The sequence below is a fragment of the Streptomyces sp. NPDC002742 genome (genome assembly GCF_042888885.1).
Lineage (GTDB): Bacteria > Actinomycetota > Actinomycetes > Streptomycetales > Streptomycetaceae > Streptomyces.
On the sequence record NZ_JBIAQF010000009.1, the window covers coordinates 1 to 115,343 of the forward strand.

General features: G+C 71.5%; 93 protein-coding genes and 1 riboswitch (1 of these 94 running past the window's edge). Of the genes, 39 read left to right on the top strand and 54 right to left on the bottom strand.

What is annotated here, in order from left to right:
* Positions 1–538: 538 nt before the first annotated feature.
* Together ACFYW8_RS17395 and ptsP are read left to right on the top strand one after the other, a co-directional pair.
* Positions 539–988 (top strand): PTS glucose transporter subunit IIA, encoded by a 450-nt coding sequence (locus ACFYW8_RS17395; protein WP_365878690.1) that lies wholly within the window; start codon positions 539–541, stop codon positions 986–988.
* Between the two features lie 77 nt (positions 989–1,065).
* Positions 1,066–2,736, top strand: a complete 1,671-nt coding sequence (gene ptsP / locus ACFYW8_RS17400) for a phosphoenolpyruvate--protein phosphotransferase (RefSeq protein WP_389075173.1) — start codon at positions 1,066–1,068, stop codon at positions 2,734–2,736.
* An 82-nt stretch (positions 2,737–2,818) separates the two neighbouring features.
* On the opposite strand, the gene ACFYW8_RS17405 is transcribed toward ptsP, so the two are convergent.
* Together ACFYW8_RS17405 and ACFYW8_RS17410 are read right to left on the bottom strand one after the other, a co-directional pair.
* Positions 2,819–3,712 (bottom strand): hypothetical protein, encoded by an 894-nt coding sequence (locus tag ACFYW8_RS17405; protein ID WP_389075176.1) that lies wholly within the window; start codon positions 3,710–3,712, stop codon positions 2,819–2,821.
* A 22-nt stretch (positions 3,713–3,734) separates the two neighbouring features.
* The gene (locus tag ACFYW8_RS17410; RefSeq protein WP_389075179.1) at positions 3,735–4,943 is read right to left on the bottom strand and encodes an MFS transporter; all 1,209 of its coding nucleotides are present in this window, start codon (positions 4,941–4,943) and stop codon (positions 3,735–3,737) included.
* Positions 4,944–5,054: 111 nt separating this feature from the next.
* On the opposite strand from ACFYW8_RS17410, the gene ACFYW8_RS17415 reads away from it, so the two are divergent.
* Positions 5,055–6,374 (top strand): aminotransferase class I/II-fold pyridoxal phosphate-dependent enzyme, encoded by a 1,320-nt coding sequence (locus ACFYW8_RS17415; RefSeq protein WP_389075183.1) that lies wholly within the window; start codon positions 5,055–5,057, stop codon positions 6,372–6,374.
* Here the strand turns inward: ACFYW8_RS17415 and ACFYW8_RS17420 are convergent, their stop codons facing one another.
* A complete protein-coding gene (locus tag ACFYW8_RS17420) occupies positions 6,375–8,342 on the bottom strand; it encodes an acetoacetate--CoA ligase (protein WP_389075187.1) in 1,968 nt (655 codons plus the stop codon).
* Positions 8,343–8,555: 213 nt separating this feature from the next.
* Here ACFYW8_RS17420 and ACFYW8_RS17425 point away from each other — a divergent pair, with 213 nt between their 5' ends.
* On the top strand, positions 8,556–10,925 hold the full coding sequence (locus ACFYW8_RS17425; protein ID WP_389075190.1) for a TIM-barrel domain-containing protein: 2,370 nt from the start codon (positions 8,556–8,558) through the stop codon (positions 10,923–10,925).
* A 3-nt stretch (positions 10,926–10,928) separates the two neighbouring features.
* Here the strand turns inward: ACFYW8_RS17425 and ACFYW8_RS17430 are convergent, their stop codons facing one another.
* The gene (locus ACFYW8_RS17430) at positions 10,929–11,465 is read right to left on the bottom strand and encodes an NUDIX domain-containing protein (protein WP_365878704.1); all 537 of its coding nucleotides are present in this window, start codon (positions 11,463–11,465) and stop codon (positions 10,929–10,931) included.
* A gap of 251 nt (positions 11,466–11,716) precedes the next feature.
* Here ACFYW8_RS17430 and ACFYW8_RS17435 point away from each other — a divergent pair, with 251 nt between their 5' ends.
* The 5 genes from ACFYW8_RS17435 (at position 11,717) to glpK (ending at position 18,015) form a co-directional block, all read left to right on the top strand.
* The gene (locus tag ACFYW8_RS17435; RefSeq protein WP_389076184.1) at positions 11,717–12,142 is read left to right on the top strand and encodes a Zn-ribbon domain-containing OB-fold protein; all 426 of its coding nucleotides are present in this window, start codon (positions 11,717–11,719) and stop codon (positions 12,140–12,142) included.
* A 7-nt stretch (positions 12,143–12,149) separates the two neighbouring features.
* Entirely contained in the window at positions 12,150–13,361 is a 1,212-nt protein-coding gene (locus tag ACFYW8_RS17440) for a lipid-transfer protein (protein WP_389075197.1), read from the top strand.
* Positions 13,362–13,620: 259 nt separating this feature from the next.
* On the top strand, positions 13,621–15,261 hold the full coding sequence (locus ACFYW8_RS17445; protein WP_389075202.1) for a GGDEF domain-containing protein: 1,641 nt from the start codon (positions 13,621–13,623) through the stop codon (positions 15,259–15,261).
* A 392-nt stretch (positions 15,262–15,653) separates the two neighbouring features.
* Entirely contained in the window at positions 15,654–16,394 is a 741-nt protein-coding gene (locus tag ACFYW8_RS17450) for an MIP/aquaporin family protein (RefSeq protein ID WP_365878710.1), read from the top strand.
* A 100-nt stretch (positions 16,395–16,494) separates the two neighbouring features.
* Positions 16,495–18,015 carry a glycerol kinase GlpK gene (gene glpK, locus ACFYW8_RS17455; RefSeq protein ID WP_365878712.1) on the top strand — a complete coding sequence of 507 codons (1,521 nt, stop codon included), beginning with the start codon at positions 16,495–16,497 and terminating at the stop codon, positions 18,013–18,015.
* Positions 18,016–18,192: 177 nt separating this feature from the next.
* Here the strand turns inward: glpK and ACFYW8_RS17460 are convergent, their stop codons facing one another.
* Genes ACFYW8_RS17460 through ACFYW8_RS17480 form a run of 5 tightly spaced genes read right to left on the bottom strand, consistent with a single transcriptional unit; the run spans position 18,193 to position 26,259 of the window.
* Positions 18,193–18,798, bottom strand: coding sequence for an ATP/GTP-binding protein (locus ACFYW8_RS17460; RefSeq protein ID WP_389075211.1), 606 nt, complete (start codon positions 18,796–18,798; stop codon positions 18,193–18,195).
* Positions 18,779–22,420: a hydantoinase B/oxoprolinase family protein gene (locus tag ACFYW8_RS17465; RefSeq protein ID WP_389075216.1), complete on the bottom strand. Its 3,642-nt coding sequence runs from the start codon at positions 22,418–22,420 to the stop codon at positions 18,779–18,781. The genes ACFYW8_RS17460 and ACFYW8_RS17465 overlap by 20 nt, the downstream gene beginning before the upstream one ends.
* 24 nt (positions 22,421–22,444) lie before the next feature.
* The gene (locus ACFYW8_RS17470; RefSeq protein ID WP_389075220.1) at positions 22,445–22,840 is read right to left on the bottom strand and encodes a DUF742 domain-containing protein; all 396 of its coding nucleotides are present in this window, start codon (positions 22,838–22,840) and stop codon (positions 22,445–22,447) included.
* A gap of 9 nt (positions 22,841–22,849) precedes the next feature.
* Positions 22,850–23,290, bottom strand: a complete 441-nt coding sequence (locus ACFYW8_RS17475; protein ID WP_365878720.1) for a roadblock/LC7 domain-containing protein — start codon at positions 23,288–23,290, stop codon at positions 22,850–22,852.
* Positions 23,287–26,259 carry a nitrate- and nitrite sensing domain-containing protein gene (locus tag ACFYW8_RS17480; protein ID WP_389075227.1) on the bottom strand — a complete coding sequence of 991 codons (2,973 nt, stop codon included), beginning with the start codon at positions 26,257–26,259 and terminating at the stop codon, positions 23,287–23,289. Before ACFYW8_RS17480 ends, ACFYW8_RS17475 begins: the two co-directional genes overlap by 4 nt.
* Positions 26,260–26,681: 422 nt before the next feature.
* Between ACFYW8_RS17480 and ACFYW8_RS17485 the strand changes: the two genes are divergently transcribed.
* Positions 26,682–27,320 (top strand): hypothetical protein, encoded by a 639-nt coding sequence (locus ACFYW8_RS17485; protein WP_389075232.1) that lies wholly within the window; start codon positions 26,682–26,684, stop codon positions 27,318–27,320.
* Positions 27,321–27,497: 177 nt separating this feature from the next.
* Here the strand turns inward: ACFYW8_RS17485 and ACFYW8_RS17490 are convergent, their stop codons facing one another.
* Together ACFYW8_RS17490 and ACFYW8_RS17495 are read right to left on the bottom strand one after the other, a co-directional pair.
* The gene (locus ACFYW8_RS17490) at positions 27,498–28,700 is read right to left on the bottom strand and encodes an NAD(P)/FAD-dependent oxidoreductase (RefSeq protein ID WP_389075236.1); all 1,203 of its coding nucleotides are present in this window, start codon (positions 28,698–28,700) and stop codon (positions 27,498–27,500) included.
* A gap of 214 nt (positions 28,701–28,914) precedes the next feature.
* The gene (locus ACFYW8_RS17495; protein ID WP_389075241.1) at positions 28,915–29,235 is read right to left on the bottom strand and encodes a bifunctional 3-phenylpropionate/cinnamic acid dioxygenase ferredoxin subunit; all 321 of its coding nucleotides are present in this window, start codon (positions 29,233–29,235) and stop codon (positions 28,915–28,917) included.
* A 213-nt stretch (positions 29,236–29,448) separates the two neighbouring features.
* On the opposite strand from ACFYW8_RS17495, the gene ACFYW8_RS17500 reads away from it, so the two are divergent.
* The 8 genes from ACFYW8_RS17500 to ACFYW8_RS17535 all read left to right on the top strand — a co-directional run bounded on the left by ACFYW8_RS17500 (position 29,449) and on the right by ACFYW8_RS17535 (position 41,513).
* Positions 29,449–30,270 carry an IclR family transcriptional regulator gene (locus ACFYW8_RS17500; RefSeq protein ID WP_389075245.1) on the top strand — a complete coding sequence of 274 codons (822 nt, stop codon included), beginning with the start codon at positions 29,449–29,451 and terminating at the stop codon, positions 30,268–30,270.
* Positions 30,271–30,611: 341 nt separating this feature from the next.
* Positions 30,612–31,697, top strand: a complete 1,086-nt coding sequence (locus ACFYW8_RS17505; protein WP_389075250.1) for an S-(hydroxymethyl)mycothiol dehydrogenase — start codon at positions 30,612–30,614, stop codon at positions 31,695–31,697.
* A 259-nt stretch (positions 31,698–31,956) separates the two neighbouring features.
* Positions 31,957–34,413: an FAD-dependent oxidoreductase gene (locus ACFYW8_RS17510; RefSeq protein ID WP_389075254.1), complete on the top strand. Its 2,457-nt coding sequence runs from the start codon at positions 31,957–31,959 to the stop codon at positions 34,411–34,413.
* Positions 34,414–34,459: 46 nt separating this feature from the next.
* Positions 34,460–35,614, top strand: coding sequence for an N-methyl-L-tryptophan oxidase (gene solA / locus ACFYW8_RS17515; RefSeq protein ID WP_389075258.1), 1,155 nt, complete (start codon positions 34,460–34,462; stop codon positions 35,612–35,614).
* Positions 35,615–35,625: 11 nt separating this feature from the next.
* Positions 35,626–36,771 carry an aromatic ring-hydroxylating dioxygenase subunit alpha gene (locus tag ACFYW8_RS17520; protein ID WP_389075263.1) on the top strand — a complete coding sequence of 382 codons (1,146 nt, stop codon included), beginning with the start codon at positions 35,626–35,628 and terminating at the stop codon, positions 36,769–36,771.
* Entirely contained in the window at positions 36,764–38,230 is a 1,467-nt protein-coding gene (locus tag ACFYW8_RS17525; RefSeq protein WP_389075268.1) for an aldehyde dehydrogenase family protein, read from the top strand. Before ACFYW8_RS17520 ends, ACFYW8_RS17525 begins: the two co-directional genes overlap by 8 nt.
* 153 nt (positions 38,231–38,383) lie before the next feature.
* Positions 38,384–39,946, top strand: coding sequence for an APC family permease (locus tag ACFYW8_RS17530; protein WP_389075273.1), 1,563 nt, complete (start codon positions 38,384–38,386; stop codon positions 39,944–39,946).
* Between the two features lie 16 nt (positions 39,947–39,962).
* Positions 39,963–41,513 (top strand): GMC family oxidoreductase, encoded by a 1,551-nt coding sequence (locus ACFYW8_RS17535; RefSeq protein ID WP_389075278.1) that lies wholly within the window; start codon positions 39,963–39,965, stop codon positions 41,511–41,513.
* A gap of 103 nt (positions 41,514–41,616) precedes the next feature.
* Here ACFYW8_RS17535 and ACFYW8_RS17540 read toward each other — a convergent pair whose 3' ends face one another.
* The 4 genes from ACFYW8_RS17540 to ACFYW8_RS17555 all read right to left on the bottom strand — a co-directional run bounded on the left by ACFYW8_RS17540 (position 41,617) and on the right by ACFYW8_RS17555 (position 49,887).
* Positions 41,617–46,251, bottom strand: coding sequence for a hypothetical protein (locus ACFYW8_RS17540; RefSeq protein WP_389075282.1), 4,635 nt, complete (start codon positions 46,249–46,251; stop codon positions 41,617–41,619).
* 69 nt (positions 46,252–46,320) lie between these two features.
* Positions 46,321–47,199 carry a hypothetical protein gene (locus ACFYW8_RS17545; protein ID WP_365878728.1) on the bottom strand — a complete coding sequence of 293 codons (879 nt, stop codon included), beginning with the start codon at positions 47,197–47,199 and terminating at the stop codon, positions 46,321–46,323.
* A gap of 262 nt (positions 47,200–47,461) precedes the next feature.
* Entirely contained in the window at positions 47,462–48,979 is a 1,518-nt protein-coding gene (locus tag ACFYW8_RS17550) for a hypothetical protein (RefSeq protein WP_365878730.1), read from the bottom strand.
* 203 nt (positions 48,980–49,182) lie between these two features.
* Positions 49,183–49,887 carry a GntR family transcriptional regulator gene (locus tag ACFYW8_RS17555; RefSeq protein WP_365878732.1) on the bottom strand — a complete coding sequence of 235 codons (705 nt, stop codon included), beginning with the start codon at positions 49,885–49,887 and terminating at the stop codon, positions 49,183–49,185.
* A gap of 179 nt (positions 49,888–50,066) precedes the next feature.
* Between ACFYW8_RS17555 and ACFYW8_RS17560 the strand changes: the two genes are divergently transcribed.
* The 5 genes from ACFYW8_RS17560 to ACFYW8_RS17580 all read left to right on the top strand — a co-directional run bounded on the left by ACFYW8_RS17560 (position 50,067) and on the right by ACFYW8_RS17580 (position 54,586).
* A complete protein-coding gene (locus ACFYW8_RS17560; protein WP_389075290.1) occupies positions 50,067–51,386 on the top strand; it encodes an MFS transporter in 1,320 nt (439 codons plus the stop codon).
* Positions 51,383–52,237 carry a putative hydro-lyase gene (locus ACFYW8_RS17565; RefSeq protein ID WP_389075295.1) on the top strand — a complete coding sequence of 285 codons (855 nt, stop codon included), beginning with the start codon at positions 51,383–51,385 and terminating at the stop codon, positions 52,235–52,237. Before ACFYW8_RS17560 ends, ACFYW8_RS17565 begins: the two co-directional genes overlap by 4 nt.
* A 29-nt stretch (positions 52,238–52,266) precedes the next feature.
* Positions 52,267–53,025 (top strand): LamB/YcsF family protein, encoded by a 759-nt coding sequence (locus ACFYW8_RS17570; protein ID WP_389075299.1) that lies wholly within the window; start codon positions 52,267–52,269, stop codon positions 53,023–53,025.
* A gap of 77 nt (positions 53,026–53,102) precedes the next feature.
* Positions 53,103–53,720, top strand: coding sequence for a 5-oxoprolinase subunit PxpB (pxpB, locus tag ACFYW8_RS17575; protein ID WP_389076188.1), 618 nt, complete (start codon positions 53,103–53,105; stop codon positions 53,718–53,720).
* A complete protein-coding gene (locus tag ACFYW8_RS17580) occupies positions 53,717–54,586 on the top strand; it encodes a biotin-dependent carboxyltransferase family protein (RefSeq protein WP_389075302.1) in 870 nt (289 codons plus the stop codon). Before pxpB ends, ACFYW8_RS17580 begins: the two co-directional genes overlap by 4 nt.
* A gap of 82 nt (positions 54,587–54,668) precedes the next feature.
* On the opposite strand, the gene ACFYW8_RS17585 is transcribed toward ACFYW8_RS17580, so the two are convergent.
* The 5 genes from ACFYW8_RS17585 to ACFYW8_RS17605 form a co-directional block, all read right to left on the bottom strand.
* The gene (locus ACFYW8_RS17585) at positions 54,669–55,523 is read right to left on the bottom strand and encodes an SGNH/GDSL hydrolase family protein (RefSeq protein WP_389075307.1); all 855 of its coding nucleotides are present in this window, start codon (positions 55,521–55,523) and stop codon (positions 54,669–54,671) included.
* A complete protein-coding gene (locus tag ACFYW8_RS17590; RefSeq protein WP_389075310.1) occupies positions 55,520–56,674 on the bottom strand; it encodes a glycosyltransferase in 1,155 nt (384 codons plus the stop codon). Before ACFYW8_RS17590 ends, ACFYW8_RS17585 begins: the two co-directional genes overlap by 4 nt.
* On the bottom strand, positions 56,671–57,834 hold the full coding sequence (locus ACFYW8_RS17595; RefSeq protein ID WP_389075315.1) for a glycosyltransferase family 4 protein: 1,164 nt from the start codon (positions 57,832–57,834) through the stop codon (positions 56,671–56,673). Before ACFYW8_RS17595 ends, ACFYW8_RS17590 begins: the two co-directional genes overlap by 4 nt.
* A gap of 139 nt (positions 57,835–57,973) precedes the next feature.
* Positions 57,974–59,392 (bottom strand): HEAT repeat domain-containing protein, encoded by a 1,419-nt coding sequence (locus ACFYW8_RS17600; RefSeq protein WP_365878746.1) that lies wholly within the window; start codon positions 59,390–59,392, stop codon positions 57,974–57,976.
* 300 nt (positions 59,393–59,692) lie between these two features.
* Positions 59,693–60,085, bottom strand: a complete 393-nt coding sequence (locus tag ACFYW8_RS17605) for an ankyrin repeat domain-containing protein (RefSeq protein WP_365878748.1) — start codon at positions 60,083–60,085, stop codon at positions 59,693–59,695.
* A gap of 269 nt (positions 60,086–60,354) precedes the next feature.
* Here ACFYW8_RS17605 and ACFYW8_RS17610 point away from each other — a divergent pair, with 269 nt between their 5' ends.
* Both ACFYW8_RS17610 and ACFYW8_RS17615 read left to right on the top strand, forming a co-directional pair.
* On the top strand, positions 60,355–60,549 hold the full coding sequence (locus ACFYW8_RS17610) for a hypothetical protein (RefSeq protein WP_037621052.1): 195 nt from the start codon (positions 60,355–60,357) through the stop codon (positions 60,547–60,549).
* A 39-nt stretch (positions 60,550–60,588) separates the two neighbouring features.
* Positions 60,589–62,166, top strand: coding sequence for a hypothetical protein (locus ACFYW8_RS17615; RefSeq protein ID WP_365878750.1), 1,578 nt, complete (start codon positions 60,589–60,591; stop codon positions 62,164–62,166).
* Between the two features lie 129 nt (positions 62,167–62,295).
* Here the strand turns inward: ACFYW8_RS17615 and ACFYW8_RS17620 are convergent, their stop codons facing one another.
* Complete coding sequence (locus tag ACFYW8_RS17620) at positions 62,296–63,795, bottom strand: PLP-dependent aminotransferase family protein (protein ID WP_365878752.1); 1,500 nt, start codon at positions 63,793–63,795, stop codon at positions 62,296–62,298.
* A gap of 98 nt (positions 63,796–63,893) precedes the next feature.
* Between ACFYW8_RS17620 and ACFYW8_RS17625 the strand changes: the two genes are divergently transcribed.
* The 4 genes from ACFYW8_RS17625 to ACFYW8_RS17640 all read left to right on the top strand — a co-directional run bounded on the left by ACFYW8_RS17625 (position 63,894) and on the right by ACFYW8_RS17640 (position 67,365).
* Positions 63,894–64,580, top strand: a complete 687-nt coding sequence (locus tag ACFYW8_RS17625; protein ID WP_365878754.1) for a hypothetical protein — start codon at positions 63,894–63,896, stop codon at positions 64,578–64,580.
* A complete protein-coding gene (locus ACFYW8_RS17630; RefSeq protein ID WP_365878756.1) occupies positions 64,577–65,344 on the top strand; it encodes a glycerophosphodiester phosphodiesterase in 768 nt (255 codons plus the stop codon). Before ACFYW8_RS17625 ends, ACFYW8_RS17630 begins: the two co-directional genes overlap by 4 nt.
* A gap of 41 nt (positions 65,345–65,385) precedes the next feature.
* On the top strand, positions 65,386–66,735 hold the full coding sequence (locus ACFYW8_RS17635; protein ID WP_389075335.1) for an MFS transporter: 1,350 nt from the start codon (positions 65,386–65,388) through the stop codon (positions 66,733–66,735).
* A gap of 255 nt (positions 66,736–66,990) precedes the next feature.
* Complete coding sequence (locus tag ACFYW8_RS17640) at positions 66,991–67,365, top strand: RNA polymerase-binding protein RbpA (protein WP_081223278.1); 375 nt, start codon at positions 66,991–66,993, stop codon at positions 67,363–67,365.
* Between the two features lie 318 nt (positions 67,366–67,683).
* Here the strand turns inward: ACFYW8_RS17640 and fxsA are convergent, their stop codons facing one another.
* The 4 genes from fxsA to ACFYW8_RS17660 all read right to left on the bottom strand — a co-directional run bounded on the left by fxsA (position 67,684) and on the right by ACFYW8_RS17660 (position 72,158).
* On the bottom strand, positions 67,684–68,253 hold the full coding sequence (fxsA, locus tag ACFYW8_RS17645) for an FxsA family membrane protein (RefSeq protein WP_389075343.1): 570 nt from the start codon (positions 68,251–68,253) through the stop codon (positions 67,684–67,686).
* Positions 68,254–68,507: 254 nt separating this feature from the next.
* Positions 68,508–69,302 carry a polyprenol monophosphomannose synthase gene (locus ACFYW8_RS17650; RefSeq protein WP_365878762.1) on the bottom strand — a complete coding sequence of 265 codons (795 nt, stop codon included), beginning with the start codon at positions 69,300–69,302 and terminating at the stop codon, positions 68,508–68,510.
* Positions 69,303–69,842: 540 nt separating this feature from the next.
* Positions 69,843–71,459, bottom strand: coding sequence for an amidohydrolase (locus tag ACFYW8_RS17655; protein ID WP_389075349.1), 1,617 nt, complete (start codon positions 71,457–71,459; stop codon positions 69,843–69,845).
* 258 nt (positions 71,460–71,717) lie between these two features.
* Complete coding sequence (locus tag ACFYW8_RS17660) at positions 71,718–72,158, bottom strand: Lrp/AsnC family transcriptional regulator (RefSeq protein WP_037621061.1); 441 nt, start codon at positions 72,156–72,158, stop codon at positions 71,718–71,720.
* 268 nt (positions 72,159–72,426) lie between these two features.
* On the opposite strand from ACFYW8_RS17660, the gene ACFYW8_RS17665 reads away from it, so the two are divergent.
* Entirely contained in the window at positions 72,427–72,864 is a 438-nt protein-coding gene (locus ACFYW8_RS17665) for a hypothetical protein (protein WP_365878766.1), read from the top strand.
* Between the two features lie 453 nt (positions 72,865–73,317).
* Positions 73,318–73,683 carry a hypothetical protein gene (locus ACFYW8_RS17670; protein WP_389075359.1) on the top strand — a complete coding sequence of 122 codons (366 nt, stop codon included), beginning with the start codon at positions 73,318–73,320 and terminating at the stop codon, positions 73,681–73,683.
* Here the strand turns inward: ACFYW8_RS17670 and ACFYW8_RS17675 are convergent.
* The 6 genes from ACFYW8_RS17675 to ACFYW8_RS17700 form a co-directional block, all read right to left on the bottom strand.
* A complete protein-coding gene (locus ACFYW8_RS17675; protein ID WP_389075362.1) occupies positions 73,646–74,818 on the bottom strand; it encodes an acyl-CoA dehydrogenase family protein in 1,173 nt (390 codons plus the stop codon). The genes ACFYW8_RS17670 and ACFYW8_RS17675 overlap by 38 nt on opposite strands.
* A gap of 239 nt (positions 74,819–75,057) precedes the next feature.
* Positions 75,058–75,717 (bottom strand): TetR/AcrR family transcriptional regulator, encoded by a 660-nt coding sequence (locus ACFYW8_RS17680; RefSeq protein WP_389075367.1) that lies wholly within the window; start codon positions 75,715–75,717, stop codon positions 75,058–75,060.
* A gap of 103 nt (positions 75,718–75,820) precedes the next feature.
* Entirely contained in the window at positions 75,821–75,967 is a 147-nt protein-coding gene (locus tag ACFYW8_RS17685) for an SCO1431 family membrane protein (RefSeq protein ID WP_389075372.1), read from the bottom strand.
* Positions 75,968–76,236: 269 nt separating this feature from the next.
* Positions 76,237–77,589: a peptidase C39 family protein gene (locus ACFYW8_RS17690; RefSeq protein ID WP_389075375.1), complete on the bottom strand. Its 1,353-nt coding sequence runs from the start codon at positions 77,587–77,589 to the stop codon at positions 76,237–76,239.
* 189 nt (positions 77,590–77,778) lie between these two features.
* Positions 77,779–79,320 (bottom strand): amino acid permease, encoded by a 1,542-nt coding sequence (locus ACFYW8_RS17695; RefSeq protein WP_389075380.1) that lies wholly within the window; start codon positions 79,318–79,320, stop codon positions 77,779–77,781.
* 48 nt (positions 79,321–79,368) lie between these two features.
* The gene (locus ACFYW8_RS17700) at positions 79,369–80,325 is read right to left on the bottom strand and encodes a hypothetical protein (protein ID WP_389075385.1); all 957 of its coding nucleotides are present in this window, start codon (positions 80,323–80,325) and stop codon (positions 79,369–79,371) included.
* A gap of 242 nt (positions 80,326–80,567) precedes the next feature.
* On the opposite strand from ACFYW8_RS17700, the gene ACFYW8_RS17705 reads away from it, so the two are divergent.
* Together ACFYW8_RS17705 and ACFYW8_RS17710 are read left to right on the top strand one after the other, a co-directional pair.
* Positions 80,568–81,221, top strand: a complete 654-nt coding sequence (locus tag ACFYW8_RS17705) for a hypothetical protein (protein WP_365878781.1) — start codon at positions 80,568–80,570, stop codon at positions 81,219–81,221.
* Positions 81,222–81,690: 469 nt separating this feature from the next.
* Positions 81,691–83,556, top strand: coding sequence for an AAA family ATPase (locus tag ACFYW8_RS17710; RefSeq protein ID WP_389075392.1), 1,866 nt, complete (start codon positions 81,691–81,693; stop codon positions 83,554–83,556).
* A 78-nt stretch (positions 83,557–83,634) separates the two neighbouring features.
* On the opposite strand, the gene ACFYW8_RS17715 is transcribed toward ACFYW8_RS17710, so the two are convergent.
* The 9 genes from ACFYW8_RS17715 to ACFYW8_RS17755 all read right to left on the bottom strand — a co-directional run bounded on the left by ACFYW8_RS17715 (position 83,635) and on the right by ACFYW8_RS17755 (position 91,257).
* Positions 83,635–84,723 carry a hemolysin family protein gene (locus tag ACFYW8_RS17715; protein WP_365878785.1) on the bottom strand — a complete coding sequence of 363 codons (1,089 nt, stop codon included), beginning with the start codon at positions 84,721–84,723 and terminating at the stop codon, positions 83,635–83,637.
* A complete protein-coding gene (locus ACFYW8_RS17720) occupies positions 84,720–86,051 on the bottom strand; it encodes a hemolysin family protein (protein WP_365878787.1) in 1,332 nt (443 codons plus the stop codon). Before ACFYW8_RS17720 ends, ACFYW8_RS17715 begins: the two co-directional genes overlap by 4 nt.
* Positions 86,052–86,249: 198 nt before the next feature.
* Positions 86,250–86,717 carry a PH domain-containing protein gene (locus ACFYW8_RS17725; RefSeq protein ID WP_389075402.1) on the bottom strand — a complete coding sequence of 156 codons (468 nt, stop codon included), beginning with the start codon at positions 86,715–86,717 and terminating at the stop codon, positions 86,250–86,252.
* A gap of 14 nt (positions 86,718–86,731) precedes the next feature.
* Complete coding sequence (hisG, locus tag ACFYW8_RS17730) at positions 86,732–87,589, bottom strand: ATP phosphoribosyltransferase (RefSeq protein WP_365878791.1); 858 nt, start codon at positions 87,587–87,589, stop codon at positions 86,732–86,734.
* Positions 87,590–87,675: 86 nt separating this feature from the next.
* Positions 87,676–87,948 (bottom strand): phosphoribosyl-ATP diphosphatase, encoded by a 273-nt coding sequence (locus tag ACFYW8_RS17735; RefSeq protein WP_030038616.1) that lies wholly within the window; start codon positions 87,946–87,948, stop codon positions 87,676–87,678.
* A gap of 34 nt (positions 87,949–87,982) precedes the next feature.
* On the bottom strand, positions 87,983–88,468 hold the full coding sequence (gene ribH, locus ACFYW8_RS17740) for a 6,7-dimethyl-8-ribityllumazine synthase (protein WP_328556700.1): 486 nt from the start codon (positions 88,466–88,468) through the stop codon (positions 87,983–87,985).
* 187 nt (positions 88,469–88,655) lie between these two features.
* Positions 88,656–89,993 (bottom strand): bifunctional 3,4-dihydroxy-2-butanone-4-phosphate synthase/GTP cyclohydrolase II, encoded by a 1,338-nt coding sequence (locus ACFYW8_RS17745; RefSeq protein WP_389075415.1) that lies wholly within the window; start codon positions 89,991–89,993, stop codon positions 88,656–88,658.
* The gene (locus ACFYW8_RS17750; RefSeq protein ID WP_389075419.1) at positions 89,990–90,625 is read right to left on the bottom strand and encodes a nicotinamide riboside transporter PnuC; all 636 of its coding nucleotides are present in this window, start codon (positions 90,623–90,625) and stop codon (positions 89,990–89,992) included. The genes ACFYW8_RS17745 and ACFYW8_RS17750 overlap by 4 nt, the downstream gene beginning before the upstream one ends.
* Positions 90,622–91,257: a riboflavin synthase gene (locus ACFYW8_RS17755; protein ID WP_389075424.1), complete on the bottom strand. Its 636-nt coding sequence runs from the start codon at positions 91,255–91,257 to the stop codon at positions 90,622–90,624. The genes ACFYW8_RS17750 and ACFYW8_RS17755 overlap by 4 nt, the downstream gene beginning before the upstream one ends.
* A gap of 154 nt (positions 91,258–91,411) precedes the next feature.
* A riboswitch (FMN riboswitch) is annotated at positions 91,412–91,542 on the bottom strand.
* Between the two features lie 594 nt (positions 91,543–92,136).
* Between ACFYW8_RS17755 and ACFYW8_RS17760 the strand changes: the two genes are divergently transcribed.
* Positions 92,137–92,886, top strand: a complete 750-nt coding sequence (locus ACFYW8_RS17760; protein ID WP_365878801.1) for an SDR family oxidoreductase — start codon at positions 92,137–92,139, stop codon at positions 92,884–92,886.
* Between the two features lie 155 nt (positions 92,887–93,041).
* Here the strand turns inward: ACFYW8_RS17760 and ACFYW8_RS17765 are convergent, their stop codons facing one another.
* Positions 93,042–94,274 carry an ROK family transcriptional regulator gene (locus tag ACFYW8_RS17765; RefSeq protein ID WP_389075430.1) on the bottom strand — a complete coding sequence of 411 codons (1,233 nt, stop codon included), beginning with the start codon at positions 94,272–94,274 and terminating at the stop codon, positions 93,042–93,044.
* Positions 94,275–94,405: 131 nt separating this feature from the next.
* On the opposite strand from ACFYW8_RS17765, the gene ACFYW8_RS17770 reads away from it, so the two are divergent.
* Positions 94,406–95,617 (top strand): MFS transporter, encoded by a 1,212-nt coding sequence (locus tag ACFYW8_RS17770; RefSeq protein ID WP_389075435.1) that lies wholly within the window; start codon positions 94,406–94,408, stop codon positions 95,615–95,617.
* Here ACFYW8_RS17770 and ACFYW8_RS17775 read toward each other — a convergent pair.
* Together ACFYW8_RS17775 and ACFYW8_RS17780 are read right to left on the bottom strand one after the other, a co-directional pair.
* The gene (locus tag ACFYW8_RS17775; RefSeq protein WP_389075440.1) at positions 95,577–96,035 is read right to left on the bottom strand and encodes an acyl-CoA thioesterase; all 459 of its coding nucleotides are present in this window, start codon (positions 96,033–96,035) and stop codon (positions 95,577–95,579) included. The two genes, ACFYW8_RS17770 and ACFYW8_RS17775, sit on opposite strands and share 41 nt — an antisense overlap.
* Positions 96,036–96,135: 100 nt before the next feature.
* Positions 96,136–97,350, bottom strand: a complete 1,215-nt coding sequence (locus ACFYW8_RS17780; protein ID WP_389076193.1) for an alginate lyase family protein — start codon at positions 97,348–97,350, stop codon at positions 96,136–96,138.
* A gap of 254 nt (positions 97,351–97,604) precedes the next feature.
* On the opposite strand from ACFYW8_RS17780, the gene ACFYW8_RS17785 reads away from it, so the two are divergent.
* A complete protein-coding gene (locus ACFYW8_RS17785) occupies positions 97,605–98,996 on the top strand; it encodes a uracil-xanthine permease family protein (RefSeq protein ID WP_389075444.1) in 1,392 nt (463 codons plus the stop codon).
* Here ACFYW8_RS17785 and ACFYW8_RS17790 read toward each other — a convergent pair.
* Positions 98,978–100,087 carry a glycoside hydrolase family 6 protein gene (locus tag ACFYW8_RS17790; RefSeq protein ID WP_389076197.1) on the bottom strand — a complete coding sequence of 370 codons (1,110 nt, stop codon included), beginning with the start codon at positions 100,085–100,087 and terminating at the stop codon, positions 98,978–98,980. The genes ACFYW8_RS17785 and ACFYW8_RS17790 overlap by 19 nt on opposite strands.
* A 173-nt stretch (positions 100,088–100,260) precedes the next feature.
* Here ACFYW8_RS17790 and ACFYW8_RS17795 point away from each other — a divergent pair, with 173 nt between their 5' ends.
* Together ACFYW8_RS17795 and ACFYW8_RS17800 are read left to right on the top strand one after the other, a co-directional pair.
* Positions 100,261–100,935, top strand: a complete 675-nt coding sequence (locus ACFYW8_RS17795) for a DUF5995 family protein (RefSeq protein WP_365878811.1) — start codon at positions 100,261–100,263, stop codon at positions 100,933–100,935.
* A 92-nt stretch (positions 100,936–101,027) separates the two neighbouring features.
* On the top strand, positions 101,028–101,957 hold the full coding sequence (locus ACFYW8_RS17800) for an LLM class F420-dependent oxidoreductase (RefSeq protein WP_389075451.1): 930 nt from the start codon (positions 101,028–101,030) through the stop codon (positions 101,955–101,957).
* 30 nt (positions 101,958–101,987) lie between these two features.
* Here ACFYW8_RS17800 and ACFYW8_RS17805 read toward each other — a convergent pair whose 3' ends face one another.
* The 10 genes from ACFYW8_RS17805 to ACFYW8_RS17850 form a co-directional block, all read right to left on the bottom strand.
* Positions 101,988–103,682 carry an NAD(P)/FAD-dependent oxidoreductase gene (locus tag ACFYW8_RS17805; RefSeq protein WP_365878815.1) on the bottom strand — a complete coding sequence of 565 codons (1,695 nt, stop codon included), beginning with the start codon at positions 103,680–103,682 and terminating at the stop codon, positions 101,988–101,990.
* Positions 103,683–103,759: 77 nt separating this feature from the next.
* Positions 103,760–104,587: a carbon-nitrogen hydrolase family protein gene (locus ACFYW8_RS17810; protein WP_389075458.1), complete on the bottom strand. Its 828-nt coding sequence runs from the start codon at positions 104,585–104,587 to the stop codon at positions 103,760–103,762.
* Between the two features lie 303 nt (positions 104,588–104,890).
* The gene (locus ACFYW8_RS17815) at positions 104,891–105,271 is read right to left on the bottom strand and encodes a DUF742 domain-containing protein (protein ID WP_389075462.1); all 381 of its coding nucleotides are present in this window, start codon (positions 105,269–105,271) and stop codon (positions 104,891–104,893) included.
* A gap of 7 nt (positions 105,272–105,278) precedes the next feature.
* Positions 105,279–105,782: a roadblock/LC7 domain-containing protein gene (locus ACFYW8_RS17820; protein ID WP_365878819.1), complete on the bottom strand. Its 504-nt coding sequence runs from the start codon at positions 105,780–105,782 to the stop codon at positions 105,279–105,281.
* Entirely contained in the window at positions 105,772–108,069 is a 2,298-nt protein-coding gene (locus tag ACFYW8_RS17825) for a nitrate- and nitrite sensing domain-containing protein (protein WP_389075467.1), read from the bottom strand. Before ACFYW8_RS17825 ends, ACFYW8_RS17820 begins: the two co-directional genes overlap by 11 nt.
* 176 nt (positions 108,070–108,245) lie before the next feature.
* Entirely contained in the window at positions 108,246–109,727 is a 1,482-nt protein-coding gene (locus ACFYW8_RS17830) for an HAD-IA family hydrolase (protein ID WP_389075472.1), read from the bottom strand.
* A gap of 795 nt (positions 109,728–110,522) precedes the next feature.
* A complete protein-coding gene (locus ACFYW8_RS17835) occupies positions 110,523–111,584 on the bottom strand; it encodes an ABC transporter ATP-binding protein (RefSeq protein ID WP_389075477.1) in 1,062 nt (353 codons plus the stop codon).
* A gap of 3 nt (positions 111,585–111,587) precedes the next feature.
* Complete coding sequence (locus tag ACFYW8_RS17840) at positions 111,588–112,406, bottom strand: ABC transporter permease subunit (RefSeq protein ID WP_365878827.1); 819 nt, start codon at positions 112,404–112,406, stop codon at positions 111,588–111,590.
* A complete protein-coding gene (locus ACFYW8_RS17845) occupies positions 112,394–113,302 on the bottom strand; it encodes an ABC transporter permease (protein WP_389075482.1) in 909 nt (302 codons plus the stop codon). The genes ACFYW8_RS17840 and ACFYW8_RS17845 overlap by 13 nt, the downstream gene beginning before the upstream one ends.
* Complete coding sequence (locus ACFYW8_RS17850) at positions 113,299–114,456, bottom strand: ABC transporter substrate-binding protein (RefSeq protein WP_389075487.1); 1,158 nt, start codon at positions 114,454–114,456, stop codon at positions 113,299–113,301. The genes ACFYW8_RS17845 and ACFYW8_RS17850 overlap by 4 nt, the downstream gene beginning before the upstream one ends.
* Positions 114,457–114,667: 211 nt before the next feature.
* Here ACFYW8_RS17850 and ACFYW8_RS17855 point away from each other — a divergent pair, with 211 nt between their 5' ends.
* Positions 114,668–115,343, top strand: partial view of a GntR family transcriptional regulator gene (locus ACFYW8_RS17855; RefSeq protein ID WP_389075490.1) — the 5' portion only. 65 nt of this gene lie beyond the right edge of the window; 676 of the gene's 741 nt are visible here — the first part of the coding sequence; the start codon lies at positions 114,668–114,670; the stop codon falls past the right edge of the window.

Below are 115,343 nucleotides of genomic sequence, written 5' to 3' on the forward strand. Positions count from 1 at the left end.
CTTTGTACTCACCCTCTCGGGCTTTCCTCCGGGCGCTTCCCTTCGGTCTTGCGTTTCCGACTCTATCAGACCGTTTCCGTATCCGATTTCCTCGGCGCTTTCCAGGTTCCCGCTTCCGCGTTTCCCTTTCCGGCGAGTCCGACTCTATCAGAACCTTTCGGGCCCGATTTCCTCGGTGCTTTCCAGGTAATCCGCTTTCGCGTTTCCCTTTCCAGCGACCCCAACTCTATCAGTGCTTTTCCGTCTCACTGATCACCGTCCCGCAGACATGCAGAAGGAGACCCCGAGATAGGATCTGACAAGTTGGGTGCTGCCGGGCAACGACGCTTGGTCACGCCGCTCAGCCTCAAGCAGGAGTACGACTCTACATGGGGTGCGGGAGCAGGCGCAAATCGTTTGCCCTGCTCCTCTACGGCACCAACCGGGACCTCTCGCACGGAACCGGCACTTCATATGACATACCCTGCTCAACAGTGCGCTGTCCGGGACAGACAGGCAGTGACGGCCCGTATAGATCTCCACCCCTCGGAGGCTCCCCATGACCACCGTGACGTCCCCTCTCGCAGGACGCGCCATCGGACTCGTCGCCGTACCGGACCCCGTGTTCTCCGGAGCGATGGTCGGCCCCGGCACGGCGATCGACCCCGTGCGTGAGCCCTCGGAGGCTGTCGCTCCCGTGGACGGAGTGATCGTCTCCCTTCACCCGCACGCGTTCGTCGTCGTCGACGGCGAGGGCCACGGCGTGCTCACGCACCTGGGCATCGACACCGTGCAGCTCAATGGCGAGGGCTTCGAGCTGCTCGTCAACAAGGGGGACACCGTGACGCGCGGCCAGAGCATCGTGCGGTGGAACCCCGCCGCCGTCGAGGCGGCCGGCAAATCCCCGGTGTGCCCGGTCGTGGCCCTCGAAGCCACGGCGGACTCCCTCTCCGGCGTTCGCGACGACGGCGACGTGAAGGCCGGCGACGAGCTCTTCGGCTGGCAGTGACTTCAACGCCGTCCTGGACGGCGCGTTCGACAACCATCACGGCGGCGATACCCGCCGCACTATCGGAGACGGGTGAGATGGAGACAACGCTGCGAGGCGTCGGCGTGAGCCACGGTGTGGCGATCGGCGAGGTTCGGCACATGGGGACGGCGGTTCTCGAACCGCCTGCCAAGCAGATCCCGGCGGAGGACGCGGCGCGCGAACAGGGACGCGCCCGCAAGGCCGTGGAGGCTGTGGCGGCCGACCTGATTGCGCGCGGCAATCTGGCGGGGGGCGAAGCCCAGGCGGTACTCGAAGCCCAGGCAATGATGGCCCAGGACCCCGAACTGATGGCGGATGTGGACCGGCGGATCGCCGTCGGCAGCACGGCCGAGCGTGCGGTCTACGACGCGCTGGCCGCGTACCGGGCGCTGCTGGCCGGCGCCGGTGAGTACCTCGCCGGACGCGTGGCCGATCTCGACGACGTGCGGAACCGTATCGTCGCTCGGCTGCTCGGCGTCCCCATGCCGGGTGTCCCGGACAGCGACGAGCCCTACGTCCTCATCGCCCGTGACCTCGCACCCGCCGACACCGCCCTGCTGGACCCCACCCTGGTCCTCGGCTTCGTCACGGAGGAGGGCGGCCCGACCAGCCACAGCGCGATCCTGGCGCGTGCGCTCGGTGTACCGGCCGTCGTGGCGCTCCCTGGTGCCGGTGAACTCGCCGAAGGCACCGTGATCGCCGTGGACGGCAGCACCGGTGAGATCTTCGTGGAGCCGAGCGCGGAGAAGAAGGCGCAGCTCGAGTCTGCGGCGGCCCAGCGCAAGGCGTCACTGTCCGCCTCGACGGGTCCGGGTGCCACCTCCGACGGACACAAGGTGCCGTTGCTGGCCAACGTCGGCGGTCCGGCGGACGTACCTGCAGCCGTGGAGGCCGGTGCCGAGGGCGTCGGTCTGTTCCGTACCGAATTCCTCTTTCTCGACGACAGTAAGCAGGCTCCGTCCGAGGAGAAGCAGGTCGAGGCGTACCGCCAGGTGCTCGAAGCCTTCCCCGAGGGCCGTGTCGTGGTGCGGGTGCTCGACGCGGGCGCGGACAAGCCGCTGGACTTCCTGACTCCGGCCGACGAGCCGAATCCCGCGCTCGGCGTGCGCGGTCTGCGTTCGCTGCTCGACCACCCCGATGTGCTGCGTACACAGCTCACCGCTCTCGCGAAGGCCGCGGAGGGGCTGCCGGTCTATCTCGAAGTGATGGCTCCTATGGTCGCGGACCGTACGGACGCCAAGGCGTTCGCGGACGCATGCCGTGCGGCGGGGCTGCGGGCGAAGTTCGGCGCGATGGTGGAGATCCCGTCGGCCGCGCTGCGGGCGCGGTCGATTCTGCAGGAGGTCGAGTTCCTCTCCCTGGGGACCAACGACCTCGCGCAGTACACGTTCGCTGCGGACCGCCAGGTGGGCGCGGTGTCCCGGCTGCAGGACCCGTGGCAGCCCGCGCTCCTCGACCTGGTCGCGCTCTCCGCCGAAGCGGCGAAGGCCGAGGGCAAGAGCTGTGGTGTCTGCGGTGAGGCCGCGTCCGACCCGCTGCTCGCCTGTGTGCTGACCGGTCTGGGCGTCACCTCCCTGTCGATGGGTGCCGCGTCGATCCCCTACGTGAGGTCCACGCTGGCGAAGTACACGTTGGCCCAGTGCGAACGCGCGGCCTCGGCTGCACGTGCCTCGGACACGGCGGACGAGGCGCGCACGGCGGCGCAGGCGGTGCTGTCCGGCGAGTAGTCGGCCGGCGCCGACCGCCGAGTGGCGGCGGTTCGTGGTGCGGAGGGGCGCTCCATCTGCGGATGGGGCGCCCCTTTCACGTTCAGTGCGTGTGGCCCGTCCTCTTTCCCTCGTCTCCGAGGTCGGGCGGTACGCAGTAGTCGACGCCTGATTCCGGGGAGACCAGATCGCCGGATTCGAGGTCGGTGCAGTAGGCGTCGAACACCTCCCCGGCGGTGAGGGGCTCCAGGTCGTCGCCGCGCAGGCGCCATCCGTAGACACGGTCGGTGGCGTCGCGTGTGGTGGTGCGCATGACGAGTCCGGCGGCGCTCCGGGTGGCGATGCCGAGGGCCAGGACGGTGGTGAATTCGAGGGCCTCGGATTCGTCGAGGCGTGTGGCGCCTTCGGTGCGGCTCTCCGCCCGGAGTACGGCCACGATCGTGTCGGGTGCTGTCGAGACGCTGCACACCAGGTGGAGGTCTCCCGGGCCCGCGGTGTCGACGACGCGGGTGAGGAGGTGGGCGGCGCGGATGAAGGAGGCGCGGCCGATGTCCTCGCCGCAGGTCGCGCAGGTGCCGATGCGGGCCAGAAGCGTGGTCGCGTACTCCCAGGTGGCTCGGCGGACCGCTTCGTCGACGAGGTCCGGGACCAGCTCGTCAAGGGGTTGTCCGTCGTAGGGAACGGTGGGACCGGTCGCTGCCAGTTGCGCGGTGAAGAGGGTACGGCTGGCCGGGGTGTCGGGTTCCAGGCCGCTTCCGGCGCAGTATTCGGCGTACTCCTCGGGGTCGAAGAGTGCCACCGTTGTGTGACCGCCCTGAGCCGCGAGGGTCTTCAGCAGGGCTTCGACCTGCCTGAGATAGGTCGTGTGGTCGTCGAAGGCGAAGGTGCGGTAGCGCCGCATCGCCCGGAAGTCCTGTTCGTCGGTCAGCAGGCCGATGGTGCCGGCGATTTCGCGGCGCAGGACGCGTCGCATGGTGTGGTGCTGGGTGTGCGCCATGTTTCCCCCTGTGCACAGTCGATCAATGCTCACTCACAGTAATGGTTGGCACTGACAGCGCGGGGCGGGAGAGCCGGTCACGCACAAGGCGATGCTGAAAGATGCAGGTCATGGCTATGGTCGTGCCGAAGAAGGTCCAGCCGAGGGGGCCGGTGGCGATAGCCGCAGTCACGGCGAGTGGTCCGATGCTGCGTTGCCCGGCCTGCGCCAGTCCGTGGACGCCGAGGTAGGCGCCCTGCGCGGTGTCCGGGGCGAGGGCTACTGAGAGCTCCCAGGAGACAGCGGCGTGGAGCATCTCCGCAACCGTGAAAGTGGTGGCGGCCGCGGTCAGGGAGAGGGTCACGGCCACGACTCCGCCCTCGGCCGAGAGGGCCATGGCGACGCCTCCGAGGCCGAAGAAGGCGGAGAGCGGGAGGAGCAGCGTTCGGGCCGCGGCCGTTGTGGCGCCGAATCGGGCCAGGGGGACCTGGAGGACCACGACCATCACGTTGTTGAGGACCATCAGCAGCGGCGCGAGGCCGTGGGGAACCCGGTCGGAGTGGGCGATGCACAGCGGCAGGCCGACCTTGAACACGGCGTCGTCGAGGCAGAGGACGGTCTCGGTGGCGACGTACGCGAGGTACGTGCGGTCGCGCCAGGGACTGGCGGGTCGTGCCGCTGGGACCGGGGCCTTCGATGTGGTGATCGTGCGGGTGGCCGAGGGCGGTTCGCCACAGCGGGCGGTCGCGAGGGCGACGGCCACGAACGAGAGGGCGTCGCCCGCGAGCAGCCATTGGTACGCGGTGGCGGTCCCGATGGTGAGGGCGCCGGCCGCGACGAGGCCTCCCAGTGCCCAACCGGCATTGGCGACGGTGCGGTTGACGGCTTGGTAGCGGACTCGGCCGGATCCCGAGACGCGGGTGGCGTAGAGCTTGGTCAGGACGCTCGCGGCACGGTCGCCGAAACTGCCCGCGGCGGAGAAGACCACGAGAAGGGCGTAGTTGTCGGTGGTCAGCAGCGCGAAGGAGGCGAGGGCGCGCAGGAGCTGGAGCGCGATCAGGACGCGGGTGAGCGGCAGGCGGTCGGCGATGCGCCCGCCGAGGGGTGGGCCGGCGATGCCGACGACTCCCGCCGCCGCCACGAGAGTGCCGATCTGTGCGACCGAGAGACCGGCTACGTAGGTGAAGTACAGGACGGAGACGGATGCCCACAGCCCGCTGCCGACGCGGTCGATCAGGGTGATCCAGAGCATTCTTCGGCCGTCGGGACCTCCTGGAACGCGTATCGGCCGTGTGGCTGCGCGACGTGTCGGACCCACTGCTCCCCCTTGCCCCGAAGTATGTATTGATACATACTTTGCTTCGTGGCAGAACAATATTGGATCAGCGGTACGACGGCCAAGGGAATTGCCGCGTCCGTCGAACGCGGCGTGGCTGAAGGCGCCTTGGAGCCGGGCACGGCGCTCCCCCCGGTGCGCGGCCTGGCCGACCGGCTCGGTGTGAGCCCGGGGACGGTCGCGACGGCGTACAAGGAACTTCGGCAGCGCGCGATCGTGGTGACCCGCGGGCGCGGCGGGACCGTGGTCGCTGCCGCGCCCGCGGTGGCGTCACGTCGGCCGCCGCGCGTTCCGGACGGGCTGCGCGACCTGGCGGGCGGACATCCGGACCCCGCGCTGCTTCCCCTGCTGGTGCCGCCGTCGCGGCTTTCCCCGGGGGCGCGCTCGCATCGCGCTACGCCCCGCCTGGCGCGGCTCGAGGGGGCGGTGCGCGACTGGCTGGAGCCCGACGAAGTGCCGGCTGAGCACGTGACGTTCGCTCATGGCGCGCTGGATCTGATCGGTCGGCTGCTGTCGGTGGAGCTGCGTCCGGGGGACGCGGTCGCGATGGAGGATCCCGGCTATCACCATCTGCTCGATCTGGTCCCGGCGCTGGGACTGCGCACGGTTCCGGTCGCGGTGGACGACCAGGGCATCCGCCCGGAGGCCTTGCGAGCGGCTCTACGGGCGGGGGTACGCGCGGTGGTGTGCAGCCCGCGGGCGCAGAATCCCTGCGGCGGCAGCTTCTCAAGGGAACGGCGGGACGCGCTCGTGGACGTGCTCCAGGCGGCACCAGATGTGCTGGTCGTGGAGAACGATCATGCGTCGTCGGTCGCTGACGCGCCCCTGCACACCCTGGCCTCGGGCGGTCTGAACCGCTGGGTCCACGTGCGCACGGTGAGCAAGTTCCTGGGGACCGATCTGCGGTGGGCGGCGGCGGCCTGTGATCCGACGACCCTGGCCCGGCACGACGGGCGCCTGCTGCTCACGTCGGGCTGGGTCAGTCATCTGCTGCAGGAGACGGTGCACGGGCTGATGACGGACGAGAGCACGCGCGCGTTGGTGGCACGCGCCCAGGAGACCTACGCGCTGCGCCGGAACGCGCTGCGCCGTGAACTCGCCGACCGCGGCACGACGGCCCACGGCATGAGCGGGATCAACGTCTGGGTACCCGTGCGGGACGAGTCCGCCGTCGTGAACGGGCTGCGTTCGTACGGATGGTGGGTCGCGGCGGGCGCGCGCTTCAGGACCTCGGCCGCGCCCGGAGTACGCATCTCGGTCGCGGAACTCTCACCCGCCGACGCAGTGCGCCTGGCCTCGGACTTCGCGGCTGTGCTCGGCGAGTCCGAGGCCACCTACGGGGGCTGATCAGCCGCGCTCGCGGGCCAGCTCTTCGTAGAAGCGCAGGAGTTCGACGTTGTCCACGGAACCGACGTTGACGGCCTTCTCCATGGGGGCGCCCTGGAGTAGGCGCTTGACCGGTACCTCGATGCGCTTGCCGGTCAGGGTGTGCGGCACTCCGGGTACCTCGATGACCTCGTCGGGGACGTGGCGGGGGGAGAGCTGTTCGCGGATGGTCTTCTTGATGCGGTTCAGGAGAGCCTCGTCCAGGACTGCTCCGGGGGCGAGGTGGACGAAGAGCGGCATCCAGTAGCCGCCGTCGGGCTGCTCGACGCCGATGACGAGCGACTCCTTGATCTCGGGGAGACGCTCTACGGCTTCGTAGATGTCGGCCGAGCCCATCCGGACGCCCTGCCGGTTGAGCGTCGAATCGGAGCGGCCGTGGATGACGACCGAGCCTCGTGAGGTGACGGTGATCCAGTCGCCGTGGCGCCACACTCCGGGATATGTGTCGAAGTAACTGTCGTGATAGCGGCTGCCGTCGGGGTCGTTCCAGAAGCGGATCGGCATCGACGGCATCGGGTTGGTGACGACCAGTTCGCCGACCTCGTCGGTGAGGGGTTTTCCGCTGGGGTCCCAGGACTGGAGGTCGGTGCCGAGGCCGGCGGCCTGGAGCTCGCCGATGTACACGGGGAGTGTCGGAACCGCTCCGGCGAAGCAGGAGCAGACATCGGTGCCGCCGCTGACGGAGGCGATCCACAGGTCGTCGCGGACCTCGTCGTGCAGCCAGCGGAATCCGTCGGGCGGCAGCGGCGAGCCGGTGGTGGCGACGCAGCGCACGCGGCTGAGGTCGAAGTCGCGCGAGGGGTGGACGCCCGCCTTCCGGCACGCCATGACGTAGGCGGCGGACGTCCCGTAGAGGGTCGCTCCGGTACGTTCGGCGATGCGCCACTGGGCGCCCGTGTCCGGGTACCCGGGGCTGCCGTCGTAGAGCACGATCGTGGTGCCCGTGAGCAGGCCGGAGACGAGGAAGTTCCACATCATCCAGCCGGTGGACGTGTACCAGAAGAAGCGGTCCTCGGGGCCCAGGTCGCAGTGCAGGCCGAGCTGCTTGAGGTGTTCGACGAGGATGCCGCCCTGGGACTGGACGATGGCCTTGGGGAGGCCGGTCGTGCCGGAGGAGTAGAGCACCCACAGGGGGTGGTCGAAGGGCACCTGCTCGAAGACGGGCTCCACGTCGGCGGAGGTCAGGGCCGACCAGTCCAGGGCGCCCTCGGGTGCCTCGGTGCCCAGCAGCGGGATGTGCACGACGGCGCGCAGGGTGGGCAGTTCACGGCGCAGTTCGGCGACCGTGTCACGGCGGTCGTGCTCCTTGCCGCCGTAGCGGTAGCCGTCGACGGTGAACAGGACCACGGGTTCGATCTGCTGGAAGCGGTCGAGGACGCTGCGGGCGCCGAAGTCGGGGGCGCAGGACGTCCAGACACCGCCGACGGCGGCTGTGGCGAGCAGGGCGACCACGGCCTGGGGGATGTTCGGGAGGTAGCCGCTGACGCGGTCTCCCGGGCGTACGCCGAGGGTGCGCAGTTCGGCGGCCAGGGAGCCGACCTGGCGGCGCAGGTCGGACCAGGTCACGGGAACGGCCTCGTGGGTCTCGTCGACATACAGGAGGGCCGGTTCGTCCGCGCGGGTCTGCGCTGCGCGCAGGGCGTGCTCCGCGTAGTTGAGGGACCCTCCGGGGAACCATGCGGCGCCGGGCATGGAGCGGTCGCCGAGCACGCACGCGTAGGGGGTCGAAAACCGTACGTCGAACCACTCGGTGACGGCTTTCCAGAACGTGTCCAGCTCGTCGACCGACCAGCGGTGCAGGGCCGCGTAGCCGCCGTCGGACGGGGCTCCGTGGCGTTCGGCCGCCCAGGCCTGGAACTTCGTGACCTGCGCCTGGGCGATGACCTCGTCGGTGGGCTGCCAGAGCGGTGAGGGGTTCGTGGTGGACATGGGGCGGCTCCCGGGCTGTGCGCGTCGTGTGCGTCGGTCGCGCACGAGCGGGGGTGTGCGCGTCACGCGGCTGACACGGACGATGCCATGTGATCGACTTCTGCACCAGGGCACGCCGCACATAGTCGGCGACATGAAGATGTGGCGTCACTACAGGTGAACGGCAGTTGAACGGCTCACTCTTCGGGCGTCCGTAGTGGCAGGGTGAGCAGCATGGACGGTCGTGACCTGGTGCGTTCGGTGAAAGCGGTCGGCTCGGGGGGTGCCACTCAGGGGTTGCTCACAGTGCGGGCCGCGTGGCGTAGGAGGCGTGCCGACGCCAGCGGGTTGCCGCAGCGGGGCGCCGAGCGGGCACGCGTTCCCGGGCCAGTGCTCGGTGTGGAGCCGGGCCCCGGCGGCGGAGTCGTCCGCTTCACCCGCTCGGAGCTGCGGATCACGGTCACGGTGGGCGGAGCGGTGTTCTGGGGCTGGGACGCGGTCGCGCCGGAGCCGTCGTACGCCCTCGCGGGCCGCTGCCCCGAGCCGGACCCGCGGGCCGTGCTGGAGCCCGACAAGGACGGCGGCTGGCGGGTCGTGGCCGAGCGGGTCACGGTCGTGGTCTCACGGCACGGCTCGGTCCAGGTGCTTACCCCCGGTGGGGTGATCCTGCGTCGCGATCTGCCGCCCCGGTGGTGGGAGCCTGTCGACGGCGGCGTGGCGCGCTGGATGCAGCGCTCCGAAGTGGCGGCCGACGCCCGCTTCTTCGGTCTCGGCGGACGTGCGGCGGGTACCCGGCTGGGGGACGGGACGTACCGGCTGTGGAACACGGACCCCGGACAGGCTTTCGGGCCGGGCGACGATCCGCTGTATCTCACGATGCCCGTGCAGATGGTGGTGGCCGACGCGGCCACACATCTCGTGTTCCACGACACCTCGTGGGACGGCACCGTGACATTGCACGAGGGCAAGGAGGGCGCCGGCTCCGGGCACGACCGGGCCGGATCGTGCGAACTGCGCATGGACGGCGGCCCGCTGCGCTGCTGGGTGATGGTGGGGACTCCCGCGCGCGTGCTGCATTCCTGGGCGTCGCTGACCGGCGCCGCCGCGCTGCCGCCCGGATGGGCCCTGGGCTACCAGCACGCGCGGTGGGGCTTCGGCGGCGAGCAGGAGGTGCGCAGGATCGTGGCGGGCTATCAGGAGCGCGGCCTGCCGCTCGACGCCGTACATCTGGACATCGACCACTACGACGCCCACCAGGTGTTCACGGTCGATCGCGACGCCTTCCCGAAGCTTCCCGTGCTCGCGGAGGAGCTGCGGCGCGACGGAATCCGTCTGGTGTCCGTCATCGGCCCGGCGGTCAAGGCCGAGCCGGGCAACGCCGTGTACGACAGCGGTCTCGCCGAGGACGCCTTTGTGCGGGATGCCTCGGGACAGCTTGTACGGGGGGTCGTATGGCCCGGAGAGTCCGTGTATCCGGACTTCACGGACGCGCGGGCACGCGCGTGGTGGGGCGGGCTCTACGAGGAGCGGCTCGCACAGGGGTTCGCGGGGTTCTGGCACGGCATGAACGAGCCGACGTCGTTCACGGCCTTCGGGGAGTCGACACTGCCGCGCTCCTCCCGGCACTCCCTGGAGGGCCGCGGCGGTGACCACCGCGAGGCGCACAACGTGTACGCGCTGGGCATGGCCCGGGCCGCCTACGAGGGACTGCGGGAACTCGCGCCCACGGAGCGGCCGTTCCTCTTCTCGCGTTCCGGGTGGGCGGGACTGCAGCGCTACGGAGGGGCCTGGTCCGGGGACGTGGCCACGGGCTGGCCCGGCTTGCGGGCGTCGTTGTCCCTGGTGATGGGGCTCGGGCTGTGCGGGGTGCCGTATTCGGGACCTGACGTGGGCGGCTTCGACGGCAGCCCGTCGCCCGAGCTCTATCTGCGGTGGTTCCAGCTCGGAGCGTACCTCCCGCTGTTCCGTACTCACGCGAGCCTGCGAGCCGGGCGCAGGGAGCCCTGGGAGTTCGGTGACGAGGTGCTGGCGCACGCGCGCGTGGCGCTCGTCGAACGGCGGCGGCTGCTCCCGTACTTCATGACCCTGGCGCATCTGGCGCGCCGCACGGGTGCCCCGTATGTCCGCCCGCTGTGGTGGGGCAATCCGGAGGACCGGGCGTTGCGCGACTGCGAGGACGCCTTCCTGCTGGGCGACAGCCTTCTCGTGGCGCCGGTACTGGACCACGGGGCGGTGCGGCGGCCGGTGCAACTGCCGCGGGGGCGTTGGTACGACACGGTCACCGAGAAGGCGTACGAGGGGCCGGCGCAGGTCCTGGTCGACGCCCCCTTGTCGCGTATCCCGGTGTTCGCGCGGGCCGGTACCCTCCTGCCCGTGCTCGGCGCCGACGGTGGTCTGGAGCTGGAGGCGTGGGCGCCCGCGCGGGGGCGCAGCGGAGGTGGGCTCGTCGTCCCGGACGCGGGCGACGGCTGGGACGAACCGGAGGCCGAGCGCTATGTGACCCGCTGGGAAGGGGACGAGCTGGTGGTGCGACGGGCGGGCGGCCAAGGAGGCCTCAGCGAGCCGCCGTATCCCCTGCGGGTGCGGGGTCTGGGGGCGCGCTGACGTTCAGATGTACCGTCCCTCGAACCACGCTCGGACCGCCAGGGTATGGAGCGGGAAGGCGAGTTCGGCCGGCCGGCGCAGCAGATGCCAGCCTTCCGTCTCGTCGGTGGCCGCCGACCGGGGCAGTTCGGCGGCGGGGCGCTCCGGGAGGAGCCCGAAGAGCAGCAGATGGCCCGCGGGAGAGCTCATCGCGTCGGCGAGCCGGACTTCCCTGCTCGCCACGTCGATGCCCGTCTCCTCCTTGAGCTCGCGCACGACGGCGTGCCGCCAGTCCTCCCGGTGGTCGATGAACCCCCCGGGCAGGGCGACGCCCCCACGCGCGGGGGCGATGGTCCGGGTGATGACGACCAGGGCCGCGCCCCTGTCGTCGTAGACGGGTTGCAGGGCCACCGCGACCGGCAGCGGGTTGCGGTAGGCGACCGTGCCGCAGGCGGCACAGGTGCGGGGCCAGCCGGAGATGCTCTCTCCGTGACGGGCACCACAGCTCGAGCAGTGCGAATCGGGCGCGAAGTCGGCGGGTGGGTGCGGGGTTTCGGACACGCCGCGGACTGTAGCGGATCACCCTTCGGACGTCTTCAGGACGGACCGGATGGGGTGGCGGAGGCGGGGAGGCCAGGACGGGGGCCGGAACCACCCCCGTGAGCCCCGGCCCCCCGGCAGGTACTCAGACGCCCGGGGGCGCCCGTTGGTTCGCCCGGACGCCCTGCCCAATTCCCGTGGCGCGTGACACACTTCTGACGTTCCGTCAGATCCAGTGTCGTGGAGGGACCTTGTCACACACACGCACACCTGTGGTCGCCAGGTGGTTCACCGGGGAAGGGAACGACTTCCGTCTGCTCGGCACACGTTGCTCGGCGTGCACCTCGGTCTTCTTCCCCCGCGAGGACGCCTTCTGCCGCAATCCGGGGTGTACGGGGGACGATTTGGCCGAGGTGGCGTTGTCCCGCCGTGGCCGTGTCTGGTCCTACACCGACAGCCGGTACCGGCCCCCGTCACCCTATGTGACCGACCCGGAACTCTCGTGGGAGCCCTTCGCGTTGATTGCTGTGGAGCTGGCATCCGAGCGCCTCGTGGTTCTCGGCCAGGCAGCTCCCGGGATCACCGTCGCCGATCTGACGGTGGGCATGGAGGTGGAGGTCGTCCCCGGTGTGCTGCACGAGGGCACGGAGACGACCTGGACGACGTGGCACTGGCGGCCGACAGGAGCGACGGGATGAAGAGCACATGGCGGACGGGGGTGACGGCGTGACCGGTGATGTGGCGGTTCTCGGTGTGGGAATGCACCCCTGGGGCAAGTGGGGGCGGAGTTTCGTCGAGTACGGGGTCGCGGCGGCGCGCGCCGCACTGAAGGACGCGGGAATCGACTGGCGGGACGTCGACTCGATCGTGGGCGCCGACACCGTGCGCGGAGGCTATCCGGGGTACGTGGCGGGGGCGGCGTTCGCGAAGGCACTGGGGTGGCAGGGAGCCCGCGTCGCAAGCGTGTACGCGGCGTGCGCCTCGGGGGCGCAGGCACTCTGCACGGCGCGTGCGCAGATCCTCTCAGGCCTCGCGAAGGTGGTCCTCGTGGTGGGTGCGGACGCGGCGCCCAAGGGATTCTTCCGCCCCGTCGGCGGGGACCGTCCGGACGATCCGGACTGGCTGCGCTTCCGAGTCCTCGGGGCGACGAATCCGACGTATTTCGGGCTGTACGCGCGGCGCCGAATGGCCCTGTACGGCGACACTCCGGAGGACTTCGCCCAGGTCAAGGTGAAGAACGCGACCCTGGGCGCTCTCAACCCCAAGGCGCGCTACCGCAAGCGGGTCACGGCCGAAGAGGTCGCCGCGTCGGCCGTGGTCGCCGATCCGCTGCGGCTGCTCGACATCTGCGCGACCTCCGACGGAGGCGCCGCCGTGGTGCTGGCCGGGATGGACTTCGCCCGCCGGCACGGGCCGTCCGAGCCGGTGCGGATCCGCGCCGTGTCGACCGTGACGCCGCGATATCCCAACACCGTGCTCGATCTGCCGGACATCGCCACCGATTCCGCGGTCGCCGTGGAACCCCCGGCCGGCACGTTTCGGTCGTCCATCGCTCAGGCGGCCTACGAGGAGGCGGGCATCGGACCGGAGGATCTCTCGTTCGCCGAGGTGTACGACCTGTCGACCGCCCTGGAACTGCAGTGGTACGAGGACCTCGGGCTCTGCGGGGAGGGCGAAGCCGCCAAACTGCTGCGCGAAGGCGTGACGGCACTCGGCGGGCGCATACCGGTGAACGTCAGCGGCGGGCTCGCTTCCTTCGGAGAGGCCGTTCCGGCCCAGGCCATCGCCCAGGTGTGCGAGCTGACGTGGCAGTTGCGGGGCGGCGCGGGTGACCGACAGGTCGCCGGGGCACGGGTGGGGATCACCGCTAACCAGGGGCTGTTCGGACATGGCTCTTCGGTCGTGGCGGTGCGGTAGCGCCGTGGCGCTCCGCGCCCGGCCGGGGGGATTCGGTGGACCGGTCCGCTTTCCACGGATCCTGGGGTTGACCCCTTGCGCCCCTTGCGCCCCTTGCGCCCCGTGCCACTCGGGCGACCCTGCGATCGAACCGGTTTCGGCAGGGAGGTGCGCGCGGCTCGTCCGAGCTCCCGTACACCCATTGTGACGAACCGGGAATCGTGCGTGAACACCTCATGAATCGCCCACCGGCGTAGGCCGACGGCGGCACCATGCTGTGGTGCCCTCCTGGACGGATATTGTCCGCTTCGCCTTCCAGCCGGTCGTCAATCTGACGACCGGAGGGGTCACGGCGCTGGAGATACTCGCCCGTCCGGAGTCCGGCGACATCCTGGCGCAGGCCCGCCGCGACCCCGAACTCGACGGTCGGCTGGCCGCGTTGGCGATCCGGGCCGCCACCCGCAAGGAGACGCTCCTCCCCCTGCACGTCAACGTGTTCGCCGGCACCCTGGCCGACCTCGGCGGGCTCTCGGCACTGCGGAACGAGGTGCGGGAAGCCGGACGGCTGCCCTGGGAGGTCACCGTCGACATCGGCCCGCCATACACGCACGTGCCGCAGCACGCCCTGCTGGAGGCTGTGGCAGCGGTTCGCGGCGAGGGCTTCCGGATCTGCGCGGACGGCATCGGCGACGGTGACGTGCCCCTGCGCCTGCTCACGGATCTGGCGCCCGAGCTGATGAAGCTCGACGTGTCCCTGCTGTCGCGGCCCGCCGCGGTGCGGGCGATGCGGACGCTGTGCGAACAACTGGGTGCGCTGCTGTCCGTCGAAGGGGTCGAGACGGAACTGCAGTGCGCCGCCGCGGTGTCCGCGGGTGCGCAGCTCGCGCAGGGCGAACTGTTCGCGCCGCCCGCCCGGCTGCCCTCGGCGGACGTATACGTTCCGGCGCTGTCGCCCGGCGTCCGCAGCACGCCCCGGTCCGGACCGTCCGTACGGCAGTTCGTACGCCCGGCCGCGCTGCTGCCGACCACCGCGTCGGCGGGACAGGTCAGGGCGCTGCTCACCGGTTCGCCCGACGTGTCCGGGGTGTTGCTCGTGGACCCGTCCGGGAAGCTGGTCCGCTCGGTGCACCGGTCACGGTTCCTGTTGGCGATGTCCGGGCCCTACGGGCACGCGCTGTACGCCGATCGGCCCGCCTCCAAGCTCGGTGATCCACCACGCACGGTCGGCGTCGACGCCACGGCCTGGGAGGTGCTCGACGTCGTCGCGGACGGGGACCGGGGCCGTACGTCCGACGATGTCGCGGTCGTCGACCGGCACGGGCGGTGTGTCGGGGTCGTACGCCTCGCGGACCTCGTACGGGCGCTGTCCGAGAACCGGGTCGAGGAGGCTGCGGGGCTCAACCCGCTGACCCGGCTGCCCGGTTCGGACGCGATCACCGGGGAGGTGGACCAGCGGATCGCGGACGGCCGGATGTTCGCTCTGAGCTGGCTGGACATCGACCATTTCAAGCAGGTCAACGACAGGGCGGGATTCGCAGCCGGCGACGAGCTGATCCGGGCGGTGGGGCGGGCGCTGCAGTTCTCGGCCTCCGAGGCGACGCTCGTCGGGCACATCGGCGGCGACGACTTCCTGGTCCTCGCCGACCCGGACATCCTCGACCCGCTGGCCGCCTCGGTGCTCGACGCACCCTGGGCGGCCGGCGGCCGCGCCGTCACCCTGTCGCTGGCCACGGTGCTGTGCGCCCCCGGCAGTGTGATCGACCACCGGCAGGCGGCCGCCTCTCTGGCACCCCTCAAACAGGCCGCCAAAGCTCTGGACGGGGCGAGTTGGGTGCTCGGGCGCGCGGGGCTGCCCGGTCATGAGATCCGCCGCGGCGCGAGGGCGCCGATGGAGCCGTACGGGCAGACGCTGACCGGCTGACCGGCTGACCGGCTGACCGGCTGACCGGCTGACCGGCTGACCGGCTGACCAAGAATGGTCGCTCGTGCGGCGTCGGCCCTTTCCGCGACGCGTCGTCTTCGTGCCCGCGAACCGTTGCGGTCCGCGAGCTTGACGCCCCCTGGGCGCCGGAGAACACTTCCGGGTGTCAGTCGGCATCGCCGCATTCGGACGTCTTCAGGCACCGCACCGCTCGGGTCTCCGACCGGTGCCCAGGCCGTCCCCCACGGGCGATTCCGCCGCGACGGCACGCTCGTCACGGACGCCGGGCGGGGCGCGGGATCTCCCTGCCTTCGGTTGAAGCAGCCATGGGAAACGCACCCTGCACGGTAGCCCGGAGCGGAACCGCCCCGGGCGAGAGCCTAGGAGCCGCCATGAGCGACGGAGACATCTTTGTCGGCGAGTTGATCGGCACCGCGATCCTGATTCTGTTCGGCGCGGGTGTGTGCGCCGCTGTCACCCTGAACAAATCCAAGGCCCAGGGAGCGGGCTGGGTCGTCATCGCCTTCGGGTGGGGCTTCGGCGTCCTCGCCGGCGCCTACACCTCGGCGCCGCTGTCGGGAGGGCAGATCAACCCGGCGGTCACCATCGGATTCGCGATCGAGGGCTCGACCAAGTGGTCGGACGTGCCCTTCTACCTCCTCGGGCAGTTCGCCGGAGCCATCATCGGGGCGGTCCTGTGCTGGCTGCTCTACCTCGGCCAGTTCAACCTCAACGCCGAGGAGGACAAGGCCATCGAGACCTTGGGGATCTTCTCGACGCGGCCCGAGATCGACAACCCGGTGCAGAACCTGCTCACCGAGATCATCGCCACGGCCGCCCTGATGCTGCCCATCCTGGGGCTGGTCGGCGGCAGCAGGCACGTCGCCGGCATCGGCGACGCGGGCCTGCCGGTCCTGCTCATCTCCTTCCTCGTCGTCGGCATCGGCCTGTCACTGGGCGGCCCGACCGGGTACGCCATCAATCCGGCCCGCGACCTGGGGCCGCGCCTCACCCACGCGCTGCTTCCGATTCCCAACAAGGGCACCTCGGAGTGGAGATACTCCTGGATTCCGGTGGTCGGCCCGATCGCGGGTGCCGCCATCGGCGCCGGGATCTACAACGTTGCCTTCTGACGAGAACGCCGCCACCCCGAGAGCGCGGCCGCCTGACGACGCCCAGCCACCCTCCTGACGAGTACGCAGCCTCCTGACGAAGAACACGTAAGGGGACGACATGACGGACAACGCCGAGAAGTACGTCGCCGCAATCGACCAGGGCACCACTTCGAGCCGCTGCATCATCTTCGACCAGGACGGCGCGATCGTCGCCGTCGACCAGCGCGAGCACCGCCAGATCTTCCCCAAGCCGGGCTGGGTGGAGCACGACGCCACCGAGATCTGGTCCAAGGTGCAGGCCGTGGTCGCGGGAGCGATCGCCAAGGCCGGGCTGCGCGCCGACCAGCTGAGCGCACTCGGCATCACCAACCAGCGCGAGACGACGGTTCTGTGGGACCGCGCCACCGGCAAGCCCGTCCACAATGCGATCGTCTGGCAGGACACCCGCACGTCGGCGCTCTGCAACGAACTGGGCGGCTCGGACGGCCAGGACCGCTTCCGCGAGCAGACCGGCCTGCCCCTGGCGAGCTACTTCTCCGGGCCCAAGGCGGCCTGGCTGCTCGACAACGTCCCGGGCTTGCGCACGCGCGCCGAGCACGGTGAGATCGCCTTCGGCACCATCGACTCGTGGCTCATCTGGAACCTGACCGGCGGCACGGACGGCGGGCGGCACGTCACCGACGTGACAAACGCCGGGCGCACCATGCTGATGAACCTGGAAACCCTCCAGTGGGACCCGTCCATCCTCTCCGCGATGAACATCCCCGAGGCGGTGCTCCCCGAGATCCGGTCCTCCGCCGAGGTGTACGGCATCGCCGTGGGCCAACTCGGCGGTGTCCCGGTCGCGTCGGCGCTCGGCGATCAGCAGGCGGCGGTCTTCGGACAGGCCTGCTACGACGTCGGCACCGCCAAGAACACCTACGGCACCGGCAGCTTCCTGCTGCTGAACACCGGCAACAGGCCCGTGCCCTCCAAGAACGGACTGCTGACGACCATGGGGTACAAGATCGGCACGGAGGCGCCGGTCTACTGCCTCGAGGGGTCGATCGCGATCACGGGCGCGCTGGTGCAGTGGTTCCGCGACCAGCTGGGCATCATCCGTTCCGCCGACGAGATCGAAACGCTGGCGGCGAGCGTCGAGGACAACGGCGGCGCGTACATCGTGCCCGCCTTCTCGGGCCTGTTCGCCCCCTACTGGCGCTCGGACGCGCGCGGCGTCATCACCGGTCTCACCCGGTACGTCACGAAGGCGCATCTCGCGCGCGCGGTTCTGGAAGCCACGAGCTGGCAGACGCGTGAGGTCGTGGACGCCATGTACCAGGACTCCGGGGTGCAGATCACCACCCTGAAGGTGGACGGTGGCATGACCAAGAACAATCTGCTCATGCAGCACCAGGCGGATGTCCTCGACGTGCCGGTGATCCGGCCGAAGGTGTCCGAGACGACCTGTCTGGGCGCCGCGTACGCGGCCGGGCTCGCGACCGGGGTGTGGAACGACCTCGACGAGCTGAAGTCGCACTGGCGGAAGGACGTCGAATGGACGCCGTCCATGGAGTCCTCGGTGCGCGACGGCGAATACCACAACTGGCGCAAGGCGGTGGAGAAGAGCTTCGGCTGGCACGACGACACCATCGAATGACCTTTCCGCCCGCGCCGGCCGAGTCGGGCGTGGGCGGAGTGCCGCGCGAGACAGGAGTCCACGCGCGCGTACGTCTCGGGTGAAGCACGCGCGCGTGCATGACCGCGGCCCGTACCCCGGTCGGTGGGGGTACGGGCCGCACCTGCCTGTCATGACGGTCGCAAAGCCGCGTGTGCGTCAGGTCGTGACGCTCTCGCGGCGGGCGGCGGTGTACGCCATCGCGTGCTGGACGACGCGGATGAGGACCTCCTTGACGGACTCCCGGTCCCGCGCGTCACAGAGGACGACGGGCACACCAGGGTCGAGGTCGAGGGCCTGGCGGACGACCTCCGCGGGGTAACGGGCGGCTTCCTCGAAGCAGTTGACCCCCACCACGAAGGGTATGGAGCGCCGTTCGAAGTAGTCGACCGCGGCGAAGCAGTCCTCCAGGCGGCGGGTGTCGGCCAGCACGACGGCCCCCAGGGCGCCCGTGGCGAGCTCGTCCCAGAGGAACCAGAAGCGGTCCTGGCCGGGGGTCCCGAACAGGTAGAGCACCAGGTCCTCGCGCAGCGTGATCCGGCCGAAGTCCATGGCGACGGTGGTGGTGTGCTTCCCCTCCACGCCGCTGATGTCGTCGACGGGCCGGCCCGCTTCGGTGAGGAGTTCCTCGGTGCGCAGCGGCTTGATCTCGCTGACCGCGCCGACGAGGGTCGTCTTGCCCACGCCGAAGCCGCCGGCCACAAGGATCTTGAGCGTGACGGGCTCGACCGGAGGCTTGCCGCGCTCAGAACGCCCGAAGATCATCGATCTCTTCTCCTGCTGTGTGGGGGTCGCGCGGCGGTGGGCCGTAGCCCCCGCCGCCGGGGGTTTCGATGACGAGTACGTCGCCGGGGCCGACGTCCGCAGCGTCGCTTCCGCCGAGTTCCGTGACGGTGCCGTCGGCGCGCTCCACCCGGTTGGCGCCGAGAGCACCGGGCCCGCCGCCCGCCATACCGTACGGCGGCACCCTGCGGTGCTGGGAGAGCGTCGAGACGGTCATCGGCTCCAGGAACCGGATACGGCGTACGGCGCCGTCGCCGCCCCGCCAGTGTCCAAGGCCGCCGCTGCCGCGTCGAATCGCGAACTCGTCGAGCAGGACGGGTAGTCGCCACTCCAGGACCTCGGGGTCGGTGAGCCGCGAGTTGGTCATATGGGTCTGTACGACGGAGGCGCCGGGGAAGCCGTCGCCCGCGCCCGATCCGGAGGCCACGGTCTCGTAGTACTGGTGGCGCTCGTTGCCGAAGGTGACGTTGTTCATGGTGCCGGAGCCCTCGGCCTGCACGCCCAGGGCAGCATAGAGGGCGCCGGTGATCGCTTGGGACGTCTCCACGTTGCCGGCGACGACGGCGGCCGGGGGCTCTGGAGCGAGCATCGACCCCGGCGGCACCACGATACGGAGAGGGCGCAGACAGCCGTCGTTGAGCGGGATGTCGTCGTCCACCAGAGTGCGGAAGACATACAGCACCGCGGCGTTGACCACGGCGAAGGGCGCGTTGAAGTTCGTGGTGAGCTGCGCGGACGTCCCCGTGAAGTCGACAGTGGCGGAGCGAGTTTCCCGGTCTGCCGAGACCCGGACACGGATGACCGCCCCTGAGTCGGTCTCGTAGGCGAACTCGCCGTCTTCGAGGGTGTCGATGACGCGGCGCACCGCTTCCTCCGCGTTGTCCTGGACGTGCTTCATGTACGCCTGGACGACATCGAGGCCGAAGTCCTCGATCATACGGCCGACTTCGTCGACGCCCTTCCGGTTGGCCGCGATCTGGGCACGCAGGTCGGCGAGGTTCGTCCCCGGGTTGCGCGAGGGGTAGGGCGGCTCGGTGAGCAGGGCCAGTGTCTCCGCCTCCCGGAAGCGGCCGTTCTCGGCGAGCAGCCAGTTGTCGAAGAGGACGCCCTCCTCGTCGATGGTGCGGCTGTTCGCCGGCATGGACCCCGGGGCGATGCCGCCGATCTCGGCATGATGACCGCGCGAGGCGACATAGAACAGGATGTGCTCACCCTGCGTGTCGAAGACCGGGGTGATCACGGTGACATCGGGGAGGTGGGTGCCGCCGTGGTAGGGATCGTTGACGGCGTAGGTGTCCCCGGCCCTCATGGTGTCACCGCGCCGCCGGACGACCTCCTGCACGCTCGTCCCCATCGAGCCCAGGTGAACCGGGATGTGCGGGGCGTTGGCCACCAGGTTGCCGTCGGGGTCGAACAGGGCGCAGGAGAAGTCCAGGCGCTCCTTGATGTTGACGGACTGGGCGGTCGATTCCAGGCGGGCGCCCATCTGTTCCGCGATCGACATGAAGAGGCTGTTGAAGACCTCGAGCAGAACAGGGTCCGCTTCCGTGCCGAGATCGGAACTCTCCGTGATCGCCACGCGTTCCATGACCAGATGCCCGTCGCCGGTCGTCGCGGCCCGCCAGCCGTGGTCGACGACGGTCGTCGCGCCCGCTTCGGCGATGATCGCGGGTCCGTTCACGGTCTCGCCGGGCGGGAGTTCCTCGCGGCGGTGCAGGGGCACCTCCCGCCAGGTGCCGCCCGTGTGGAGGCTGACGGTCTCCGCGGTGGCGGAGCGGGACGCCGATGCGGCCTCGTAGGGGGCGAGGGCGGAGAGATCGGGGGGTTCGGTGAGACCGGTGGCTTCCACGGAGAGGGCTTCGACGACGACCGGACGGTCGAGGGTGAAGGAGTACGTGGCGCGATGACGTTCTTCGAAGGCGTGGGTCATGGTGTCGGGCTCGGTGAGTTCTACGGCCAGTGCCGTGTCCGTGCCGTCATAGCGGAGCTGGGCTCGGCGGGTGATCCGGATGCGGTGCTCGGGGACGTCCTCGGCGAGGAGTTCGGCGCGGGTGGCGCTCTCCAGGGCGTCGGCGGTCCTGAGAATGCCGGGCATCGAGGACGGTTCGAGGGTCGCCTCGACGGACTGTTCGCGCATGGCCGTCGTATCGGCGAGTCCGATGCCGAGGGCGGACAGGACGCCCGCCATGGGCGGGACCAGGACGGTGCGGATGCCGAGCGAGTCGGCGACCATGCACGCGTGCTGGCCACCGGCGCCGCCGAAGGTGGTCAGCGTGTAGCGGGTGACGTCGTGGCCCTTCTGTACGGAGATCCGCTTGACGGCGTTGGCGATGTCGGCCACGGCGATCTGCAGGTAGCCTTCGGCGACCTGCTCCGGGGTGCGCTCGTCACCGGTACTCTCGCGGATCTCGGTGGCGAGGGCTGTGAACCGGTCGCGGACCAAGGAGCTGTCCAGGGGCTGGTCCCCATCGGGGCCGAACACCTTCGGGAAGTGGGCAGGCTGGATGCGGCCGAGTGCGACGTTGGCGTCGGTGACCGTCAGGGGGCCGCCGTTCCGGTAGCAGGCGGGTCCGGGGTCGGCGCCGGCCGAGCCGGGACCCACACGGTAGCGGGAGCCGTCGAAGTGGAGCACCGAGCCGCCACCCGCGGCGACGGTGTGGATGTCCAGCATGGGGGCGCGCAGCCGGACCCCGGCGATTTGGGTGGTGAAGGTCCGCTCGTACTCTCCGGCGAAGTGGGAGACGTCTGTGGACGTCCCTCCCATGTCGAAGCCGATGACGCGGTCGAAGCCGGCGAGTTGCGACATCCGGGCCATGCCGACGATGCCCCCCGCGGGTCCGGACAGGATGGCGTCCTTGCCGCGGAACTGACCAGCCTCGGCAAGGCCTCCGTTGGACTGCATGAACATCACCCGTACGCCGCGGAGTTCGGCGGCGACGTGCTCGACGTAGCGGCGCAGTACGGGCGACAGGTAGGCGTCGACGACGGCCGTGTCACCGCGCGGCACCAGCTTCATCAGCGGGCTGACCTCGCTGGAGAGGGAGATCTGCGGGAAACCGACGCGGGCCGCCAGCTCGCCCACGGCCTGTTCGTGGGCGGGGTGGAGGTGGCTGTGCATGCAGACCACGGCGACCGCGCGGATCCCGTCGTCGTACGCCTCCTGGAGGCGTACGACGAGCGCGTCCAGGTCGGGGGCGCGCAGGACGGTGCCGTCGGCGGCGATCCGTTCGTCGACCTCGATCACCCGCTCGTGGAGCAGCTCGGGGAGTTCGATCGCGCGGGCGAAGATCCTCGGGCGGTTCTGGTAGGCGATGCGCAGCGCGTCGCGAAAGCCCCGGGTGGTGACGAGGAGGGTGCGCTCGCCCTTGCGTTCCAAGAGGGCGTTGGTCGCGACGGTGGTGCCCATGCGGACGGCGTCGACCGGGGCGCCCGGGGCGTCCCCTTCGCCGCCGAGGAGTTCACGGACGCCCGCGACGGCCGCGTCCGCGTAGCGGGACGGATTGTCGGAGAGCAGCTTGTGTGTGAGCAGCCGCCCGTCCGGACGGCGCGCGACGATGTCCGTGAAGGTACCGCCCCGGTCGACCCAGAACTGCCAGCCTGTCACGTCTGTTCCCCGTTTCCGCCCAGCTCAGAGCGCCCGGAGGCCGCTGATCACGTCGCGCAGAATACTCTCGTCCGGCAGCTCGGCAGGGGGTATGGGACGTGTCACATGGACCATTTCGTCATCCACCAGGTCCCCGATGAGGACCCGTACCACTCCAATGGGCAGATCGAGTTCGGCTGCGAGTTCGGCGACCGACTGGGGAATGTGACGGCAGAGTTCGACGATGTCCACATGTTCCGGGGACAGCGAGTGGTCCGCCTCGGGGTCCTCGGCGTGCTGTTCCGTGACCACCAGCGCGATCAGATCGAGGCGGTGCTGGGCTGCGCTGGTGGTGCGGCCGCGGGTCATGGCGTACGGCCGGACCACCGGTCCCGCCTCGTCGTCGAACCAGTGGCGTCTTCCCTGACCGTCTCCGCTCATGTCATCCCACTACCCGCCCGAAGGCAGATCGGTGCGCGGACCGGCGGCCAGATGTACGCCGACTCGCTTGACGAGGAGCGTCATTTCGTACGCGACCTGGCCCACGTCCGAGTCGGCGTCAGAGAGGACGGCGAGGCAGCTGCCGTCCCCCGCGGCCGTGACGAACAGGAAGGCCTCGTCGAGTTCGACGACGGTCTGACGGACGCTGCCCGCCTCGAAGTGCCGGCCGACGCCCTTGGCGAGGCTGTGGAAGCCGGAGGCCACGGCGGCCAGGTGCTCGCTGTCCTCCCGGGTGAGGTCCTTCGAGGCCCCGGTGGGAAGGCCGTCGCCGGAGAGCACGATCGCCTTGTGAATGCTGGCGACGCGGTCCACCAGTTCGTCGAGAAGCCAGTTCAGCTCACCGGACACATTGCTGGTCGCGATGGGCCCTGCGGCCTTCGGTGCGGTCATCGACCGTCCCCCTTTGTCGTTCGTCGTGCTGAGCCGTCCTGGGCCTGGTCGCCCACGGCGTTCTCGTCGCGGCCGCGCTGCCAGCCCCGCTGGAGCGAGGCCATCCGGCTGCGTACTTCGTCGGCGTCCCGGTCGGCGGGGTCCGCCCCCGTACCGCCGCGGCCGTTGCCGCGCTCGGCGAGCCGCTCCGGTCCGTCCTTCAACTGCGGGGCCAGACTGGCCTGCCGGACGCGCCGGGGCAGCGGGGCCGTGCCCGATTCTGCCTGCCGCGGCGCGGGTTCGCGCCGCGAGGTCGCGTCGTCCGGGCTCGTGGCCGACGCGGTGGTGCGGGTGCGCCGGGGCAGAGCCGGGGCTTCCGGTTGGCCGGGTGCCTCACGGAGGCCGGGCGCTCTGCGAGGTTCGGGTGTCTCATGAAGGCCGGGTCTCTCGGGTGTGCCGAAAGCCCCACGCGGACCGGGAGCACCGGGGCGCTCTGCGCCGTGCCTGGCCGAGGCAGCGGATGGCTCGCCGCGCCGCTTAGGCAGTGGCTTCGCGCCTTCTCGTTCCGTCGTACGGCGTTCCGGGCGATCCACCCTGTCCCTCGGCTCCGGGCCCGACGGGGTGCCGAGGTTCCGCACGGATTCGAGGTCCCGGACCGTTTCGTCGTCCGCCCGGCCGCGCCACGACCTGGTCTGAGTGACAGGTCTCCCGTGGGAGCTGACGAGCTTGGGCGCCCGGCGTAGTGGCGGAGGGACTGGATCGGTGCCCGGACGGTCGTCGTCTTCGGAGGGGGTGGGATCGTCGGTGCTGTCGCTGGCCCGTCGGCGCCGTCCTGCGGGAACCCCTGCGATCGAGCGCCGCGGACGGAACAGTCCCCCGCGTTCGCTGTCGTCGTCGCCGAGGGCGCCGGAGAATCCCGTGAGGGCGTCCAGGTCGACGGGCGCGTCCAGCTCGACGGGGCCGTCCAGGACCGAGGCGGGCAGTCCCGGCAGACGCACCGGCGACTGTGCGAGTGCCGCGTTGCGGCGTTCGTCGGTCTTGCCCTCCTTGGCGGGCAGGGCGCGGTCGAGGCGGAATCCGCTGCCGTTGGTGTCCGGCACGTCGTCGGTGAGCAGGGCGTCAGGCATGAAGACGACCGCGGTGGTGCCGCCGTACGGGGACGGCTGGAGCGAGACGCGAACGTTCTGCCGCTGGGCTAGCCGGCTGACCACGAAGAGGCCGAGCCGGTCGGTGTCGGAGAGTTCGAACTCCGGGGTCTCGGCGAGCCGCAGATTGGCGTCGAGCAGCGCCTCGGCGGCCATGCCGAGTCCGCGGTCGTGGATCTCCAGGGTGAAGCCGTTGGCGACGCGCTCACCGACGACGTGAACGGCCGTGTGCGGGGGCGAGAACACCGTGGCGTTCTCCAGGAGCTCGGCTACGAGATGCGTGAGGTCGGCGACGGCGGGACCCTTGACGGCGACGCGCGGCAGTCGGCGTACCTCGACGCGTTCGTAGTCCTCGACCTCCGCGACGGCCGCGCGGACGATGTCCATGAGCTGGACCGGCTTTCGCCACTGCCGTGACGGTGCCGCGCCCGACAGGATGACGAGGCCCTCGGCGTGGCGGCGCATCCGGGTGGTCAGGTGGTCGAGGCGGAACAGGTCGGCCAGTTCGTCGGTGTCCTCGGTCCTGCGCTCCATCGTGTCGAGGAGGGTGAGTTGTTTGTGGAGCAGTACCTGGCTGCGGCGCGCGAGATTGACGAAGACCTCGGAGACGCCCTCGCGCAGTTCGGACTGCTTGACGGCCGCCTCGACGGCCGCGCGCTGAAGGGTGTTGAGGGCTTGACCGACCTCGCCCATCTCGTTCCTGTCGTACTCCAGGCGGGGCACTTCGGTCTCGACGTCGACCTGTTCACCGGCGGAGAGACGCCGCATGACGCTGGGCAGCCGTACACCGGACGCCTCGTGGGCCTCCAGACGCAGGCGGCGCAGGTCGCGGATGAGGCTCCGGCCGATGCGCACGGACATGACGAGCGAGATCAGCAGGGCGATCAGACCGACCACGCCCGCGACGACAGCCTGGAGGACGACTCCCATGGCCACGGGCCTGACCCGGGCACGGTAATGGTCGCCTGCCCGGTCCTCGAGTTCGCCGAGTTCGGCGAGCACGTGCCCGGCCGCGCCGTCCCAGCTCTTAGAGGTGACGCCGCTCGGCGAGCCGGCCGTGGAAGCGTCGACGGCCTGCTCCGCCGCACGCAGGGGCCCGGTGCCGGCGTTCCGCCAGTAGCGCTCGAAGCGGTCGCGTTCCGAGGCGGGCAGCAACGGCAGGCTGATGTCGTACAGGAGGGTGCGCTGGGCCACGAGGTCGGAGATGTCGCGGAGTTCGTCCCTGGTGATGTGACCGGCGACCAGTGCGGAGCCGAGGAGAGCGTCCTCACGCGAGAGCAGTTCGCGGGCGCGGGACACGTTGACGAGGGCGCGGCCTTCTTTGTCCAGCTCCACATCGTCGACCACGTGCAGGTTGGCCATCAGGACGTAGCAGGGATCGATCAGACGGTTGTAGAGGCCGAGGGCCTGGACACGGTTGACGGTGCCGTTCTCGATGCCGCTGCGCAGCGAGGAGATCCCGTCGACCGCGTCGAGGAGAGAAGCGAGGCGCTCAGCGGTCCCCCCGCTCAGTTCCTTGCGGACGCCCTCGTCCTTGGCGTTCCTGCGGATCTTCGCCACGATGCGGTCCGTGACACCGCGGCTGCGCTTGAGCGCAGCGAGCCCGTCGGACGCGCGGGGATCGGCCAAGTAGACGAGTGTCTGGCGGCGTTCCTGCTGGAGGACTCTGACGGTGTCCTCGGTCGGATAGCCGATCTTCTTCACGATTTCGGAGACGCTGAAGAGCCGGCTTGCCTCACGCCCCGTGAGCACGGTCGCGAAAGCCCAGATCGCGGTCAAGGACACCAGGGGCACGAGGAGCAGCGCCACAATCTTCCGGCGGATGGACTTCCCGCGAAAGCGCATGGCCTCCCCCAGCTCGCCCCCCTCGGCAGGGGGTACACATGTGCGTCAACAAACGGCGTGAGCCTACTACTGACCCGGAGTTAACTCGAAGACCCATCCGGCCGCGGCACCTGCTCGACAGGGAACGAGACATGGGGAGTTGTCCGTTCATTGGGGGAGATTACCTCCCCGAACCCGGCACTTGGGGCCGGATCGCATCGGAGCGGGGGACATCGCCAGTTGGCCGGAATTCTTCACGCGGCGGGAATCTTCGGGGCAGGTCGTTCGTCTTTCTGTACGGGAACCGAGGGCGGAATCGGCCGCAGGCGCCGCATCTCGCGTTCAGGCGGCGTAAAAGAGCGCAAGCCGGGCAGCCACTGGGGAGCGGGGGTCGCAAGACACCCGTGCGAGAGGGCTGCCAGGCGGTGGGGAGTGACAAGTTGATGGGCACGGCGGAGCGGAGCGGAGCACCCACTACAGGGGTTGCTGCACGCGAGGCGGCACAGCTGGCCACCCGGGTACCGGATCACGAGATTCCGGCAGCTGGGCAGGGTCGACCGGACAGGCGGCAGGCCACGACGGGCGGGCCCGGCACGGCGGACCGCCAGGACACCGCGGCGGACAGGGGCGGCCGGGTCGACGAGAAGGACGTCGGCACGGACGGATACGAGGACTATGAAGAGCGGGCGCACTACCGGCCGTTGTGGATCGAGGAACCCGCGCGCAGGCGTCGGCTCCCCGATCCGGTGCGTACGTCGGCCGTGCGCGCGGTGCTCATCATCTCGGTGACGCTGATAGAGGCCGTGGTGGCCTTCCTTTGCACGATGGCGGAGTCCTGGCTGGCCTTCCCGATGGTCCTGAGCAGTGTGGCCAGTACGGTCGTGGCTACATGGGCCGCCCTGGACGTCTGGGTGACACGCCAGGTGTGGAACCAGCGGAACGGCGTGGTGTCGGTGCCGAGCAGCACAGCGCGGGCACTCCGGCGCGAGCGTCGCAAGGCCAGGCGTCAGGCGCGGATCTCGGCACGGGCCCAGGAGCGGATACGCAGGCGGGGCGGGGCCGGGCAGTTGTCGCACCCGTAGCGGAGCGGCAGCCCTACCCGCCTCGGCCCTGGTGCGGACGAGGGAGCACGGCACGTCACGACGAGGCATGAGGAGGCATGAGGAGGCACCGCCCACTCAGTCGGCCGACGCGAGGGAAGAGGACGGGCCTCCGCCTGCCCCACGCGGCTACGGCCGGCGGCCAACGGAGTGACGGCCTCACAGCGCCGCAGGCTCCACCGGGTCCTCGCTGCGCGCCAGTTCACGACGGACGCGCATGAAGGCACGGGTGCGGTCGACCGCGAGCACTCCTGTCGTGCGGCCACCACGCTCGTAGAGGGCGAGGAAGCCGCCCCGTGCCGGTCCGCCGTCGTCGTCGAGGGCGCCCTCGACGATCCGGACTGTGTCCGATTCCTGGCGTCGGCCCGCGAACTGGATCCGCGCACCGTACTGGTCGGACCAGAAGCAGGGCAGGGATCGCACGGTCGCCACGGTGCGTTGGGCGAGCAAGTTGCTCACCGCGACGCGGGGTTGCTCGGTTGCGGAGGTCCAGTGCTCGGTGCGGGTGCCACCGACCCGGGCGACATCACCGACGGCGACGACCTGCGGAAGTCCGGTCACACAGCCGCCGTCGCACAGCACGCCGTCGTTGACGGCGAGCGTCGAACCCGCCAGCCAGCCGGTGTTCGGGGCGGCGCCGATCCCGACTATCACGACATCGGCGGGCAGCGAGCGGCCGTCGGACAGCTTCACTCCGGTGACCGTGCGGGAAGACGGGCCGCCGCTCCCCCGGAACCCTGCGACGCCGGTTCCGGTGACGAGACCGGTGCCAGCGCGCCGGTGCAGTGCGGCGCACACGGCTGCCATGTACGGGCCGAGTTGGGGAACAAGGGGCAGCGGCGCGGTCTCGACGACGGTGACGTCATGACCGAGGGCGGCGCAGGAGGAGGCGGTCTCGGCGCCGATGAAGCCGCCGCCGATGACGACGACGCGGCGCTGTCCCGCGGTGAGTTCCGCACGCAGGGCACGGGCGTCGTCGAGGGTGCGCAGGGTGTGCACACCGACGAGACCGTCACCCGGAAGGCGGCGGGCGGACGCGCCCGTGGCGATGACCACTCCGTCCGTGGAGACGGTGCGGCCGTCGTCCAGGAGGACAGCGCGGTCACGGACGTCGAGGCCGCGGGCACGTACGCCGAGTAGCCACTGGGCGTCGAGTTCGGCGCACTCCTCGGCGTCCGTCAGGGCGAGTCGGTCCTCGTCGGCGCGACCAGTGAGGAAGTCCTTCGAGAGAGGAGGCCGGTCGTAGGGGTGGTGGGGTTCGTCTCCGACGATCACCAGTCGTCCGTCGAAGCCCCGGGCGCGCAGCTCACGGGCGGCGTACAGACCGGAGAGGGAGGCACCGACGACGGTCACGGTCCTCATAGGACCCACCCGACAGCACGGAGGCTCGTGGCACTCACATGACGAACTCGGCTCAAGCAGGCCGCGGGGCGGAGGAACCTCATGCGGCTCCGATGACCCCCTCCGCACACCTGGCCGACGCGGCCCGGTCCGGTGATGGAGGGGAGGGCGGAGCGGGCGGCGTCCATTCCGGCCGGGTGGCCGACGTGGTGTCCGCGGGCAGAGGGCACGGTGATCATGCGGCGGTGCCCTCTTCGGCGGCAAGGTGGACATGGATCATTCCGTCGTCGACGGTGACACGGTGGGTGCGGACGGGGCGGCGTGCGGGAAGGCACGTCGGCAGGCCGGTACGGAGATCGAACGAGGCCGCGTGCAGCGGGCATTCGACAAGACAGCCCTCCAGCCAGCCCTCCGAGAGGGAGGCGTCCTGGTGGGTGCAGGTGTCGTCGATGGCGTACAACTCGCCGTCGGCGTTGAACACGGCGACCGGTGGCGTGGTCCCGACGCGGACGGATTCACCCTCGGGGAGGTCTTCAAGGCGGCAGACGGGAATCATGGGCCCTCCTCTCGGTCCGGACAACTCGTCCGCGACCTCTCAGGTCCAGGTCGTCGGGAACCTTCCGGGTTCCGGACGCTTCGGTAACATGATGTTTCGCATGGCGCACGATGAAGCGCTATGCGCAACAGAATCCGCGCGGGAATCCCGTCACGTCAAGGGCTTCCCGCAGATGCGGCCCGAACGGGGCCGCCAGCTGGAGAGAGCCGATCCATGACGCGCACGCAGAAGCGGGCCGAACGCCCCGAGGAGACCCCCGAGAACCAGAGCGGCAGGGGCGCTGGCAGCGCCGTCCAGTCGGTGGACCGCGCCGTGAGCGTGCTGGAGATCCTCGCCCGGCTCGGCGAAGCCGGCGTCACCGAGATCGCCGAGGAACTGGACGTGCACAAGTCCACCGCGTTCCGGCTGCTCGGCGTTCTGGAGAACCGCGGCCTGGTCACGCAGGCCAAGGACCGCGGCAAGTACTACCTGGGAGCCGCCCTGCTGCGTCTCGCGGGGGCGGCGGCGGTGCGCCTCGACATCTCCCAGGAAGGCGTACCGGTCTGCCGCGAACTCGCCGACGAACTGGGCGAGACCGTCAACATCGCCGTCCTGGACGACGACGCGGCCGTCAACATCATGCAGGCGCGCGGCACCGCGTCGGTCACCGCGCAGAACTGGCTGGGCAGACGCACCCCGCTGCACGCCACATCAAGCGGGAAGGTGCTGCTCGCACACATGCCGCCCACCTTGCGGGAGGGTTTGCTGGCTCGCCCTCTGCCGCGCTTCACGGAGCGCACGATCACCGGGCCGTCCACCCTGCGCGCCGAGCTGGAAGCCGTGACCGAGCAGGGATACGGCATCACGCTCGAGGAACTGGAGCTGGGGCTCGCCGCCGTGGCCGCGCCGGTGCGGGCACACGACGGCAAGGTGATCGCCGCGATCAGTGTGTCGGGACCGGTGTACCGGCTGAACGCGGACCGCCTGCCGGAGCTGTCCAAGCGGACGGTGGCCGCGGGAGCCGAGTTGTCCCGCCGGATGGGCTACGGCTTCTGAGACGGCGGAGGCGGCCGACTCCGACTCCGCCCGCTGCTACCGGTGGCGCCGCGCCGCCGGGCATCGGCACCACCACCGCCACCCCGCCACCGCCTCGACCGACTCGACCACCGCGATCACCGCTCTCCCCAACTGCCCGGCGTCCCTTGAGAGCGCCCTCTTCGTGACGCGGGGCCGGGATCCTCCCGGCCCCGCGTCGTTGTGTGTCCCCCACGTTTCGGGCCTCCCGTTCCTTTTGCCAAGGGTTAACCCCCACCCCTTGACGGCTACCTGAAGGCGTTCTCAGTATGTTCCCCATCACGCAACCCATCGTGTAATGCGCAACAGCAGAGGAGCTTGTCGTGCCCCACGAGGTCCGTGCCGCGGTCGCAGTCAAAAAGGGCGCCCCCGTCGAGGTGCAGACGATCCTCGTTCCCGACCCGGGCCCCGGTGAGGTACTCGTCGACGTCCGGGCCTGCGGGGTCTGCCACACGGATCTGCACTACCGGGAAGGCGCGATCAACGACGAGTTCCCCTTCCTGCTGGGCCATGAGGCGGCCGGCACCATCGAGGCGGTCGGCGAGGGCGTCACCGAGGTGGCGCCGGGCGACTACGTGGTCCTCGCCTGGCGCGCCCCCTGCGGCACCTGCCGCTCCTGTCGCCGCGGCCGCCCCTGGTACTGCTTCGACTCGCGCAACGCGACCCAGCCGATGACCCTTCTCGACGGCACCCCCCTCAGCAGTGCCCTCGGTATCGGCGCCTTCGCCGAGAAGACCCTGGTCGCGGCCGGACAGGCGGTGAAGATCGACCCGGCGGCACGGCCGGAGGCTGCCGGGCTGATCGGCTGCGGCGTCATGGCCGGATACGGCGCCGCCGTCAACACCGGCAACGTCGGGCGCGGTGACACCGTCGCCGTGATCGGCTGCGGCGGCGTGGGCAACGCGGCCATCGCGGGCGCCTGCCTGAACGGCGCGATGAAGGTCATCGCCGTCGACATCGACGACAGGAAGCTCGACCTGGCGGAGCGGTTCGGCGCCACCCACACCGTCAACTCGCGGGGGACGGACCCGGTCGAGGCCGTACGCGCGCTGACCGACGGTTTCGGAGTCGACATCGCCATCGACGCCGTGGGCCGGCCGGAGACGTACAGGCAGGCCTTCTACATGCGCGACCACGCCGGTGTGCTCGTCCAGGTGGGCGTGCCCGACCCCGAGGCGCGGATCGAGCTGCCGCTGAGCGACCTGTTCTCGCGCGGCGGCGCCCTGAAGTCCTCCTGGTACGGCGACTGTCTGCCGAGCCGCGACTTCCCCTTCCTCGTCGACCAGTACTTGTACGGGCTGCTGGACCTCAACGCCTTCGTCAGCGAGACGATCTCGCTCGACCAGGTCGAGGAGGCGTTCGCGAAGATGCACCGGGGCGAGGTGCTCCGGTCGGTGGTGGTCCTGTGAGCGTCCGGGGCGCGGGGTGGGGCCAACGCGTCCTCGCGTCCTGCCTGTTCAGCGCGGGTGGCCCCACGCACCCAGACCCGTCGACCGGCCGGGGCGGCCGTTCGCGACCGACTTGCGGCCGTTCGCGACCGACTTCCCGCCCTCCCCGGCGGCACGGTCGTCCGCACCTCTCGCGACACCGACACCGCCGCGGACCCTGAGCGGTCCGACGCCCGCGCCACCTGAGCGCTTTCACTCCCCCACCCCGGCAAGGAGGGACATGTCCAGCACTCCTGTAGGCCATCCCCGTGTCGTCGTCATCGGCGCCGGCATCGTCGGTTGCTCCCTCGCCGACGAGCTGACCGCCCGCGGCTGGAGCGACGTCACCGTTCTCGAACAGGGCCCGCTGCCCGCCCCTGGCGGCTCCACCTCTCACGCGCCGGGCCTCGTGTTCCAGACCAGCCCTTCCAAGACGCTGACGGCGTTCGCCCGCTACACGGTCGAGAAGTTCTCCTCCCTTCAGGTCGACGGCGTCCCCTGCTTCGACCGGGTGGGCGGGCTGGAGCTCGCGACCACCCCCGAGCGCCTGGCCGACCTGCACCGCAGGGCCGGTTACGCGGCCTCATGGGGAGTCCGCGGCGAGATCGTCGGCGCCGACCGGTGCAAGGAACTCTGGCCGCTCATCGACCGGTCGGCCGTCCTCGGCGGCTTCCACACCCCGGACGACGGACTGGCCCGCGCCCTGCTCGCGGCCCGCGCGCAGATGGAGCGCGCGACCGGGCGGGGTGCCCGCTTCCTCGACCGTCACACGGTCACCGGCATCGAGAGCGCGGACGGCAGGGTCACCGGCGTCGTCACCGACCGCGGCACGTTCCCCGCCGATCACGTCGTGTCCGCTGCCGGCTTCTGGGGACCCGTCATCGGGCGCATGGCCGGAGTCGACGTACCCCTGCAACCGCTCGCGCACCAGTACGCGAAGACTCGGCCGCTCCCCGAACTCGCCGGAGCCGAGTCCGAGGCCTCGAAGCCCATCCTCCGCTTCCAGGACCGCGACCTCTACTTCCGCGAGCACCACGACCGCGTCGGCATCGGCAGCTACGCCCACCAGTCGCTGCCGGTCGACCCGTTCGGGATCCTCCCGTACGACGAGGCACGCGCGAACGACATGGCGATGCCGTCCTCGTACCCGTTCACCGGGGAGGACTGGGCGCCGAGCTGGGACGACTGCCGCCGGCTGCTTCCCGCGCTGCGCGCCACGGAGATCGAGGAGGGCTTCAACGGCGTCTTCTCCTTCACCCCGGACGGCATGCCGGTGCTCGGGGAGTCCCGGCAGCTCCGCGGTTTCTGGCTGGCCGAGGCCGTCTGGGTCACCCACTCCGCCGGTGTGGCCAAGGCCGTCGCCGAATGGATGGTCGACGGGCGCGCGTCCCTCGATCTGCACGAGTGCGATCTCGCGCGTTTCGAGGACGTACAGCGTTCACCGTCGTACGTCCGTGAACGCGGTTCGCGGCAGTTCGTCGAGGTGTACGACATCCTGCACCCCCTCCAGCCGCTGGAGCAGCCGCGCCCCCTGCGTGTCAGCCCCTTCTACGCCCGGCAGCAGCAGCTCGGCGCGCGCTTCCTGGAGGGCGGTGGCTGGGAGCGGCCGCACTGGTACGAGGCGAACGCCCCGCTCGTCGACACGCTCGGGCCCCTCCCGGAACGCGACGCGTGGTCGGCTCGATACTGGTCCCCGATCGCCGCCGCCGAGGCGAGGGCGACCCGCGAGACGGTCGCCCTGTACGACATGACCCCGCTGCGCCGTCTCGAAGTGACCGGCCCCGGCGCCCTCGCCTTCCTCCAGCGCATGACCACCAACAACCTCCGCAAGAGGCCCGGCGCGGTCACCTACACGCTGCTCCTCGACGAGGCCGGCGGCGTGCGCTCCGACCTCACCGTCGCCCGGCTGGCCCCCGACCGTTTCCAGGTCGGCGCCAACTCCCCCGCGGACCTGGACTGGCTGCTGCGGCACGCCCCGCAGGACGTGCACATCAGGGACATCACCTCCGGCACCTGCTGCGTCGGCGTGTGGGGGCCGCTCGCCCGGGACCTCGTGCAGCCGCTGACCCGCGACGACTTCTCGCACGAGGGTTTCGGCTACTTCCGTGCCAAGGAGACGTATCTCGGGCATGTCCCCGTCACCGCCCTGCGGTTGAGCTACGTCGGTGAGCTCGGCTGGGAGCTGTACACGACTGCCGACCTGGGGCTCAGGCTCTGGGACACGCTCTGGGAGGCGGGCCGCCCCCACGGCGTGGTCGCCGCCGGGCGCTCGGCCTTCAACTCCCTCCGCCTGGAGAAGGGATACCGGGCCTGGGGCACCGACATGACCGACGAGCACAACCCGTACGAGGCGGGGGTCGGCTTCGCCGTCCGCATGGACAAGGACGGTTTCGTCGGCCAGGAGGCCTTGCAGTGCCTCGCGGCGCAGGAGCCCGCCCGCAGGCTCACGCCGCTGCTCCTCGACGACCCCTGTGCCGTCGTCCTCGGCAAGGAGCCCGTCCATGTCGGCGGCGCCCCCGCCGGCTACGTCACCAGTGCCTCGTACGGCTACACGCTCGGCCGCTGCGTCGCGTACGCCTGGCTGCCGGCTCTTCCCACCGGCACGGGCGTGCACATCGGCTACTTCGGCGAGAAGCTCCCCGCGACCGTCGCCGAGGAACCGCTCTTCGATCCGAAGATGAACCGAATCCGCCGTTGAATCCGATGAAGAGGCAAGAGCCGGACAAAAGGCAGGAGGAGGCCCTGTGTCCCCCACGTATGACGTCATCGTGATCGGTCTCGGCGGCATGGGCAGCGCCGCCGCGCACCATCTGTCCGCCCGCGGTGCCCGTGTGCTCGGCCTGGAGAAGTTCGGCCCCGTGCACAACCGGGGCTCGAGCCACGGCGGTTCGCGTGTCACCCGGCAGTCCTATTTCGAGGACCCGGCGTATGTCCCGCTGCTGTTGCGTGCCTACGAGCTGTACGACGAGCTGGAGCGGGCCACGGGCCGCGACATCGCCACCCTGTGCGGCGGCGTGATGGTCGGGCGCCCCGAATCACGGACCGTCTCCGGTTCGCTGCTCTCGGCGCGGCAGTGGGACCTGCCCCACGAGATGCTGGACGCGGCCGAGATACGGCGCCGCTTCCCGACCCTGAATCCGCACGACGACGAGGTCGCGCTGTTCGAGGCGCGGGCGGGACTGGTCCGCCCCGAGAACACCGTCGCGGCACACCTCCAGCTCGCCACCCGGCAGGGCGCCGACCTGCACTTCGAAGAGCCGATGACCCGCTGGGAGCCGTACCGGGACGGTGTACGCGTTCACACGGCCGAGAACACGTACACGGCCGGTCAGCTGGTGATCTGCCCGGGAGCGTGGGCGCCGCGGCTGCTCACCGATCTGGGGGTCCCCTTCCGGATCGAGCGGCAGGTCATGTACTGGTTCCAGCCGACCGGCGGGGTGCGGCCGTTCGAGCCCGAGCGGCATCCGGTCTACATCTGGGAGGACGCGGCCGGAGTCCAGGTCTACGGCTTCCCGTCCATCGACGGACCGGAACTGGGCGCCAAGGTCGCCTTCTTCCGCAAGGGCGTCGAGTGCACCCCGGAGAACATCGACCGGACCGTGCGCGAGGACGAGATCCGGGCCATGTCGGACCACATGTCCCGCTGCATCCCCGACCTGCCCGGCACTTTCCTGAAGGCCGCCACCTGCATGTACTCGAACACCCCCGACGAGCACTTCGTCATAGCCCGCCATCCCGCGCACCCGGAGTCCGTCACCGTGGCCTGCGGGTTCTCGGGACACGGCTTCAAGTTCGTGCCGGTCGTCGGGGAGATCCTCGCCGACCTCGCCCTGGACGGCTCCACCGAGCACCCCATCGGCCTGTTCGACCCCCACCGCCTCGCCGCCGCGCCAGTCTGAGGAGCACGCACGTGACGACGATCCCTGTCTCCCCGTCCCCTCTCTCGCCCAGCCTGATCGCCACGCTCCCGGGGCGCTACTACACCGACCCTGAGATCTTCCGCCAGGAGCAGGAGTGGATCTTCGAGTCGATGTGGTTCTGCGCGGTGCGCTCCGCGGATCTCGCGAGGCCCGGAGCCTTCCGTACAGTCCAGGTCGGCCGGGAGAGCGTCCTGATCACCCGCTCTCGCACGGGCGAGCTGCGCGCCTTCCTCAACGTCTGCCGTCACCGGGGCGCCCGGCTGTGCACCGAGGAGTCGGGCGAGGTGCGGCGCAACCTCCAATGCCCTTACCACGCCTGGACGTACGACCTGGACGGCAAGCTGGTCGCGGCACCGAACCTGGTGAAGATGCCGGACGTGGACCGCGTCGAGTACGGCCTGGTCAAGGTCGCCCTGCGCGAGTGGCTCGGCTACGCCTGGGTGTGCCTGGCGGACGAGCCGCCCTCCTTCGAGGAGACGGTGACGGGCGCGGCCGTGGAGCGGCTCGGCAACGCGGCGGCCATCGAGCGCTACGGCGCCGAGAACCTCGCACTCGGCCGGCGCATCACCTACGACGTGCGGGCGAACTGGAAGCTGCTCGTCGAGAACTTCATGGAGTGCTATCACTGCGCGACGATCCATCCCGAACTGACCGAAGTGCTGCCGGAGTTCGCGCAGGGGTACGCAGCGCAGTACTACGTCGGCCATGGCGCCGAGTTCGGTCAGGAGATCAGGGGCTTCACGGTCGACGGCAGCGAGGGCTTCGCCAGACTGCCCGAGGTCGCGGACGATCAGGACCGCCGCTACTACGCGATCACGGTGAAACCGACGGTCTTCGTCAATCTGGTCCCGGACCATGTCATCCTGCACCGCATGTTCCCGCTCGCCGAGGACCGTACGGTCGTCGAGTGCGACTGGCTCTACGCCCCGGAGGTCGTCGAGTCGGGTGCGGACGTGTCCAAGTCGGTGGAGCTCTTCCACCGGGTGAACGAGCAGGACTTCGAAGCCTGTGAGAGGACACAGCCCGCGATGGGGTCCCGGGCCTATCGCAACGGTGGTGTGCTGGTTCCGACCGAGCATCACATCGGGATCTTCCATGAGTGGTTGATCGCGCGACTGGGAGGCCCACGTGCCTGACCTGTACATCGACGGAACCTGGCGGGGCCCGCTCGACGAGGGCACCCGGGAGATCCGCTGTCCCGCCGACGGCTCGCTGGTCGGCGTCGTCGACGAGGCGGGCGGCAAGGACACGGTGGAGGCCATCGCCGCCGCGCGCCGCGCCTTCGACGAGGGCCCCTGGCCCACGACCCCGGCCGCGGACCGCGGGGACCTGCTGCTGCGCGTCGCGGACCTCCTCGTCCGCGACAAGGACGCCCTCGCGCGAGCGGAGTCGCTGGACACCGGCAAGCGGCTCGTCGAGAGCGAGTACGACATCGACGACATCGCCAACTGCTTCCGCTATTTCGGCCGGCTGGCCGCCGCCGAGACCGGCCGGGTCATCGAGACGGGAACGGCGAGCGTCGACAGCCGCGTCGTGTACGAACCCGTCGGGGTCTGCGCGCTCATCACCCCCTGGAACTACCCGCTTCTGCAGACGGCGTGGAAGGTGGCGCCCTCGCTCGCCGCGGGCAACACCTTCGTCCTCAAGCCGAGCGAACTGACTCCGCACACGGCGATCCATCTGATGCGGCTCCTGGAAGAGGCGGGAGTGCCGCCGGGCGTCGCCAATCTGGTGCTGGGCGCGGGCCCCGAGGCGGGCGCCCCGCTCGCCGGTCATCCGGACGTGGACCTGGTCTCCTTCACCGGGGGCCTGGGGACGGGACGGCTGCTGATGGCCACCGCCGCCGGGACGGTCAAGAAGGTGGCGCTCGAACTCGGCGGCAAGAACCCGAACATCGTGTTCGCCGACGCCGACTTCGAGACGGCCGTCGACATGGCGCTGACCGCGGTCTTCCTGCATTCCGGCCAGGTCTGTTCGGCGGGCGCGCGGCTGCTGGTCGAGGACGCGCTGCACGACCGGTTCGTCGACGAGCTCGTACGGCGGGCATCGGAGATCAGGCTGGGCGGACCGTTCGACGAGCGGGCACAGACCGGGCCGCTGATCTCGGCGGCGCATCGTGCCAAGGTCGAGGCGTACGTCGCCAAGGGCCTGGCGGAGGGAGCCGTGCTGCGCTGCGGTGGCGCGCGGCCGACGGAGCCCGGCCTGGAAGCGGGCTTCTACTATCCGCCGACCGTCCTGGACGAGTGCAGCGGCGACATGTCCGTAGTCCAGGAGGAGTCGTTCGGGCCCGTGCTCACCGTGGAGCGCTTCAGCGGCGAGGCCGAGGCCGTGCGCCTCGCCAACGACACGGTCTACGGACTGGCGGGCGCCGTCTTCAGCACCGACGAGGCCAAGGCGCAGCGCGTGGCGGCCCGGCTGCGCACCGGGACGGTGTGGATCAACGACTACCACCCCTACGTCCCGCAGGCCGAGTGGGGAGGCTTCAAGCAGTCCGGCCTCGGCCGCGAACTCGGTCCGTCGGGGCTGGCCGAGTACCGCGAGGCCAAGCACATCTGGCGCAACACCGACCCGTCCCCGCAAGGGTGGTTCGCCTGATCCTGATCATCCGGGGCGGTGCATCCCACCGCCCCGGCGCAAGAACGCGGACATGGCGCCCGCGTACCGCTTCCCCATAGAACCCGGCACCCGCACCCGCACCCGCACGAGCCACTCCCTCACCCCGCCCCCAGGCCCACCTGGAGTCCGCTCATGACAACCACAGACCAACCCTCCGGCCCACACCACCACGACGATGCCGAGCTCGCCGAGTTCGGCTACAGACCCGAACTCAAGCGCACCCTCGGCAACTTCCACACCTTCGCCGCCGGCATCAGCTACATCTCCATCCTCACCGGCACCTTCCAGCTCTTCTATTTCGGCTACGCCAGCGGCGGTGCCGCCTACTGGTGGTCCTGGCCGATGGTCTTCGCCGGGCAGTTCATGGTCGCGCTCTGTTTCGCGGAGCTGGCCGCGCGCTATCCCGTGGCGGGCTCCGTCTACAACTGGTCGAAGAAGATAGGCAATCCGCATCTCGGCTGGCTGGCAGGCTGGATGATGCTGATCGCCTCCATCGTGACGATCTCGGCGGTGGCGCTCGCCTACCAGCTGACGCTCCCGCAGATATCCTCCGCCTTCCAGTTCGTCGGGGACGGGACCGGGAAGTACGACGTCGCGACCAACGCCGTCGTCCTGGCCGCGGTGCTCATCCTCTTCACGACCCTGGTGAACGCCTTCGGTGTGAAGCTGATGGCCACCATCAACAGCGCGGGCGTCTTCATCGAGCTGATCGCCACCGTGGTCCTCATCGTGCTCTTCGCCGTCCACATCACCCGAGGACCGCAGGTGGTCACGGAGACGGCGGGGACGGGCACCGGGCACTCGGCCGGCTATCTGGGCGCGTTCCTGGTGGCCTCGCTGGCGTCGGCGTACGTGATGTACGGCTTCGACACGGCGGCCTCGCTGGGTGAGGAGTCCCTGGATCCCTCGCGCAACGCCCCGCGGGCCATCATCCGCGCGATCGTCGCCTCGTTCGTCCTGGGCGGCCTGGTGCTGCTGCTCGCGCTGATGAGCGTCTCCAGCCTGAAGGGGGAGAAGCTGTCCACGGAGGGTCTGCAGTACATAGTGCTCGACGTACTCGGCCCGACGGCGGGCAAGGCGATGCTGTGGTGCGTACTGATCGCGGTCACGGTGTGCGCGCTCGCGGTGCACACGGCGGCGATCCGGCTGGCTTTCGCGATGTCCCGGGACAACAACCTGCCCGGATCCTCGCTGATGGCCCGGGTCAGCCCGCGCTTCAAGACCCCGGTGCTGCCGGCGGTGATCATCGGCGTCCTGGCCGTCGCGATCCTCGTCGTGAACATCCGCCAGCCGCAGATCTTCACCGTGGTCACCAGCATCGGCATCGTCATGATCTATCTCGCCTACCTCGGCGTGACCGTTCCGATGCTGGTGTCCCGGCTGCGCGGTACCTGGCAGCCCGCGGGTGACGGCAAGTTCTCGCTGGGCCGCTGGGGCCTTCTCGTCAACATCGTCGCCGTGGTCTGGGGCGCGGCCATGACGGTCAACCTGATCTGGCCGCGCGCCGAGGTGTACAACGCCACCGCGCCGTTCCACTGGTACCTGCGCTGGGGCGCGGTGCTGTTCGTCGCCGTCATCGGCGCGGGCGGCTTCGCCTACTACTGGTTCATCCAGCGCCACCGCACCGGCGTGCTCGACGAGCACCGGCTCCGCCCCGCCGCCCCTGCTCCGCTCACCGCTCCGGCGGCCGACTGAAGGAGGTCAACAGCTCATGAGCAACGATGAGTTCGACTATGTCGTGGTCGGCGGCGGTACCGCGGGCAATGTGGTCGCCGCCCGCCTCAGCGAGGACCCGTCCGTCACCGTGTGCGTCCTGGAGGCCGGACCCAGCGACGTCGGCGACGAGGACATCCTCAGGCTGGACCGCTGGATGGGCCTGCTGGAATCCGGCTACGACTGGGACTACCCGGTCGAGCCGCAGGCCAGCGGCAACAGTTTCATGCGGCACGCCCGTGCCAAGGTGCTCGGCGGCTGCTCCTCGCACAATTCCTGCATCGCCTTCTGGGCTCCGGCGGAGGACCTCGACGGCTGGGCCGCCGCGGGCTGTACGGGCTGGAGTTCGGCCGATCTCCTCCCGCTCTACCGGCGGCTGGAGTCGAACGACGCTCCGGGCGACCATCACGGCCGCACCGGCCCGGTGAAGGTGCGCACGCTCAAGGGCGAGGACCCGTGCGGCGCGGCCCTGCTGGAGGCGTGCGCGCAGGCGGGCATCCCGACCACGCCGTTCAACACCGGTACGACGGTGGTCCGGGGCGCCAACTGGTTCCAGATCAACTCCGACGAGAACAACATCCGGCAGTCCTCGTCGGTCGCGTATCTCCACCCGGTCATGGGCAAACGGCCAAACCTCTCGGTACGGACGGGGGTGCGGGCGAAGAAGCTGGTCCTGGAGGGACGGAGGTGCGTCGGCGCCGAGTACCTCGATCCGGATCTGATCCACACCAGATCGGTCCGCGCCCGCCGCGAGGTGATCGTGTCCTGCGGTTCCATCGACACGCCGAAGCTGCTGATGCTGTCGGGCATCGGGCCCGCCGGGCATCTGCGCGAGGTCGGGGTCGAAGTGGCCGTGGACGCGCCGGGCGTCGGCGAGAACCTCCAGGACCACCCTGAGGGCGTCATCATGTGGGAGGCGAAGCAGCCCATGCCCACCACGTCCAGCCAGTGGTGGGAGGCGGGCATCTTCTACGACACCGAACCGGGCCTGGACCGGCCGGATCTGATGTTCCACTACGGCTCGGTGCCGTTCGACATGAACACCGCGCGGCACGGGTTCCCCACGTCGGAGAACACGTTCTGCCTCACCCCGAACGTCACGCGCGCGAAGTCCCGCGGCACCGTGCGGCTGCGCACCCGCGACTACCGGGACAAACCGAGGGTCGACCCGCGTTACTTCACGCATGAGCACGACGTGCGCGTGATGACGTACGGGCTGAACCTGGCACGGCGGATCGTGTCCCAGCCCGCGCTGAGCGGCTGGGCGGGCGCGGAGCTGGCCCCTGGGCCGGACATCCGGTCCGACGACGAGCTGCTGGACTACATCCACAGGACCCACAACACCGTCTACCACCCGTCCTGCACCGTGAAGATGGGCGCGGACGACGACGCCACGGCCCCGCTCGACGCGCGGCTGCGGGTCAAGGGGGTCGGGGGTCTGCGGGTCGCGGACGGCTCGGTGATGCCGGATCTGATCTCCGTGAACCCGTGCATCACCACGATGATGATCGGCGAGAAGTGTTCCGACCTGCTGAAGGAGGACGCGTAGCCGAGCACCCCCGCGAGAGGCACGGGGAACTGAGTTCCGCAAAACGGCGCGGGGAACTGCGCGACCGGCCACGGACGGCCCGCAGTTCCCCAGTGCCGAGCCGCTACGGGGTCACCGGCGCCGGCCGCTTGTACATCCGCGTCGCGGTGATCTCCGTGTGCACGGTCTCCCCGGCGGGCGCCTCACGCGGCAGTCCCGGCCGCAGATGTTCCTCGACACTGATGTACTTCAGCCCGGCGCGAAGGTCGGCGTCGTTGCGCAACCGGATGACGAGGGGGAACTCGGCGAGCGCGGTCGTGTCGAACAGGCCGGTCGTGTAGAGGAGCTGGACGCCGAGCGCGTCCGAGACGGCCCGCTGGAGCTCCAGCAGATACGTCGCGTTGGCGCGCCCGATGGGGTTGTCGAGGAACAGGGTGCCGGCGTGCCGGTGTTTGTCACGGCCGCGGTCGTTGCTGCGCAGCGCGGCCATCGTGCAGTACAGCGCGATGGCCGCGGTGAGCAGCTGACCGCCCGAGAACACGTCGCCCATCTGCCCGACAGGGACGCGTTCGGCGCGCAGTACGGCGTCCGGCTTGAGGATCTCGACGGCGACGCCCTTGGGCTGGAGCGCGGCGCCGACTCCCCGCAGCAGCAGCGACATGCCGTCGCGCCGCATGTCGGAGTTCTTCTTGACCGCCGCCCGGGTGGCCTCGTCCACCACCTCACCGAGCCGCTCGGTGAGAGTGGCCTGGTCGGGTTCCTCGAAGCGGATGCGCAGGAACTCCTGCCCGGACCACTCTCCGAGTCCTTCCGGCAGCCGGGACAGGCGCTGCGCGGACCGCAGTGTGGCCAGGGCGGACTCCACGAGCCCGCGCAGCCGGTCCACGATCGAGTCCCGGTTGCGTTCCAGCTGCTCCAGTTCGTCGGTCAGCACGCGCAGCCGGGGCGCGAACGCGTCCGCCCATTTCTGTGCGTGTTCGGGCAGCGAGGAGGCGGGCAGCTCGCGGATCTGCTGCCGGGCGGGGGTGCGCACCTGCTCGTAACGCGTCGAGTTGGCGTGCCGTACAAGGATGTCGCTCGCCTCGCGGACGGCGGACTCGGCCGTGGAGAGGTCGGCGGCGCAGCCGCGCAGCGAGCGACGGCTCTCGGCGGCGGAGTTCCGTGCCTCTTCGAGGGTGCCGGGGTAGGGCTCGGACTCGTCCTGCTCCTCGTCGACGTGTTCGCGGATCAGGTCCCTGAGCAGGGCGGACGTCTCGTCGAAGCCGCCGGCCGCGTCCTCGGCGGACCGGTGCGCGTCGAGGAACTCCGCGTGTGCCTCGCGGGCGAGGTCCAACGCCTCGGTGCGGGAGGCCAGTTCGGTCGTGGCGGTGCGCAGCAGGGTCTGCGCGTGTTCGGCGTCGCCCGGAACCAGTTCCTCGGCCAGGTCGGTGTGTGTCTCGCCGTCCTCGGGCGCGTGCCGCTCGGCCTCGCCGCGCAGCCGCCCGAGCTGCTCGCTCGCGGTCGACATCCTGGTCTCCAGCAGCTGCACCAGCTCCTCGGCCCGCGCGGCGGCGGCCTGCCGGGAGGGGCTGTCGGATCCGTCGGGCGACTCAAGGAGTTGCGCGGCGCGCGTGCGGACCTTGTTGCTGAGCCGGTCCAGCTCCGCGAGCGCCACGCTCTCGTCGCTCTCGGCCCGCGACTGTTCGGTCCGCAGGTCGGCGCCCACGCCGACCTGCTCGTACAACTGCGACGCGGCCCTGTAGGCCTCCCGCAGGGCGGGCAGCGAGGCCTTGGCCGCCGCCGTCCCGTCCTGTGCCACCTCGTCGGGGGCGCCCGCGATCTCCGCGCGCTCGGCGCGCAGCGCACGGGCGGTGCGGCGTGCGTCGTCCGCGGCGCGCTGGGTGGCACGGCGGTCCTCGTCGGCGGCGCGGGCACGCTCCAGGCAGACCTGGGCGCGGGCCTCCGACTCCGCGGCCTCGTCGGCGAGTTCGCGCACCTTGACCTGCCATCCGGCACGCTCGCGGAGCCGGAAGGCGAGTCCCGCCAGGGCGTCGGCGGCGCGCCGGGCCTTCTGCGCGGCCTCCTGCCGCTCGTCGCGTACATGGGCCGCTTCGGCCGCCGTCTCGTCGGCCTCCGCCCGGACGGTACGGGCCTCGGTCAGCTCGGCCTCGGCCTCCTCCGCGAAGGCGCGCGCGTCGTGGGCGGCCCGGGCCAGCTCGGTGAGATGTCCGGCGGGGCAGCCGGTGCGCCAGGAAGCGAGCCGCGCGGCCAGCTCCCGGTCCTTGCCCAGGCGGGCGGCGAGCGTACGGATCTCTTCGTCCCGCAGGCCCGTGCGGGCCCGCAGCGTCTGACGCTCCTCGTCGGCCGCGTGCTCGTCGTGCATGGCAGGGTTCGGCGGTACGAGGAAGACACCGGCGTCTCCCGCGTCGGAGGCCGGGGTCGGGGCGAGCAGCGCGGCGGCCGTGCCGACGGCCACCGCCGAGCGCGGCAGCAGCGCCGCGTCGCTGAGGGCCTCGCGGGCCCGCGCGTGGGTGTCCGGATCGGTGATGATCACGCCGTCGACGAGTTCGGGCCGGGCGGCCAGCACGCGCGCGTGGTCGACGGGGTCGACGGCCTGCGCGAGGTAGCGCCAGCCGGGCAGCGCGGGGATGCCGTGCTCGCCGAGGAACTCGACGGTGGCGAGGACGTCCGGACCGGGCGGCAGCAGCCCGCCGTCGCCGAGCGCCCCGAGGATCCGCGCGTCGTCGGCCGCGGCGGTGCGCAGTTCGAAGAGCTGGCGTTCGGCGGAGGCGACGCCTTCGTCGAGGAGTTCGCGGAGTTCGTCGGCGTAACGGTCGAGCTCCTCGGGGGCCAGTGGCGCACCGCCCGACAAGCCGGCCGGACCGTCGGTGTCCTCGTCACGGCGGGGCTGCGGAACCCCGCGGCGGCTACCGGCGCCCGGCAGGCTCAGCAGTTCCGCGAGGCGTTCCTCCTCCGCCAGTATCTCGGCCGTGCGGCGCTCCCCTTCGTACGACCGCTCCGCGGCGCTCGCCGCGTCCGCCGCGCGGGCCGCCGTCAGCTCGGCGCGGGACTCGGCGGACGCCGCCTCCCGCGCCTGGTCCGCGGCGCGCCGCGAGGCTTCACGGGCCGTGTCCCAGGCGGCGACGGCCGTCTTCTCGGCGTCGCTGGCGGCGAGGGCGGCCCGGGCCGGGTCGGCGTCGGGGGCGCTGTCGTCGAGCCAGCCGGCCCGGACCGCCTCGGCGGTCTCCTGCTCGACCTCGGCCAGCCGCTGACGCAGATGACCGACCTCGCTGCGGGCGCGCTGCGCCGCGGTGGCGGCCGCCGTCGAGTCCGCGTGTGCCGTCTCGCCGACCTCCTGGAGTCCTGCGGACCGCTCCTCCTGCTCGTTGGCCAGCGACTCGGCGCCCTCGGCGGCCCGGTGCAGGGCACGGACGAGATCGACGGCGGCCCTGGCGCGGGCGGCGAGTGCGGGAGCGGCATCCCGTTCGGCCTCGCGGATCGCGTCGGCCACGCGGGTGGAGCGGTCGGCGGCGGCACGGTGGCGCAGGACGGCCTCGGCTGCCTGCCAGGCCGCGTGCAGGGTGCGTGCGTCGGCGAGCTCGCGTTTCTGCGCGGCCGCCGACTTCTCGGCGCCGGCGAGGGCCAGCGAGGCGTGACGGTAGGCGAGTTCGGCGGCGATCAGCGCGCTGCGCTCGCGGGCGCCCTCGGCGTGGGTGACGGCGTACGCGGCGGCGGTCACGCGCTGGGCGAGCTCACCCGCGCGCACGCGCTCCCGAACGGCCCGCGCGGACAGCCGGCGTGCCAGTGTCCTCGTACGCCGCTCGGCGGCCGTGTGGATGTCACGCGCGCGGGACCGTGCCTCGGAGGCGTCGACGATCCGGCCGAGCAGGTCCACGGAGCCGGCGGTGAAGTCGCGTTCGGCGATGAGTTCGGCGCGGCGCCCCAGCTTGTTGCCGAAGCCGCCGACGAGGTCGGCGAGCCCGTCGGTGTCGCGTGTGTCGGTGACCGCGCGCAGCAGGAGATCGGTGAAGTCGGAGTCCTTCTTGACCGCGAAGAGGCCCGCGGCCTCGCCCTCGTCGGCGTTCATCTCCCGCTGGTAGCGGAAGAGTTCGGGGTCCAGGCCCAGGTCTCCGAGGTGTTCGTTCCAGCGGTCGTGGATCTCCTCCCAGTGCACTTCCAGGTGCGGGTAGGCCTTGCCGGCCTCGGTGATCGCGTCGCGGAAGCCCTTCATGGTGCGGCGCCGTCCCCGCGCTCCGGATGCGCCCTCGACCGGCGGCCGCACCGTGGTGGCCTCGGCGACGGGCAGGTTGTCCAGGCTGAGTCCCGGTCCCGGCCGGAACGAGTACCAGGCCTCGGCGAACTTCCGCGGGTCGTTGGAGACCTGCCGCCCCCGCCACTCGCTCGCCTTGCCGACCACCACGCACTCACCGGTCAGCGTGTGCTGCCACTCCAGCGCGACGTGTCCGCAGTCGTCGGCGAGCAGGAACTTGCGCAGCACGCCGGAGCTGGCGCCGCCCAGGGTGTTGCGGTGGCCGGGGAGCATGACCGAGAAGATCAGCTTGAGCAGGACCGACTTGCCGCCGCCGTTCTCCAGGAAGAGCACACCGGCGGGCGCGGGCCGGCGCGGCGGGCCGACCGGCTCCTCCTCGAAGAACTCCGCCTGGGTGGGCGCGGGGTCGGGCACGGGCTCGCCGACTCCGCGCAGGTCCAGCACGGTGTCGGCGTAGCGCGCACCGGCGGGCCCGATGGAGTAGAGGCGGACCCGGGACAGCTCGTACATGGCGGCGGACTCTCGTAGTCGTGTGGGGAGGTGAGGTCGTGGGGGGAGCCGGGGTATGGCGGGCGGACGTCAGGAGTGGAAGGGCAGTCCGGCTCCGGCCACGAGCTCCAGGTCGTCGGTGTCCTCGGCGGGCAGCAGCGTCGCCGTGCCGTCGGTCACCGGGACGATGCCCAGCTCCAGCAGTTCGGCCATGGCCGCGCTGCCCGCCATGTCGCGGACCTGGAGCTGGTAGCGGGCCGTCGTCCGGTACGTCCCGCCGGATTCGTCGCCGGTGCGCTGGAGGAACCCGGATTCGGTGAGGAAGGCGACGGCCTTGGCGATGATGCCCGTCGTCGAGCCGGCCAGTCTTCGCGCGTCCTTGGTGGCCCCGGTGGAGCTGCGCCGGGCCCAGATCCGCCAGGCCGCCTCCAGGCCCGGTGCGTCGGTCGCCGGGTCGGTGTTCTCGCCGGTCTCCTCGGCCCGCTCCTCCAGACGCCTGCACACCTGCCGTACGAACGCGTCCACGCCGTTGACCGAGACGCGCCCGATGTATCCGTCGTCCGCGAGGTCCTCGGGGCGCGGGAAGGCCATGGCGGCCACGGCGAGGTGGGCGAGACCGTGCAGGAACCGGTCTCCGGAGTCGGTCGAGGCGCGTCGCGCGTAGTCGCCCATGCGGACGGCGAAGACGGAGTCCTCGGCGGCGGTCACCGCCATCCCCGCGCGCGGGGACACCTCCAGAACGACCAGTCCGAGGCCGGCGGCGACCGCGTCGGCGAGGCGCGCGAAGGGCGGGTCCTCGCGGTAGCGGCGCAGCAGCTCGGCGTACTCCTGGTCGCGAGCGGGCTGCAGCTTGGGCTGCAGCCCGAAGGCGACGAGCCGCGCCGCGTCGGCGGCGTCGGCAGGGGTGACGGGGGCGTTCGCCGGTGCGGCGGTGGCCTCCGGTTCACTCCACTCGACGTGCTCGGTCACGGCTGGGGCTCCTTGTTCGGACGTACGGGGTTCGGACGTACGGGGTTCGGACGTACGGGGTTCGGACGTACGGGGTTCGGACGTACGGGGTTCGGAAATACAGCGTTCGGACGTACGAGGTTACGTACGCGGGTGTGGGCGGGTGTCCCGTGCGCGGCTCGCGGACCGGTGGGGCGCGGATCCGTCTCGCGTGGGCGGCCGACGGTGCCGGACGCGGGGCTCCGGGGCGATCTGCGCCGCCCGGGCTCCGGTGGCAGGGGGTTCATGCCCGGTCCGCCTTCATCCCGGCCGCGTCGAGCAGGGCCATGCCGACGATCAGATCGGCGCCGCCGAATTCCGGATCGTCCAGCTCGGTCCCGTCGTCCACGGCGAACAGCAGGCGCTCCTCGCCCTGCCGGTAGGCGGTGCCGACCGGCGGGCTCGCGGCGTGCACGGCCAGCAGAGCCACCAGGTAGGGCAGCTCGGGATCGCGGCGGCGCGCCTCGGCGAGCAGCCCGGACAACCGGCGCGGCGCGTCGGGGGGCAGATTCAGGAGTTCCTTGGCGGAGGCGAGCTGCTCCTCGCTGAAGCGGCTGTCGTCCGGTGTGGCGATCAGGTCGGGCTCGGGCATCTCCGCCCCGAGGTGCTCGCGCTCCACCGGCGGTGTCAGCAGGATGTCGACGAGGTCCGCGACCCGTACGGCGACGGGTGTGCGCAGGCCCGTCCCGCGGGCGAAGAAGGCGTCGGTGACGCGCAGCGCCCGCTCGACCGGCAGGGGCAGCACCGGCGCGATCAGATGGCCGTAGAGGTCGATCCCCGAGGTCGTCATGGGGGTCCCGAAGGCCTGCCGGTCCTGCTCGGCGCGGAACAGCGGACCGGCCTCCAGGAGGCGGGACTGGAGCTGCGTGTGGCGGCGGATGCAGTCCTTGACTATGTCGACGAGCTCCGCGGCGCGCCGCTTCTGCTCGGCGTCCTCGGACTCGTCCCGGGCCTTGCGGATGTTGGTGAGGATCGCGTTCTCGTGGCGGTAACGGTCGGCCACGTGGTCCAGGGCCTCGGCGATCATGTCGGGCACGGCCTCGAGCCAGTCGACGGCCCGCACATTGCGCCGGGTCGCGTCCAGGGCCCTGCGCAGCGTCTCCGCGTACTGCACGGTCCGGTAGCGGGCCTGCTCGGCGGCGAGCTGCGCGTCGGCCAGCCGGCCGCGGCTGATCAGGACCTCCAGCTTGACCTCGGCGGCGATCTGCGCGCTGGTGACGTCGGTGTCGAGGGCTCCGACGAGGACGTTGACCGCTTCGTCGGTCGTTCGGAGGTAGACACTGCCTCCGTAGCCGGACACTTCCTCGATCAGCTTGAAGTCGTAGTCGCGGCGCACATAGGTGCCGTCGGGTGCGAAGGTGCCGTACACCGCCCGGAAGCCCCGGTCGACGCTGCCGACGTTGATCAGGTTCTCCAGGACCCAGCGGGCCACGCGCTCGTGCTCGGCGACCGGGCGCCGGGGGGCCTGGGCGGCGATGCGCGGGATGAGCCTGGCCACTATCTGGTCGTGGTCGGCCCCCGTGTCGAAATCCATGTTCAGTGTGACGAGATCGATGGCGGCGAGGGCGACCTCGGCCATGCCGTACACCGTGTACTCGCCCGCGAGGTTCGCCTTGCGCACGTCCAGGTCGTGCAGCGGCGCGGTGCAGGCGAGCGCGCGAAGCCGCCGCGCCAGGCCCTCGTCGGCGGCCGGGCCCGGCGCCGGGCGCGGCCCCGCGCTGAGCTGGGGCGGAACGCTGTCCGTCGATGCAGGCGAAGTCACGGTGCACAGACTAGGTCCTCGGTCCGACAACGGTCGAAACGGCGCAGAAGCGACCGCCGTCCCCGCCCCGGCGACGAGCCCGCCGCCCTGGCCGGCCCCACGTCCGTCCCGCGCCCGCGTCAGCCGGTCCCTTCGGCGACCCCGGCGTGCACAGTCCGCCCGGCCGGGCCCGCCCGTGCTCCGCCGACCGGACCCGCGCCGCGTCAGCCGGTGCCCTGTGCCCCGTCGGACACGCGGCGCGCGTACACCTCGACGAGGCCCTTGAGGGAGTCGTCGAGGTAACCCGCGAGGAGGCGCTCCGCGCCGTCACGGTCGCCTGACCGGAGGGTCTGGAGGATCTCGTGGTTGCGCACGAGGTAGGGCTCGTGGAGCCGCTGGGGGTCGTCCACCATGTGGAAGGCGAGACGGAGCTCCGCGAAGACGCTTCGCATCACCTCGTCGGTACGGGCGCTGCCCGCGAGCGCGACCAGCTCGCGGTGGAAGTGGATGTTGGCGGTCGACACCCCTTTCCAGTCACCTTCGCGGGCCGCCCGCTGCCCGTCGGAGACGGCCCTGGCGATCCCGTCCACGGCGTACGGCGGGCTGCCGAGCCCGCGGACCACGGCGCACTCGACAAGGGACCGGGTGCGGTAGATGTCCTCGACGTCCTCGACGGTGAGCACGCGCACGAAGACCCCTCGATTGAGTTCGTGCACCAGCAGCCGCTCGTGGGTGAGCAGCCGGAACGCCTCCCGCAGCGTGTTCCGCGAGACACCGAGCGCGCCGCCGATGCCGTCCTCCGACAGCCGCGTCCCCGGTGGGAAGAAGCCCTCGGCGATCCGGCTCCTGAGGATGTCCGAGACCCGCTCGGCGGTGCTGGTGCGGCCCAACAGGGCGCGGTCGTCGGCCAGTTCCGTCAGCTCTGCCATGCCCGGAATTCAACCGCAGATACAAGAACGAAACAACACGGGTATTGAGGGATCGTTCAACGATCCTCTACCTTATCGAACAGGCGGCTCCCCGAAGGGAAGCGCCCACGGCTTCCGCACGGCACGGCACGGCACGGCTCAGTCCTCAAGCACGCTCCGTCCCTCACTGCGAGGTGCCCATGAGCACGCCCCCTCCACCTCAGGCCCTGACCGCCGGCACGCCACCCGTCGCGGGTGAACCCACGTCCCAGGAAGGCGCGTTCGGCTGGCTGCGCGCACTCGGCCCGCGGGGCCGACGCGCCTTCGGCGGCGCGTTCGGCGGCTACGGCCTCGACTCGTACGACTACTTCACCCTGCCGCTGAGCATGGTCGCCCTGGCCGCGTACTTCGGCCTCGACAGCGGCCAGACCGGCCTGTTCACCACGGTCACCCTGGTCGTCTCCGCGGTCGGCGGCGCCGTCGCCGGTGTGGTCGCGGACCGGATCGGACGCGTCAAGGCCCTGATGATCACAGTGATCACCTACGCGGTGTTCACCGTGGCCTGCGGTTTCGCACCGAACTACGAGACGCTGCTGGTGTTCCGCGCCCTCCAGGGCCTCGGCTTCGGCGGCGAGTGGGCGGTCGGCGCGGTCCTGGTCGCCGAGTACGCGAGCCCCCGCAACCGGGGGCGCACCCTCGGCGCGGTCCAGAGCGCCTGGGCCGTCGGCTGGGGCCTGGCGGTGGTCGTCTACACGCTGGTGTTCCAGTACCTCGACGACGGCATCGCCTGGCGTGTGATGTTCTGGACCGGCGCGCTGCCCGCGCTGCTCGTGGTCTGGGTCCGACGGCAGGTGCGGGACGCCCCCGAGCCCGCCGCGGTCCGTGAGAAGAGCGCCGACAAGGGATCGTTCACCGCCATCTTCAAGCCCGGCACGGCCGAGGTCCCGGGCCTGCTGCGCACCACGTTCTTCGCGGTCCTGCTCTCCACCGGTGTCCAGGGCGGCTACTACACGCTCGCCACCTGGGTTCCCACCTATCTGAAGACGGAGCGCGGGCTGTCCGTCGTCGGCACCGGCGGCTATCTGACGCTGCTCATCTCCGGAGCCTTCCTCGGCTACCTGACGGGCGGTCTCCTGACCGACAGGCTGGGCCGAAAGCGCAACATCCTGCTCTTCGCGATCCTCTCCGCGGCCTGCGTCCTCATCTACGCGAACATCCCCGGCGGCGCCAACACCCTTCTCCTGGTGCTCGGTTTCCCGCTCGGTTTCTGCATGTCGGCGATCTTCAGCGGCTTCGGCTCGTTCCTCAGCGAGCTGTACCCGGCGGCGGTGCGGGGCACGGGACAGGGCTTCGCGTACAACACCGGGCGCGCCGTCGGCGCGGTCTTCCCCACGACGGTCGGTTTCCTGGCCGACAGCTGGGGCGTGGGCGGCGCGCTGGTCTTCGGCGCGATCGGCTACGCACTGGCCGCCCTCGCCCTGATCGGGCTCCCCGAGACGCGTGGCAAGGAGCTCCTGTGAACGACACCGTCCGGGTCCGACCGCCGGCCCTCACCGGGGACCGCTCGCCGAGCCCGCTGAAGACCCCCGGGCACGCGCACGCGTGGACCCCCCTGAAGGCCCGTCGGCGGTTCCGTTCGGGGCTGTCGGTCCCCACCGCCGGAATCGCCGCGGGTCACGCCCAGGCGAATCTCGTGTCGGTACCCGCCGACTGGGCCTACGAGATGCTGCTGTTCTGCCAGCGCAATCCGAAGCCGTGTCCCGTCCTCGACGTCACCGACGCCGGTTCCTGGGCCACTCCGCTCGCCGCGGGCGCGGACCTGCGCACCGACCTGCCGGGCTACCGGGTGTGGGAGCACGGCGCGTTGGTGGCCGAACCCACGGATGTCGTCGAGTACTGGCGGTCCGACCTGGTGTCCTTCCTGATCGGGTGCAGCTTCACCTTCGAGTGGGCGCTGACCTCGGCGGGCGTCCCGATGCGCCACATCGAGCAGGGCCGCAACGTCTCGATGTACGTGACGGCGCGGCAGTGCCGCCCGGCGGGGCGACTGCACGGCCCCATGGTCGTGTCGATGCGACCGGTGCCGCCCGAGCACCTCAGCGCGGCGATCCGGGAGAGCAGTCTGCTGCCCGCCGTGCACGGCAGTCCGGTGCACTGCGGTGATCCGTCGGGTCTTGGCATCGAGGATCTCTCGCGCCCCGACTTCGGCGATCCGGTGATCGCGGCTCCGGACGACATCCCGGTGTTCTGGGCGTGCGGAGTGACGCCCCAGGCGGTCCTGATGGCGTCGCGTCCGCCGTTCGCGATCACCCACGCGCCCGGACAGATGTTCCTCACCGACACCCGTGACGAGCAGTACCGAGTGGCCTGAACGGGCCGGAAGAGGAGAGACGGCGGCTCATGACCCCGATCGATCTCAACGCCGATCTCGGCGAGGGCTTCGGCCGCTGGCGGCTGACCGACGACGAACAGCTGCTGTCCGTCGTGACCAGCGCCAACGTGGCCTGTGGTTTCCACGCCGGGGACGCGGTCACCATGCGGCGGGTGTGCGAGCTGGCGGCGGAGCGGGGCGTACGGATCGGCGCCCAGGTCTCCTATCGGGACCTGGCGGGGTTCGGGCGGCGCGCGATGGACGTGCCGCCCGCCGAGCTGGCGGCCGAAGTGGCCTACCAGATCGGCGCCCTGGAGGTGTTCGCGCGCGCGGCGGGCTCGCGGGTGGCGTACGTGAAGCCGCACGGCGCGCTCTACAACCGCGTCGTGCACGACGAGGAGCAGGCGGCGGCGGTCGTCGAGGGTGTCGTGCTCGCGGGCGCCGCACTGCCGGTGCTCGGTCTGCCCTCCTCGCGCTTCCTGAAGATCGCCGAGCGGGCCGGACTGCCCGTCGTCACCGAGGCGTTCGCGGACCGCGCGTACACCGAGGAGGGCACTCTGGTGCCCCGTACCGAGGAAGGGGCGGTGATCACGGAGGCCGACGCCGTCGTCGAACGCTCCCTGGGCCTGGCCCGGTTCGGGGTGGTCACCTCCCGCTCCGGGGAGCGTGTTCCGGTCCGCGCGCGCTCCCTGTGCCTGCACGGGGACACACCGGGCGCCGTCGAGCTGGCCCGCCGGGTGCGCGCCCGGCTGGAGTCCTCGGGCGTACGAGTGGAGGCGTTCGCATGAGTCCACGGCCCGCCGACGAGGGCACGGACCCGGTACCCGCCGACGACGGCACCGACCCGGTGCCCACCGGCGACCGCCTGAAGGCTCTGCCCGTCGGCGACCGGGCGCTGCTCGTCGAGGTCTCCTCGGGGGAGGCGGCCCAGGCCCTGCACGCCGAGCTGGTGCGGCGCCGCGCGGAGGGTTCGTTGTCCGTGCGGGAGATCGTCCCCGCGGCCCGCACGGTGCTCCTGGACGGCCTGGACGACCCCGCGCGTCTCGCGGAACGGCTGCCCGGCTGGGAGATCCCCCCGCTGAACGCGCGCGCGGACGACACCGTCGAGATCCCGGTACGGTACGACGGTCCCGACCTGGCGGATGTGGCGGCCCATTGGGGGGTGGCGGTGCGCGACGTGCCACAGATCCACGCGGCGGCCGAGTTCCGGGTCGCCTTCTGCGGGTTCGCGCCCGGCTTCGGCTACCTCACGGGACTGCCCGCGCGCTACGACGTGCCACGCCGGGCGACCCCGCGCACGGCGGTGCCCGCAGGGTCCGTGGCGCTCGCGGGCCCGTACACGGGTGTGTACCCGCGCAGTTCGCCGGGCGGCTGGCAGTTGATCGGCACGACGGACGCGGTGCTGTGGGACCACGCGCGCGTACCGGCCGCGCTGCTGGCTCCCGGCGCCCGGGTCCGCTTCGTGGCGGCGGGGTGTTCATGAGCGACCGGGCCTTCGCGGTGGTGCGGGCGGGGGCCCTGACCACCGTCCAGGACCAGGGGCGGCCGGGCCACGCGCATCTCGGTGTACCGCGATCCGGAGCCCTCGACGCGCCCGCGGCCGCGCTGGCCAACCGGCTCGTCGCCAACCCCGCCGAGGCCGCCGTGCTGGAGACGACGGTCAACGGCTGTGCTCTGCGCCCCCGTTCGACGGTCACTGTGGCGGTGACCGGAGCGCCCTGCCCGGTGACGGTGGACGGCCGCCCGGCCGCCTGGGGGGCTCCCGTCCTGGTGCCCGCGGGGGCGCTCCTGGACGTGGGTTCCGCGCGCGTGGGGCTACGGAGTTATGTGGCCGTGTCCGGTGGCGTGGCGGTCGATCCGGTGCTCGGCAGCCGCTCGACCGACCTTCTCTCGGGGCTCGGCCCCCCGCCCCTCACGGACGGCGCGGTGCTTCCCCTGGGGCACCCCGGCACCCTTCACACGCGCGTGGACGTCGCCGCGCACCGCGCCCCGCCCGCCGAGCTGGTCCTGCGGGTGACCCTCGGCCCGCGCGACGACTGGTTCACGGAACCTGCCGTACGTACACTCACGACCCGTGCCTACCGGGTCTCGGCTGCGAGCAACCGCATCGGCCTGCGCACGGAGGGGCCCTCCCTGGAGAGGGCCGTCTCCGGCGAACTCCCCAGTGAGGGCATGGTGCTGGGCGCCGTCCAGGTACCGCCCGACGGCAGCCCGGTCGTCTTCCTCGCCGACCATCCGACCACTGGGGGGTACCCGGTGATCGCGGTCGTCCGTGCCGGCGACCTCCCGGCGGCCGCTCAGGCGGTCCCGGGGACCCCGGTTCGCTTCGTGGCCGTGCGCCGCCGCTGAGGCCGTCAGAGGTCCGTACACCGCCGAACAGGACCCAGGGCCCGCGCCCGCCCGGCACCTCCCGCGCGCGTCCACGCACCCGTCATGCCACGTCCGGCCGTTCGGACACGGACAGGGCCGCCAGGGCGGACGCGACGGCGTGCGAGGCGCTCAGATCGAGCCGGGCACTGGTGCCCCTGGCCCGGTGGCGCACCTCCGAAGCGGCCAGGGTCAGCAGCTGCGGCAGCAGGTCCGTGCAGCGCCTGGCCACCCATCCCGTTCCCGCCGTGGCCAGCCACAGAAGGCTCGCCGAGCGGGTCGGCGCGGGGAACTCGGGCTCGGCCGACGGCGTGATCCCGTCGGCGACGCCCTCCTCGGTGAGCAGGGCGTGGAAGCGCAGGGCGAGCTGGCGGTGCCCCAGCTCCCCGGGGTGCAGCCGGTCGGCGCTCCACACGGCGCGGTCCTTCAGCCACTCCTCCTCCGCGGCGTGCAGATGCATCGCCCCGTATCGCATCGACAGCGCGTGCACGACCGCGTTGACCGCGTGCTGCCTCCTGGCCAGCGGGCGGGCCAGGGCTCCCGGCAGACCGAGCATCGAACCGGGGTCCGGGAGACAGGCCGTCATCACGGCCGTGTCCCGCTCGCGGAACGCCGCGTACACCTTGTCGAGCCGTTCGGCCACCGAGTGGATGTCGAAGGTGTACCGCAGGGTGTCGTTGACGCCGATCACGACGGAGACGAGGTCGGGCTCCAGGGCGAGCGCCGCCGGGGTCTGCCGTTCGAGGACGTCCCGCGTCTGCGCCCCGCTGACCGCGAGGTTGGTGAACTCCACGGGCGCGTCCGCCGGAGCGAGCCCGGGGGCCAGCAGTTCGGCCCACCCCCGCCACCGGTCCCCTACGGGGTCGCCCACACCTTCCGTGAGCGAGTCCCCGAGGGCGACGAACCGAACCGGTCTCATGCCACGCCCTCCTGGAGGCGCGGCCGGGTCCCGGCCACCGCGTCGTGCGCAGCGAGGAAACCCGTCACCGCGGCGTCCCAGCCGAAGCACTCGGCACGCGCGCGTGCGGCCTCCCTGCGCTCGCTCTCGGTGCGGCCGAGCAGCAGTCGTACCGCGTCCGCGAAGGAGTCCCCACTGTCGGCGGCGGTGGCTCCGGCGGAGCCGACGATCTCCGGCAGGGCGGAGAGCGAGCTGGCGACCACGGGGGTGCCACAGGCCATCGCCTCCAGGGCGGCGAGCCCGAAGGTCTCCGCGGGCCCGGGGGCCAGGGCCACGTCCGCCGAGGCCTGGAGGGAACCGAGCAGCGTGCGGTCGGCGACGTGCCCGAGGAAGGTGACGGGCAGCCTCCGCTCCCGGGCCCGCTGGTCGAGCCGGGCCCTGAGCGGTCCGTCCCCGGCGACGACGAGCACGGCCCGTTCACCGCGCCGCAGCAGCGCCTCCAGCGCGTCGAGCGCCGTACCGGGACGCTTCTCGACCGAGAGCCGGGAGCACATCACGAGCAGGGCCTGGTCCGCGTGTGCGTAGCGGGCGCGCAGCGCCGGGTCCCGCAGGGCCGGGTGCCGGTTCACCAGGTCGACGCCCAGGGGGGCGCGTACGACGTTGCGGGCGCCGATGCGCACGAACTCGCGCTCGGCGAACTCCGTGGTGCACACCACCCGTGAGTAGGTGTGCGCGGTACGGACGTTGAGGGCGTCGGCGGTCCTCCGGGCCATCGCCTCGGACAGTCCCCAGGTGCGCAGCACACCGTCGGCGGTCTCGTGGGAGACCATCACCGCGGGCACCCGGGTCCGTCGCGCCCAGACTCCGGTCCAGCGCAGGGTCGTGCGGTCGGAGACTTCGAGGCGGTCGGGGGCGAGCGACTCCAGGAGCCGGGCCACCCGCCGCTTGTCCGTGAGGACGCGGTAGCCGCCGGTCCCGGGCAGCAGCGGGCCGGGCAGTGTGATGACCCGTCCCTGCTCGGTGTCGCGGTCGCTCGCGCGCTCACCGGGGATCACGAGCACCGGCTCGTGGCCGGCCGCCAGATAGCCGGCGCCGAGCTCCCGCAGGGCCGTGCGCAGACCGCCGGAGGAGGGGGCGACGAAGTTGGCGATCCGTACGATGCGCAGACTCATGCCGCCACCAGCTTCCGTGCGGAGAGCACATCCTCGTAGTGGCCTATGAGCTGGTCGCCCACGGCGGCCCAGGTGCGGCCCTCGACCATGGCGTGCCCGGCGGCGCCGTAGGCCGCCCGCAGCGCGGGATCGGCGGCCAGGGTGCGCACCGCGTCCCGTACGGCGTCGGCGTCGCGGGGCGGGACGAGCAGCCCGGTGCGCCCGTGGTCGACCAGGTCGAGCGGTCCGCCCGCGGCGGGCGCGACGACGGGCACTCCGCTGGCCATGGCCTCCTGCACGGTCTGGCAGAAGGTCTCGAAGGGGCCGGTGTGCGCGAAGACGTCCAGCGAGGCGAAGATCCGGGCGAGTTCGTCACCGGTGCGCCGGCCGAGGAAGACCGCTCCGGGAAGCGCGCCGCGCAGGGTGGTTCCGCTGGGTCCGTCGCCGACCACGACGACACGCACGCCCTCCATCTCACAGACCCCGGAGAGCAGTTCGACGTGCTTCTCGGGGGCGAGCCTGCCGACGTAACCGACGATCAGCTCGCCGTTCGGCGCCAGTTCGCGGCGCAGCGCCTCGTCGCGGTGCTCGGGGCGGAAGCGGACCGTGTCGACACCGCGCGCCCACAGCCGTACCCGGGGCACGCCGTGCGTCTCCAGGTCGTGCAGGGCCGCGCTGGACGGGGCGAGCGTCCGGTCGGCCGCGGCGTGCACGGAGCGGATGCGCCGCCACGCGGTGGCCTCACCCGCGCTGATGTACGTACGGGCGTATCCGGCGAGGTCGGTCTGGTAGACGGCCACGGCGGGGATGCCGAGCCGGGAGGCGGCCGCCATGCCGCGGACGCCGAGGATGAACGGGCTGGCCAGGTGGACCAAGTCGGCGCGGTGTTCGGTGATCGCCGCGGCGACGCGTCGGCTGGGGAGGGCGACGCGGACCTGGGGATAGCCCGGGAGCGGAATGGACGGGACCCGGACGACCGGGCACGGCGCGAGAGCGTCGGACCCGCTCCCGGTGAATGCGCCGCCCTGTTCGGGGGAGGCCGAGAACTTGGGGGAGGTGGCCGGGGCGACGACAAGGGGGGCGTGACCGCGATCGACGAGGTGCCGGGCGGTCTGGAGCGCGCAGTGTGCCACGCCGTTCACGTCGGGGGGAAAGGATTCGGTCACGATGACGACTCGCATACGGGTGTTCTCGCCGCACTGGACGTGGCCTCGTCAACGTGGATCTATGCGAACGATGAACGTCCCGTGAGCGTTGCGCTCCGCACCCGTCCAGGTCAGCCCCCGTCCACGCGTTCCTGACTCCCGGGTCACCGAACGTTCATACGGCCGGCATGTCGGGTCCGATCCGGCTCCGTACCGCTGTCTGGACTTCGGCCTCCTCGGCCGGATCCGCGGCCAGCCGGCGCAGCTGATCCACCACGCGCGCGTCACCGGTCTCGGCGTGCCGGGCGGCGATCTCGCGGGTGGTCTCCTCGCAGTCCCACAGGCACTCGACGGCGAAGCCCGCGGGGAAGGAGGGATCGGTCACGGCCAGGGCACGGGCGGCGCGCTGGCGCAGATGGGATGACGCGGTCTCCCGGTAGATGTGCCGCAGCACGGGGGCGGCGCAGGCGATGCCGAGCCGTCCGGTGCCGTCGACGAGGGTCCACAGGGTCGGCGCGTCGGGGCCCTCGCCCCGTACCGCCTCGCGCAGGGCGGCCAGGACGAGGTCGCGGTCCTTTGCCCCGCCCCGGCAGGCGAGCACGCGGCCGGCGGCGGCGCCGAGGGCGTCGGGCCGGTGCGCCCAGCCCCGCGCCCGGTCGACGGCGGCGACGCTCCGCATCCGTTCGAAGGCGTCGACGGCTGCCTCGGCGACGGTCGCCGAAGCGGCCGCGACCGCCGCTTCGATCAGGTCGAGGGCGTCCGGATCGTTGCCGTCGGCGAGATAGCGCAGAGCTGTGCAGCGGGCGCCCTCCGTGCCGTGGCGCGCGGCCTCGACGATCTCGGGACGGTCCTCCGGCCCGGCGACGGCGGTCAGGCAGCGGGCTGCCGGGACGTGCAGCGCGGCTCCGCGGTCGATGCCCTGCTGGGCCCAGTCGAACACGGCGCCGACGCTCCACCCGGGGCGGGGTCCGGACGGTCGCATCTGGCGCTGCCAGCGGTCGAAGGACCCGGCTTCCTGGGCGGCGCGCACGCGGGTGGCGATGGACGCGCGGGAATCGTCGGCCCACAGCCGCCAGGGCCGCGGTTCGAAGGAGTCGCGTACGACGGCGGCGAGGGCGGCCTCACCCTCCGGATCGGCCGGGAACCGGGCGAGCACCGGGGCGGCGAGGGCGCGCAGGCCCGCGTCGTCGTCGCGCAGGGCCAGCTCGTCGAGGGCCCAGGCCCAGTTGGAGCCGACGGCCGCGTACCTGCGCAGCAGCGCGAGCGCGTCGCGCCTGCCGTAGGAGGCGAGGTGTCCGAGGACCGCGAGGGCGAGCCCCGTGCGTGACTCGCAGTCGTCGAGGACGTCCTCGGCGTCGAAGAGGTGCCGCTCGATCTCGTCGAGCTCACCGCTCAGATCGAGGTAGAGACGGGCGTAGTACAGGGAGCGGTTCTCCACCTGCCAGTCGTGGCGGGGGTCCCTCAGAACACAGTGGTTCAGTGCCGCGAGCGCTTCGGCCCGCGGTGCGGTGAGCGCGTGCAGCGTGCCGTCGCCGCGGCCCCTCTGGAGCAGGCCGAGCAGCGTTCCGCTGGGCGCTATGACCGGATCGAACATGGGAAACAGCCTCACATCAAGCGTCGACGCAACCGGGATCCTGCATTACCTGGCCGCGTAACAACACGTCGGAGCGCCCGCCGTCTCTTGCTTGTTGTAGACCATCTTCCTCTGCCTCTCGTCGGTGGCCCATGCGGGCCGCGTCACGGCCCGCGCGGTGCGGCAACTTCTGCCCAGCCATCGCGTCCGTGAATCACGTCGACATGATGACTCGGCGGTTCTTCCTGCCGCGACCGTATTTCCGGCGGCCCCGTTCCGCCTCCCTTTTTTCGTGCTTCTCGCCTGGTCAGAGCGTTCGCGCTACTGCGTACCGAACAGTTCGAGCAGGTCCGTCTTGGCGAACATGCGCGCCGTGTCGACGGCCGAAGGAGTACCCGCGGCCGGATCGGCGCCGACGGCCAGGAGGACCCGGATGACGGCTTCCTCGCCCTTGAAGACGGCTCCGGCGAGGGGGGTCTGGCCCCGGTCGTTGACCCGGTCCGCCTCGGCGCCGCGCTCCAGCAGGGCGCGGACCGCCTCCGCGTGGCCGTGGTAGGCGGCGAGCATCACGAGCGAGTCGCCGCGGTCGTTGGTGAGGTCCGCCGGAACACCCGCGTCGACATAGGCCGCGAGCGTCTCCGTCTCGCCGCGTCGCGCCAGATCGAAGATCTTGGTCGCCAGCTCCACGACCTCGGGGTCGGGGGCTTCGCTCATCGGCCGGACCGCCTCTCACTGCAACCGTTCGGGTGAATCGACAGGGTACTGGCTCCGGCGGCACATGACAGGCATCCTCCGAGGCAAAGATCACAAAGGGCGCATCGAACGCAACGGACACAACAGACCAGCTCAGGCGGCCCAAGACAGCTCAACCGCATGGATGAAATCAGCCGGATTTCACCCAGTTGCACCTTTTATCGTATGGATACATGCTGTGATCCTGGAACAACTCATGGTGACCGTCCCCACGAACCAGGAGAGCTCAAATGATTCTGTCCATGTCAGGCGTCGTCCTTCTCGGCATCATCGTCTTCCTCTTCTTCAAGAAGGACGGGCTGAAGGCGTCGCACGCCCTGGTGGCCGCACTCTTCGGCTTCTACCTCGCCAGCACGGCCATCGCGCCGAGCATCAAGGCCGGCGGGGAGAGCCTGGCGGGCCTCCTCGGCGGGATCAAGTTCTGACGACGTCCCCCACCTCGTACGCACCTCCAGGAGACAGCAGTGGCTCGGCGCCCTCTCCCCCGCATCCTCAGCAACGGCACCGCACAGATCGCCAAGAGCCGGGAGCTGGCCCGGACGGCAGCCGACAGCGCCACCGATGTCCTCCATCCACTGATCACGGTCACCCGTGGACTGCGCCGGCTGGCAGCCGCCGGACGACGCAAGTGGGCCGCCACGCCCAAGGACCGGCGCGGGCCGCTGCTGTTCCTGGTGGCCTCGGTGATCCTGATCGTGGCCCTGGTGCCGTACGGACCGCTGCTCGCCGTCATCACCCTGATGGCGGCGGCAGCCTGGGCCGGCCGCGAGCGCACCCCACCGCCCGCCACCGGCCCCGACGAGGCACAGACCGGACGCCTCCAGTCCCTCTACGAGGCACTCGTCCCGTACTTCTCCACGGCCGATGACCCCGCTCCCCTGTACGCCCACGGCGGCGACTGGGAGAAGGCGTTCGCCGCTTACGACTTCGACGACGACGGACGGATCTCCCGTCTGCTCGTCCACTACCCGGCGTACTTCACGGACGGCGAGCCGGACTCCCGCGCGCGGATCGAGCACCTCCTGCACGCCAAGTCGGGCCGCGGCCGTGAGTACCACTTCGACTGGGACGAGGAGGGCAACGAACTCACCGTCACGGTCCTCCCGCCCCTCCCCACCGACATCGCCGCCCAGCGCTTCGTCACCGCGCCAGGCGAGACGGTCCTCGGCTTCACGGATCCGGCCGACGTCCAGCGCACGCTCCCCCTCACCCACGGAGAGGAACGGCGCGACGTCCCGCCGGTCGTCTGGCGCACCGGCGCCCGCTCCACCGAGCCGCACCTGCTCATCACGGGCGAACCGGGTACCGGCACGACCACCCTCCTGCGCTCCATCGCCCTGCAGTCCCTCCAGTACGGCGATGTCGTCATCGTCGACGGCGGGGGCACCGGCGAGTACGCGTGCCTGACCGGACGCGACCGCGTACTCGCCGTCGAGTGCGCGGCGGCCGGGGCGCTCGGCAGTCTGGAGTGGGCGGCGCACGAGACGGAGCGGCGGCTGATCGCCGCGAACCGCGCCCGTCAGGCGGGGCATCCCGCCCCCGACGACATCAAGAACCCGCTCTGGATTCTGCTGGACCGGCCGAGCGCGCTGGGCCATCCGGCCGCCGCGGACGGACGCAAGGACCCGCAGGCCCTGCTCCAGATTCCGCTGCGGCACGGCCGTGCGGCGGGCGTCACGGTCGTGATCGCGGAGCACTTCGAGAACCTCGACCTCCTCAGCGACGCCGTACGGCAGCACACCCGCGCGCGCGTGGTGCTCGGCGCGGCCTCCGCCGCCCAGCTGGAATCGATCCTGGGCGCGCCCCCGCACACCACCCCGACCCGGGACGTACCGCCCGGCCGCGGCTATGCCCGCCTGGGCGCGGGGCCCGTCCTGCGCCTCCAGGTCCCGGCCACACCGGACCCCTACGACGAGGCGACGAGCGAGACACACCGGCGGGCGGTGCTCGACCTCCTCCCGGAACGGACCACGCCGGGAGACGCGGCACAGGTGCCCTCGGAGATCGCGGGAGTCGCCGGGGTCGCCGTGGCGGAGGGATGAGGTCACCGCTCCCGAGGCCCTCACGCGCGCGTGGGACGGGCCGGAAACCCGGCTGGGTTTCCGGCCCGTGCCACGCGCGACCGTCCCACGCGCGACCGTCACACCTGCGGCCATCACACGTCCGTTCGGCTACGCCACGAACGTGCGCGGACCGTCGTCCCCTCCGGTCGCGCCGGTCTCCACCAGCCGAGCGGCCGCGGCCAGCCGCGCCGCCGCCTCGTCGGCGACCGCGCCGCCCACGGTGAACGGCAGCCGCACATAGCCCTCGAACGCGCCGTCCACCCCGAACCGGGGCCCGGAGGGCACGCGCACGCCCACGCGCTCACCGACCTCGGCCAGCCGCGACCCGGACAGACCGCCCGTGCGCACCCACAGGGTGAGACCGCCGCGCGGCACCGAGAACTCCCACCGGGGCAGTTCCCTGCGCACAGCCGCGACGAGGGCGTCGCGGTTCTCGCGGGCCTGGCCGCGCCGGATGTCGACCGCCTGCTCCCAGCCCCCCGTGGTGAGCAGCCAGTTCACGGCGAGCTGTTCCAGCACCGGCGTGCCGAGGTCGGCGTAGGCTCGCGCGGCGACCAGGCTGCGGATGACGTCCGGAGCGGCCCGTACCCAGCCGATCCGCATCCCCGCCCAGAAGGCCTTGCTCGCGGAACCCACGGTGATCACGGTCGAGCCGGCCGGGTCGAAGCCGCACACTGGACGAGGCATCTCCACGCCGTCGTCGAGGTGCAGCTCGCTCATCGTCTCGTCGACCACGAGGACGGTGCCCGCCGAGCGCGCCGCGTCCACGAGCCCGCGCCGCTGGTCCTCGCCGGCGAGTGCCCCGGTGGGGTTGTGGAAGTCGGCGACGACATACGCGAGCCGGGGCGCCGCGTCGCGCAGGACCTGGCGCCAGCGGTCCATGTCCCAGCCGCTGAGCCCCTCGGCCATCGCGACCGGCACCAGCCGGGCACCGGCCTCGCGCATCAGCTGGAGGATGTTGGCGTAGGAGGGCGACTCGACGGCGATCCGCTCGCCGCGGCCCGCGAAGAGATGACAGATCGCGTCGATCGCGCCCATCGCTCCGGTGGTCACCATGATCTGCTCGGGCATGGTCGGGATGCCGCGCGCCGTGTACCGCTCGGCGAGCATGGCGCGCAGCGCGGGCAGCCCGGCCGGGTAGTCGCCGTGCGTGTGCGCGTACGGCGGCAGCTCCTCCAGGGCTCCCTGGACACTGCGGGTCAGCCACGGTTCGGGCGCGGGCAGCGCCGCGCAGCCGAGGTCGATCATCGAACCGAGAGTCTCGGGAGGCAGCGGTTCCAGACCGCGGGCGGGCAGCGGATTCCCGGCGGGGACCGCGGTCCAGCTGCCGGCTCCGCGGCGCGATTCCAGAAAGCCCTCCGCCCGCAGCGCCTCATAGGCCGCGGCGACGGTCGTACGGCTGACGGCGAGGGCCAGCGCCAGCTCCCGCTCGGCGGGCAGCCGCGCGGCGACCGGCACCCGGCCTTCGAGCACGAGCAGTCGCACGCCGTCGGCGAGCGCCCGATACGCCGGCGGACGCCGGGTCCCCGGGCCGGCGGGCCGCTCCTGCTGGGAGTTGAGGAGCCGCGCGAGCTGAGCGGCCCCTACCGCCGAAGTCCACTGCGCCATGATTCCAGTCCACCTTCCCCGAATTGGCCATGGATGAAGCAACTTCCCCTGCCACAGAGTGTCATGCGCCAGGCCACTACCACCATCGGGGGCATCCCATGTCCACACGCTCCGAGTCCGCACCTGCCGGGGGTCCCGGGCCCGGGCGGCTTCCCCGCCGCCTCGTACGGCTCTACGCCGGGCTGGCCCTGTACGGCGCGAGTTCGGCCCTCCTGGTGGAGGCGGGCCTGGGGCTGGAGCCGTGGAACGTCCTGCACCAGGGTCTCGCCGAGCTGACCGGCCTGACGATCGGCTCGGTGTCGATCATCGTGGGCGCCGCGGTGCTGCTCCTGTGGATCCCGCTGCGCCAGCGGCCGGGCCTCGGCACCGTCTCCAACGTCTTCGTGGTGGGCATCGCCATGGACGGCACCCTCGCGCTGGTCCCGGACGTCCACACCCTGTCCGTACGGATTCCGCTGATGGTGGCGGGCATCGCGCTGAACGGCGTGGCGACGGGCCTGTACATCTCCGCCCGTTTCGGTCCGGGTCCCCGCGACGGTCTGATGACGGGACTGCACCGGCGTACGGGCCGCTCGGTCCGTGTGGTGCGCACGGTCCTCGAGGTGGCCGTGGTCGCGACCGGCTTCGCGCTCGGCGGCACGGTCGGCGTGGGCACGGTGCTGTACGCCGTCGCCATCGGGCCCCTCGCCCAGCTCTTCCTGCGCGTGTTCGCCGCCCGTCCGGCACCGGTCGGCTGCGCCGTTGTCGCCACAGGTCAACCGGAGCGCGCCATACTGCCCGGGTGAGCACGCGCACCCTTCACCCGTACCTCGACCACCCCGGCCCGATCCCCTTCGCGCACCGCGGCGGGTCGGCGGACGGTCTGGAGAACACCCTGGCCCAGTTCCGGAGGGCGGTGAACGCCGGGTACCGCTACATCGAGACCGATGTGCACGCCACGGCGGACGGCAGGCTGGCCGCCTTCCACGACACGACCCTCGACCGGGTGACGGACGGCGCGGGCCGGATCGCCGACCTTCCCTGGGAAGACGTGCGCCACGCGCGCGTGGCGGGCCAGGAGCCGGTCCCCCTCTTCGAGGAACTGCTCGAAGAGCTCCCCGAGGTCCGCTGGAACGTCGACGTCAAGGCCGAACCCGCGCTCCTCCCGCTGCTCGACCTGATCGGCCGCACCGACGCCTGGGACCGGGTCTGCGTCGGTTCGTTCTCCGAGGCGCGCGTGACCCGCGCCCAGCATCTGGCCGGGCCGCGCCTCGCGACGTCGTTCGGTACGCGAGGGGTGCTCAACCTGCGGCTGCGCTCGTGGGGAGTACCGGCCGCGGTGCGCCGCTCCGCGATCGCGGCCCAGGTCCCCGAGACGCAGTCGGGTGTGCCGGTGGTCGACCGCCGCTTCGTACGGGCCGCCCACGCGCGCGGGCTTCAGGTGCACGTGTGGACCGTGAACGAATCGGAACGCATGCACCGGCTCCTGGACCTGGGAGTCGATGGCATCATGACCGATCACATCGACACGCTGCGCAAGGTCCTGGAAGACCGGGGCACCTGGTTCTGAGCCTCCTCGCGCGGTCCGTTCACGGGGAAGCGAGGGCACGGGTGAGCACACAGACCGTGCGGGCGGGGGCGGCCGGGGAGGCCGCCGAGCGCCGACGAGAACAACGCGGCTGGTACTTCTACGACTGGGCCTGCTCCGTCTATTCGACGAGCGTGCTCACCGTGTTCCTCGGCCCCTATCTGACAGCGGTGGCCAAGCACGCGGCGGACCCGGACGGGTTCGTCCATCCGCTGGGAGTACCGATCCGGGCCGGCTCCTTCTTCGCGTACGCCGTCTCCGCCTCCGTCATCCTGTCGATCTTCGTGATGCCGATGGCGGGTGCCGCGGCCGACCGCACGGGCCGCAAGAAGCCACTGCTCGCCGCGGCGGCCTATCTGGGCGCCGGAGCCACCACGGGCATGTTCTTCCTGGACGGCGACCGCTATCTGCTGGGCGGGCTGCTGCTGATCGTCGCGAACGCCTCGCTGGCCGTGTCGATGGTCCTGTACAACTCCTACCTGCCGCAGATCGCCCCGCCCGAGGAGCGCGACGCCGTCTCCTCGCGCGGCTGGGCCTTCGGGTACGCGGCGGGCTCACTGGTCCTGGTCGCGAACCTGATCCTTTTCACGGCCCATGACAGTTTCGGTGTCTCCGAGTCGACGGCCGTGCGCATCTGCCTGGCCTCGGCGGGCGTCTGGTGGGGCGCCTTCACCCTCGTGCCGCTCAGGCGGCTGCGCGACCGGCGGACGCCCTCCGCCGGCCGCGCGTCCGCGCACGGATGGCGGCAGCTGGCCGCCACGGTGCGCGACATGCGCGGCCAGCCGCTCACGCTCTCCTTCCTGCTCGCCTACCTCATCTACAACGACGGCATCCAGACGGTCATCTCGCAGGCCTCCGTCTACGGCTCCGAGGAACTGGGCCTCAGCCAGTCGACCCTGATCGTGGCCGTACTCCTCGTCCAGGTGCTCGCGGTCGGGGGCGCACTGGGCATGGGCTGGCTGGCCCGTACGTACGGCGCGCAACGCACCATCCTCGGCTCACTCGTCGCCTGGACGCTCACCCTCGCCGCGGGGTACTTCCTGCCCGCGGGCGCGCCCGTGTGGTTCTTCGTCCTCGCGTCCGGCATCGGACTGGTCCTGGGCGGCAGCCAGGCACTGTCGCGCTCGCTGTTCTCGCACCTCGTGCCGAGCGGCAAGGAGGCCGAGTACTTCTCGGCGTACGAGATGAGCGACCGCGGGATGAGCTGGCTCGGCCCGCTGCTGTTCGGACTGACCTACCAGCTGACGGGAAGTTACAGGGACGCGATCATCTCGCTCGTGGCCTTCTTCGCCATCGGTTTCGTCCTGCTCGCACGGGTCCCGGTGCGCCAGGCGATCCGCGACGCGGGCAATCCCGTACCCGAGAGGATTTAGCGTCCGGGGCCAAAGAGCGGTAGTGTACGCGTTTGGCCTGCCTGGCGTACCGTTACTGCGCGTCAATGATACTGAAGCGTTGGGTGACATCTGATGCCAGATGTGACAAACCGGGCGACGGTGGGTACAACAAGGGGCGGCTACGACGGCGACGCATGACCCACAACGGGAATCTTTACCGCCGACCGGACGTTGACCGGATGACGACGACAGCGACACCTGTCCTGTGGGCGACAAGCCCGGGAGGCACGATTCATGAGTGAGCGAGCTCTTCGCGGCACGCGCCTTGTAGTGACCAGCTACGAGACGGACCGCGGCATCGACCTGGCCCCGCGCCAGGCGGTGGAGTACGCATGCGAGAAGGGACATCGTTTTGAGATGCCCTTCTCGGTGGAGGCCGAAATTCCGGCGGAGTGGGAGTGCAAGGTCTGCGGGGCCCAGGCACTTCTCGTGGACGGCGACGGCCCTGAGGAAAAGAAGGCCAAGCCCGCGCGTACGCACTGGGACATGCTGATGGAGCGGCGCACTCGCGAGGAGCTCGAAGAGGTCCTTGAGGAGCGCCTGGCGGTCCTGCGTTCCGGCGCGATGAACATCGCGGTGCATCCGCGGGACAGCCGCAAGTCCGCCTGACCCCTCCGAGGGTCGAGCGGCATACACCGCACGCCGAGACCGCGGGCACCGTACGTCATGTACGGGGCCCGCGGTCTCGTGCGTTCCGGTGACTACGCGTGCGTTCCGGTGAATTCCGGGGCGCCGTTTCTCGTACGCCGCCGGTGTGCCGTTTCTCGTACGCCGGCCAGGCTCCGCGGCCTGCGGTTCAGCGGCATCCCTCTCGGCCGACGGTTCGGCCGAGAGGGATGCCGACGGGGTCCGACGGAGCGGTGATCGGACGTCGGACCGGTGTCCACGGCCACGGCGTCCGGCCCCGGGCCCCGGCCGCCGCGACGGCTAGCCGTTCAGGGGCGGATAGTGGCCGCCGGGCGCGCCCCGGTCCTCGTCCCTGATGACCTCGCCCTGGACCACCTTGCCGTCGGGGCGGTGGATACGGGCCTGCTGGAAGGCGTCGCCGACGGTACCGGGGGCGGCCAGCCCCATCCCGCGCTCGAAAGCGCGCTGTGTGTAGCGGCTGAGGCCCTTCTGGACCGGCGGGACGAGCAGGAGCAGGCCGATCGCGTCGGAGATCAGGCCCGGGATCATCAGGAGCAGGCCGCCGAGCATCATCAGGCCGTTGCCACGGCCGCCCTCGCCGCTCGGCGTGACACCGCTCTGCGCCTGTTGCAGCGTCTGGCCGAGATTCCTGAAGGCGCGGCGGCCGGCCCGCTTGATGACCACGGCGCCGAGCACGAACCCGGCGACCAGCAGCAGGAACACCGTGAAGCCGCTCGTGGCGTGCGCGACGAGGGTCAGCAGCCAGATCTCCAGCACCAGCCACACCGCGACACCGAGCGGCAGGAAGGTACGCAGCCGCGAGCGCCGCGGGCGGGCGGGGTGAGTGGGGGTCGGTACGCCTGTCGTCATGCTTCCAGTGTGCCTGGGCGCGCCTCAGTACGGGATAAGCGGATGATCAATCGCCGACGCCGGGCAACCGTGCCGGCCAGGGCGTCGGGACTGCTCACGGCCCGTCCGCGCGCCAGGACGCGCCGGGAACCGCGTCCTGGCGTCCCCGCGGCCCGCGCGGGTGCGGAAGGGGCCGGAAAGGCTCGCGGCCCGCACCGGCGCCAGGACGGGCTCGTGAGCCGCTCGGGGCGCCGGACGGCGGACCGGTCGCGGCGTCAGGACTGCTTGCGGCGGGCCGTGATGCGGCCGACCCGCTCGCCCACACCCCAGGTGGTGACGCGCCACAGCGCCTCCACGAGGATGTCGCGGCTCATCTTGGAGTCGCCCAGTTCACGTTCGACGAAGGTGATCGGGACCTCGACGACGTGGTAGCCGGCCTTCACGGCCCGGCGGGCCAGGTCGACCTGGAAGCAGTAGCCCTGGGAGGCGACCTCACTGAGGCCGAGGCCTTCGAGGGTCTCGCGGCGGAAGGCCCGGTAGCCGCCGGTCACGTCCCGGATCGGTACGTCGAGCAGGACGCGGGAGTAGAGGCTGCCGCCGCGCGAGATGAACTCACGGGACTTGGGCCAGTTCACCACCCGGCCGCCCGGCACCCAGCGCGAGCCCAGCACGAGGTCGGCGCCCTTGAGAGCGGTCAGCAGCCGGGGAAGTTCCTCCGGCTGGTGCGAGCCGTCGGCGTCCATCTCGATGAGCACGCCGTAGCCGTGCTCCAGCCCCCAGCGGAACCCCGCGAGGTAGGCGGCGCCGAGTCCCTCCTTGCCCTTGCGGTGCAAGACCTGGACGTTCTCGTCATCGGCTGCCAGCTCGTCGGCGAGCTTGCCCGTGCCGTCGGGGCTGTTGTCGTCCGCCACCAGAACGTGCGCCTCGGGCACGGCGGACCGCACCCGGCCGACGATCTTCTTGATGTTCTCCGCCTCGTTATAGGTCGGAATGATCACCAAGGCCGTGCCGAGCGGGCCGAACCGCCTCCCCTGGGCTTCCGCCGCGAGGGTCCCGTCGCCGTCGTTCACTGCTGCCCCTTCGTATCCGTACGCAGGGGTCCACCATAGTGCGCCCAACCTGCACCGCTGCGTCGCGGCGGCCTCACGGGGGTGTCGATTCGCCAAGAGGCGGGTAAGAGCAGGCGCCCCGGGGCGGAAAACGCGTCCTGCGGATCGGGGCCCGGCGCCCTTCGGGCCGACCAGGGACCCGCTGGCTGCGGGTCGACCGAAAGCCGTTGTCTACTGAACGTCCGGGCCCCGCCCGGGTCGCACCTGCCGACTTGTCGGAACGTTCCCTCGCCTCGCTGCGCCGGCGCTGGGCCTGGCTCCCAGTGGCGGTGCGCCGGTGCGGCACACCACCCCTGACCCAGCGGCGCTGCGAGGCCGCGCGGAGGTTCCCCGGTCGGCCGTCCGGTGGTGGACCCGGCCGAACCTACCCGTCTCCTGCGGCCAGCTGTCAACACTGGCCTGATCTGCGTCTCTTCCAACAAAGGCCTGGTCAGCGCCGAGGACGCGCAGGTCGAGCAACGGGGTACCGGGCCCTGAACGCGACCCCGGCACCCCGGGACATCACTCGTTGGGCCGTACGAATACCGTCCGTCCACCGACCACGGTGCGCAGGCAGACGGGCAGGTCGTTGCCGGGGGTCAGATCGGGCAGTCCGGGGGTGCCGGAGCGGGGGTCGGTGGACCAGCGCGCGACCCGGTCGTCGGGTGCCTGCACGACGAGGTGGCCGGTGCGCCACACGGCGTAGTCGGCGGGCGAGCCCGGCACCAGGACGCCGGCGTCGTCCCGTCCGACGGCCCGCCAGCCGCCCCGCGTATGGGCCGTGAAGGCGGCGCGCGCGGACACCCGGTGCTCGGGCGTCCGGTGGAAGGCCGCGGCACGGACGGTGCCCCAGGGATCGAGCGGCGTGACGGGGCTGTCGGAGCCGAAGGCCAGCGGCACACCGGCGCGCAGCAGGGCCGCGAACGGGTTGAGCGTGCGGGCTCGTTCTACGCCCAGGCGCTGGGCGTACATACCGTCCTCGCCACCCCACAGCGCGTCGAAGACGGGCTGCACGGAGGCGGTGAGGCCGAGTTCGGCGAAGCCCGCGACGGTCTCCGGGGTGAGCATCTCGGCGTGCTCGACGCGGTGCCGGGCGGCGCGGACGCGGGCCAGGCCGACCTTCTCGGCTGCGGCCCGGACGCCCTCGACCACGGAGGCCACCGCCGCGTCCCCGATGGCGTGGAAGCCCGCCTGGAGGCCCGCTTCGGTGCAGGCGACCACATGCGCGGCGACGGCGTCGGCGTCGAGGTGGACGACGCCGACGTGGCCGGCGTCGAGGTACGGCTCGTGCAGGCAGGCGGTGTGCGAGCCGAGGGAGCCGTCGACGAAGAGGTCGCCGGCCGCGCCGAGGGCGCCGAGGGCCCGTGCCTTGTCCACATCGCGGTCGGCCCAGTAGCCGACGACCCTCGGTCCGGGTTCCTCGGCGGCGAGCCGCAGCAGGCCGGTGAAGTCGTCCTCGGAGGAGATGTCGGGGCCCGCGCACTCGTGCACGGAGCCGATGCCGAGCGAGGCGGCGTGGGCGAGCGCCGCACGCTGGGCCCCGGTGCGCTGCCCGCCGCCGATCGCGCCGAGGGCCGCGGCGCGCACGGCGTGGTGGGCGTCGCGGGTCAGCGGACCGTCGGGCGCGTACCCGGCACGCGCGGTGACGCCGGGAACCATGTCCAGCAGGGCGGTGGTGGCCACCGCGGAGTGCACGTCGATGCGGGAGAGGTAGAGCGGGCGTCCGCCGGTCGCCTGATCGAGTTCGGCGCGGGCCGGGGGGCGGCCGCCGGGCCAGCGGGCCGCGTCCCATCCGTGGCCGAGCAGTACCCGGTCGGCGGGACGGGCGGCGGCGAAGTCGCGTACGAGGGCGAGGGCCGCGTCCAGGGACGGCGCGTCGGACAGGTCGAGGCCGGTGAGCGCGAGCCCGGTGGCGGTGGTGTGCACATGCGCGTCGGTGAACGCCGGGGTGACCAGGGCGCCTTCGAGGTCCACCACCTCGTCGACCCCGTCCGCGAAGGCGTCGGCGGCTCCTTCCGAGCCGACCCAGGCGACTTGACCCCGTTCCACGACCATCGCGGTGGCGAAGGGGTCGGCGGGGCTGTGGACTTCTCCACCGCGCAGCAGCACGGTGTCCGACGGGGCGGTGCTCTCACTCATGGGAACAGTCTCGCGCCTCTCGGCGGCCGGCCGTCGCCCGGGTGGGGTCGACACGGCCGAACGGACGGGTCCACCGGCCGCCCGGACGAATCGGCGGGGTCACGCAGGCCGGGCCGCCTGGGCGGGCCGGCGCGGAGGAACCGGAGTGGGGGCCCGTCTCCGGCGTTCATGGCTCGGCCGTCCGGTGAGCCAGGCGACCGAAACGGTGATGGGGCGGCCGGGCCGGTCGGTCGGATTCGGCGCTGCCGGCCCGGCCGGTCAGATGCGCGGCGGCCGGGATTCGTACGGTGTCGACAGGACGACCGTGGTCCGCGTCGACACACCCGCGAGCGCTCGCAGTCGCCCGAGGAGTTCCTCGAGTTCGTGCGGAGTTGAGACACGCACCTTGAGGATGTAGTTCTCGTCGCCCGCGACGCTGTGACAGGCCTCGATCTCCGGGACGCCCGCGAGGCGTTCGGCGATGTCGTCGGGGGCGCTGGGGTCGAACGGTTTCACCGAGATGAAGGCGGTCAGGGGCAGTCCGACGGCCTCCGGGTCGACGACCGCGGCATAGCCCCGGATGACGCCACGTTGCTCCAGCCGGCGCACCCGCTGGTGCACGGCGGACGTGGACAGGCCCGTGGCCTTGCCCAGGTCGGTGTAACTCATCCGCCCGTCTGCGACGAGCAGCTGCACGATCTGTCGGTCCAGCTCCTCCATGGCGCAAGAACCTACAGGGCCGTTGATCCCGCGGGATACCTCAGCGGCGCAGGTCATACCCGCTTTGTGATGTGGCTTAGAGTCAGTCGCGCGCCACCAGGCGGAGAAATTCCGCCGGGCCAGGCACCTGCGGGCGGCATGTGACGAACGACACACGGATGCAACCGGGTCCGTGATGTTCACGTGATTACCGCAGAGACGGGACGGGAAGTGCTTGCTGTGGTCGAGGTCGCAGCGCCTTGTCGGCCCACCCGAGGGGGAGAATCCCATGCAGAGTCTTAAGCGCCCTGGTCGTACCGCGCCCAAGCGGCAGCAGTCCGTTCTCGAGCCCGAGCCGGAGGGTGTCGAATCCGACGCCCTGGACGGTGACGAGTTCGACGCGTACGACACTTTTGAGATGTACCGGGTGATCTGCCCGGACTGCGCGCAGCCGATCGCGCTGCTGGCGGACGAGGAGGTCCTGCCGGAGCACGCGCTGTGCGCCTCCCCGTGGAACCCGTTCGGACTCACGGTCTGTTCGGGCACGGGGCGCACGGCCGCCGGGGCGCGGCCCGCCGACGAGACCGCGGAGCTCCAGGAGCAGGACACGGCGCTTCTGCTGACGCTCCCCCAGGGCCTCGACTGGCGTACGCAGCCGTTCTCCCACGTGGGCGGGCCGGGCTCGCGCCCGATGCGCGTCCCCGAGATGCGGCGCGAGGCCGCCTGACCGGTCGGCGCGTTCAGTCGGCGACACCGGGTTCGTCCCAGTAGCTGCCCTGCACCATGGCCACCGGGCTGCCGTGGTGCGGGAGCGGCGTGTCCGGGTCCCGGGGGGCCGTTGACGTCGCCCGGAGGGGCGCAGCTCCCGGCGACGGAATCGACGGTACGTCGGACTGGCGTCGGGGGCCGGACAGCGCGCTCCGGCCCGGGTCCCGCAGGGGTTCCGTCGCGAACGCACGCCCGATTCCGCGGCGGGTGACCTGTCCGCCCGCCCGCGCGTTGCCCCGGTATGAGCCCCACACCTTCCGCTTCCGCGACCGGGCGCTGGCGCCGGATCCTCGTCTCGGCGCCGGCGGAAGCGGTTCTCTGGGCACCGCCGCCACCTCCTCCACCTCCACCTCCACTTCCACTTCCACTTCCACTTCCACCGGTCCAGGATCCGCCCATCTACCGCGCCCTGATGCGCACCTGGGCCGATCGCGGCCGTACGCTGCCCGGCCGCCACGACCCCGAGTGGGTGCGCCTGGTGGCTCCCTCGGTCATGTACGGGTACGGGCAGTTCGGCGCGATCACGGACCCGCGGGGCGAGGCACGCTTCGTCCCGGCCCCGGACCCGCGGGGAGAAGCACGTTTCGTCCCGGCCCCGGACCCGCGCGGTGAGGGGCAGTTCAACGCGTCCCGGGACCCGCGGAACGAGTTCGGCGTGGGTGCGGACCCGCGGAACGAGTTCGGCGGGGGCGCGGACCCGCGGGGCGAGTTCGACGCGCACCTGGACCCGCGCGGCGGCCTCAGCGCGCCTCGGGACCCACGAGGTGGCGCGCGATGACCATGCGCTGGATCTGATTGGTGCCCTCGACGATCTGCAGGGCCTTCGCCTCGCGCATGTACCGCTCGGCCGGGAAGTCGACGGTGTACCCGTACCCGCCCAGGACCTGGACCGCGTCCGTGGTGACCGTCATCGCGGAGTCGGTGCACAGCAGCTTCGCCATGGCCGCCTGCTTGGAGAAGGGCCGGCCCGCGTCGCGCAGCCGCGCCGCGGCCAGGCAGAGCGCGCGGCCGGCCTCGATCCGGGTGGCCATGTCCGCGAGCATGAAGCGCAGCCCCTGGAAGTCCGAGATCCGCCGCCCGAACTGGCGCCGCCCGGTGGCGTACGCGACGGCCTCGTCCAGCGCGGCCTGGGCCACGCCGGTCGCGCAGGCCGCGATCCCGAGCCGCCCGGAGTCGAGTGCCGACAGGGCGATCGCGAAGCCCTGGCCCTCGTCGCCGAGGCGTCGGCCGTCGGCGACCCGCACTCCGTCGAAGTGGACCTGCGCGGTCGGCGAGCCCTTCATCCCCATCTTCCGCTCGGGCGGTGAGGCCCACAGGCCGTCGGCGTCGCCGGGCACCAGGAAGGCCGTGATGCCGTGCCTGCCCTCGCCTCCGGTACGCGCGAACACCGTGTAGAAGTCGGCCACGCCGCCGTGCGTGATCCACGCCTTGGTACCGGTGAGGACCCAGTCGTCCCCCTGCCGCACCGCCTTCGTCCGCAGCGAGGCGGCGTCGGAACCCGAGGACGGCTCGGAGAGGCAGTACGCGCCGAGGAGACCGCCGCCGATCATCGCGGGCAGCCACCCGGCCCGCTGCTCGTCGGTGCCGTGGTTCGCGAGGGCCTGACAGGCCAGGGTGTGGACGCTGACGCCGAGGCCCACGGTGAGGCGGGCCGTGGCGAGCTCTTCGAGGGCCTGGAGGTAGACCTCGTACGGCTGGCCGCCGCCGCCGAGGCCGGTGTCGTAGGGGAGTCCGAGCAGTCCGGATTCCGAGAGCAGACCGAAGACCTCGCGCGGGAAGCGTCCGGCGTCCTCCTCCTCGGCCGCCTCGGGGGCGATCTCGCGCCGTGCGATGTCGCGGACGAGCGCGATCAGATCCCGTGCCTCGTCCGTGGGCAGTTGACGGTCCACCGGCTGCGGGGCGTTATCGGGCACGGTGACGCTCCTCCCTGTTCGGGCACATCGACGAACGCCCACCCGGGTGGAACGGCGCCGGGTCTCACCTGGCCCGGCCGATGCTCCCGGTCCGGGTCGCAGAACCGGCCGACCCGCGGCCGTGGCGCCGGGAGTACGCCCGAACGGAGGCACTCCCTCACCGGATGACGACCACCTGCCTACGAGACGGGATTTGGTCCGAACCATTGACAGAGTGGTCTAGTCCTCATAGCCTTCCGTCAGTTGTCCCGCCGGGCGTCGGGCGGGGCCGCATAGGCGGGGTCGAGCTCCTCGACGGCTCGCATCGCACCCCCGAGCATTTTCACCAGCAGTTCGCGCATCGTGTCGCGCGGCAGCACCGGGTGGCCGATCCAGTCGAGGGTGGCGCCCTCCACGCTGTGCAGCCATCCGAGCAGCGCCATGCGTGGCAGCGGTCCGATCCTGCCCCTGCCGTACGCCCCTTCCGCGATCGTCGCGACGATGGCCTCGCGCACGCCCTCGCGTATCGCCTGCACTTCCGTGTCGAAGCCCACGCCGCCGGTGATGATCGTGCGGTAGGCGGCCTGGTTGTGCTCGGCATAGCGGAGATAGCCGTCGATCGTGCGCTGGACCCGCTCCACCGGAGGCAGTTCCACACCGTCGGCGGCCCGGGAGACCAGATCCGCGACCGAGTCCTCGACGATGGCGAGGTAGTAGCCGCGCTTGGACTTGAAGTAGTAGTAGATCAACCCCTTGGCGACATGCGCCTGCCGCGCGATGTCATCCATCGACAGCGCGTCGTACGACGTGTCGGCGAACAACTTCCGCCCGATGGCGATGAGTTCGGCGCGGCGCGCCAGTGAGCGGTCGGTGCCTCGCGCCCGGGGGCGGCCGATGTCACGCTGTTGACTATTATTCAATTTCGGCCCTGGTCTCCAACTGCCGACGGAACATGCGCAGTATGGCAGAACCATGCCGACCGCTCGTCGGGGTGCGATGCACGACCCCGGGCGGCCTGCCTCCTCAGAGCAGGCCGAGCTGGGTCACCAGCATCGCCACGACCACCACGAGGGTCCAGCCCAGGACGTGTTCGAGGATCTTCGGGCCGCCCTCCTCCGGGCCGCCGGTGCGGGCGCGGAGACGAGGGGCGGTGGCGGAGCTCGCGGTCATGGCATCTCGCTGACGTAGTGGTGCGGTGGCGTCCCCCGCCTCCCGTCGGCTCCCCACCGACCCGACCACCTTGCCATCGTCGCCGTTCTCGCCGGTAGAGACCGGGATCACGTCCGCGCCTCGACCGGCTTCGGATCCGCCTGGGTTCCGGCGGGCGGGCAACGTGTGTGGGTTTCGTCACACGCCCGCGGACGGGCGCCGAGTTGTCACCGACGGGCGCGTTCAGGACGGGCGGGCGACCCCCACCGGCTCGGGGGCCGCCGCTGGCGTCACCGGATGCCCACCGCCGCGAGCGCCTTGCGCTGCCGCGCCGAGAGGTGCGCGGGGAAGTACAGGTAGCAGACCCCGCCGGTTCCGGAGACGACCTTCCCGGAGGCGTTGTAGCGCTTTGTCCGCAGCCAGATGTTCTCCCACTCGGAGCGCTTGTAGACCCTGCGCACCGCGTCGTCGCCGGGCGACGCCGGGTCGTTCGCGATCACATCGCCGTCCGCGGTGAACCCTATGACCGTCATGAGGTGGCCCGAAGTGCCGTAACCCGCGCCCGTCAGCTCGGACTTGAGGAACGACTGGGACGTTATGGCCGGGATGCCGACGGCGATCAGTGTCTCCAGGTCGGTGAGCGAGCCGAGCCGGGTCACCACGCCCTGGAGGTCCTTGTACGTCGCGGCGTAGGCGGCGTTGAAGGGCCAGTTGCCGCAGCCGGTGTACTGGTAGTCGTAGGTGGAACGGGCCGCGAGGCACACCTGCGGGTCGGCGTAGGCCGGGTCGACCCAGGCGAGCTGCTCGGCGGTGGGCCCGCGCCCCCAGTACTCGATGATCATCTGCGAGGACGTGGGACTGCACCAGGCCTCACCGCCGTTGTCGTACTCGGGGTACTGGCCGGCGTGGATCTCCTGCGAGTAGCGCGGAACCTTCAGCTCCCGGGCGAGACCCGGGGCCGAGGCCGGGACCGTGAAGCGGTCCGGGATGTCGGAGCCCATCGCGCCGAGCCGCCACACGGTGGGCGTGATCCTGGAGCCCGGGGTTCGGTAGAGGGTCAGGCGCAGCCGGTACGAGACGAGGCGCAGGCCGGAGGCCGCGTCGTCGATGGAGAAGGTGTCCGTCCAGATCGTGCTGCGGCCGTCGCTCTGGCCGTCCACTGAGGTGCGCCGGATGTCCTGGTCGCCGGAGGCCCAGCGGCCCATCACGTACCAGGGTGTGTCCGTGCCGTCGGAGTAGGTGCCGGTCAGCTCGACCTGGAGCCAGGTGCCGGCCGGGGTGTGCGCGTTCCAGGAGGCGATGGCCTCCGTGGCGGGGACGGCGAGCCGGTGGACCGGCGAGGTCCAGGTCGCGTACTCCCAGCCGGCGGTCCTGCCGGTGTGCGGGTCGGTGTAGTCCATGGTGCCGGCCGGTGCGGCGATCACCAGGCCGGGGCGCGCGCCGCGTACGGCCCGCGTGCCGTGCGCGCCGCCGGCGCGCCAGTCGCCGTACGAGGTCCAGGCGTGGTTGTCGACGAGTCCGCCGGGCGCCCTGGTCCGGCGGGCCGGGGCGGCGGCGGCTGTCGGGCCCGCGGCCCCCACCGCCGCCGCGGCGACCGCGGCGGCCAGGACGATTCTGCGGGACGGCTGTTCGGCTCTGCTCATGGGTGGAGAACCCCCAGGTGTCCGGAACGGGCTGGCCCAATGCTCTGTCGTGCGCCAACTATGTACGCCGGGGGACGACTTCTGCCAGCACTTCGGCCCGTGCCGCGCCCACCAATATTGGTCGGGACCACTGGCATGACCTGGGACGCCTCGGCCCCGGCGAGTGCCGGGGCCGAGGCGGACGGAAGATCAGACGAGGTCCATGGCGGCCACCTCGTCGGGGCGGCCGTAGCTGACTGGGCCCTGGAAACGGCGGCGCGCCGTGGCGAACCACCACACCGTCGCGACGATCAGCACCACGGCCAGGGCGATCGAGGCGTAGTTGAAGTTGTCCCCGGTGATCGGGGAGAACTGGGGCAGCATGAAGAGCACGCTGCTGGCGAGGATCCAGGTCACGGCCACCCAGCCCACGGGCTTGCTCCAGCGGCCCAGGTTCCAGGGGCCGGGCTGGAACTCGTCACCGAGCCGCAGCCTCAGGAAGATCGGCACGGCGTAGGCCAGGAAGAGGCCGACGACGTTGACGCTGACGATCGCGGTGAACGCGGTGTGCGACCACCAGGCCGGCAGGACGAGCGCCAGCGAGCAGGCGACGGCCAGCCAGACGGCCTTGACGGGCGTACGGGTGCGCGGCGAGACGGAGTGCCACCAGCGGGAGCCCGGCATCGCGCCGTCCCGGGAGAAGGCGAAGATCTGCCGGGTGTTGCTGGTCAGGTTGGCCAGACCGCAGAAGAGCATGGACCCGATCACGATGAGCAGGATGAACTTCGCCATGCCCATGCCAAGTCCGTCGATGAGAATCTGGACGGGCGGCGCCGAGGAACCGGCGACCTGGTCATAATCATGAACGCTGTACACAAGGGCGAGCATCAGGATGAGCCCGGTGATCGCCGAATAACCGATCGAACGGGTGATCCCCTTCGGTGCGTTGACCGTGGCCCGCACCGTTTCCTCGGACATGTGGAAGCTGCCGTCGAAGCCGGTGAAGGTCCAGCTGGTGACCAGCAGACCGAGCATCCCTCCGTAAATCCCGTTCGTGAAGCCGGTGTTGTTCGCGAAATGCGTGACGAACGAGGCCGACTGATGGTCGTCGGGCATCACGATGAGTGTGCTCACGATCACTACGAGCCCGATCAGCAGCCACCACACGGAGATCCGGTTGAGCAGGGCGACCAGCTGGACGGTGTAGGTATTGGCCAAGCCCTGGAGCACGATGATGAGCGCCGTGATCAGGACGGTCTGCTCGGCGGTCGGCTCGTACGAGTGCCACTGCAGTGCGACGAACGCCTGGATGAAGGTGGCGGCCGCGTATCCGGTGGCGGCCGTACCGCCCACCTGACCCACGAAATTCAGCCACCCCGTGTACCAGGACCAGGCACCCTTGTGCCGCTTGGCGAGCTTGCCGGCGGAGAAATAGAGCGCCCCGCTGGTCGGATAGGCGGAGGCGACTTCCGCCATCGCGGCACCGATGAAGAGCACCATCACGGAGACGCCGATCCAGCCGAACACGAGAATGCGCGGGCCGCCCGCATTCATCCCGAATCCGAAGGCCGAGAAAATACCCGAAATGATGTTGATGATGGTGAAGGAGATCGCGAAATTGTCGAACGCCTGGAATCGGCGGGTGAGTTTTCGCGGATACCCCATCGCGTGAAGCGTCGCGTCGTCGTCGAAGGCGACCGAATCCTCTCCGGGGCCGGTTCTCTGACGTGCGGACGATATCCGTTCTGACACGACTGACCTTTCTCTCGGGGTGGTTCAGGACGTCGGGAGGGCCGCCTGTCAGCAGGCCCCCGGCACGGGAAGGCCGCAGCCGCGGCGGGCCCGGGAGAGCTGCTCCTCGGGTTCGCCGAAGACGCTCCACGGCATGCGGCAGGCGTACGGCCCCATGGCCATCAGGACCGCGCGCGCCTCGAACTCGCGCTGCGCCATGAACAGCGCGTGCGCGAGGTACGCCAGATCGAGCACGGGCGTGAAGCGGTACCCGGACGCCACGGGCAGCCAGTGCTGGTAGATCGCCAGCGCCGTGGAACGCCACTGAGGCTGTTCCCAGGTGCGGTCGACCAGCAACTGTGTGGGGTTGTAGCTCTCCACCAGGGCCACCAGCGGCAGCAGTCGCAGCGCCGAGGTGGCGGGGGCGCGCTGGCTCAAGAAGGCGGCGACGTCCCAGGCGGCGTTCACGGAGCCGCCGTACCGCGTGAAGAAGAACGCCAGGAACCGGTGATGACCCTCCCGGTTCCACGGGTCGAGGCGGAGGATGTGCGAGAACAGCCGCCAGGGGCCGGGCGGCTGGGTCAGCAGCCCCTGCGGCGCGGGGTCACGCAGGTCGTGCAGCCGGGCCATGGACAGCCGGGCGACCCAGGGCGTGGGATCGGCCCGGTCCATCACCGCGGCCCGGTCGCAGGCGGTCAGCGCCATGCGTTCCAACGCCTCGGCCCGGTCGTCCTTGGAGTCGGCCGCCCGTAACGCCCGCAGCACGGCCACGCGGGCCCACATCAGCGCGGCCTCGGGGGTCCGCTCCTCGGCCAGCCAGCGTTCGGCGAGGTCGGAGTCGGCGGCCTCGGAGGCGAGGACCAGGGAGCGATGGGCCCGTAGCCCGAAATCGGCGCGGGACTCCGACAGGGCTTCGCCGGCGCTCAGATAGCGGCCGGCCCGGACATCCGTGCAGACGCTCGCGAGTCCGCGGTCGTCGGCCGCCGGATGCCACGCGTACTGCCCGTCGAATAAGCCCGCGGCCATCTTCCCCTGTCCATCCCGGTACGACGCCTCACCGTTGCGCAACAGGAACCCTACTCAGCATCCCGGAGTACCGGAACGCCCTAAGTGAAATACCTGGTTCCGCGCGGCCGGGAATTTGGGATCAGATCCTCGGAACCCTTGAGGATTGTTCGGTCAATGGTTCAATGCGGCACCACCGCGGCACCACCCTGAACCCGTGGATCCGCTGTGGACGGCGCCTCTATAGAATGTTCTCCAGGACCATGCCCACCTCGCACCCCACCCCTGGAAGCCCCATTCACGACCTCGCCTCGCGGCTGCGCCGGCTGCCGCCGTCCTGCGGTCCCGTCCGCCTGATCGGCGTGGACGGCCACGCGGGCTCCGGGAAGACCACGTTCGCCGGGAAGCTGGCGACGGCCCTGGACGGCGCACCGGTACTGCACCTCGACGACATCGCCACCCACGAGGAGCTCTTCGGCTGGACCGGGCGCCTGCTGAGCCGGGTGATCGAGCCGTTCGGGCGCGGCGAGGCGGCACGATACGCCCCGTACGACTGGAGCGCCCGGGAGTCCGGACCCGTCCGTGAGCTGCCGGCCGCGCCCGTGGTCCTGCTGGAGGGCGTCGGCGCGGGGCGCCGGGCGCTGCGCCCGTGGCTCGCCCGGCTGCTGTGGATGGAGTTGCCGCACGAGGAGGCCTGGGCGCGGGGGCTGCGACGGGACGGTGAGGCGCAGAGCGAGTTCTGGGCCGAATGGGTCCGCGCCGAGCGCCGGCACTTCGCCGGGGACCCCACACGGCCGTTCGCGGACGATGTGGTGCGGCAGTGTCCGGAGGGATACGAGGTGCTGCCGGGGCCTGTTGAGACGTCTGGACCGGACCAGTTCATCACTCACCGTGATGGACCATCCGCAGCGCGCTGAAGTCACGAAGAACCACTCCGGAGAAGTTGCCTCAGTGTCCCAACTCTGCTTGACCAGGGGGCCGTACAGGTCTTACGTTCTGAAGGAGCGGCCTTCGGGAGCCGCCCCCGCAGTCGCGAAGCCCCCGGTTGTTCCCCCGTGATCGGGGGCTTCGTTCTGCCCACATCATCTCTTTCCGGACGCCACCCGGCGTGATTCGCTCACCCTGGGTCACCGTCCTCAGTGCGCCCCGTCTGCTCCCACCTCGTGGAACGGGGTGTGCGGCACCCTTCGGCAGGCCCATGAACCGCAGGTACGATGCCTCTCGGTGCGACCTTCGGACGGCTGCTCTGCCGCACCGCTTCAACTCCCGTCCGCGGCACAGTCGTTCGACCAGAGCTGCCGACGGGCACCGGCCCGGCGGCAAGGGGGGTGTCCTGATCCGCGAGGCATTCCCCGACCATCGGGGGCACGGTTTGTGGGGGACGTGATGGACTTCGGCACGCAGGGCCCCGAGGCCCCGGCCGACCTCGCCTGGCTGCGAGGTGTGGACGCCTACACGATGGGCGCCTACCCGCAGGCGGAGGAGGAGTTCCGCGCCGCGGTCCGGATGGATCCCGGTATGGCGGACGGCTGGCTCGGGCTGCACGCGCTACGGGTGGACACGACGACCGCGCTGCTGCGGATGTTCCGGCACCGCGACCGCTTCGGCGAACAGCGCTCCCGCCACCGGCGCACCCTCAACTCCTGGTACTGGCTGGGCTGGTGGGTTCAGCCGGTGCTGGAGAGTCCGCGCGACCTGCTGCTCGCGCACGCCTCGCACTGGCTCGACGGACGTCATGTCCCCGAACTGGACCGGGCGTTGGCCGGCCTGCCGCCGGTCGACGCGGACCACCAGGTGCGCTTCCTGCACGCGTGCCGCGCCTATCTGGTCAAGGACTGGGAGCAGTTGGTCCGGCACACCGATCCACTGATCAACGATCCCATGCTCGGCATAGAGGCCGGACTGTTCGGCGGCATGGCGCGGGTCCGGCTGGAGATGTACGGGCAGGCCGAGCCGCTGCTGTCGTCCGCGCTGATGCGCTGCCGCAGCGAGCAGCCGCAGCGCAAGGAGCTGCGGTACTGGCTGGCCCGTGCCCACGAGGGCACCGGACGGTCCGCCGCGGCGCTGCCCCTGTACCGGGCGGTGCACCGGGTCGACCCCTCCTTCATGGACACCTCGGCGCGGCTCGCGGCCATCTCCGAGGGGGACGGGTACGACGACGCCGCGGCCGATCTCGCGGCGATCACGCTGGCCGGGATCGGGCAGGACGTGCTGGAGGGCCCGGACGGCATGGACCCGCTGTTCGGCACCGAGGGGCGCGACCTGAGGCTCCCGGAGCCCGATCCGTCGCCGCCCGGCGGGCTGCCGGCCCAGACCGACGGCTTCCGGGAGAAGGCCGTGGTCCCGGTGCAGCCGATGCCCGCCGGCCCGACGGACCCCGCCTTACTCGAGGAGGCGCTCGACGAACTGGAGCGCATGGTGGGCCTGGAGCCCGTCAAGCGGCAGGTCAAGGCGTTGTCGGCGCAGTTGAACATGGCAAGGCTGCGCACCGGGCAGGGTCTCCCGGTGCAGCCGCCGAAACGGCACTTCGTCTTCTCCGGCCCCTCCGGCACCGGCAAGACCACGGTGGCCCGCATTCTCGGCCGGGTCTTCTACGCGCTCGGGCTGCTCGGCGGAGACCATCTGGTCGAGGCCCAGCGAGCCGACCTGGTCGGCGAGTACCTCGGCCAGACCGCCGTGAAGGCCAACGAGCTGATCGACTCGGCGATCGGCGGCGTCCTGTTCGTCGACGAGGCGTACTCGCTGTCCAACTCCGGCTACGGCAAGGGCGACGCGTACGGCGACGAGGCCCTCCAGGTCCTGCTGAAGCGGGCCGAGGACAACCGCGACCACCTGGTCGTCATCCTCGCCGGCTACCCCGAGGGCATGGACCGCCTGCTCGCCGCCAACCCCGGTCTCTCCTCGCGCTTCACCAGCCGCGTGGACTTCCCTTCGTACCGCCCCCTCGAACTGACCTCCATCGGTGAGGTGCTGGCCGCCGAGAACGGCGACATCTGGGACGAGGAGGCGCTGGACGAGCTCCGCTCGATCGCCGGGCACGTCGTCGACCAGGGCTGGATCGACGAACTCGGCAACGGCCGCTTCCTGCGCACGCTGTACGAGAAGAGCTGCGCGTACCGGGATCTGCGGCTGTCGGGATACCCCGGCACACCGTCGCGCGACGACCTGTCGACCCTGCGGCTGCCGGACCTCATGCAGGCCTACGGGGAGGTCCTGTCGGGACGCGGCCCGCAGGATCCTTCGGCGATGTGAGAAGGCCCCGGTTCCGCCGGGGCCGTACGACCTTCACGGGTCGCACGGCCGCCGGGAACCCGGGGCCCACGCTCACGATCAGCTCGCCAGCGCCTCCTCGGGGGCCTGGCTGGGGCGCGGCTCCGCGACCCGTACCGGCGCGACGTTGCGGTGCGCCGGATCGCGCACCTCACCGACCAGCAGTTCCAGTACGTCCTCAAGGGTCACGAGGCCGAGGACCTTGCCGGAGGCGTCGGCGACCTGGGCCAGGTGGGTGGCCGCTCGGCGCATCACGGTCAGGGCGTCGTCCAGGGGGAGTTCGGACCGCAGGGTGGTCATCGGGCGCCACATCTGCTGCGGGACCGCACGCTCGGACTCCTCCAGGTCGAGGACGTCCTTCACGTGGAGGTAGCAGCCCATGAAGGCGCCGTTCTCCGCGACCACCGGGAACCGCGAGTACCCGGTGCGCGCGGTCAGCGCGACGACCTGGCCCGGGGTGACCGAGGGGTCCACGGTGACCAGCGAGCCGCTGTCGAGCAGGACGTCGGTGACCGGGCGGGAGCCGAGCTCCAGGGCGTCTTCCAGGCGCTCCTGTTCCTCGGGGTCGAGGAGGCCGGCCTGTCCGGAGTCCTCGACCAGCCGGTTGAGCTGCTCGCTGGTGAAGACGGCTTCGACCTCGTCCCGGGGCTCGACCCGGAACAGCTTGAGGATGAGCCGCGCGCAGGCGCCGAGGCCCACCGTGACCGGCCGGCACACCCGCGCGAAGGCGACGAGTCCGGGGCTGAGCCACAGGGCCGTCTTCTCGGGCGCGGCCATCGCCAGGTTCTTCGGGACCATCTCGCCGATGACGAGGTGGAAGAAGACGACGAGGGCGAGCGCGATCACATAGCCGAGGGGGTGGATCACCGAGTCCGGCAGCCGGACCGCCGCGAAGAGCGGCTCCAGCAGACGGGCGACGGTGGGCTCGGCGACCGCGCCGAGCGTCAGGGAGCACATGGTGATGCCGAACTGGGCCGCCGCCATCATCTGCGGGAGGCGCTCCAGGCCGTACAGGACCTGCCGGGAGCGTGCGGTGCCCAGCGGTTCGATCTGGCTGCGCCGCACGGACACGAGCGCGAACTCGGCGCCGACGAAGAAACCGTTGGCGAGCACCAGCAGGCCCGCGAAGAGGAGTTGGAGCATGCTCATCGGACGGCCTCCGGGGCGAGCGCGGTCCGCACCAGGCGGACACGTTCGGCGCGGTAGTGCCCGACCTGTCGCACCACGAGGCGCCAGCCCGGGAGCTCGGCCTTGTCGCCGGGGGCCGGGATCCTGCCGAGCAGGTCGGCGACGAGTCCCGCCACGGTCTCGTACGGCCCCTCGGGCACGTCGAGGCCTATGCGCTGCAGGATGTCCACCCGGCAGCTGCCGTCGGCGTCCCAGGCGGGCCTGCCGTCCTCGGGAGGAGCGGCCGCGAGCTCGGGCGGTTCGCCCAGCACGTCGTCGTGCTCGTCGCGGACCTCGCCGACGAGTTCCTCGACGATGTCCTCCAGGGTGACCACACCGGCCGTGCCGCCGTACTCGTCGACGACGACGGCGATCGGCTGCTCACTGCGCAGCCGCTCCAGGAGGGGCCGCACGGGCAGCGTCTCCGGGACGAGCAGCGGAGTCTGGGCGATCCGGCCGACGGGGGTGCGCAGCCGGTCGCGCGAGGGGATCGCGAGGGCGTCCTTGAGGTGCACCATGCCGACGATCTCGTCGATCCGCTCCCGGTAGACGGGGAAGCGGGACAGGCCGGTGGCACGGGTGAGGTTGACCACGTCCTCGGCGGTGGCCGACGACTGGAGGGCGCTGACCTTCACCCGCGGCGTCATGACGTGCTGCGCGGTGAGGTCGGCCAGCGACATCGTGCGGACGAAGAGGTCCGCGGTGTCCTGCTCCAGGGCGCCCGCCCGGGCCGAGTGGCGGGCGAGGGAGACGAGTTCGCCGGGGGTGCGGGCGGAGGCCAGCTCCTCGGCGGGTTCCACGCCCAGGGCCCTGACGAGCCGGTTGGCGACCGTGTTGAGCGCGGCGATCACCGGCCGGAAGAGCCGGGAGAAGACGTGCTGCGGGCCGGCGACGAAGCGGGCCACCTGGAGCGGCTTGGACACCGCCCAGTTCTTGGGCACGAGTTCACCGATCACCATCTGCACGGCGGAGGCCAGCAGCATGCCGGTCACCACGGCGATGCCGGGCACCGCGCCGTCGGGCAGTCCGACCGCCCTGAACGGGCCGTCCAGCAACTGGGCGAGCGCCGGTTCGGCGAGCATGCCGACGACGAGCGAGGTGATGGTGATGCCGAGCTGGGTGCCGGAGAGCTGGAAGGACAGCTCCTTGAGCGACTCCACGACCGTACCGGCGCGCTTGTCGCCGTCGGCGGCCGCCTTCTCGGCGTCGGGGCGCTCGACGGTGACGAGGCCGAACTCGGCCGCCACGAAGAATCCGTTGGCGAGAATCAGCAGGAACGCCGCGCCAAGGAGCAACAGGGGGATGGTCATGCCGCCGCCTCGGTATGTCGGAAGGGGGCGGCGCAGGTACTACAGGACGATCCGTCCATCGCTGGAGGGAGTCACTCCTCGGGTAGCAGGGGGCCTCTGAGGGCCGGAGCACATCGGAGGCGGAGGCGTCATGAAAAACGCCTCCGCCGACAGATTAATCAAGACATGGGCTCTCAGGGCAGGGTGGAGGGCCGAGAGTCATCCCTGATGTTCGTCGCGGTGCCCGTCGGGCTCGCGGATGCCACGGGCCGAAGCCAGGGCGCGCAGGGTGCGGGCGTCCTCGATGGCACGCTGTTTGGCGATGCCCGGCTGGATGCCGAGGGCCGGAAGGCTGGTGCCGTCACTGAGGTCGAGGAACACCCAGGGGTCGCCGGGACGCAGGTTGACCTGCAGGATCTCGGCCCAGTCCAGGTGCCGGCGGCTCGCGATGTTGACGACGGTGACACCGCTCTCGTCGGCGACGACCTTGGGCCGCGAGAGCAGGACGAGCACTCCGAAGAGGAGCGCCGCGGTGAAGATGAAGCTGAGCTTCTCCCCCGGGCCGAGTTGCTCCAGAAGCATCGCGACCGTGGTGATGACCACAAGGATCGAGGCACCCGCGGTGAGCAGCACGGCCCGGGTGCGGGCCGGGCGGAAGGTTATGGGAAGGGAGGGAAGGTCCGACATGTCCGTTGGTCCCGTCAGAGCCGGCAGGCGTGGATGGCCGTGGTCAGGATGGCCCGCGCTCCGAGCGCGTACAGGTCGTCCATGATCCGCTGGGCCTCCTTGGAGGGGACCATGGCGCGGACGGCGACCCAGCCCTCGTTGTGCAGCGGCGAGATGGTCGGCGACTCCAGGCCGGGAGTGAGCGCGACGGCCTTCTCCAGGTGCTCGGCGCGGCAGTCGTAGTCCATCATCACGTACGTCCGCGCGACCAGGACGCCCTGGAGCCGGCGCAGGAACTGCTGCACCTTGGGCTCGGCGTCCTCGGTGCGGTCGGCTCCGACACGGCGGATGACGATCGCCTCGGACTTCATGATCGGGTCGCCGAAGATCTCCAGCCCGGCGTTGCGCAGCGAGGTGCCGGTCTCGACGACGTCCGCGATGACCTCGGCGACGCCGAGTTCGATGGCGGTCTCGACGGCGCCGTCGAGGTGTACGACGGAGGCGTCGATACCGTGCTCGGCGAGGTGCTTGGCGACGATGCCCTCGTAGGAGGTGGCGACCGTCGTGCCGTTCAGGTCAGCGATGCCGTTCGCGGTGCCCGGCTTGGCGGCGAAGCGGAAGGTGGAGCGGGCGAAGCCGAGCGGGAGGATCTCCTCCGCGTTGGCTCCGGAGTCGATCAGGAGGTCGCGGCCGGTGATGCCGATGTCGAGCCGGCCGGAGGAGACGTAGATCGCGATGTCCCGGGGGCGGAGGTAGAAGAACTCGACCTCGTTGTTCGGGTCGACGATCCGCAGCTCCTTGGACTCCCGGCGCTGCTGGTAGCCGGCCTCATGCAGCATGTCCGCCGCAGGTCCTGAGAGGGAACCCTTGTTGGGGACGGCGATGCGCAGCATGAGGTCGGCTTCCTTTGCTCGAGGTTGTTCATGAGTGGGCTGGGACGGGTGGACGTGCTCGGTGGGGGCGCTGCTGGGACCGGCCCCTAGAGATGCGCGTACACGTCGTCGAGGGAGATCCCGCGCGCGACCATCATCACCTGGACGTGGTAGAGCAGCTGCGAGATCTCCTCGGCGGCGGCGTCCTTGCCTTCGTACTCGGCGGCCATCCAGACCTCTGCGGCCTCTTCGACGACCTTCTTGCCGATGGCATGAACGCCCTTGCCGACCAGCTCGGCGGTGCGCGAAGTGGCGGGATCGCCCGTGGCGGCCTTGTGCTGGAGCTCGGTGAAGAGCTCCTCGAACGTCTTATTGGACATGGTGGTCCTCAGCCTACGCGCTCGGTGCCGTACCTCAGTGCCAGGGTTCGGATACTGAGCGGAGGGTGGCCGCCGTCGCCACGGCGGCGGTCACCGCCTCGTGCCCCTTGTCCTCGTTGGAGCCCTCGATGCCCGCGCGGTCCAGGGCCTGCTCCTCGGTGTCACAGGTGAGCACGCCGAAGCCGATGGGGACGCCGGTGTCGATGGAGACCTGGGTGAGGCCCTGGGTGACGCCCTGGCACACATACTCGAAGTGGGGTGTTCCGCCGCGGATGACGACGCCGAGCGCGACGATCGCGTCGTAGCCGCGGCCCGCCAGGACCTTGGCGGCGACCGGCAGCTCGAAGCTCCCGGGGACCCGCAGCAGGGTCGGCTCGTCGATCCCCAGCTCGTGCAGGGCGCGCAGCGCGCCGTCGACGAGACCGTCCATCACCTTGTCGTGCCACTGTGCCGCGATGACCGCGACCCGCAGGTCGCCGCAGTTGCGTACGGACAGTTCGGGTGCACCCTTGCCGCTCACGTCTCTCCTTCAGTCCCGCTGTGCTGTGTTGCCGATTGTGCTTGTGCCGCCGGTACCGCCGGGTTGCCGGTACCGCCGTGTCGCCGAAAGCACCGTGTTGCCGACAGTGCTGTGTTGCCGGCAGTGCTGGGCCCTGCCGGTGGTTCCGGTCGGGCCGGGCCCTGCCGGTGGTTCCCGTCGTGCGGTGTCACTGGCTCCCGCAGGCCGACACGGTGGTCGCGTCGAGCCAGGGCAGGTCGTGGCCCATCCGGTCCCGCTTGGTCCGCAGGTAGCGCAGGTTGTGCTCGCCCGCCTGGACAGGCATGGGCTCGCGCCCGGTGACCCGCAGGCCGTACCGGAGGAGAGCGTCGGTCTTGTCGGGGTTGTTGGTCAGCAGACGCAGGCTGCGGACGCCGAGGTCCTCCAGGATCCGCGCGCTCGCGCCGTAGTCACGGGCGTCGGCGGGCAGGCCGAGCTCCAGGTTGGCGTCGAGGGTGTCCCGGCCGCGCTCCTGGAGTTCGTACGCGCGGAGCTTGGAGAGCAGGCCGATGCCGCGCCCCTCGTGCCCGCGCAGGTAGACCACGATGCCGCGGCCCTCGGCCCGGATGAGCTCCATGGACGTCTGGAGCTGGGGGCCGCAGTCGCAGCGCTGCGAGTGGAAGACGTCGCCGGTGAGGCACTCGGAGTGGACGCGGACGAGGACGTCCTGGCCGTCGCCGATCTCGCCGTGGACGAGGGCGACGTGTTCGACACCGTCGGCCGTGGAGCGGTACCCGTACGCGGTGAACTCGCCGAAGGCGGTGGGGAGATGGACCTCGGCCTCGCGGCGGACGGTGGGGGCGGCGAGGTCCGCCCCGGACTCGGCGGACGACGTGAGCTCGGTGGAGCGGCGGTAGGCGACCAGGTCCTCGATGGAGATGATCGTCAGGCCGTGCTTGCGGGCGAAGGGGATCAGCTCGGGCAGCCGGAGCATCCGGCCGTCCTCGCCCGCGATCTCGACGATCGCTCCGGCCGGGCGCAGGCCGGCCAGCCGGGCCAGGTCGACGGCGGCCTCGGTGTGGCCGTTGCGGACCAGCACGCCGCCGGACCGCGCGCGGAGCGGGAAGATGTGGCCGGGGCGGACGAAGTCGTCGGCCGCCGAGGCGCCGTCCGCGAGGAGCCGCAGGGTGGCGGCGCGGTCGGCCGCCGAGATGCCGGTGGTCACTCCGTGCGCGGCGGACGCGTCCACCGACACCGTGAACGCGGTCTTCATCGACTCGGTGTTGTCGTCGACCATCTGCGGAAGGCGGAGCCGGTCGAGTTCGTCGCCCTCCATGGGGGCGCAGATCAGTCCGCGGCACTCGCTCATCATGAAGGCGACGATCTCGGGGGTCGCCATCTCGGCGGCGACGACGAGGTCGCCCTCGTTCTCCCGGTCCTCGTCGTCGACGACCACGATGGGACGGCCGGCCGCGATGTCGGCGATGGCCTGCTCGACCGGGTCGAGCGCGAAGTCCGAGGCATCTTGATCGTGCCCGGTGCTGTACCAAACCGGCGCCGTTGTCATGCCGGGGCTCCTTCCAGGACGGGCTGCCCGGCCTCACGGGAGCGCAGCCACCAGTCGCGCAGGCCCCACAGGACGAGCGCGCCGTACAGGACGTAGACGAAACCGGAGAAGGCGTAGCCGTTGGCGAAGTTGAGCGGGACACCCACCACGTCGACCAGCAGCCAGGCGAACCAGAACTCGACCATGCCGCGGGCCTGCGCGTACATGGCGACGATCGTGCCGACGAAGATGTACGCGTCGGGCCAGGGGTCCCAGGACAGCGTCGGGTACGCGTGGAACAGGCCGCTGACGGCGAGGGTCCCCACGACGGCGGCGCCGACCATGTACGCGCGCTCGTGCCAGCTGGCGAACCGCACGGAGATACGCCCGTCCTTGCCCTCGCCTCGGTTCCACTGCCACCAGCCCCACAGGGCGACGACGATGACCACGACCTGCTTGCCGGCGCTGCCGGTGAGGTGGCCGAAGAAGGCGGCGAAGAGGACGACTCCGGAGAGGAGCTGGACGGGCCAGCTCCACACGGAGCGCCGCCAGCCGAGCGCGAGGGCGATCAGACCGATCACGTTGCCGATCATGTCCGACCACATGATGTGCTGGCCGAGCAGGACGAAGGCCTCGGAGTTGAGCCAGTTCACTGCCCGGCCCCCTGGCCGCCGGGCAGACCGGCGGGCTGCTCGCCCCGGGCGCCGAGCAGTCGCTCGACGTACTTGGCGATGACGTCGACCTCGAGGTTGACCGGGTCGCCGGGCTGCTTGTGGCCCAGCGTGGTCAGGTCGAGGGTGGTGGGGATGAGGCTGACGGTGAAGTGGTCCGAGCCGGCGTCGACGACGGTCAGGCTGATGCCGTCGACCGTGATGGAGCCCTTCTCGACCACATAGCGCGAAAGGTCGGCGGGCAGCGAGATCTTGACGATCTCCCAGTTCTCGGACGGCTTGCGCTCGATGACCGCGCCGGTGCCGTCGACGTGTCCCTGCACGATGTGGCCGCCGAGGCGCTCGCCCACGGCCATCGGCCGTTCCAGGTTGACGCGGGAGCCGACGGTGAGGGCGCCGAGGCTGGAGCGGTTCAGGGTTTCGGCCATGACATCGGCCGTGAACTCGTCGCCCTCGTGCTCGACGACGGTGAGACAGACTCCGTTCACGGCGATGGAGTCGCCGTGCTGCGCGCCCTGCGTGACGACGGGGCCACGCAGCCGGAAACGCGAGGCGTCGTCGAGCATCTCGACGGCGGTGACCTCACCCAGCTCTTCGACGATTCCGGTGAACACTTCCCGGGTCCTCCTGCCTCATGGGGCACGGACTCCGGGGCCTGTCGATGACGACAGAATGAGCGGACCGCGGCACACCGGCAGCGAAGCCGAAAGGTCACTCGTCCCTGAGGACGAGGAGCAACAAACGGCAGCGCGCACACATGCCCGCCCGCCGCGCACTGCCTCCCATCCGGACTTTAACCGTCGGTCCAGGAATTTCACCTGGTCAACCGGCCGCTGGAAGCGACCGGGTCGCGGACTGTAACCGCCGGTTCGGAATTACACCGACCCCGGAGTGCGCTGCTTCTGGTACAGGGCCAGTGTGCCACGCCCGATCGTCGGCCATGGGGCCGCACCTCTGTGGGGTGGCTCACAGCCGGTCTCCATGGACTTCCACGGAACGGTTTCGCCGGTCAACCTCCTTGGCTCCGGGCGGCCTTGTGACACAGCCCAGGCCTACCCGACTGGTCCATACCTATTGACGCTCTGGTCTAGTCCTCTTAGTGTCCTCGATCAAGACTGCGTGATCATTCCTTGCCGGTCCCCCCACGATCGACCCGGCGGCGGTGACGAAGGCCCTTGCCCCGCCGCCGGGTCCCCAGCCGGCACGGCGGCCCGTACCGGCGGGCGCTGCGGCTCACCGCGCCGAAGGCCCGCTTCGCGGCCGCTGCCGAACCCCGACAGACTGGAGTTGCCGGGAAGCCGGCTGGAGCGCGCCCGGACCGCGGACCGAGCCGCACCGGGGTGAGTGGTCCCTGGGTCCGACCGGCCGGAGGGCTCACCGGGCTCCGCCCGCCCGTTCCGCGGCGGCGATGTCACGTTTCCGCGGGCTGCGCGGTCTCAACTGACGAAGGGCGCTCCATCCGGGAGTGTCCGGCGTCGAAAGGACGGGACGGCATGACCACGATCCTGGTGACCGGCGGCACCGGCACCCTCGGCAGGCTGGTCACCGAGCGACTGCGCGCGGACGGCCACGAGGTGCGGGTGCTCAGCCGGCACGCGCAGGTGTACGCCGTCGATCTGCGCGAGGGCGGCAGCGGTCTGGAGGCGGCCGTCAGGGGGGTGGACGCGATCGTGCACTGCGCGACCTCACCCCGGGGAGGCGACGAGCAGGCGGCCGAGCGGCTGATCGCGGCCGCACGCCGGGCGGCCGTCCCGCATCTGGTCCACATCTCGATCGTCGGCGTGGACAGGGTCCCGTTCGGCTACTACAAGAGCAAGTGGGCCGTGGAGAAGCTGATCGAGGAGTCCGGGATCGGCTGGACGATCCTGCGCACCACCCAGTTCCACGACCTCGTCGCCCAGGTCCTCGCGGGGCTCGCGAAGCTGCCCGTACTGATCCTCCCCGCCGGGGTCTCCGACCAGCCGATCGAGGTCGCCGAGGTCGCCGACCGGCTGGCCGGACTGGCTGCCGGTGCGCCCGCGGGGCGCGTCGAGGACATGGGCGGGCCCCAGGTGCGCACGCTCCGTTCGCTGGCCGCAGCCCACCTGCGCGCCACCGGGAAGCGGCGCCCGCTGGTCGACGTACGTCTGCCGGGCAAGGCCTACCGTGCATTCCGGGAGGGGCACCACCTCACACCGGGGCGCGCCGTGGGGAAGGGAACGTTCGAGGACTTCCTCAAGGCACGCTCCCAGAACACGCGCTGACTCGGCCGGTCGCCTCGGGGGCCGCCGGCCTCGGCGGCACCTGCCGATCCCCGCCCGGGGATCGGCGGAACCCCGGACCCGGCACCAGCACCCCACCGGGTCCGCCGGCCCCGGGCTCGACCCGGCAACCGCCCGGGTTCCGCCGACCCCGGGACCTACCGCGACGACGGCGGAGCGAACAGCTCGTCCTGGGCGCCGTCTCGCGCCGTCAGCAGGGCGCCGCGCAGTACCGCGCCTCCGCCCAGCGTGCTCGCGCGGACCTCGGTCGGGAGCGGTGACATCCGCACGAGCCGCCGCTCGACCCGGGCGGCGAGCGCGGCGCCGCCCGCCCGGCCGACCTCGCCGCCGAGGACCACGCAGCCGGGGTCCAGTACGGCGATGACGGAGGCCGCCCCGATGGCGAGGCGGTCGGCGAGGGCGTCGAGGAAGCCGTCGGCGGACGGCGAGCCGGAGGTCGCCAGCGCCTGCCGGACCAGCGCCGCGGCATGCGGTTCGTGGCCCTCGGCCCGCGCCGGGACGCCGTGCTCCGCCGCCAGCTCCGCGATCGCCGCGGACCCGACCAGCGAGTGGAAGCCGCCCCCGCAGTCGGTCGCCGAGGGCAGGGTCGTGGTGCCCGGCACTGGCAGGAAGCCGATCTCCCCGGTTCCCCCGGAGGCGCCGCGGCGCAGGGCGCCGTCGAGGACGACGGCCGCGCCGGTCCCGTGTCCGAGCCACAGCAGGACGAAGGTGTCCCGGTCACGGGCGACGCCGTCCCGCTGTTCGGCGATGGCCGCGAGGTTGGTCTCGTTCTCGACGAGGACGCGGGCCTCGGGGAGCCGTTCCTGGAGGACCGCGACCAGGCGCCGGTGCCACTCGGGCAGGCCGGTGGAGTCGCGGAGTTCACCGCTGACGGGATCGATCAGACCGGGCGCACCGATGCCGACGGTGTGCAGCCTGCCCCACCCGCCGTCGCGTTCGCGGGGACGCGTCGCCCCGAGGGTCCCGGCCTCCTTGGCCACCCGTTCGACCAGCGCGACCGCCTGCTCCACCGCGGGTACGGTCCCGGTGTCCCCGCCGATCGGCACGGACGCCTCGGCCAGGACGCGACCGACCAGGTCGGAGACGACGACGGAGACTCCCTCCGTACGGACGTCCAGCGCGGCCAGGTGGGCGCGGTCCGCGACGATCCCGTAGACCCGGGCGTTCGGACCGCGCCGCTGCTCCCCCGATTCCCCGACGACGGTGACGAGGCCGGAGGCCGTGAGGCGTTCGACGAGGTCGGCGACAGTCGGCCGGGACAGTCCGGTGAGCTGCTTCAACCGCCCTGCCGTCAAGGGGCCTTCCTGCTGCAACAGCCGCAGGGCGAGCCGGTCGTTGATGGCCCGTGCGGTGCTCGGGGATGCGGGCATGCCGGGAATCCTCCCAGATCGGCGGGTCCGCCCGGTGGGCGGGCGGCGAGTAGTCGTCTATCTATCAGGCAGGGTTCCTGATAATTTACGGCGGCGGAATGGGGCACCATCACTCGGGGAGGGGCCGGAGCATGAGAGAAGTGATCTACGACCAGCGCGAGGTGAAGCGCGCCCGGTACGCCGTGGCGGCCGTGTTCGCCGTGCACGGAGCCGTCACCGGGTCGTTCGCGACGCGCGTGCCGTGGATCCAGGACCACGCTTCGGTCAGCGCGGGGCAGCTCGGTTTCGCGCTCGCCTTCACCGCGCTGGGCGCCTCCTGCTCGATGCCGCTGGCCGGCCGGATCACCCACCACTTCGGCAGCCGTACGGCGCTGCGCGGACTCATGGCCCTGTGGACACTGGCGCTGATCCTGCCGTCCCTCGCACCGAACCTGCTCACCCTGTGCGTCGCGATGTTCGTCTACGGGGCCACGGCGGGGATGGCGGATGTCGCCATGAACGCGCTGGGTGTCGAAGTGGAGAACCGGCTCGACAAGTCGATCATGTCGGGGCTGCACGGCATGTGGAGCGCCGGCGCCCTGATCGGCGCGGCGGCCGGCACGCTCGCCGCGCAGCTGGGCTCGGACGCGCGCATACACCACGCGCTGGCCGCGGCGGCCCTCACCCTCGTCGGACTGGTCGCCTGTCGCTGGGTGCTCGATCTGCGGCCCACCGAGGACGAGGAGCCGCCGCCGCGCTTCGCGCTGCCGCCCCGGTCGGCGCTGCTCATCGGCACGATCGGCTTCTGCGCGGTCTTCGCCGAGGGCGCGAGCCTGGACTGGTCGGCGGTCTACCTGCGTGACCAGCTGGACACCTCGGCCGGTCTCGCCGCGGCCTCGACCACCGGCTTCATGCTGACGATGGCGGTGGCCCGGCTGATCGGCGACACGGTGGTGAACCGGTTCGGCGCGGTACGGACCGTGCGGGCGGGCGGCGTGCTGGCCGTGCTCGGCGGTCTGCTGATCGTCGTCGCGGACGATCCGGCGGTGGCGATGGGCGGCTTCGCGCTGCTCGGTCTCGGGATCGCGGTCGTCGTCCCGCTCTGCTTCGCGGCGGCCGGGCGCAGCGGCCCCAACCCCAGTCAGGCCATCGCCGGCGTCGCGACCATCACGTACACCTCGGGGCTGATCGCGCCGAGCCTGATCGGGTCGGTGGCGCAGGCGACGAACCTGATGGTGTCGTTCGGGCTGGTCACGGTCCTGGTGTTCGGGCTCACGGTGCTCGCGGGCGTACTGCGGGCCGGGGACCGCGGCCGTCCGAAGGTCAGTCCTCCGAGCGCAGCAGTTCCCGGCCCACGGTCCTGAACCGGTCGCTCCACGGCGTCGGGCGCAGCGTCCCGGCGTCGAGCCGGACGAGCACCCGGGTTCCGTGCGCGTACGTGACCGCGCCGTCGAGGGAGCAGAAGCGGAAGCCGTACGTGAGTCCGGTGTTCCCGAGCCGCTCCAGCCAGAGGTGGACGGAGTACGCGCCCGGACGGTTCACCGGGACCTCGTAGGTGATCCGCAGTTCCTTGACGGCGTTGCACGAGTCGCCCGCCGCCTCCCAGTCGCCCTCGAAGCCGAAGCCGCTCTCGTTCCACAGCGCGGCCCAGGCACGCTCGACCATGACCGGGTAGCGGCCGTTGTGCAGCAGTCCGAGCGCGTCGAGGTCGTCGAAGTGGACGATGACGGGCAGGAGTCGTCCGTACGGGAGGGCGGGGGCGACGGGGGCTTCGGCGGTCACGGGCGGGACTCCTGAGACGTGCGGCGTGCGAATGGGGCGGCCTGGCTGAAAACGATGCCCCCATCCTAAGCAAACGCTCAGGATCCCTGGCCCGGCGGGATCAGCCCGCGATCGAATCGAGCTGCTCGGCGGCCGGCCGCAGCTCCCACAGATCACCTCCGGGCGGCGCTTCGAGCCTCGGCACGGCGGCCCGCGCGGCCCGGTCCCCGGCGTCGGCCGCCGCGTGCACCACGTCGCTCGCCGCGAAGCGGTGGAACTCCAGCTCGGGATGGTCCCACGGCTCGGCGCCGGTCGCCGTGGGCAGCAGGTAGTCGACGGCCTTGAACAGGCTCTGACCATCCGGCCCTTGATACTTCCAGAGGTCCACGCCGACATGCCGGCCGATGGCCGCGAGCCGGGTGTACGCGACCAGGTCGAAGGTCGAGTAGTGCCAGCTGCGGGTGCGGGCCAGTTCCTGGGACTGGCTCCCGTCGGCGGCGATCTGCGGGTCGATGCGCAGGGCGCGCGCGGCGAGCACCGTCCGCCGGGCGAGGGCCCGGTCGCCGGTCGCGTACGCGAGGGCGGCGAGCTGCATGTCGTAGAACGTGCCGTGGTTGTTCCGGGCTGCGGCCTCCTCCTTGCCGAAGGCGCTGTCCGTCAGCCAGTCCCGGAAGCCGGTGTTCCAGTCGAGCATCGCGGCCCGGTCGCGCCGGGACCAGCCGGGGGCACCGGTGTCCAGGACGGCGATCGCGTCGAGGACGCTCGTGTAGGACTGCGAGAAGTCGATGACGCCGATGGCCCGGCCGTCGTACTTGCAGGGGATGAACTGGCCGTGGTCCAGGTTCGGGTTCATCCGCGTCGCCGGGTCGAGGAACCAGGTGCGCAGGACCTGGGAGGCCTTCTCCGCGTACTGCTTCCTGCCGGTGTAGTACCAGGCGAGCGCGAGGTCGTACGTCGAGTCGAAGACCTTCTCGACGTCCTGGCGGTCGGTGCCGGTGTCCACCTCGGGGTTGCGCTGTCCATCGCGCTGTACGTAGGGGCAGCCCCAGGGGTTGTCGGCGGTGGCGGGCCGCGAGGGCCACCAGTACGGAGCCTGGCTCAGGTAGTCGTGGACATCGCCGCCGGGGGCGGGTTTCGGCTTGTCGACGACCGTCCAGGGGCCCTGGTCCAGCCAGTTGTCGGCGCGGGCCGTCAACACCCGCAGCGAGAGGGCGAGTCGGTGGTCACCGTGGTCCAGGCGGAGACGGGTCCGCCGGAGCCGGCCGCCGTCGAGGACCGTGGTCCTCGGGATTGCGGGCGCGGTGCGGGCGGACATCGAGGGGAAGTCCACGGCCACGGACGCCGTACGAGCGGACGACGGGGCGGCGGCGACGGATGCCGTACGGGCGGACGCCGAGGGGACGACGAGGGACGCGAGGGCGAGGGTGGCCGCGGCGACCACCACACCCAGTCCGGATCGTGCACTCACGGAACACTCCGATCAGACATATGAACGATGTTCATGAGTAGGGCCGTGCGAGCGTAGAGGCCGCTGGTCGACCCTGACAATGGTCCGGACAGATTCACGTACAGAGAAAGCGAATCCTCACCATGGACCTCGGCGTGGGCTGGAAACTGCACGGCGACGGGCGGACACCCGCCCCGGGAGCGGTCGTCCGCCCCGATGAACGCCTCTCCTGGCCCCGGACGCTCGGGCTCGGCGCCCAGCACGTGGTGGCCATGTTCGGCGCGTCGTTCGTGGCACCCGTCCTGATGGGACTCGACCCCAACCTCGCGATCATGATGTCCGGTGTCGCGACGGTCGTCTTCCTGCTCGCCACTCGCGGCCGGGTGCCCAGCTACCTCGGCTGTTCGCTGTCCTTCGTGGGCGTCGCCGCCGTGATCCGCGCGCAGGGCGGCACCAGCTCGACGGTGACCGGCGCGTGCTTCGTCGTCGGCGTCGTGCTGTTCCTGGCGGGTCTGGCCGTCCAGCGGTTCGGTGCCCGGATCATCCACGCCGCGATGCCGCCGATCGTGACCGGCGCGGTCGTCATGCTGATCGGCTTCAACCTGGCACCCGTGACCGCCTCCGCCTACTGGCCGCAGGACCAGTGGACGGCCCTGCTCACCATGCTGGTCACCGGCGCTGCCGTGGTCTGCCTGCGCGGCTTCTGGTCACGCATCGCGATCTTCCTCGGGCTCGTCTTCGGCTACGTCGTCTCCTGGGCCTTCGACCGGATCTTCGGCCGCATCCACTCGGTCGACGCGAGCGGCGAGGTCACCGACCACTGGCGCCTGAACCTCTCCGGCGTGGAGAACGCCGACTGGATCGGGCTGCCGTCCTTCCACGGACCGACGTTCCAGTGGTCGGCGGTCCTCGTCGCGCTGCCGGTGGTGATCGCGCTGGTCGCCGAGAACGCCGGGCACGTCAAGGCCGTCGGCGAGATGACCGGCGACCCGCTGGACGACAAGCTCGGCACCGCGATCTCCGCGGACGGCGCCGCCTCCATGCTCTCCACGGCGGTAGGCGGCCCGCCCAACACGACGTACTCCGAGAACATCGGCGTGATGGCCGCGACCCGGGTGTACTCGACGGCCGCCTACTGGGCCGCCGCCGGCTTCGCGCTGCTCTTCGGCGTGTGCCCCAAGTTCGGCGCGGTGGTCGCGGCGATCCCGGGCGGCGTCCTCGGCGGCATCACCGTCATCCTGTACGGCATGATCGGGCTGCTCGGCGCCCAGATCTGGCTCAACGCCCGGGTGGACCTGCGCAATCCGCTGAACCTCGTGCCGGCCGCGGCGGGCATCATCATCGGTATCGGCGGGGTCACCCTCAAGTTCACCGACAACTTCTCGCTGAACGGCATCGCGCTGGGCACCATCGTCGTGATCACCGGCTACCACGCGCTGCGGGCGATGGCCCCGGCCCACCTCAAGCAGGAGCCCCTGCTCGACTCGGGGACATCGGCGTACGACGGTCCCGGGGATCAGCGTGCCAGCTCATAGGCGTACTCCGCCGAGAAGGTGCCGGCCGTGCCCCGGCAGCCGTCCGACTCACCCGGCGGCTTCACCCACAGATACGCGTCGATCCCGGCCTCCCCGGTGCTCAGGGTCGGTGCCTCCCCGATCCTGCGGCCCGGCGGATCGCACCACGCGCCGCCGGCGGCGGGGCCGTTGCCGCTGCGGCTCGTGTCGATGACGGCGCCGAGACCCGCGGGCCCGCCGAGCGCGGACAGCACGCGCCGGGCGTAGGCGATCTCGTCACTGGTCCGGTTGAAGTTGGAGACGTTCGTGAAGATGCCGTCGGAGGAGGCGGGTGAGGCCGCGCCCGCCCGGCGGAGCAGCGCTGCCTGATCGGCGGCCGGGTTCCAGTCGGAGTTGCCGGCGTCGTAGTAGACCCGGGCCCTGGGGTCCGCCGCCTTCAGGACGCGGCCCGCGCGGGCCAGTGCGGCGAAGCGGCCGGTCCGCCCGCCCTCGGTGAGGCAGTCCGACTGGGCGACCGCGTCGGGCTCCAGGACGACGACGACCTCGCCGGAGCCGAGCCCCGCCGCGAAGCCGTCGATCCAGCCGTCGTAGGCGGCGAGGTCGGGCGCCCCGCCCTCCGAGGCGCCGCCGCAGTCGCGCTGCGGGACGGCGTAGGGCACGAGGACCGGCACCCGGCCCTGCGCCGCGGCTGTCGATGTCACGGCCCTGACCCGCGCGGTGATGGTGGCCGGCGTGAAGTCCGCGAACCACACGGCGGCCGGGCGGCCGGCGATCCGGGACTCGATGACCGCGCGCCGGGGGTCATCGGGGTGGGCGTCGAGCCAGTCGCGTACCTGGGAGTCGGCGTGACGGTAGAGGCGGGCCGGGGCTGCCGCGGTCCGTGGCTTCCTCGCCGTCGGCGAGGGGTCGGGAGCCGGTTCCGGGGAGGCCCGCCCCGGCGGGGACGGCACGGCCGAGCTGTGCGACGGTGTCGGCGCACCCGGCGGCGGACCGAGGGCGGACGCTTGGGTGACCAGCGGTTTCGCGTCCTTCACGGGGTGCCCGTCGTCGAGCGCGGACACCGTCCCCGTCACGGTGCCGACCGCCACCACGACCGAGGCCACCGTGACCATGACACCGCGCGCGGCGGACCGGCCGTGCTCGATCCCGCGCCGGACCGGCCGCTGGGCACGTAAGCCTGACACGTACTGTTCCCCCCACTCCCGCCACGGCCGCGTTCCCCCGTTCTGGGGAAGCCTTCGGCCCGGCGGCACGTCGGCCACCCTAGGACTGGGACGCTGCCCTCATGGCGCAGTCGGCACAGTTCACCACTCCCGTTGACACGGTCGTGTCCCGTATGCGCGCCCTGGACGCGAGGCTCCCGGAGCGCGACGGTCTCGCGGTCTTCAACCGCGTCTACCTCACCGTCACCGAGGAGTTCGACCGGCATCTGGACGCCGGGGTCTTCCCGGACCGCCGGGCCGCGACCGCGCTGGGCGTGCGGTTCGCGCAGCGCTATCTGACGGTGGCCGAGGAGGGCCGGGCGCCCGCCTGCTGGCGTCCGCTGCTGCGCTTCCGCCGCCATCCCGGGGTACGTCCGCTGCAGTTCGCGCTCGCGGGCATCAACGCGCACATCGGGCACGACCTGGCGCTCGCCGTGGTGGACAGCTGTCGTACGCTCGCGTGCGAACCGGCCGACCTGGCGGACGAGTTCGACCGTGTGGGCGATCTCCTCGTCTCGCTGGAGGAGCACATCCGCGAAGAGCTGATGCCGGGCCCCGACCTGCTCCAGATCGCCGATCCGCTCACCCATCTGCTCGGCTCCTGGAGCCTGGAGCGGGCGCGCGAGGCCACCTGGGCGGCGGCGCGGACCCTGTGGGCGCTGCGCGGGATCCCGGACCTGGCCGAGGAGTTCGGCGAGCGGCTCGACGCGGCGGTGGGGCTGGCCGGCCGGATGCTGCTCACTCCCCTGCCGGACTGATCCGGCCACGCGGTGCGGTCCTCTCCGGAACCCCGGGAGGATCACTGTACGTTGAACGGCCGGCACACCCTGATGCGAAGGAGTACACAGGTATGGCGACGCGACTCGGCCTCACCCTCCCGCAGATGAAGCAGTACGACCTCGGACGGGACGTGCCCGACGTGGCCCGCGCCGCCGAGGCGATCGGGTACGACAGCCTGTGGGTCTTCGAGCGAGCCCTGTTCCCGGATCCCCCGACGCAGGGGTTGTACGGCATCGAGGGACTGGCGTGGCCCGAGGCGTACCGCGGTGTCGCCGACCCCCTGGTGACCTTGACTCTCGCGGCCGCGGCCACCGAGCGCGCCGAGCTCGGCACCAGTGTCCTGGTGGCCCCGCTGCACGTGCCGTTCCAGCTCGCCAAGGCGCTCGCCTCGCTCGACGCGGCGAGCGGCGGGCGGGTCGTGGCGGGTCTCGGCACGGGCTGGTCGCTCGACGAGTACGCGGCGGCGTCCGCGCGGCCCTTCGAGGAGCGCGGCCAGGTCCTCGACGAGGTGATCGGGGTGTGCCGCGCGGTGTGGGGTCCCGACCCGGTGGTCTACGACGGCAGGCTCACGAAGATCGCGTCGGCCGCGGTCGGCCCCAAGCCCGCCCGGCCGATCCCGATCCTGCTGGCCGCCAACACCGGAAAGGCGCGGCGCCGGCTCGTCGACCACGCCGACGGGTGGATGCCGATCGGCATGGGCGTCGAACAACTGGCCGCGCAGTGGACCCGGTTGCAGGACCTGGCCGCCGAGCGCGACCGCACGGAGCCGCTGCGTACGGTGCTGCGGACCAATCCGCAGTACACGGCGAAGGGGTACGAGGGCGCGAACCGCCAGCCCTTCCAGGGCGGCGTCGACCAGATCGTCGAGGACCTGGTCGCCCACGCCGAGATCGGCCTCGACGAGATCTTCTTCGACCTGCAGAGCTCGGTGCGGGACGCCCAGGAACTGAAGGACGTGGCCGCCGAGGTGTACGAGGCGGCGCGGGCGGCCGGGGTCTGACCCGACCGCCTCGCGCCCCGCGAGGAAGGATCAGTCCTCGGGCAGTTCCACCGGCGCGATCTCGTCGTAGACGTCGCCGGGCCCGGGGTTGGTCGGGTCGGTCGTCCCGCCGAGCTGGTGCATGACGCCCCAGACCGCGTTCAGCGCGGTCTGGACGGCGCCCTCGGCCCAGCCGGCCGTCCACGAGATGTCGTCACCGGCGAGGAAGATGCCCCGCTTGTCCTCGGGCAGCGACTCCTGCATGAAGTGCGTGAACAGGCGGCGCTGGTAGCGGTAGTGGCCCGGCAGGTTGGCCTTGAACGCGCCCATGAAGTAGGGCTCGTTCTCCCAGGACACGGTCACCGGGTTGCCGATGATGTGCTTCCTGATGTCGACCTTCGGGTAGATCTCGCCGAGCGACTTCAGCATGACCTCCATCCGCTCGCTCGCGGACAGCGGCAGCCACTTCAGGCTGTCGTCGCACCACGTGTACGAGAGGCAGATGACGGCGGGCTTGTCCGGGCCGTCGTCGAGGAGGTAAGTGCCGCGCGTCATGCGGTCGGTGAGCGTCATCGACATGACGTCCCGCCCGGTCTCCTCGTCCTTGTCCAGCCAGAACGGCCGGTCGACGGGCACGAAGAGCTTGGAACTCTCCATGTAGTGGGTGCGCTCGATCGCCGTCCAGTGGTCGATCGGGAAGAGCGAGTCGTCGCAGGCGACCTTGGAGAGCAGCATCCAGGACTGGGCGGTGAAGATCGCCGCCTTGAACGTGCGGATGTCGCCGTTCGCGTCCGTCACCGTGATCCCGTTGCCCGCGGTCCGGTTCAGCCGGGTCACGGCCGGGCGCGGGGCGCCGTCGTGCAGCGTCGACAGCGAGGTGCCGTACGCCCAGTGGACGATCTTCTCCGGCTCGCGCTCCCACAGCCGCAGCGGAAGCTGCTGGGAGCCGCCGACGATGCCGCGGTGGTGGTCGTCGGCCTCGGTGTAGACGACGCGCAGGATCTCCAGGATGGAGTTCGGGAAGTCGGTGTCCCAGCCGCCGGTGCCGAAGCCGACCTGGCCGAAGATCTCGCGGTGCCGGAAGGACTTGAAGGACTCCGACTCGCAGAGGAAGCCGTAGAACGTCTGGTTGTCGAGCTTCTCGACGAGCTTCGACCAGATCTCCCGGATGCGCGGCACATCGCGCTCGCGCATCGCCTGGTTCATGTCGGAGAAGTCGGCGCCGTCCTCCAGGCAGGCGTTCCAGGCGTTCATCACGTCGCGGTAGACCTGCGGCAGGTCGTCGACGGAGGTCGCGTAGTGCGACTCGCCCTTGAGGTCGACGACCGTCGAAGGCGTCGACTCGGCAAGGGGGTTGGGGAACGGGCGGGTCTGAAGGCCCACCAGGTCGATGTAGTGCTGGAGGGCGGTGGACGACGGCGGGAAGCGCATCGCGCCCATCTCGGCGGTGAGCGAGGGGTCGCAGCCCTCGAAGCCGACCGTGCGCAGCCGGCCGCCGATCTCGTCGGCCTCGTACACGACGGGCTTGAGGCCCATCTTCATCAGCTCGTACGCGGCCACGATGCCGGACAGTCCGCCGCCGATGACCGCGACCTCGGTACCGTGCTCGGTCGCGGGTATCTGCCCGAGGCCCGCGGGGTGCGCGAGGAAGTCGTCGTAGGCGTAGGGGAAGTCCGGGCCGAACATGGTGATCGGCGGCTGCTGCACGTCGGCGTGCTGGACGGCGTTGGGCACGGTGGACGTCATGGGGTACGGACTCCTTGCGCGGAAACTGGTGAGGGGGAGGCTTCTCGGACCGGGCGGGGGCGGGCCGGGCTGAGGATTCAGACGAGGGACCCGTAGAGACCGGGGCGGCGGTCCTTCAGATACGGGTTGCTCCCGCGCGAGGCCGCGAGGAGGACGGGGTCGGCGTCCGCCAGGACCAGTTCCTCGCCGCGGCCCGCCCGGCCCCGGGCGATGCCGTCGGGCGAGGCCAGCGTGGACAGTCCGACGAACTCGAACTCCCCTTCCGGGCCGGTGCGGTTGACGTAGGCGACGTACATCTGGTTCTCGAAGGCTCGCACCGGGACGACGGATTCGGCGACGAACTGGAACGGGTGCATCTGCGCGGTCGGCACGAGCAGCAGGTCGGTGCCGGCGAGGGCGTGCGCGCGGACGTTCTCCGGGAACTCGACGTCGTAGCAGATCATGAGGCCGATCCGGAGGCCGTTCAGTTCCGCCTGCACGACGGGCTGGTCGCCGGGTGTGAAGTGGTCGTGCTCGAAGCAGCCGAAGAGGTGGGTCTTGCGGTAGTTCGCGAGCCGGGTGCCGTCGGCGGAGATCAGCTGCGCGGAGTTGAAGACCCCCGCCCCGGCGGCGGCCGTGGAGCCTTCGCCCTCCGCCCCTCCGGCCTCGCGCTCGGGGTAGCCGTAGGCGACGGCCAGGCCGTGCCGGGTGGCGATCTCCGCCACCGCGTCGGCGGAGTCGCCGTCGGCGGGCTCGGCCAGGCGCGCGATGTCGTCGCCGATGGCGTAGCCGGTCAGGAACATCTCCGGCGTCACGATCAGCCCGGCGCCCGCTTCGGCGGCGCGGCCCGCGGCCTCGTCGAGCACCTTCAGGTTCTCGACGATCGAGCCGGGGCGGCCGGAGCTCTGGAGCAGGGCTGTGCGCATGCGGGTTCTCCACCGGTACGAGGGGGGTTCGGGGGGCCACATAGACGGTACGGTCGGCCGGCTCGGGGGGACAAGAAGGACCCGTTGCGCGCCACCGAACGATTCATTGCGTGCGCCCTGCCCCCGGCGGCGATTCGTTGCGCACCTCGCCGCACGCGCCCGCCACGGCCTCGATCCCCTGGAGACGCAGGTCACAGACGGGTTCCGCCTCCTGGGAACGTCGAGGGCGTGGAGACGGCGCGGGGACGGGGCGACACCCTGGTTTCCGGCGGCTGCGGCCGCGGCGTCCGGATCTCCCGGCGCTCACAGCTCGCGCAGCCGCTCCACGATCTCGCGCAGCAGTTCCGGGTCGGCCGCCGGGCCGCCGTGCGGCGGCCGGTACGGCTCGTCGATGCGCAGCAGACCGGCTTCGGCCAGGTCGCCGAGCAGCACCCGTACGACGGTCAGCGGCAGGTCGGCGTCCGCGGCGAGCTCGACGACCGGCCGGGGGCCGCGGCGGGCCAGGTCGAGCAGGGCCGCCGCGGCATGATCGACACCGGGCTGCCCGGAGTCGCTCTCCAGGACCGTGACCTGCGACATCAAATCGATGACGTGCCGGTCCGAGGGCCGGGTCCGGCCCCCGGTGACGGTGTAGGGCCGCACCATCGGCCCGGTCTCGTCCTCGTACCAGTGGTCGTCGGTCACGGGCGGATCAGTGGCCCGCGGGGTCAGCCGCCGAACGTACGGCGGCGGCCATGTGGCGGCCGACGCGGCGGACGAGCAGTTCCATCTCGTGGGCGAGCTGTCCGACGTCCGTCTGCACCTCGCTGAGCACGGCCAGCCGGCTTCCGTCACCCGCCGGGGTGATGAAGAGGTAGGCGTCGTCGAGCATCACCATGGTCTGGCGCACCCCGCCCGCGGCGAAGCGTTCGCCCGCCGAACGCGCGAGGCTGTGGAAGCCGGAACAGACGGCGGCGAGGTGTTCGATGTCCCGTCGGCCCATGCCCTCCGAGTAGCTCAGCGGCAGACCGTCGGCGGTGAGGAGCACGGCCTGGCGGACGTGGTCGGTCCTGGCCACCAGGTCGTCGAGCAGCCACCCGAGATCGGTGCCGGGCCGGTCGGAGTCACCCCCGGACTCGCAGGCACCGCCGGCGGTCGTCGGCTGCTGGGCCTCAAGGGTCTGGGCGGGGTGCTCCGGGAGCTGGTCAGGGCGCATCGTCGGCGTCCGTCCCTTCCTCTGTGTCGGTTCGCTGCGCGGGGCCGGACCCGCTGGTGCCCGGCTGCGTGGGCAGGCCCTTGCGGCCGCGGTCGAGTCCGCGCTGGAAGGCCCCGAAGACCGCGCGCATCTCCTCCGGAGTGACCTCGCGCTCCGGTGTCCCGTCGGCCACCGGTCCCGCCGTGCGCAGCTCGGGCGCGAGGGCCCGCTGGCGGACCCGGGTGGGCAGCTCGGGCGGGTCCGGAACCGAGGTGTCCGGGGGCACGAGGCCGACCTCCTCCCGCCGCGCCCTGCGCTGCTCCGGGAGGACCACGGTGGCCGTCCGCGAGGGCAGCGCCACCGGGGCCGGGTCCGCCTCCACCGCCGGACGCGCCGATTCGACCGGCGCGAGAACCGACTCGGGCAGCAGCACCACCGCCGTCGTACCGCCGTACGGGGAACGGCAGAGCGTGACCTTGATGCCGTGCCGTGCGGCGAGCCGGCCCACCACGTACAGCCCGAGCCGGTCGTGCCGGGTCGGGTCGAAGTCGTCCGGCGTGGTGAGGGTGCGCCGGGCCTCCTCGATCTGTTCGGGCGCGAGACCGAGGCCCCGGTCGTCGATCTCCAGGACGAACCCGCTCCCGGCCCGCCCGGTGCGCAGGGTGACCTGGGTGCGGGGCGGTGAGAACACGGTGGCGTTCTCGACGAGTTCGGCGATCAGATGGACGACGTCGGCGACGGCGTCCGCCGCGACGCCCACCTCGGGCATCGGGGGGACCACCACCCGTGTGTAGTGCTCGATCTCGCTCACCGCGGAGGACACCACCTCGGCGACGGGCACCGGCCGCCGCCAACGGCGGCCCGGTGCGGAGCCGGAGAGGATGATCAGGCTCTCCGCGTGGCGCCGCATGCGCGTGGTGAGGTGATCGATGCGGAACAGGTCGTCCAGGACGTCCGGGTCGTCGGTGCGCCGCTCCAGCGTGTCGACGAGCTTGAGCTGGCGGTGGACGAGCGCCTGGTTGCGGCGGGCGATGTTCAGAAGGACCGCGAACAGCCCGCGGCGCAGGGTGGCTTGCTTGACGGCGGCCTCGACGGCGGCGAGCCGGGCGGTGTTGAAGGACCGGCCGACCTGGCCGATCTCGTCGGCCACCGCCTCCACGTCGGCCAGCGGCGGCGCCTCGGCGGCGGCGTCGACCTCGTCGCCGGCGCTCAACCGCTCCATGACGTGCGGAAGCTGACGGTTGGTCAACAGGTCGGCGGCGTCCCGCAGCGACTCCAGGCGGCGCGAGATGCGCCGGGCGCCGCGCACCGCGAGCCACAGGGACAGTCCCACGGCGGCCAGTCCGAGCACGCCGACGATGGCGGCCTTGGCCAGCTCCTGGTAGGCGAACGTCCGTCCGCGCGCGGCGGAGTTGATCGCCGACCGGGTGCACAGCCGCATGTACTGCTTGACGGCACGGTCGGTGGTGGTGCGCCAGGAGCCGGCCGCGACTGCCTCGCCCGCGCGCTGCGCGCCCGCCCGCAGCAGGGCGTCCTCGTCCCGGGTCAGCTCCTTGTGGAGGTCCTCGCGCTGGAAGGCCTCGAAGAGGGCGCGCGAGTCGGCCGGCAGGTCGGGAACGTAGGTCCGCTCGAAGACCCGGCGGTCCTCGATGGTCGCGGTGAGGGTGTCGTACTGGCGGTCGGTGAGCGTTCCGGCGGCCCGTGCGCCGGCGACGAGCGCGTCCTCGCGCGACACGAACTCCCGCACCCGCACCAGCTCGACGACGACCTGCGCCTCACGGGCCAGCTGTCCCGCCTGGAGGGCCGTGAGCGCGGACTGGACATCGAACCCGGGTTCCACCAGGGCGCTGTATTCGGCCACGGCCCGGTCCCAGGTGACGGAGCGGGACAGCACCTGGCCGCGCAGCCGCTCCAGTCCGCCGGCGGAGTGGAGCATGGTGTCGAGCACCTGCCGCTGATGGCCGGTGAGCCGGCTCCGGTCCCCGTTCCGGACCGCCGTGCGCAGCGCGGTCACGGCGCGGTCGGTGCGACGCTCCTGGGCCAGCAGGTCGGTGCCCGCCCTCGTACCGCTCGGCGCACCCAAGTACGCGGCGGCCAGGCGCCGTTCGATCTGGATCTGGCCGATCGCCGTGTCGACCGGCGTGCCGAAGGTGTTGTAGACACCCTGGAGGCGGACGAGCGCGCGCAGTTCGCCGGTGACGGACACCATGGTGAAACTCCACAGTGTCATGAGGGCGATCACCGGAGCGATCGAGAGGGCCACGATCCGCGAACGGACCGTGGACGGACGACCGAAGGGCCAGCGCATGGTCTCCCCAGGACGACAGGACGGTCGGGTGGCCGGGTGACGTTTGGTAACCCATCGGGTGTTACTCGCGGGTAGCGATCGCGGCTTAAAACTAGTGGATGGCGAGCCCGGACCGCAATGGTCCGGACTGACTCACCGTTCAACTCTTACGGCACACCGCCTCCCGGCCCTTCTCGTCATTCCCCGGGCACGGCGAAGACGGTGACGACCGCCGCGTGGTCCGAGGGCCAGTCGTTGCCCGCGACATCCGGCCAGGGCCGCGGGGTGCCGCTGACCTGGGTGCGGGAGTCGAGAACGGTCAGGCCCCGGTGCAGTACGAAGTCGATCCGGTCCTGCGGTTCCGGGCGCCCGCTGCCGTCCTCGTGCTCGGCGTGGACGGGCGACCAGGTGTGTCCCGGGTCCCGTACCGGGTCGGGGTGGGCCTCTCGGTAGGAGTCGCGCAGACCCGCTTCCTCGGCGGCCCGCGTCACCGGCCAGGCGACATCCGGCCAGTCCAGGTGCGAGGGCACGTTGAAGTCCCCGGTCAGGACGACCGGAACGGACACGTCGCAGGTCTCGGCGACCCGCCGCAGGATCTCCCGCATCCGGTCGAGCCGCCCGCTCTCGTGGGCGATCAGTTCTGATGCCGGAAGTCCGTCGAAGCGGGCCTCGTAGGGGCCGTACGGCGCGCAGTCGAGGTGGACGCTCCAGACGTCCACCCGCTGCCCGCCCTCCAGTTCGATCCGGACGCCGGTTCCGCCGTAGAAGCCGACGTCCGGGTCGCCGAGCGCGGCGACGATCGGGTGGCGGCTGATGACGCCGAGGTTGTCGCCCGCCCGGTGGTGGTGCCAGCCGAGGGCGTCGGCGAGTTCCCGCGCCGCGTTCCCGTACGTCTCCTGGAGCCCGACCACGTCCGCGCCCGTCTCAGCGATGATCTTGAGCTGCTTCTCTCGATATCCGTCGACCTCGGTGCCGCCGAGCCACAGGTTCCAGCTCATCACCCGCAGCTCACCAGGGGCGACCATGGCGCGCAGCCGGGCCGGGGACACCCCCTCCAGGCTGCCGAGCACGGTGCGGCCGGCCGCGGGCGCGATCGGCGCGAGCGAGGGCACGGCGAGGACGGCGCAGCCCGCCGACTCGGCGGAGGTGACACCGGTCTGGGTGTCCTCGACGGCGACGCAGGCGGCGGGGTCGACGCCGAGAGCACGGCAGGCGGCGAGGTAGGGGTCGGGGGCGGGCTTGGTGCGTTCGGTGTCGTCGGCGGTGACGGAGACGGCGAAGCGTTCGGCGCCGAGCGCTTCCAGGACGGTGTCGGCGACCGCGCGCGGGGAGGCGGTCACGAGGGCGGTGGGGACTCCTTCGCGGGCGAGCGCGTCGAGCAGCTCCCTCGCCCCGGGGCGGGGCACGATGCCCGTACGTACCCGGTCGGCGAACTGCTGGTGCAGCTCGGCGGCGATCCCCTCCGCCGCCGCGCTGGTGACCCCGGCCAGCCAGGCGGCGGTGTACTCGACGGGCCGCCCGAGCACCTGCGGCTGATCGGCCCCGGTCAGCGCGTGCCCGAACCCGTCGGCCACCTGCTCCACCGCCTCCCACCACAGCCGCTCGGTGTCGACGAGCGTGCCGTCCATGTCGAACAGGACGGCCTGGAGGGGAAGTCGGGCGGTGGTGCGGTGGGTCACGGGGTTCTCTTTCTTCGGTGGGGACTCGGTGGGGGGATCGAATGGGGGGAGCGGGAGGTGGGGCGGATCGGGGGACGGATGGGGTGCGGATCGGGGGATCGGCTGGGGCTCGGGCCGCGGTGTGATCCGAGGCGGGCGTGGGGCGCCCCACCGGCTGCGCGGGGCCGGACCGCGCGGGGTGTGCGGCCCGGGGCCCCGGTCGCACGCTGCCGCCCGACCGCGCGGGCACGGGCAAGTGACCGGTGCCGTCGGCTGCGCGAACCGCGGCACCGCAGGGTGCCGGGCGGGGCCCCTGCGCGCGCCGTACCGGCCCGGCGGCAGGACACCCGCGTACGGAACCGGAACGCCGCCGGTGCCGACCCTGCGGCACCGGCGAGCGCCGGGCCGGACACCCGCCGGCCGGTCCACGCACCCTTCCGCGTACGACACCGGAACGACCCTGCCTGCGCGGACCCCGCCCGCACCGCGGAGCGCCGGGCCGGGCACCCTGGCGGCGGGGTACAGGCGCCGTGCCGCGTGCGACCCGGGTGCCGTGCCCAACGTGTCCGGCCGTCGCCCGGGGGCCGGTACCGACATCGGCATCGGCACCCGGCCGCGCGATGCGAGGACCACGCACGGAGTCGGCCGCCCACGCGGTGGGCCGCGACGGCGTCCTCCCCTCGGGCACCCGGACCGCCTCTGACGTGGCGGCACGCCCGGATGCCGGGCCAGGCCCGGCCCGGTACCCGAAGTCCCGCCCCGCCCCCGCGCGGGGCGGGACACTCGGGGACCTGGGCGGGCGGCACCGGGCGCTCCTCAGCTCGTGCGCTCGGCGACCAGGACCGGACGGTCCGGCAGGGTGACGGTCGCGGCGGCGCCCGCCGTGAGCGTCGCGGCCTCGTGCGTGGGCAGGTCGGCCTTGACCTCGGTGCCGTCGGCGAGCCGCACGGTCACCCGGGTGGCAGCGCCGAGGAACGCGGTGGCCACGACCCGCGCGTCACCCGCGTCGTCGGCGCTCACCCGGACCGCCTCCGGCCGCACCAGCACGTCCACCTCTCCCGCGGCGGGCGCGTCCCCGTCCACCGGCAGCCGCCGGCCGAGGACTTCGACCCTGTCGCCGTCGAGGGTCCCCGGGATCCGGCTCATCGTGCCCACGAACTCGGCGACGAAGGCGGTGGCGGGACGCCCGTACAACTCGGCGGGCGACGCGCACTGTTCGAGCCGGCCGGCCCGCATCACCGCGACCCGGTCCGCCATGGACAACGCCTCTTCCTGGTCGTGGGTCACGAACAGGGTGGTGATGCCGAGTTCGAGCTGGAGCCTGCGGATCTCCTCACGCAGCGAGAGCCGCACCTTGGCGTCCAGCGCGGACAGGGGCTCGTCGAGCAGCAGGACTCGGGGCCGCAGCGCGAGCGCGCGGGCCAGCGCGACGCGCTGCTGCTGGCCGCCGGAGAGCTGGTGCGGGTACCGCTCGCCCTTGTCCCCGAGGCCCACCAGATCGAGCAACTCGGCCGCGCGGGAGCGCCGTTCGGCCGTACGCACCTTGCGCATCCGCAGTCCGAAGGCCACGTTGTCCAGGGCGCTCAGATGCGGGAAGAGGCTGTACGACTGGAAGACCATCCCGGCGTCGCGGCGGTGCGCCGGAACCCGGGTGATGTCCTCGCCGTCGACCAGAACCTCACCGGAGTCGGGGTGTTCGAAGCCGGCGAGCATGCGCAGCGCGGTGGTCTTGCCGCAGCCGGAGGGGCCGAGCAGGGCGAGCAGTTCACCGGGCCGGACGGTGAGGTCCAGGCCGTCGAGAGCGACGGTCGGACCGAACTCCCGCCGGAGCCGCCGGAATTCGACGGTGGCGGCCTTGTCGAGCGTGGCGACGGTCATGGTTCATCCCCGGGAGGCGGAAGCGGTACGGGAGCGGCCGCCGAAGACGGCGAGCGCGAGGAGCAGGGCCCAGGTGAGGAACAGGCTGAGCACGGAGACGGCGACGGACATCTGGGCCTGCGAGCCGCCGATGTTGTAGATCCACACGGCGAACGGCTGGTAGCCGAGCAGGCGCGCGACCGTGAACTCGCCGAGCACCAGGGCCAGGGTGAGGAAGGAGGCGTTGAGCAGCGCGCCGCGCAGGTTGGGCAGCACCGCGCGTACGAGCGCCTGCGGCCGGCTCGCACCGCAGCTGCGGGCCGCCTCGACGAGGGTGCGCACGTCGACGGCGCGCAGTCCCGCGTCCAGGGCCCGGTACACGAACGGCAGCGCCATCACGACGTACGCGAGGACGAGGACGATCGGGAAGCCCGGGTCCTGGATCGTCACGAACGTCTCGAACAGCGGGGTGCGCGACAAATACTCGGGACCCCACTTCAGGACGGTGGCGATACCGGCGACGAACGCGATCGGCGGGACGACCAGCGGCAGTGAGCACACCACCTCGACGACCGGCCGCAGCCTGGGCGAGCCGAGCCGCAGCGCGACCGTGGCGGGCACCATCAGGAGCAGCACCACGACGATGGTCGCGGCGGCGAGTTCCAGCGAGAGCAGCAGGCTGGAGACGAATCCGTCGGCGGACACGATCTGGGTGTAGGCGTCGAAGGTGACGCCCTGCCCCGGCACGTCGACCGTGAAGATCACGGACGCGGCCATGGGCACCAGGAAGTACAGCGCGGCGAGGGCGAGGACCGCCCAGCGCCACAGGTTCAGGCGAGCCATCGCGCGCTCCGTCGTTGCAGGGGCAGGTACACGGCCATGACCAGGCCCGCGATGAGGACCATGTCGAGGCTGAGGGCGAGCGCCACGTTCTCCTGGCCGACCAGCACGTTGCCGGAGATGGCGTCGGCGATCTGCAGGGTGACGAGCGGCACCGCGCTGCCCACCATGGCGGCGGCGGTGGCGTACGCGGCGAAGGCGCTGCCGAAGAGGAGCACGAGTCCGCCGAGGAGCGAGGGCGCGAGGACGGGCAGCGCCACGTGCCGCCAGTACTGGACGGAGGTGGCGCCGTTGTTCTGCGCCGCCTCGCGCCACTGGGAGCGCAGGCCGTCGAGGGCGGGCGTGATGGTGAGGACCATGAGCGGGATCAGGAAGTACAGGTAGACGACGACCAGGCCCCAGAAGCTGTAGAGGTTCCAGCCCTTGTCGGTGAGGCTCAAGTGCCGTGTCAGGACGCCGGAGTTGCCGAGGGTGGCGACGAAGGCGAAGGCCAGCGGGACGCCGCCGAAGTTGGCGAGGACCCCGGAGGCGGTGAGCACGGCCTCGCGCAGCGCGCGGAAGCGCGAGGTGACCACGGCCTGGGCGAGCGGCAGTCCGAGGACGGTCGCGAGGGCCGCCGAGACGGCGGACAGCTTGACGCTGCCGATCAGGGCGGTCAGGTACGCGCCCTGGAACGAACCGGTCAGGTTGGCCGTGGTGTACGAACTGGCGCCGCTGGTCTGGTTCTTGACGGTGAAGGCGCCGTTGAGCATGGCGATCGCGGGGATACCGAAGGAGATCGCCACGAAGACGAGCAGCGGGAGGACGGCGAGCGGGCCGGTGGCGCGGCGGCGCCGCCGCTGCCGGTGGGCAGCGGCGGGCGCCACGTCGGCCGGGGCCTTCGTGAGAGCGGTGGTCATCCGGAGACGGCCTTGCCCCAGCCCTGGGCGAGCACGGTCTTGGCCTTGCTCTGCTGGGCCTCGGTCGGGAAGCTCGGGGTGCCCGAGACCGCGGGGAGCTTCGCGGCGGCGGTCTTGTCGAGCGTGCCAGCCTTCTCCAGCGCCGTCATCAGGACCGGGCGGGCGTAGCCCTCGAGCCAGAGGTTCTGGCCCTCGGCGCTGTAGAGGTACTCCTGCCACAGGCGGGCGGCCGCCGGGTGCGGGGCGTCCTTGTTGACGGCCTGGGAGTAGTACTGGGAGAACTGGCCGTCGGAGGGCACGGAGACCTTCCAGTCGACGCCCTTGGACTTGAACTCGTCGGCGTATCCGGCGTTCAGGTAGTCCCAGTCGATGCTGATGGGCGTCTCGCCCTTCTCGACGGTGGCCGGGGTCGACTCGACGGGCGTGTAGTTGCCGTTCTTCTTCAGCTTGGCGAAGAAGTCGAGGCCGGGCTGGATGTCGTCGAAGGAGCCGCCGCTCGCGAGCGAGGCCGCGTACACGCCGCCGAAGGCCGAACCGGACTTGGTGGGGTTGCCGTTGAGCGCGACCTGACCCTTGTACTGCGGCTTGAGCAGGTCCTTGAAGGTCGTCGGGCACTCCTTGACCTTCTTGGCGTCGCAGCCGATGGAGATGTAGCCGCCGTAGTCGTTGTACCAGCGCCCGGCGGAGTCCTTCTGTCCCGCGGGGAGGTCACCGAAGGCGGTCACCTTGTACGGGGCGAGCAGCCCCTGCTGGGCGGCGCTCAGCGCGAAGGAGCTGCCGAGGTCGAGGACGTCGGGGGCGCGGTCCTGGCCCTTGCGCGAGGTGACGGCGTTGATCTCGTCCTGGCTGGTGCCGTCCGGGCTCTCGACCTCGATCTTGATGCCGTACTTCTTGGTGAAGCCGTCTATGAGGGCGCCGTAGTTGGCCCAGTCGCGGGGAAGGGCGATCGCGTGCAGCGTGCCCTCCTTCTTGGCCGCCTTGACGAGGGCGTCGAGACCGCCGAAGTCCGCGGCGGAGGTCGCGGTGGCCGCGCTCTTGCCGTCGGCGGTGGTCGCCTTGTCGTCGGGAGCGGCGCCGCAGGCGCTCAGGGTGAGGGCTGCGGCGACGGCGAGGCCGCCGGTGAGGAGGGCGGTCCTCGGCAGGAACACGGTCACGGTCTCTCCAGGGTGACGCACGAGGGTGGGGTGGTACGGAGAACTTGTCTGAACAAGTTGGCCCCAGTAGGCCCGCCGATGGTGTCTTGTTCGTAAACTTTGGTGAAACCGTGACCCCCTATTCCCTGCACAATCCCGGCCGACGCGGATCACGGTCCGATGTCGATTAGGCTGATCAGGCTGTACACAGTGGTCGGATCAGAGGGGAAGAATGGCGGCGCGACACGAGGAGATCGCCGAGGCGCTGCGGCGGGCGATCGACCGCGAGGAGTACACCGTGGGCAGTCTGCTGCCGGCGGAGACCGATCTCGCGGCCCAGTACGGCGTCTCGCGCGGCACGGTCCGCCAGGCCGTCGCGGCCCTGACCGCCGAGGGGCTCATCGGGTCACGCCAGGGCGCCCGGCGCGTGGTCCTCGCGGGCCGCCGCAGCCAGAGCTTCGCCGAACTGCGCAGTTTCGCCCAGTGGGCGCGCGCGATGGGGCGCGAGGCGACGGGGCACGTGGTGGCGCAGGAGTACCGTCCGGCGACCGCGGAGGACGCCGTCCGTCTCCAACTCCAGGAGAAGACACCGGTGTTGCACGTACTTCGGGTGCGAGGCCTGGACGGCGAGCCGGTCCTGCTGGAGCGCACGGTGTACGCGGACTGGATCTCCCCCGCCGTGGCGGCGATCGAGCCCGGGTGCCCCTCCGTCACCCAGCGGCTCTTCGAGGACACCGGCCTGGTCTTCGCGTACGGCGAGCACGTCATCGACGCCGTCGCGGCGGGCGCCCAGGACGCCGACCTCCTCGGGGTCCGCCGCACCAGCCCCCTGTTGCGCGTCCGCCGCGTGACCACCACCCGAGAGGGCCGCCCGGTGGAATGGTCCGACGACCGCTACCGCTCGGACG

Bases quoted from the DNA above. Each gene is read 5' to 3' on its own strand.
- ACFYW8_RS17420 (WP_389075187.1), bottom strand. From the start codon at position 8,342: ATGTCCACCACGAACCCCTCACCGCTCTGGCAGCCCACCGACGAGGTC.
- ACFYW8_RS17440 (WP_389075197.1), top strand. From the start codon at position 12,150: ATGGCGGACGGGGGTGACGGCGTGACCGGTGATGTGGCGGTTCTCGGT.
- ACFYW8_RS17510 (WP_389075254.1), top strand. From the start codon at position 31,957: ATGTCCAGCACTCCTGTAGGCCATCCCCGTGTCGTCGTCATCGGCGCC.
- ACFYW8_RS17745 (WP_389075415.1), bottom strand. From the start codon at position 89,993: ATGACAACGGCGCCGGTTTGGTACAGCACCGGGCACGATCAAGATGCC.
- ACFYW8_RS17710 (WP_389075392.1), top strand. From the start codon at position 81,691: ATGGACTTCGGCACGCAGGGCCCCGAGGCCCCGGCCGACCTCGCCTGG.
- ACFYW8_RS17785 (WP_389075444.1), top strand. From the start codon at position 97,605: ATGGACCTCGGCGTGGGCTGGAAACTGCACGGCGACGGGCGGACACCC.
- ACFYW8_RS17605 (WP_365878748.1), bottom strand. From the start codon at position 60,085: ATGAGCGAAGCCCCCGACCCCGAGGTCGTGGAGCTGGCGACCAAGATC.
- ACFYW8_RS17600 (WP_365878746.1), bottom strand. From the start codon at position 59,392: ATGTTCGATCCGGTCATAGCGCCCAGCGGAACGCTGCTCGGCCTGCTC.
- glpK (WP_365878712.1), top strand. From the start codon at position 16,495: ATGACGGACAACGCCGAGAAGTACGTCGCCGCAATCGACCAGGGCACC.
- ACFYW8_RS17660 (WP_037621061.1), bottom strand. From the start codon at position 72,158: ATGGAGGAGCTGGACCGACAGATCGTGCAGCTGCTCGTCGCAGACGGG.
- ACFYW8_RS17500 (WP_389075245.1), top strand. From the start codon at position 29,449: ATGACGCGCACGCAGAAGCGGGCCGAACGCCCCGAGGAGACCCCCGAG.
- ACFYW8_RS17405 (WP_389075176.1), bottom strand. From the start codon at position 3,712: ATGGCGCACACCCAGCACCACACCATGCGACGCGTCCTGCGCCGCGAA.
- ACFYW8_RS17625 (WP_365878754.1), top strand. From the start codon at position 63,894: ATGTCCACACGCTCCGAGTCCGCACCTGCCGGGGGTCCCGGGCCCGGG.
- ACFYW8_RS17470 (WP_389075220.1), bottom strand. From the start codon at position 22,840: ATGAGCGGAGACGGTCAGGGAAGACGCCACTGGTTCGACGACGAGGCG.
- ACFYW8_RS17760 (WP_365878801.1), top strand. From the start codon at position 92,137: ATGACCACGATCCTGGTGACCGGCGGCACCGGCACCCTCGGCAGGCTG.
- ptsP (WP_389075173.1), top strand. From the start codon at position 1,066: ATGGAGACAACGCTGCGAGGCGTCGGCGTGAGCCACGGTGTGGCGATC.
- ACFYW8_RS17820 (WP_365878819.1), bottom strand. From the start codon at position 105,782: ATGCGCCCTGACCAGCTCCCGGAGCACCCCGCCCAGACCCTTGAGGCC.
- ACFYW8_RS17715 (WP_365878785.1), bottom strand. From the start codon at position 84,723: ATGAGCATGCTCCAACTCCTCTTCGCGGGCCTGCTGGTGCTCGCCAAC.
- ACFYW8_RS17485 (WP_389075232.1), top strand. From the start codon at position 26,682: ATGGGCACGGCGGAGCGGAGCGGAGCACCCACTACAGGGGTTGCTGCA.
- ACFYW8_RS17665 (WP_365878766.1), top strand. From the start codon at position 72,427: ATGCAGAGTCTTAAGCGCCCTGGTCGTACCGCGCCCAAGCGGCAGCAG.
- ACFYW8_RS17450 (WP_365878710.1), top strand. From the start codon at position 15,654: ATGAGCGACGGAGACATCTTTGTCGGCGAGTTGATCGGCACCGCGATC.
- hisG (WP_365878791.1), bottom strand. From the start codon at position 87,589: ATGCTGCGCATCGCCGTCCCCAACAAGGGTTCCCTCTCAGGACCTGCG.
- ACFYW8_RS17610 (WP_037621052.1), top strand. From the start codon at position 60,355: ATGATTCTGTCCATGTCAGGCGTCGTCCTTCTCGGCATCATCGTCTTC.
- ACFYW8_RS17490 (WP_389075236.1), bottom strand. From the start codon at position 28,700: ATGAGGACCGTGACCGTCGTCGGTGCCTCCCTCTCCGGTCTGTACGCC.
- ACFYW8_RS17805 (WP_365878815.1), bottom strand. From the start codon at position 103,682: ATGACGTCCACCGTGCCCAACGCCGTCCAGCACGCCGACGTGCAGCAG.
- ACFYW8_RS17495 (WP_389075241.1), bottom strand. From the start codon at position 29,235: ATGATTCCCGTCTGCCGCCTTGAAGACCTCCCCGAGGGTGAATCCGTC.
- ACFYW8_RS17810 (WP_389075458.1), bottom strand. From the start codon at position 104,587: ATGCGCACAGCCCTGCTCCAGAGCTCCGGCCGCCCCGGCTCGATCGTC.
- ACFYW8_RS17845 (WP_389075482.1), bottom strand. From the start codon at position 113,302: ATGACCACCGCTCTCACGAAGGCCCCGGCCGACGTGGCGCCCGCCGCT.
- ACFYW8_RS17475 (WP_365878720.1), bottom strand. From the start codon at position 23,290: ATGACCGCACCGAAGGCCGCAGGGCCCATCGCGACCAGCAATGTGTCC.
- ACFYW8_RS17825 (WP_389075467.1), bottom strand. From the start codon at position 108,069: ATGCGCTGGCCCTTCGGTCGTCCGTCCACGGTCCGTTCGCGGATCGTG.
- ACFYW8_RS17535 (WP_389075278.1), top strand. From the start codon at position 39,963: ATGAGCAACGATGAGTTCGACTATGTCGTGGTCGGCGGCGGTACCGCG.
- ACFYW8_RS17790 (WP_389076197.1), bottom strand. From the start codon at position 100,087: ATGGTCACGGTGGCCTCGGTCGTGGTGGCGGTCGGCACCGTGACGGGG.
- fxsA (WP_389075343.1), bottom strand. From the start codon at position 68,253: ATGACGACAGGCGTACCGACCCCCACTCACCCCGCCCGCCCGCGGCGC.
- ACFYW8_RS17570 (WP_389075299.1), top strand. From the start codon at position 52,267: ATGACCCCGATCGATCTCAACGCCGATCTCGGCGAGGGCTTCGGCCGC.
- ACFYW8_RS17700 (WP_389075385.1), bottom strand. From the start codon at position 80,325: ATGGCCGCGGGCTTATTCGACGGGCAGTACGCGTGGCATCCGGCGGCC.
- ACFYW8_RS17835 (WP_389075477.1), bottom strand. From the start codon at position 111,584: ATGACCGTCGCCACGCTCGACAAGGCCGCCACCGTCGAATTCCGGCGG.
- ACFYW8_RS17585 (WP_389075307.1), bottom strand. From the start codon at position 55,523: ATGAGACCGGTTCGGTTCGTCGCCCTCGGGGACTCGCTCACGGAAGGT.
- ACFYW8_RS17580 (WP_389075302.1), top strand. From the start codon at position 53,717: ATGAGCGACCGGGCCTTCGCGGTGGTGCGGGCGGGGGCCCTGACCACC.
- ACFYW8_RS17425 (WP_389075190.1), top strand. From the start codon at position 8,556: ATGGACGGTCGTGACCTGGTGCGTTCGGTGAAAGCGGTCGGCTCGGGG.
- ACFYW8_RS17620 (WP_365878752.1), bottom strand. From the start codon at position 63,795: ATGGCGCAGTGGACTTCGGCGGTAGGGGCCGCTCAGCTCGCGCGGCTC.
- ACFYW8_RS17395 (WP_365878690.1), top strand. From the start codon at position 539: ATGACCACCGTGACGTCCCCTCTCGCAGGACGCGCCATCGGACTCGTC.
- ACFYW8_RS17685 (WP_389075372.1), bottom strand. From the start codon at position 75,967: ATGACCGCGAGCTCCGCCACCGCCCCTCGTCTCCGCGCCCGCACCGGC.
- ACFYW8_RS17795 (WP_365878811.1), top strand. From the start codon at position 100,261: ATGGCGCAGTCGGCACAGTTCACCACTCCCGTTGACACGGTCGTGTCC.
- ACFYW8_RS17590 (WP_389075310.1), bottom strand. From the start codon at position 56,674: ATGAGTCTGCGCATCGTACGGATCGCCAACTTCGTCGCCCCCTCCTCC.
- ACFYW8_RS17595 (WP_389075315.1), bottom strand. From the start codon at position 57,834: ATGCGAGTCGTCATCGTGACCGAATCCTTTCCCCCCGACGTGAACGGC.
- ACFYW8_RS17560 (WP_389075290.1), top strand. From the start codon at position 50,067: ATGAGCACGCCCCCTCCACCTCAGGCCCTGACCGCCGGCACGCCACCC.
- ACFYW8_RS17690 (WP_389075375.1), bottom strand. From the start codon at position 77,589: ATGAGCAGAGCCGAACAGCCGTCCCGCAGAATCGTCCTGGCCGCCGCG.
- ACFYW8_RS17705 (WP_365878781.1), top strand. From the start codon at position 80,568: ATGCCCACCTCGCACCCCACCCCTGGAAGCCCCATTCACGACCTCGCC.
- ACFYW8_RS17840 (WP_365878827.1), bottom strand. From the start codon at position 112,406: ATGGCTCGCCTGAACCTGTGGCGCTGGGCGGTCCTCGCCCTCGCCGCG.
- ACFYW8_RS17655 (WP_389075349.1), bottom strand. From the start codon at position 71,459: ATGAGTGAGAGCACCGCCCCGTCGGACACCGTGCTGCTGCGCGGTGGA.
- ACFYW8_RS17540 (WP_389075282.1), bottom strand. From the start codon at position 46,251: ATGTACGAGCTGTCCCGGGTCCGCCTCTACTCCATCGGGCCCGCCGGT.
- ACFYW8_RS17765 (WP_389075430.1), bottom strand. From the start codon at position 94,274: ATGCCCGCATCCCCGAGCACCGCACGGGCCATCAACGACCGGCTCGCC.
- ACFYW8_RS17530 (WP_389075273.1), top strand. From the start codon at position 38,384: ATGACAACCACAGACCAACCCTCCGGCCCACACCACCACGACGATGCC.
- ACFYW8_RS17770 (WP_389075435.1), top strand. From the start codon at position 94,406: ATGAGAGAAGTGATCTACGACCAGCGCGAGGTGAAGCGCGCCCGGTAC.
- ACFYW8_RS17670 (WP_389075359.1), top strand. From the start codon at position 73,318: ATGCGCACCTGGGCCGATCGCGGCCGTACGCTGCCCGGCCGCCACGAC.
- ACFYW8_RS17460 (WP_389075211.1), bottom strand. From the start codon at position 18,798: ATGATCTTCGGGCGTTCTGAGCGCGGCAAGCCTCCGGTCGAGCCCGTC.
- ACFYW8_RS17720 (WP_365878787.1), bottom strand. From the start codon at position 86,051: ATGACCATCCCCCTGTTGCTCCTTGGCGCGGCGTTCCTGCTGATTCTC.
- ACFYW8_RS17800 (WP_389075451.1), top strand. From the start codon at position 101,028: ATGGCGACGCGACTCGGCCTCACCCTCCCGCAGATGAAGCAGTACGAC.
- ACFYW8_RS17480 (WP_389075227.1), bottom strand. From the start codon at position 26,259: ATGCGCTTTCGCGGGAAGTCCATCCGCCGGAAGATTGTGGCGCTGCTC.
- ACFYW8_RS17555 (WP_365878732.1), bottom strand. From the start codon at position 49,887: ATGGCAGAGCTGACGGAACTGGCCGACGACCGCGCCCTGTTGGGCCGC.
- ACFYW8_RS17735 (WP_030038616.1), bottom strand. From the start codon at position 87,948: ATGTCCAATAAGACGTTCGAGGAGCTCTTCACCGAGCTCCAGCACAAG.
- ACFYW8_RS17725 (WP_389075402.1), bottom strand. From the start codon at position 86,717: ATGTCGGACCTTCCCTCCCTTCCCATAACCTTCCGCCCGGCCCGCACC.
- ACFYW8_RS17640 (WP_081223278.1), top strand. From the start codon at position 66,991: ATGAGTGAGCGAGCTCTTCGCGGCACGCGCCTTGTAGTGACCAGCTAC.
- ACFYW8_RS17410 (WP_389075179.1), bottom strand. From the start codon at position 4,943: ATGCTCTGGATCACCCTGATCGACCGCGTCGGCAGCGGGCTGTGGGCA.